103 protein-coding genes and 4 riboswitches (2 of these 107 cut by a window edge) are annotated in these 115,343 nt (G+C 39.5%); of the genes, 55 read left to right on the forward strand and 48 right to left on the reverse strand.

What is annotated here, in order from left to right; genetic code table 11:
• Both QNH29_RS26185 and QNH29_RS26190 read right to left on the reverse strand, forming a co-directional pair.
• A protein-coding gene (locus QNH29_RS26185; protein ID WP_283862188.1) for a GtrA family protein crosses the window boundary here: on the reverse strand, positions 1 to 300 show its 5' portion. Its footprint begins 84 nt before the window's first position; the window shows 300 of its 384 coding nt (coding positions 1-300); it begins with the start codon at positions 298 to 300; its stop codon lies off the left edge, out of view.
• A 144-nt stretch (positions 301 to 444) separates the two neighbouring features.
• Positions 445 to 1,335, reverse strand: a complete 891-nt coding sequence (locus QNH29_RS26190) for a CPBP family intramembrane glutamic endopeptidase (RefSeq protein WP_283862189.1) — start codon at positions 1,333 to 1,335, stop codon at positions 445 to 447.
• A 288-nt stretch (positions 1,336 to 1,623) separates the two neighbouring features.
• Here QNH29_RS26190 and QNH29_RS26195 point away from each other — a divergent pair, with 288 nt between their 5' ends.
• From QNH29_RS26195 to QNH29_RS26205, 3 genes are all read left to right on the forward strand, one after another.
• Positions 1,624 to 1,926 carry a DUF4359 domain-containing protein gene (locus QNH29_RS26195; RefSeq protein WP_283862190.1) on the forward strand — a complete coding sequence of 101 codons (303 nt, stop codon included), beginning with the start codon at positions 1,624 to 1,626 and terminating at the stop codon, positions 1,924 to 1,926.
• Between the two features lie 292 nt (positions 1,927 to 2,218).
• Complete coding sequence (locus tag QNH29_RS26200; protein WP_283862191.1) at positions 2,219 to 2,815, forward strand: DUF5317 domain-containing protein; 597 nt, start codon at positions 2,219 to 2,221, stop codon at positions 2,813 to 2,815.
• A gap of 174 nt (positions 2,816 to 2,989) precedes the next feature.
• Complete coding sequence (locus QNH29_RS26205; protein ID WP_283862192.1) at positions 2,990 to 4,831, forward strand: diguanylate cyclase; 1,842 nt, start codon at positions 2,990 to 2,992, stop codon at positions 4,829 to 4,831.
• Between the two features lie 114 nt (positions 4,832 to 4,945).
• On the opposite strand, the gene QNH29_RS26210 is transcribed toward QNH29_RS26205, so the two are convergent.
• Both QNH29_RS26210 and QNH29_RS26215 read right to left on the reverse strand, forming a co-directional pair.
• Positions 4,946 to 5,077 carry a hypothetical protein gene (locus tag QNH29_RS26210; protein ID WP_283862193.1) on the reverse strand — a complete coding sequence of 44 codons (132 nt, stop codon included), beginning with the start codon at positions 5,075 to 5,077 and terminating at the stop codon, positions 4,946 to 4,948.
• Positions 5,078 to 5,116: 39 nt separating this feature from the next.
• Entirely contained in the window at positions 5,117 to 5,794 is a 678-nt protein-coding gene (locus tag QNH29_RS26215) for a copper homeostasis protein CutC (RefSeq protein WP_283862194.1), read from the reverse strand.
• Positions 5,795 to 6,000: 206 nt separating this feature from the next.
• On the opposite strand from QNH29_RS26215, the gene QNH29_RS26220 reads away from it, so the two are divergent.
• Positions 6,001 to 7,044: a multicopper oxidase domain-containing protein gene (locus tag QNH29_RS26220; RefSeq protein ID WP_283862195.1), complete on the forward strand. Its 1,044-nt coding sequence runs from the start codon at positions 6,001 to 6,003 to the stop codon at positions 7,042 to 7,044.
• Positions 7,045 to 7,297: 253 nt separating this feature from the next.
• Here the strand turns inward: QNH29_RS26220 and QNH29_RS26225 are convergent, their stop codons facing one another.
• On the reverse strand, positions 7,298 to 7,471 hold the full coding sequence (locus tag QNH29_RS26225; RefSeq protein ID WP_283862196.1) for a hypothetical protein: 174 nt from the start codon (positions 7,469 to 7,471) through the stop codon (positions 7,298 to 7,300).
• Between the two features lie 45 nt (positions 7,472 to 7,516).
• Positions 7,517 to 7,603, reverse strand: a riboswitch (cyclic di-GMP riboswitch).
• A gap of 214 nt (positions 7,604 to 7,817) precedes the next feature.
• On the opposite strand from QNH29_RS26225, the gene QNH29_RS26230 reads away from it, so the two are divergent.
• On the forward strand, positions 7,818 to 8,663 hold the full coding sequence (locus QNH29_RS26230; RefSeq protein ID WP_283862197.1) for a M15 family metallopeptidase: 846 nt from the start codon (positions 7,818 to 7,820) through the stop codon (positions 8,661 to 8,663).
• Between the two features lie 41 nt (positions 8,664 to 8,704).
• On the opposite strand, the gene QNH29_RS26235 is transcribed toward QNH29_RS26230, so the two are convergent.
• Positions 8,705 to 9,892 carry a toxic anion resistance protein gene (locus tag QNH29_RS26235; protein ID WP_283862198.1) on the reverse strand — a complete coding sequence of 396 codons (1,188 nt, stop codon included), beginning with the start codon at positions 9,890 to 9,892 and terminating at the stop codon, positions 8,705 to 8,707.
• Positions 9,889 to 10,548 (reverse strand): 5-bromo-4-chloroindolyl phosphate hydrolysis family protein, encoded by a 660-nt coding sequence (locus QNH29_RS26240; protein WP_349654873.1) that lies wholly within the window; start codon positions 10,546 to 10,548, stop codon positions 9,889 to 9,891. Before QNH29_RS26240 ends, QNH29_RS26235 begins: the two co-directional genes overlap by 4 nt.
• A 391-nt stretch (positions 10,549 to 10,939) precedes the next feature.
• On the opposite strand from QNH29_RS26240, the gene QNH29_RS26245 reads away from it, so the two are divergent.
• The 6 genes from QNH29_RS26245 to QNH29_RS26270 all read left to right on the forward strand — a co-directional run bounded on the left by QNH29_RS26245 (position 10,940) and on the right by QNH29_RS26270 (position 16,669).
• Complete coding sequence (locus tag QNH29_RS26245) at positions 10,940 to 11,344, forward strand: hypothetical protein (RefSeq protein WP_283862199.1); 405 nt, start codon at positions 10,940 to 10,942, stop codon at positions 11,342 to 11,344.
• Between the two features lie 217 nt (positions 11,345 to 11,561).
• Positions 11,562 to 12,371: a zinc transporter ZupT gene (zupT, locus tag QNH29_RS26250; protein ID WP_283862200.1), complete on the forward strand. Its 810-nt coding sequence runs from the start codon at positions 11,562 to 11,564 to the stop codon at positions 12,369 to 12,371.
• Positions 12,372 to 12,592: 221 nt separating this feature from the next.
• Positions 12,593 to 13,969: a S1C family serine protease gene (locus tag QNH29_RS26255; protein ID WP_283862201.1), complete on the forward strand. Its 1,377-nt coding sequence runs from the start codon at positions 12,593 to 12,595 to the stop codon at positions 13,967 to 13,969.
• A gap of 162 nt (positions 13,970 to 14,131) precedes the next feature.
• Positions 14,132 to 14,350, forward strand: coding sequence for a hypothetical protein (locus tag QNH29_RS26260; RefSeq protein ID WP_283862202.1), 219 nt, complete (start codon positions 14,132 to 14,134; stop codon positions 14,348 to 14,350).
• Between the two features lie 152 nt (positions 14,351 to 14,502).
• Complete coding sequence (locus QNH29_RS26265; protein WP_283862203.1) at positions 14,503 to 15,069, forward strand: glycerol-3-phosphate acyltransferase; 567 nt, start codon at positions 14,503 to 14,505, stop codon at positions 15,067 to 15,069.
• Positions 15,062 to 16,669 (forward strand): aminotransferase class V-fold PLP-dependent enzyme, encoded by a 1,608-nt coding sequence (locus QNH29_RS26270; RefSeq protein ID WP_283862204.1) that lies wholly within the window; start codon positions 15,062 to 15,064, stop codon positions 16,667 to 16,669. Before QNH29_RS26265 ends, QNH29_RS26270 begins: the two co-directional genes overlap by 8 nt.
• A gap of 222 nt (positions 16,670 to 16,891) precedes the next feature.
• Here QNH29_RS26270 and QNH29_RS26275 read toward each other — a convergent pair whose 3' ends face one another.
• Both QNH29_RS26275 and QNH29_RS26280 read right to left on the reverse strand, forming a co-directional pair.
• Positions 16,892 to 18,376 carry a YifB family Mg chelatase-like AAA ATPase gene (locus QNH29_RS26275; RefSeq protein WP_283862205.1) on the reverse strand — a complete coding sequence of 495 codons (1,485 nt, stop codon included), beginning with the start codon at positions 18,374 to 18,376 and terminating at the stop codon, positions 16,892 to 16,894.
• On the reverse strand, positions 18,361 to 18,972 hold the full coding sequence (locus QNH29_RS26280) for a transposase (protein WP_283862206.1): 612 nt from the start codon (positions 18,970 to 18,972) through the stop codon (positions 18,361 to 18,363). The genes QNH29_RS26275 and QNH29_RS26280 overlap by 16 nt, the downstream gene beginning before the upstream one ends.
• 359 nt (positions 18,973 to 19,331) lie before the next feature.
• On the opposite strand from QNH29_RS26280, the gene QNH29_RS26285 reads away from it, so the two are divergent.
• Together QNH29_RS26285 and QNH29_RS26290 are read left to right on the forward strand one after the other, a co-directional pair.
• Positions 19,332 to 19,778 (forward strand): DUF6376 family protein, encoded by a 447-nt coding sequence (locus QNH29_RS26285; RefSeq protein WP_283862207.1) that lies wholly within the window; start codon positions 19,332 to 19,334, stop codon positions 19,776 to 19,778.
• A 30-nt stretch (positions 19,779 to 19,808) separates the two neighbouring features.
• Positions 19,809 to 20,084 carry a DUF3221 domain-containing protein gene (locus QNH29_RS26290; RefSeq protein WP_283862208.1) on the forward strand — a complete coding sequence of 92 codons (276 nt, stop codon included), beginning with the start codon at positions 19,809 to 19,811 and terminating at the stop codon, positions 20,082 to 20,084.
• Between the two features lie 39 nt (positions 20,085 to 20,123).
• On the opposite strand, the gene QNH29_RS26295 is transcribed toward QNH29_RS26290, so the two are convergent.
• From QNH29_RS26295 to QNH29_RS26310, 4 genes are read right to left on the reverse strand one after another with little or no spacing between them, the layout of a single operon-like run.
• Positions 20,124 to 20,903, reverse strand: coding sequence for an energy-coupling factor transporter transmembrane component T family protein (locus tag QNH29_RS26295; RefSeq protein ID WP_283862209.1), 780 nt, complete (start codon positions 20,901 to 20,903; stop codon positions 20,124 to 20,126).
• Positions 20,890 to 22,509 carry an ABC transporter ATP-binding protein gene (locus QNH29_RS26300; RefSeq protein WP_283862210.1) on the reverse strand — a complete coding sequence of 540 codons (1,620 nt, stop codon included), beginning with the start codon at positions 22,507 to 22,509 and terminating at the stop codon, positions 20,890 to 20,892. The genes QNH29_RS26295 and QNH29_RS26300 overlap by 14 nt, the downstream gene beginning before the upstream one ends.
• The gene (locus QNH29_RS26305; protein ID WP_283862211.1) at positions 22,496 to 23,077 is read right to left on the reverse strand and encodes an ECF transporter S component; all 582 of its coding nucleotides are present in this window, start codon (positions 23,075 to 23,077) and stop codon (positions 22,496 to 22,498) included. The genes QNH29_RS26300 and QNH29_RS26305 overlap by 14 nt, the downstream gene beginning before the upstream one ends.
• Positions 23,078 to 23,677 carry a YkoF family thiamine/hydroxymethylpyrimidine-binding protein gene (locus tag QNH29_RS26310; RefSeq protein WP_283862212.1) on the reverse strand — a complete coding sequence of 200 codons (600 nt, stop codon included), beginning with the start codon at positions 23,675 to 23,677 and terminating at the stop codon, positions 23,078 to 23,080.
• A gap of 86 nt (positions 23,678 to 23,763) precedes the next feature.
• A riboswitch (TPP riboswitch) is annotated at positions 23,764 to 23,862 on the reverse strand.
• A gap of 338 nt (positions 23,863 to 24,200) precedes the next feature.
• Here QNH29_RS26310 and QNH29_RS26315 point away from each other — a divergent pair.
• Positions 24,201 to 26,240 (forward strand): molybdopterin-containing oxidoreductase family protein, encoded by a 2,040-nt coding sequence (locus tag QNH29_RS26315; RefSeq protein WP_283862213.1) that lies wholly within the window; start codon positions 24,201 to 24,203, stop codon positions 26,238 to 26,240.
• Positions 26,241 to 26,289: 49 nt separating this feature from the next.
• Here QNH29_RS26315 and QNH29_RS26320 read toward each other — a convergent pair whose 3' ends face one another.
• The 4 genes from QNH29_RS26320 to QNH29_RS26335 all read right to left on the reverse strand — a co-directional run bounded on the left by QNH29_RS26320 (position 26,290) and on the right by QNH29_RS26335 (position 34,769).
• Positions 26,290 to 27,264 carry a ring-cleaving dioxygenase gene (locus QNH29_RS26320; protein WP_283862214.1) on the reverse strand — a complete coding sequence of 325 codons (975 nt, stop codon included), beginning with the start codon at positions 27,262 to 27,264 and terminating at the stop codon, positions 26,290 to 26,292.
• Positions 27,265 to 27,546: 282 nt separating this feature from the next.
• A complete protein-coding gene (locus tag QNH29_RS26325; RefSeq protein ID WP_283862215.1) occupies positions 27,547 to 32,787 on the reverse strand; it encodes a 5'-nucleotidase C-terminal domain-containing protein in 5,241 nt (1,746 codons plus the stop codon).
• An 845-nt stretch (positions 32,788 to 33,632) separates the two neighbouring features.
• Positions 33,633 to 34,103, reverse strand: a complete 471-nt coding sequence (locus QNH29_RS26330) for a hypothetical protein (RefSeq protein ID WP_283862216.1) — start codon at positions 34,101 to 34,103, stop codon at positions 33,633 to 33,635.
• Between the two features lie 144 nt (positions 34,104 to 34,247).
• Positions 34,248 to 34,769 (reverse strand): DUF6241 domain-containing protein, encoded by a 522-nt coding sequence (locus QNH29_RS26335; protein ID WP_283862217.1) that lies wholly within the window; start codon positions 34,767 to 34,769, stop codon positions 34,248 to 34,250.
• Between the two features lie 332 nt (positions 34,770 to 35,101).
• Between QNH29_RS26335 and QNH29_RS26340 the strand changes: the two genes are divergently transcribed.
• Positions 35,102 to 35,593, forward strand: coding sequence for a sigma-70 family RNA polymerase sigma factor (locus QNH29_RS26340; RefSeq protein WP_283862218.1), 492 nt, complete (start codon positions 35,102 to 35,104; stop codon positions 35,591 to 35,593).
• Positions 35,594 to 35,630: 37 nt separating this feature from the next.
• Here QNH29_RS26340 and QNH29_RS30510 read toward each other — a convergent pair whose 3' ends face one another.
• A complete protein-coding gene (locus QNH29_RS30510; protein WP_481858759.1) occupies positions 35,631 to 35,993 on the reverse strand; it encodes a DUF5658 family protein in 363 nt (120 codons plus the stop codon).
• A gap of 188 nt (positions 35,994 to 36,181) precedes the next feature.
• Between QNH29_RS30510 and QNH29_RS26345 the strand changes: the two genes are divergently transcribed.
• A complete protein-coding gene (locus QNH29_RS26345; protein WP_283862219.1) occupies positions 36,182 to 36,610 on the forward strand; it encodes an ester cyclase in 429 nt (142 codons plus the stop codon).
• Positions 36,611 to 36,730: 120 nt separating this feature from the next.
• Here QNH29_RS26345 and QNH29_RS26350 read toward each other — a convergent pair whose 3' ends face one another.
• The 3 genes from QNH29_RS26350 to QNH29_RS26360 all read right to left on the reverse strand — a co-directional run bounded on the left by QNH29_RS26350 (position 36,731) and on the right by QNH29_RS26360 (position 38,494).
• Positions 36,731 to 37,024 carry a hypothetical protein gene (locus QNH29_RS26350; protein WP_283862220.1) on the reverse strand — a complete coding sequence of 98 codons (294 nt, stop codon included), beginning with the start codon at positions 37,022 to 37,024 and terminating at the stop codon, positions 36,731 to 36,733.
• A 143-nt stretch (positions 37,025 to 37,167) separates the two neighbouring features.
• A complete protein-coding gene (locus QNH29_RS26355; RefSeq protein WP_283862221.1) occupies positions 37,168 to 38,070 on the reverse strand; it encodes a GNAT family N-acetyltransferase in 903 nt (300 codons plus the stop codon).
• 31 nt (positions 38,071 to 38,101) lie between these two features.
• Entirely contained in the window at positions 38,102 to 38,494 is a 393-nt protein-coding gene (locus QNH29_RS26360; RefSeq protein ID WP_283862222.1) for a VOC family protein, read from the reverse strand.
• 71 nt (positions 38,495 to 38,565) lie between these two features.
• Between QNH29_RS26360 and QNH29_RS26365 the strand changes: the two genes are divergently transcribed.
• The 8 genes from QNH29_RS26365 (at position 38,566) to QNH29_RS26400 (ending at position 45,654) form a co-directional block, all read left to right on the forward strand.
• Positions 38,566 to 39,039, forward strand: coding sequence for a VanZ family protein (locus QNH29_RS26365; protein WP_283862223.1), 474 nt, complete (start codon positions 38,566 to 38,568; stop codon positions 39,037 to 39,039).
• Positions 39,040 to 39,114: 75 nt separating this feature from the next.
• Entirely contained in the window at positions 39,115 to 39,645 is a 531-nt protein-coding gene (locus QNH29_RS26370; RefSeq protein WP_283862224.1) for an NUDIX hydrolase, read from the forward strand.
• Between the two features lie 286 nt (positions 39,646 to 39,931).
• Positions 39,932 to 40,435 (forward strand): Lrp/AsnC family transcriptional regulator, encoded by a 504-nt coding sequence (locus QNH29_RS26375; RefSeq protein ID WP_283862225.1) that lies wholly within the window; start codon positions 39,932 to 39,934, stop codon positions 40,433 to 40,435.
• On the forward strand, positions 40,435 to 41,637 hold the full coding sequence (locus QNH29_RS26380; RefSeq protein WP_283865750.1) for an aminotransferase: 1,203 nt from the start codon (positions 40,435 to 40,437) through the stop codon (positions 41,635 to 41,637). Before QNH29_RS26375 ends, QNH29_RS26380 begins: the two co-directional genes overlap by 1 nt.
• 133 nt (positions 41,638 to 41,770) lie before the next feature.
• Complete coding sequence (locus tag QNH29_RS26385; protein ID WP_283862226.1) at positions 41,771 to 42,679, forward strand: DMT family transporter; 909 nt, start codon at positions 41,771 to 41,773, stop codon at positions 42,677 to 42,679.
• 106 nt (positions 42,680 to 42,785) lie between these two features.
• Positions 42,786 to 43,550: an SPOR domain-containing protein gene (locus QNH29_RS26390; protein WP_283862227.1), complete on the forward strand. Its 765-nt coding sequence runs from the start codon at positions 42,786 to 42,788 to the stop codon at positions 43,548 to 43,550.
• A gap of 144 nt (positions 43,551 to 43,694) precedes the next feature.
• Positions 43,695 to 44,924: an ATP-binding protein gene (locus QNH29_RS26395; RefSeq protein WP_283862228.1), complete on the forward strand. Its 1,230-nt coding sequence runs from the start codon at positions 43,695 to 43,697 to the stop codon at positions 44,922 to 44,924.
• Between the two features lie 67 nt (positions 44,925 to 44,991).
• Positions 44,992 to 45,654 carry an MOSC domain-containing protein gene (locus tag QNH29_RS26400; protein WP_349654874.1) on the forward strand — a complete coding sequence of 221 codons (663 nt, stop codon included), beginning with the start codon at positions 44,992 to 44,994 and terminating at the stop codon, positions 45,652 to 45,654.
• Positions 45,655 to 45,668: 14 nt separating this feature from the next.
• On the opposite strand, the gene msrA is transcribed toward QNH29_RS26400, so the two are convergent.
• On the reverse strand, positions 45,669 to 46,616 hold the full coding sequence (gene msrA / locus QNH29_RS26405) for a peptide-methionine (S)-S-oxide reductase MsrA (protein WP_283862229.1): 948 nt from the start codon (positions 46,614 to 46,616) through the stop codon (positions 45,669 to 45,671).
• A 224-nt stretch (positions 46,617 to 46,840) separates the two neighbouring features.
• Here msrA and QNH29_RS26410 point away from each other — a divergent pair, with 224 nt between their 5' ends.
• Positions 46,841 to 47,137, forward strand: a complete 297-nt coding sequence (locus QNH29_RS26410) for a c-type cytochrome (RefSeq protein WP_283862230.1) — start codon at positions 46,841 to 46,843, stop codon at positions 47,135 to 47,137.
• Positions 47,138 to 47,172: 35 nt separating this feature from the next.
• Here the strand turns inward: QNH29_RS26410 and QNH29_RS26415 are convergent, their stop codons facing one another.
• Positions 47,173 to 48,138 (reverse strand): 2-hydroxyacid dehydrogenase, encoded by a 966-nt coding sequence (locus QNH29_RS26415; protein WP_283862231.1) that lies wholly within the window; start codon positions 48,136 to 48,138, stop codon positions 47,173 to 47,175.
• Positions 48,139 to 48,710: 572 nt separating this feature from the next.
• Between QNH29_RS26415 and QNH29_RS26420 the strand changes: the two genes are divergently transcribed.
• From QNH29_RS26420 to QNH29_RS26430, 3 genes are all read left to right on the forward strand, one after another.
• Complete coding sequence (locus tag QNH29_RS26420) at positions 48,711 to 50,651, forward strand: EAL domain-containing protein (RefSeq protein ID WP_283862232.1); 1,941 nt, start codon at positions 48,711 to 48,713, stop codon at positions 50,649 to 50,651.
• 197 nt (positions 50,652 to 50,848) lie between these two features.
• A complete protein-coding gene (locus QNH29_RS26425) occupies positions 50,849 to 51,076 on the forward strand; it encodes a hypothetical protein (RefSeq protein WP_283862233.1) in 228 nt (75 codons plus the stop codon).
• A 290-nt stretch (positions 51,077 to 51,366) separates the two neighbouring features.
• On the forward strand, positions 51,367 to 52,290 hold the full coding sequence (locus tag QNH29_RS26430; RefSeq protein ID WP_283862234.1) for a glycerophosphodiester phosphodiesterase family protein: 924 nt from the start codon (positions 51,367 to 51,369) through the stop codon (positions 52,288 to 52,290).
• A gap of 33 nt (positions 52,291 to 52,323) precedes the next feature.
• Here the strand turns inward: QNH29_RS26430 and QNH29_RS26435 are convergent, their stop codons facing one another.
• Positions 52,324 to 53,376 (reverse strand): NAD(P)/FAD-dependent oxidoreductase, encoded by a 1,053-nt coding sequence (locus tag QNH29_RS26435; protein ID WP_283862235.1) that lies wholly within the window; start codon positions 53,374 to 53,376, stop codon positions 52,324 to 52,326.
• Positions 53,377 to 53,682: 306 nt separating this feature from the next.
• Here QNH29_RS26435 and QNH29_RS26440 point away from each other — a divergent pair, with 306 nt between their 5' ends.
• The 4 genes from QNH29_RS26440 to QNH29_RS26455 all read left to right on the forward strand — a co-directional run bounded on the left by QNH29_RS26440 (position 53,683) and on the right by QNH29_RS26455 (position 57,486).
• Positions 53,683 to 54,528: an ABC transporter ATP-binding protein gene (locus tag QNH29_RS26440; RefSeq protein ID WP_283862236.1), complete on the forward strand. Its 846-nt coding sequence runs from the start codon at positions 53,683 to 53,685 to the stop codon at positions 54,526 to 54,528.
• Positions 54,479 to 55,402, forward strand: coding sequence for an iron-hydroxamate ABC transporter substrate-binding protein (locus tag QNH29_RS26445; protein WP_283862237.1), 924 nt, complete (start codon positions 54,479 to 54,481; stop codon positions 55,400 to 55,402). The genes QNH29_RS26440 and QNH29_RS26445 overlap by 50 nt, the downstream gene beginning before the upstream one ends.
• Before the next feature lie 69 nt (positions 55,403 to 55,471).
• The gene (locus tag QNH29_RS26450) at positions 55,472 to 56,482 is read left to right on the forward strand and encodes a FecCD family ABC transporter permease (RefSeq protein WP_283862238.1); all 1,011 of its coding nucleotides are present in this window, start codon (positions 55,472 to 55,474) and stop codon (positions 56,480 to 56,482) included.
• Positions 56,479 to 57,486, forward strand: a complete 1,008-nt coding sequence (locus QNH29_RS26455; RefSeq protein ID WP_283862239.1) for a FecCD family ABC transporter permease — start codon at positions 56,479 to 56,481, stop codon at positions 57,484 to 57,486. Before QNH29_RS26450 ends, QNH29_RS26455 begins: the two co-directional genes overlap by 4 nt.
• Before the next feature lie 390 nt (positions 57,487 to 57,876).
• Here the strand turns inward: QNH29_RS26455 and QNH29_RS26460 are convergent, their stop codons facing one another.
• Complete coding sequence (locus QNH29_RS26460; RefSeq protein ID WP_283862240.1) at positions 57,877 to 58,248, reverse strand: winged helix-turn-helix transcriptional regulator; 372 nt, start codon at positions 58,246 to 58,248, stop codon at positions 57,877 to 57,879.
• A gap of 174 nt (positions 58,249 to 58,422) precedes the next feature.
• On the opposite strand from QNH29_RS26460, the gene QNH29_RS26465 reads away from it, so the two are divergent.
• Both QNH29_RS26465 and QNH29_RS26470 read left to right on the forward strand, forming a co-directional pair.
• Positions 58,423 to 59,655: an MFS transporter gene (locus tag QNH29_RS26465; RefSeq protein ID WP_283862241.1), complete on the forward strand. Its 1,233-nt coding sequence runs from the start codon at positions 58,423 to 58,425 to the stop codon at positions 59,653 to 59,655.
• Between the two features lies 1 nt (position 59,656).
• On the forward strand, positions 59,657 to 60,499 hold the full coding sequence (locus tag QNH29_RS26470; RefSeq protein ID WP_283862242.1) for an aldo/keto reductase: 843 nt from the start codon (positions 59,657 to 59,659) through the stop codon (positions 60,497 to 60,499).
• Positions 60,500 to 60,538: 39 nt separating this feature from the next.
• Here QNH29_RS26470 and QNH29_RS26475 read toward each other — a convergent pair whose 3' ends face one another.
• Positions 60,539 to 60,874: a zinc ribbon domain-containing protein YjdM gene (locus tag QNH29_RS26475; RefSeq protein ID WP_283862243.1), complete on the reverse strand. Its 336-nt coding sequence runs from the start codon at positions 60,872 to 60,874 to the stop codon at positions 60,539 to 60,541.
• 279 nt (positions 60,875 to 61,153) lie between these two features.
• On the opposite strand from QNH29_RS26475, the gene QNH29_RS26480 reads away from it, so the two are divergent.
• The 4 genes from QNH29_RS26480 to QNH29_RS26495 all read left to right on the forward strand — a co-directional run bounded on the left by QNH29_RS26480 (position 61,154) and on the right by QNH29_RS26495 (position 65,721).
• The gene (locus tag QNH29_RS26480) at positions 61,154 to 61,753 is read left to right on the forward strand and encodes an NADPH-dependent FMN reductase (RefSeq protein WP_283862244.1); all 600 of its coding nucleotides are present in this window, start codon (positions 61,154 to 61,156) and stop codon (positions 61,751 to 61,753) included.
• A 460-nt stretch (positions 61,754 to 62,213) separates the two neighbouring features.
• Entirely contained in the window at positions 62,214 to 63,275 is a 1,062-nt protein-coding gene (locus QNH29_RS26485; protein WP_283862245.1) for a glycosyltransferase, read from the forward strand.
• Entirely contained in the window at positions 63,275 to 64,732 is a 1,458-nt protein-coding gene (locus QNH29_RS26490; RefSeq protein WP_283862246.1) for an RIO2 family protein, read from the forward strand. Before QNH29_RS26485 ends, QNH29_RS26490 begins: the two co-directional genes overlap by 1 nt.
• Positions 64,729 to 65,721 (forward strand): NAD-dependent epimerase, encoded by a 993-nt coding sequence (locus tag QNH29_RS26495; RefSeq protein ID WP_283862247.1) that lies wholly within the window; start codon positions 64,729 to 64,731, stop codon positions 65,719 to 65,721. The genes QNH29_RS26490 and QNH29_RS26495 overlap by 4 nt, the downstream gene beginning before the upstream one ends.
• An 87-nt stretch (positions 65,722 to 65,808) precedes the next feature.
• Here QNH29_RS26495 and QNH29_RS26500 read toward each other — a convergent pair whose 3' ends face one another.
• The gene (locus QNH29_RS26500) at positions 65,809 to 69,282 is read right to left on the reverse strand and encodes an immune inhibitor A domain-containing protein (protein ID WP_283862248.1); all 3,474 of its coding nucleotides are present in this window, start codon (positions 69,280 to 69,282) and stop codon (positions 65,809 to 65,811) included.
• A 367-nt stretch (positions 69,283 to 69,649) separates the two neighbouring features.
• On the opposite strand from QNH29_RS26500, the gene QNH29_RS26505 reads away from it, so the two are divergent.
• Together QNH29_RS26505 and sleB are read left to right on the forward strand one after the other, a co-directional pair.
• The gene (locus QNH29_RS26505; protein ID WP_283862249.1) at positions 69,650 to 70,279 is read left to right on the forward strand and encodes a BsuPI-related putative proteinase inhibitor; all 630 of its coding nucleotides are present in this window, start codon (positions 69,650 to 69,652) and stop codon (positions 70,277 to 70,279) included.
• A gap of 692 nt (positions 70,280 to 70,971) precedes the next feature.
• Complete coding sequence (gene sleB / locus QNH29_RS26510; RefSeq protein WP_481858846.1) at positions 70,972 to 71,676, forward strand: spore cortex-lytic enzyme; 705 nt, start codon at positions 70,972 to 70,974, stop codon at positions 71,674 to 71,676.
• A gap of 144 nt (positions 71,677 to 71,820) precedes the next feature.
• On the opposite strand, the gene purU is transcribed toward sleB, so the two are convergent.
• Entirely contained in the window at positions 71,821 to 72,720 is a 900-nt protein-coding gene (gene purU / locus QNH29_RS26515; RefSeq protein WP_283862251.1) for a formyltetrahydrofolate deformylase, read from the reverse strand.
• Between the two features lie 136 nt (positions 72,721 to 72,856).
• On the opposite strand from purU, the gene QNH29_RS26520 reads away from it, so the two are divergent.
• Together QNH29_RS26520 and QNH29_RS26525 are read left to right on the forward strand one after the other, a co-directional pair.
• Entirely contained in the window at positions 72,857 to 73,576 is a 720-nt protein-coding gene (locus tag QNH29_RS26520) for a metallophosphoesterase family protein (protein ID WP_283862252.1), read from the forward strand.
• Positions 73,577 to 73,638: 62 nt separating this feature from the next.
• The gene (locus QNH29_RS26525; RefSeq protein ID WP_283862253.1) at positions 73,639 to 74,121 is read left to right on the forward strand and encodes a GNAT family N-acetyltransferase; all 483 of its coding nucleotides are present in this window, start codon (positions 73,639 to 73,641) and stop codon (positions 74,119 to 74,121) included.
• A 34-nt stretch (positions 74,122 to 74,155) separates the two neighbouring features.
• Here QNH29_RS26525 and QNH29_RS26530 read toward each other — a convergent pair whose 3' ends face one another.
• The gene (locus tag QNH29_RS26530; RefSeq protein ID WP_283862254.1) at positions 74,156 to 75,955 is read right to left on the reverse strand and encodes a sensor domain-containing protein; all 1,800 of its coding nucleotides are present in this window, start codon (positions 75,953 to 75,955) and stop codon (positions 74,156 to 74,158) included.
• Between the two features lie 200 nt (positions 75,956 to 76,155).
• Positions 76,156 to 77,127 carry a UDP-glucose 4-epimerase GalE gene (gene galE / locus QNH29_RS26535; protein WP_283862255.1) on the reverse strand — a complete coding sequence of 324 codons (972 nt, stop codon included), beginning with the start codon at positions 77,125 to 77,127 and terminating at the stop codon, positions 76,156 to 76,158.
• Positions 77,128 to 77,321: 194 nt separating this feature from the next.
• Between galE and QNH29_RS26540 the strand changes: the two genes are divergently transcribed.
• The gene (locus tag QNH29_RS26540; protein ID WP_283862256.1) at positions 77,322 to 79,472 is read left to right on the forward strand and encodes an ABC transporter permease subunit; all 2,151 of its coding nucleotides are present in this window, start codon (positions 77,322 to 77,324) and stop codon (positions 79,470 to 79,472) included.
• A 333-nt stretch (positions 79,473 to 79,805) separates the two neighbouring features.
• Here the strand turns inward: QNH29_RS26540 and QNH29_RS26545 are convergent, their stop codons facing one another.
• Positions 79,806 to 81,020 (reverse strand): helix-turn-helix transcriptional regulator, encoded by a 1,215-nt coding sequence (locus tag QNH29_RS26545; protein ID WP_283862257.1) that lies wholly within the window; start codon positions 81,018 to 81,020, stop codon positions 79,806 to 79,808.
• A 173-nt stretch (positions 81,021 to 81,193) separates the two neighbouring features.
• Here QNH29_RS26545 and QNH29_RS26550 point away from each other — a divergent pair, with 173 nt between their 5' ends.
• Positions 81,194 to 82,495, forward strand: a complete 1,302-nt coding sequence (locus QNH29_RS26550) for an MFS transporter (protein WP_283862258.1) — start codon at positions 81,194 to 81,196, stop codon at positions 82,493 to 82,495.
• 146 nt (positions 82,496 to 82,641) lie between these two features.
• On the opposite strand, the gene QNH29_RS26555 is transcribed toward QNH29_RS26550, so the two are convergent.
• The 7 genes from QNH29_RS26555 to QNH29_RS26585 form a co-directional block, all read right to left on the reverse strand.
• The gene (locus QNH29_RS26555; RefSeq protein ID WP_283862259.1) at positions 82,642 to 83,640 is read right to left on the reverse strand and encodes a LacI family DNA-binding transcriptional regulator; all 999 of its coding nucleotides are present in this window, start codon (positions 83,638 to 83,640) and stop codon (positions 82,642 to 82,644) included.
• A 24-nt stretch (positions 83,641 to 83,664) separates the two neighbouring features.
• Positions 83,665 to 84,546, reverse strand: a complete 882-nt coding sequence (locus tag QNH29_RS26560) for a DMT family transporter (protein ID WP_283862260.1) — start codon at positions 84,544 to 84,546, stop codon at positions 83,665 to 83,667.
• Positions 84,547 to 86,229: an amylo-alpha-1,6-glucosidase gene (locus tag QNH29_RS26565; protein WP_283862261.1), complete on the reverse strand. Its 1,683-nt coding sequence runs from the start codon at positions 86,227 to 86,229 to the stop codon at positions 84,547 to 84,549.
• Between the two features lie 117 nt (positions 86,230 to 86,346).
• Positions 86,347 to 89,406 (reverse strand): glycoside hydrolase family 2 TIM barrel-domain containing protein, encoded by a 3,060-nt coding sequence (locus tag QNH29_RS26570; protein ID WP_283862262.1) that lies wholly within the window; start codon positions 89,404 to 89,406, stop codon positions 86,347 to 86,349.
• A 21-nt stretch (positions 89,407 to 89,427) separates the two neighbouring features.
• Entirely contained in the window at positions 89,428 to 90,249 is an 822-nt protein-coding gene (locus QNH29_RS26575) for a carbohydrate ABC transporter permease (RefSeq protein WP_283862263.1), read from the reverse strand.
• Positions 90,246 to 91,184, reverse strand: a complete 939-nt coding sequence (locus tag QNH29_RS26580; RefSeq protein ID WP_283862264.1) for a carbohydrate ABC transporter permease — start codon at positions 91,182 to 91,184, stop codon at positions 90,246 to 90,248. The genes QNH29_RS26575 and QNH29_RS26580 overlap by 4 nt, the downstream gene beginning before the upstream one ends.
• Positions 91,185 to 91,310: 126 nt before the next feature.
• The gene (locus QNH29_RS26585) at positions 91,311 to 92,552 is read right to left on the reverse strand and encodes an ABC transporter substrate-binding protein (protein WP_283862265.1); all 1,242 of its coding nucleotides are present in this window, start codon (positions 92,550 to 92,552) and stop codon (positions 91,311 to 91,313) included.
• Positions 92,553 to 92,974: 422 nt separating this feature from the next.
• Positions 92,975 to 93,076: riboswitch (SAM riboswitch) on the forward strand.
• 74 nt (positions 93,077 to 93,150) lie between these two features.
• Positions 93,151 to 93,253: riboswitch (SAM riboswitch) on the forward strand.
• Between the two features lie 88 nt (positions 93,254 to 93,341).
• Here QNH29_RS26585 and QNH29_RS26590 point away from each other — a divergent pair.
• Genes QNH29_RS26590 through QNH29_RS26605 form a run of 4 tightly spaced genes read left to right on the forward strand, consistent with a single transcriptional unit; the run spans position 93,342 to position 97,100 of the window.
• Positions 93,342 to 94,373, forward strand: coding sequence for a methionine ABC transporter ATP-binding protein (locus QNH29_RS26590; protein WP_283862266.1), 1,032 nt, complete (start codon positions 93,342 to 93,344; stop codon positions 94,371 to 94,373).
• The gene (locus QNH29_RS26595; protein WP_283862267.1) at positions 94,363 to 95,013 is read left to right on the forward strand and encodes a methionine ABC transporter permease; all 651 of its coding nucleotides are present in this window, start codon (positions 94,363 to 94,365) and stop codon (positions 95,011 to 95,013) included. Before QNH29_RS26590 ends, QNH29_RS26595 begins: the two co-directional genes overlap by 11 nt.
• Positions 95,014 to 95,031: 18 nt before the next feature.
• On the forward strand, positions 95,032 to 95,862 hold the full coding sequence (locus QNH29_RS26600) for a MetQ/NlpA family ABC transporter substrate-binding protein (protein ID WP_283862268.1): 831 nt from the start codon (positions 95,032 to 95,034) through the stop codon (positions 95,860 to 95,862).
• A 23-nt stretch (positions 95,863 to 95,885) separates the two neighbouring features.
• A complete protein-coding gene (locus QNH29_RS26605; protein ID WP_283862269.1) occupies positions 95,886 to 97,100 on the forward strand; it encodes a M20 family metallopeptidase in 1,215 nt (404 codons plus the stop codon).
• A 175-nt stretch (positions 97,101 to 97,275) separates the two neighbouring features.
• Here the strand turns inward: QNH29_RS26605 and QNH29_RS26610 are convergent, their stop codons facing one another.
• Entirely contained in the window at positions 97,276 to 98,142 is an 867-nt protein-coding gene (locus QNH29_RS26610) for a LysR family transcriptional regulator (RefSeq protein ID WP_283862270.1), read from the reverse strand.
• Positions 98,143 to 98,265: 123 nt separating this feature from the next.
• Here QNH29_RS26610 and QNH29_RS26615 point away from each other — a divergent pair, with 123 nt between their 5' ends.
• Together QNH29_RS26615 and QNH29_RS26620 are read left to right on the forward strand one after the other, a co-directional pair.
• Positions 98,266 to 98,967: a CoA transferase subunit A gene (locus QNH29_RS26615; protein ID WP_283862271.1), complete on the forward strand. Its 702-nt coding sequence runs from the start codon at positions 98,266 to 98,268 to the stop codon at positions 98,965 to 98,967.
• A 24-nt stretch (positions 98,968 to 98,991) separates the two neighbouring features.
• Complete coding sequence (locus tag QNH29_RS26620; RefSeq protein WP_283862272.1) at positions 98,992 to 99,645, forward strand: CoA transferase subunit B; 654 nt, start codon at positions 98,992 to 98,994, stop codon at positions 99,643 to 99,645.
• Positions 99,646 to 99,955: 310 nt separating this feature from the next.
• Here QNH29_RS26620 and QNH29_RS26625 read toward each other — a convergent pair whose 3' ends face one another.
• Positions 99,956 to 100,459, reverse strand: a complete 504-nt coding sequence (locus QNH29_RS26625; RefSeq protein WP_283862273.1) for a DoxX family protein — start codon at positions 100,457 to 100,459, stop codon at positions 99,956 to 99,958.
• Positions 100,460 to 100,696: 237 nt separating this feature from the next.
• On the opposite strand from QNH29_RS26625, the gene QNH29_RS26630 reads away from it, so the two are divergent.
• Both QNH29_RS26630 and QNH29_RS26635 read left to right on the forward strand, forming a co-directional pair.
• Positions 100,697 to 101,626, forward strand: coding sequence for an ABC transporter ATP-binding protein (locus QNH29_RS26630; protein ID WP_283862274.1), 930 nt, complete (start codon positions 100,697 to 100,699; stop codon positions 101,624 to 101,626).
• 2 nt (positions 101,627 to 101,628) lie between these two features.
• The gene (locus QNH29_RS26635; protein ID WP_283862275.1) at positions 101,629 to 102,750 is read left to right on the forward strand and encodes an ABC transporter permease; all 1,122 of its coding nucleotides are present in this window, start codon (positions 101,629 to 101,631) and stop codon (positions 102,748 to 102,750) included.
• Positions 102,751 to 102,779: 29 nt separating this feature from the next.
• Here QNH29_RS26635 and QNH29_RS26640 read toward each other — a convergent pair whose 3' ends face one another.
• Entirely contained in the window at positions 102,780 to 103,040 is a 261-nt protein-coding gene (locus QNH29_RS26640) for a hypothetical protein (RefSeq protein ID WP_283862276.1), read from the reverse strand.
• 103 nt (positions 103,041 to 103,143) lie between these two features.
• Positions 103,144 to 104,538 carry an amino acid permease gene (locus tag QNH29_RS26645; protein WP_283862277.1) on the reverse strand — a complete coding sequence of 465 codons (1,395 nt, stop codon included), beginning with the start codon at positions 104,536 to 104,538 and terminating at the stop codon, positions 103,144 to 103,146.
• Positions 104,539 to 104,834: 296 nt separating this feature from the next.
• On the opposite strand from QNH29_RS26645, the gene QNH29_RS26650 reads away from it, so the two are divergent.
• The 3 genes from QNH29_RS26650 (at position 104,835) to alr (ending at position 108,688) form a co-directional block, all read left to right on the forward strand.
• Complete coding sequence (locus tag QNH29_RS26650) at positions 104,835 to 106,058, forward strand: PucR family transcriptional regulator (protein ID WP_283862278.1); 1,224 nt, start codon at positions 104,835 to 104,837, stop codon at positions 106,056 to 106,058.
• Positions 106,059 to 106,309: 251 nt separating this feature from the next.
• Positions 106,310 to 107,443: an alanine dehydrogenase gene (ald, locus tag QNH29_RS26655; protein WP_283862279.1), complete on the forward strand. Its 1,134-nt coding sequence runs from the start codon at positions 106,310 to 106,312 to the stop codon at positions 107,441 to 107,443.
• A gap of 63 nt (positions 107,444 to 107,506) precedes the next feature.
• Positions 107,507 to 108,688, forward strand: coding sequence for an alanine racemase (gene alr, locus QNH29_RS26660; RefSeq protein WP_283862280.1), 1,182 nt, complete (start codon positions 107,507 to 107,509; stop codon positions 108,686 to 108,688).
• 33 nt (positions 108,689 to 108,721) lie between these two features.
• Here alr and QNH29_RS26665 read toward each other — a convergent pair whose 3' ends face one another.
• The 6 genes from QNH29_RS26665 to QNH29_RS26690 all read right to left on the reverse strand — a co-directional run.
• Positions 108,722 to 109,348: a metal-dependent hydrolase gene (locus QNH29_RS26665; protein ID WP_283865752.1), complete on the reverse strand. Its 627-nt coding sequence runs from the start codon at positions 109,346 to 109,348 to the stop codon at positions 108,722 to 108,724.
• 104 nt (positions 109,349 to 109,452) lie between these two features.
• A complete protein-coding gene (locus QNH29_RS26670; protein WP_283862281.1) occupies positions 109,453 to 111,258 on the reverse strand; it encodes a S9 family peptidase in 1,806 nt (601 codons plus the stop codon).
• 424 nt (positions 111,259 to 111,682) lie between these two features.
• Positions 111,683 to 112,573 (reverse strand): aminoglycoside phosphotransferase family protein, encoded by an 891-nt coding sequence (locus QNH29_RS26675; protein ID WP_283862282.1) that lies wholly within the window; start codon positions 112,571 to 112,573, stop codon positions 111,683 to 111,685.
• A gap of 123 nt (positions 112,574 to 112,696) precedes the next feature.
• Positions 112,697 to 113,206, reverse strand: a complete 510-nt coding sequence (locus QNH29_RS26680; RefSeq protein ID WP_283862283.1) for a DoxX family protein — start codon at positions 113,204 to 113,206, stop codon at positions 112,697 to 112,699.
• Between the two features lie 140 nt (positions 113,207 to 113,346).
• Positions 113,347 to 114,297 (reverse strand): carbohydrate kinase family protein, encoded by a 951-nt coding sequence (locus QNH29_RS26685; RefSeq protein WP_283862284.1) that lies wholly within the window; start codon positions 114,295 to 114,297, stop codon positions 113,347 to 113,349.
• Between the two features lie 58 nt (positions 114,298 to 114,355).
• Positions 114,356 to 115,343, reverse strand: partial view of a glycoside hydrolase family 32 protein gene (locus tag QNH29_RS26690; RefSeq protein WP_283862285.1) — the 3' portion only. 461 nt of this gene lie beyond the right edge of the window; 988 of the gene's 1,449 nt are visible here — the last part of the coding sequence; its start codon lies off the right edge, out of view; it ends in the stop codon at positions 114,356 to 114,358.

Raw genomic sequence — 115,343 nt, forward strand, 5'->3', positions numbered from 1 at the left:
GCTTTCACTTATTTTTAAAAAAACAACGAGAATATAGATGGCCGCCGAAGAAACTGAAATATTCACTAAATAGGTAAGAGGAAATTGCAAAAATTTCTTAAGTGTCGGTTTAGTCTTATACGTAAAATAGGAGTTCAAATAAAATGACCCTACCATGCTAATGATAAAGGAAACAATATGCGCTGCCATATAGTGAAAGTGGACAATATTATGTAAGAATAAGAAAAGTACATAATAATTACTCGTATTGATAACCCCTACAATTACAAACCTCCAAAATTGAGCATTTAAGAAAAACATTTTATGTATCCTCTCCTTAAACCATGATGGATCTTGACATATACTTATTATTTACTTTAGTTCATAGGTTTAGCTCCTATTGCTGAAAAAAAAATTATAAAGATGGAAAAAGGGAGTCACCAGATTTGGTAACTCCTAACATTTTTATTTTGCTATATCTTCTGATACGACAATTTCAACCGACTTTTTCTTCTCTATCGTAGTTAAAATCATATATATCGGTAAAAGAAGCAACGCAAAGATTTCGACAATAAATTCAAAGTAATACCAGGAAAGTGTAGCGAGGATGTCATAAACCGAATGAACCAAAACCGTCACCCAGAGATTCCGCGTCCATAATAAGATCAATCCAAATAGTAAACCCATGTTGGTAAAGGTGACAATAGCCCCAATTTCATATTGCCATGATTCTACCGAGCTTAGCGTATGGTCAATACCAAATAGCACAGAGGTGACAAAGAGCGCAATTAAGACGAAACTATCACGCCGCCCATTTTCCCAGCGTTTTGGGAAGAACTTCTTGAAAACTAACAGAATGAGGATGATATACGCCAATCGCCAAACTTCTTCGAGACCGGCAAGAATATCGGTAAAAATATCGTACCCCACACGATCAATTTCATCTATTACTTCCCACATCTTTTCTACAGGTTCAACAGGCTCGTTTGCTTCTAAACTGTCGTTATTATCGTCTATTACATCTGTATAAGTCTCCACATATTGCTCATAATCATCGCTAAAATCCTGAAAGGCGTAAGAGGAATAGATATTAATTACGGTACTGCCTAGAATAAACACCAAAAAGGCGCCGATAGATTGTCTAATATATTGCAGTTTTGTTTTTGGTACACCATTACTAAGTCTTTGATGAAGTTTCAATCCTATAAAAAAGGAAGAAACCATAATCGCGTCATATAGGGTACCAGCTAATTGACTGTAACCGCTTAAATAAAGAATTAGTTCAACCCCGATAGTAATCGTGAGTAGTGCAAACAAAAGCGGTTTTGATATTGGTGTAGTTAAGTTAGTTGTCATCGTTATCATTCCCTGCCATTAAAGTCACTGTACCCTCTACCTTTCAAAAAGCTGCACAGCCAAAATACCAAATCCATTTACTAACAACAGGAAAAGTAAGCAAGCAATCAACCATTTCCATTTTCTTGACAAGGGTTTTCTCCTTTATAGTTAATTAGTAATAATTTATCATATTAATAGAGAATTAGCACCAGGTATAATATCGCCAATTTTATTTACAAGTATATCCATCCGGCCTTATACTTGAATTAGGTGAAAATTAACAATAATTAGAATAGGGGTTGAAAAGTGAAAAAGATCATTTCTATTATCCTATTGATAGTCATTGTATTTGTCTTATCAGAAACAAACCCTGGGCGGTCGCAATACGTGGAGTGGATTACCCATGAAGCGATGGATCAATCTTCTAATATACTTGAAAAAGGGATCTTATCGTTAGCAGGGGAAAAGGTTTTCGATATGGGAACAACGGAAAAAGATTACTTCATATTTTCAGTCTACAAAACCGATTTTTCCGAGATAGGCTTAGGGCAAGTCACCAGCATCGGTATCTTTAATAAATTTATTCCAATTTCTAAAAATGAAAAATAAGAAGGCCGAATAATAACCAGCAATTAATAAACAAAAAAAGAAGAAGACCTCAAACCCTCAAAGTTTGAGGTCTTTTTGGGCTGCAACTGTCCGCCTGAGGTGGACAGTGTCCACGAGCGGTGACAGGCACCATTTATCTAATTATATAAAAATAAAATCTACACATATTTTTCACAATTTATACTTGAATTCGACAATTCTCAACAATAATATTGATATTATGGGAATATTTACCCTTTACAAAATCTTCATTTTTATTTGATTTTATTCTATGCATAGGCAGGTAGTACTAATGGTATTTGATGGCATTCTTATTTCGTTTATTGTAGGAATTCTCAGGAAAGGTAACTTAAGGGCTTTCTCTCAGTTAAATCTTAAGTGGGGCTGGGTTTTTCCACTATTGTTAGTCGTCCAGCTGGCAGTATTTACGTTTCAAAACGATAGTAAATTTTTAGGCCAACTGAGTGGATTTATTTATATCATTGTCTACGTCATTGGACTGATTTTTTTATTTTTAAATCGGAAGAATCCTGGCTTTATCCTTATTTTTATTGGTGTCTTTCTAAATTTTATCGTGATGGTTCTTAATGGCGGCAGAATGCCTGTTTCGGTTGAGGCTTCAGCGGTTCTAGTTCCCGGGTATATTCAAGCTTTAAAAGAAGGATTGTACGCAAAACATGCAATGTTAACACCTGAAACAAATCTCGGATTTTTGGGTGATGTGATCCCAATAAGTGACCCTTACCCACGAACCCAAATCATAAGTATTGGCGATATCATTATGAATATCGGAATCTTCTTTTTTATTCAATATTTAATGGTTAAACATCCCCTGGCTAATAGAGGAAATGCAGCTGCCCTTTCACTGAAGGGAGGTGAAGAAAGATGAAAAAAGACCAAAAACAAGGCCTTAAATTAACTGGTATTTTATATAATGCAATTATTATTGGGTCGGTTATTGTTGCATTAACTTCTGGATTTAGATTAGTATAATCATTAGATTTGAAATAATGGGGAAAGTGATTTTCACTTTCTCCAATCTAATTATGAGAGTGATGGAATAATGCAGTTTCTAAAGACAACTACTAATAAATACCTTATTCTTGTATCAGTATTAGGTTTCTTCATCTTTATCGCATTTAATGATTTTCAAATTCATACAAAATATGAATGGATCATAACTTTTGCACTCGCAGGCGCCATTTTACTATTAAATCATTATCCTATACTCCTTCCCCCAAAGGGCAACTCTCTTTCTATGGATTCTTCTATATATCTAGCAAGTCTTTTTTTATTTGGACTGGATTTAACTTTGGCCGTATTGTTAATTAATTCAATTCTATTTGCGTTTACTCAAAGAAAAATTGTCTGGTGGAAGCATATTTTTAATTTTTCCAGCTATGTCTTAATGATTGCAATTTCTTATTATATATATACTTCTATTGGTGGGTCCATCGGCAGTATCCACATCAATAACTCGGTTCCTTATTTGGTTTCCTTACTCACTTACTTTGCTCTAAATGTTATTTTTGTAGGATTATTCTTCATCCTGGCAGCTGCTGAAAGCTTTGAGAGTGTGTTTAAAGAACTTATTAAAGAAGCTATTTCCCCTTACTTCAGTACACTCATGCTTTCGTTAGTGTTGGCGATTTTAATGAATTCAGAGAAGCTATTTGGACTTTTCTTGTTTACCTGTATTGCCTTTTTGCTGTCTTTGGCATTTAAGCAGCACTTTCATTTATTTAAGAAGATTTCGGAGAAAGCAAACAAAGACTTTTTAACCGGTCTTAACAATCATGGATATTTTAAAGAAATTCTCGAAAAAGAAGTAGCCGCTGCAAAGGAAACCGACCAATCGCTATGTGTAGTCCTTCTTGATATCGATGATTTTAAAAAATATAACGATCTATATGGACATGTACAAGGTGATCATCTACTACAGGAATTTGGAGCGCTGCTGAAAACAGCATCAGAGGCTGAAAATTATATTGTTTCACGCTATGGAGGCGAAGAGTTCTCCATCTTAATGCCTAATACAAATCTTCATAAAGCCAATTTATTTATGAATGAATTGCGAAAGAAAACAAATGACACCTATTATAAAGGGGTTGAAAATCTCCCCTATGGCTGCCTATCTTTTTCAGCTGGAATTGCAGAATGTGAAAAAGAAACCTATAACATATCTGAACTTCTAAACAAGGCTGATCAAGCTATGTATGCTGCTAAGGACCAAGGAAAAAATCTTGTTCAATTATATGATCAGAATTTCGAATACTCCGCTTATCGGTCTCTCTCCATCGAAAAAGAATTGGAGGAAGCGGAACAACAGTTAAGAATATTTCTCTCAAAGGATGTATATACATACCGGCATAGTAAGCGAGTCTACCAATATGCGGTTGATTTTTCACGGTTATTATCCTTGAGTGATCATGAACGGAAAACCTTGATTCTAGGTGCAATTATCCATGACATCGGAAAAATTGAAATCCCTCGGGATATCTTAAATAAAAAGGGAAAACTTGAGCCGCATGAATGGGAAATGATGAAAAAGCACGTGACCTGGGGCAAAGAAATCATTTCGACTAATAAAAAATTAGAAGACTTGGTTCCATTAGTCGAACTTCATCATGAACGATATGATGGAAACGGTTATCCATATGGGTTAAAAGGAAAATCAATTCCAAAACTGGCACGAATCCTTTGTATTATTGATTCCTTTGATGCAATGACTACCGAACGGCCATATCAAAAAACAAAAACATTCGAAGAAGCAATTATTGAACTGAGAACCTGCTCCGGCAAACAATTCGATCCCCAATTTGTAGAACCATTTATTGACATGGTTAAACAGCTGAATAATAGCGGTGTAAGCCAAGAAACTAAGCAATTAGTTGCTAATCACTAGAACAAAAAATATAGAGACCTCAACTTAAAGTTGAAGTCTCTTTTTTTACCCCGCAACTGTCCGCCTGAGGTGGACAGTGTCCACGAGCGGTGACAGGCACCGCCCACTGTCTCTCTATTTTTTGTTATTGTTTTCTGTTTCGTTGTTTTGAACGATTTGTTTTATTTCGCCTGTGTCACCTTTGGCGTTGATGATTTCGAAGATTTGGTTGAGTCCTTCGCTTGTTTGGTCTTTTTCTTTTTCCATTGCTGCCTCCATGGGTAAGGTTATTTTTAATATGCCCAATTATTTCAAGGTATGAACGATTTCAATAGCTTTTTCTAAGGAGACACTTTTTAGGATGCTATTTTCATTTCTTATGGCTGTTCCGAAGTGATAGTGATTTGTTGCTGCTTGTGTATGTACCTGCCTGATATTATCTTTTGATAAACCGCTGCCGATAAGGATATGTGTATTTGTACAGGTTTCCTTCATTTTTCTTAAGGTTTCCAAACGTGTTTCCCAGTCACCATAACCACCAGAGGTTAAAATGGTCGTAATCTCTTTATATTGGTCTATTTTCTGCGCTGCTTTCATTATATTATTTGAGCTGTCGATGGCACGGTGAAACGTAACCTCCATAGTACCTACTTCCGTTAATAACTCTTCAACACGGCGGAAATCAACGTCCCCTTTGTTATCCAGTACTCCGAATACTACACCATTTGCCCCTATCGACCGAATAATTCGTATATCATTTTTCATAATCGTAATGTCATCTTCTGAATAACAAAATGATTGAGCATGTGGTCTCACCATAACATTGACAGGAATGTTTACACTATTAACAACCTTTTCGATTAATCCATAGCTTGGAGTGATTCCGCCTTCTGTTAATCCAGACACCAATTCAATCCGGTCTGCACCTGATCTTTCGATTAATTTTGCATCCTCTACCGTAACCGCAATAAATTCGATTAACATTATTTACTCTCCTTCTCGATGTCACACAGGATTTTTTACTATTAATTATTTATTTTACTTAATAAACTTATAAATATTATTAAATGCTCAACATTTCACAAATTGTTCAAACAATTCTGAATAATAAGTGATACTAATCACTAGGATAATTTTTACAAAATTTACAATGAAAGTGTAGTCATCTTATATCAAAGGGGTAGGATCGAATGAGAAAGTTTGTTAAGGTTGCAAGTGTTATTGTCACTTCTGTTATGGTTTTAACTGCCTGTAATTCAGCCAATTTCTCCAATGAAAAACAGACTGCAAAAGCGAACACATCCTCACAAGTAATTGAACCTCATAAAAATCTCAATCAACAGCCAATTCCACTCAAGATAGTACGTGTCGGTCAACACGAAGTTAATATTGAAATGACCGCCCAAATAACCGATATCGAAATTACCAAAGGCAATATGTACAAAGCATGGACATTTAACGGTGAAGCCCCAGGACCAGTAATTGTTGTCAATGAAGGTGACACCATTAACTTTACCTTAAAAAACATGGATCCTTCAATCCCGCACAGCATGGACTTTCATGCCGTTCATGCCTCCCCATCACAAGATTTTGTAGATATCATGCCAAATGAAACCGGAAACTTTACTTATCCGGCTAACAATCCAGGAGTTTTCATGTATCACTGTGGAACAAAGCCGGTTTTGGCTCATATTGCAAACGGTATGCACGGTACGATCATTGTTAAGCCTAAAAACGGATACCCGACAGAAGCTGAAATCGACCGTGAATTTGTCATCGTTCAAAATGAATGGTATAAATACAACGACCTAGAGGATTTTATGAATGGAGTACCTAGTAATGTGGTATTTTCCGCCAAAGCTTTAAAAGAAGGCGATATTAATACAAACGGAACGGTTGGTGCCCTAGTCGACACTCCATTACTGGCGAAGGTCGGCGAGAAAGTCAGAATATACATTAACAATGTTGGACCGAATGAAGTCAGCAGTTTTCACGTGGTGGGTACAGTCTTTGATCATGTTTATATTGATGGTAATCCGTTTAACCTCATGAAAGGTTTGCAAACTGTAATGCTGCCTGCAAGCGGCGGAGCCGTTGTGGAATTTACGGTCACTAAAGAAGGCAGTTATCCCATTGTAACACATCAGTTTAACCATGCAACAAAGGGCGCTGTTGGAATTTTGAAAGTAACAAAAGACGGATCAGACGATGGCAGCGCAGCCATGTCACATTAAAACTTCGAAGAGCATCGGAATTCTCCGATGTTTTTTATTTTCAAGTTACCAACAATGATTATAGCACCGCGCAAGATTATCCACAGTTATGAGTTTTTTTATTTTCTAGTTTTCACTTATCCACAGAACCTATAAACTTATCCACGGAATCAACATATTTATTCACAACTGTTAATTAGTTACTCACATTTCCCATTAACATATCCACAAATAAACCCCAAAAATAAAAAAGTCTGGGAATCCCAGACCTTTTCTATATTCTAGCTCCTAATTCTATTGCTTTACTATTGTGATACAAAGACTTCACCTTTAATTCATACTTAAGTTCGTCACATAAACAATCATACTGCATCATTTCAATATGACGGTACTGAAATAAATGATAATAGTATTTCCCTCTTAGTAAAATACTTTTTAACGACAACACAAAAAAACCTCCTTAATTTATCTACATAAATCGCAGAGGATCGTGTTCGGTAACTGGCTGGCATCGTTGTAAAAAACATTAGCCCCTGTAGTTTTGCGTCACCATTTTTCAATAGTTTTGCCGTTTCGTACGATTTATGTGTTTAATAGAACTATATGCTACCGCTAAATAATAAAAAAGAGTCTTAGGTCCTGCTTTGCTTTTATATCCTTTTTATTACTATAGGCTGCTCAGCCTATTTTTTCAAAAATACGTTGTTGCGTAGCGAAAGATGTAACATAATGTATTATATTGACGTCTAATCCTGTTAGGTTTGACTTATTTTTAAAAGTAAGGGTGTTTTATTGTGAAAAAGAATTCTTCTATATTTGTGAGTTTAGTCATGATGACTTTACTAATATCAGGTTGTTCAGAGAAAATCCTCAATGCCAAAGGCTATCCCGGTCAATCTGAGGTAACTTCTGAGGTTAAGGCAGACACTCATAACAAAGACGCAAAGCATTCAAATGACCAAATGCAGAATAATGTCGAACAGGCAAAGCAATCAGTGGCAAATACATCTGATGAAAACATGAAACGACATACAACAGATAAGAATCAAGATGGCATCCAGGTTGTTTTCAATCCAGAAAGTATTCCGGTGCTCGTTAATAAACAAAATAAACTTCCAGAAAATTATAAACCTGCCGATCTTGTTTATACTGATATTCCTTTTGTTTCTGATGTGACGAATGAAAAACGCAAAATGCGGCGTGTTGCGGCGGCGGCGGTCAATCAATTGTTTGCTGGTGCTAAAGCTGATGGGATTTCTCTATTAGCAGTTTCGGCATATCGATCTCATGAAACGCAAACGACATTGTTTAACTCTTATGTGAACCGTGATGGTTATGAAAAAGCAAGAACCTATAGTGCATTACCTGGCACAAGTGAACATGAAACCGGCCTGGCTATTGATGTTACCAGCGGCAACGGAAAGTGTGCGGCGGAAAATTGTTTTGGAGGTACACCGGAAGCGATTTGGCTCGAACAGCATGCAGCCGAATACGGATTTATCATTAGATATCCACAGGGAAAAGAAAGCATTACTGGATACCAATACGAGCCTTGGCACCTTCGCTATGTCGGTAAGGAATTGGCACTTGAGATTACGAGCAAAGGTATTACGCTTGAGGAATATTATAATGAAGTTTAAAAAAATGCGTCAAGCTCCAATAGTGGAACTTGACGCTTTTCTTATTTACCTTTAATTTCTAAGAGTTTGAGCCTTAAATCGTTTTCCATATTCGCTAGTTCCTGCTCAGCTAAACGCCGTTTGTGACGTCCCTCTTCCTGGATGCGCATCGTCTCTTCTAGGGTGGTGATCAAGTTTTCCTGTGTTTTCTTAAGTGTTTCAATATCGACGAGTCCACGCTCATTTTCTTTCGCTGTTTCAATGGTATTGGTTTTTAGCATTTCAGCATTTTTTAATAACAGCTCATTTGTCGTCTGTGATACTTTTTTCTGTGCTTCTACTGCATGACGCTGGCGAATGAGCGTCAGCGCAATCGCGACTTGATTTTTCCAAAGCGGAATTGCGGTCATGATAGACGATTGTATTTTTTCGACGAGGGCTTGGTTTGTATTTTGAATCAGACGGATTTGCGGAGCGCTCTGAATCGTGATTTCCCGGCTCAATTTCAAATCGTATAAACGTTTGTCCAATCGGTCAGCAAACTGTATCATATCGTTTACTTCTTGGACCTTCATTTGATCATTTGTGGCCTCTGCTGCCCTTTTCATTTCTGGGATTGTCTTTTGGTGCATCTCCTCCAGCTTAATTTCTCCTGCCGCAATATAAACATTTAAAGCATGGAAATATTCTTTATTTGTTTCATAAAGCTGTTCCAAAAGTTTTATATCCGATAACAGCACATTCTTGCTGCGGTCAAGTTTCACACTAATCCGGTCTATTTGTGCACCTGTCTTTTGATATTTGGATAAGACTTCTTGAAGCGAGTTTGAAATTTTTCCAAACATACGCCCAAAAAAGGATGGCTTCCCTTCCTTCAGTTCATCTGGATTAACTTCGTCCAGCCTCTTCATTAAATCACTAATGATTTCGCCAACCTCACCAATATCCTTTTTCTGTACATGTTCGAGCATGGTGTGGGAAAAACTTAAGAGCTTCCCTTGTGCCTGGGTACCGTACGTAATCATCGCCTGATGATTTCTTGGGTCGATCTGTTCAGCGAGTTGATAAGCCTTTGCCCGGTTCTCTTCAGGAATGACATCAATCAGCTTTGTAGGCTTGGCTTCCTGAAGCTGTGGTGCCGGTTCCGCCTGTATTTGTGGTGTAAGCTCGTTATCACCGAACGGGTTTGCCAGGATATCATCCAATAAGTTTCCAGTTTTTTTAGCCTGTGGAGAGTTATTTTCGCTCATTTTAGCCTCCTGCTTTCGTCTATGGTTTTAGTATCATTAAGTTTTTTTATAGACTGTTTTGCAACATCAATTTCAAAATTCAAGGAATCTAAATCGTCGGAAACAACATGATAGAGGTCCTCTTCCAGGGCCTTCGTTAAATCTGTTAAGGTTTGCCGCGTCTCATATAAAGATACATCCATCTCATGACTTTTCTTCGGCTGCTGTGCTAAAAAACGATATTTCTCGGTTAATTCAACGACAGAATCTAAGTGAGAAAAATAAAATTTCTCCGCTTTATAAAAGCGCCTCGGTTCACTTTGAGCCATGCTTTGAATTTTCCTTGTAATCCGTAGAACGTCAAGTCTTTGCTTTATTGTAGATAGATCGCGGATGGAAAATAATGATTTATTTAGTTTGTTAATTTTTCGTTTAGCTTCATCTAAATTCTTCTTTATATAACGATATTCTTTTCTCGTAAGCTGATGTTTTTTTAAAAAGCGGGATGTCATGACCGCGGATGTAATCTTGTAAACGATGACACCGCCTGCTAAAGAAATGGCGGACGAAGCCAAAAATGTTAAATCAAAGGCAAAATAGCTTAGAAACCATACCGTGACCACAGATGGAACAGTCACAACACTCTGGATTAAAAAAGATAAAAATCGGTTCATCATAATCGACTCCTGACTAAAAATCCTTTATATTCATACGAACTACCGACAAAAATGTTTCAGCAAATATAAAATACAAAAAAAGGAAGATACCCCTCATACTTCAACAATACACCATAAAACTCCTGCTTTCCATAGACCACAAACGTAAACAAGACTAAGACCTAAGACGTATTTTTGGGCTGCATTGCGACACGTGATATGGTGACACGTGATATGGTGACATGGTGACAGGCACCACCCGTGGACAATTTCCACCCTAGGTGGACAGTTTGCCTTCTCTTTCCTGTTGTTTAATGTTTTCTAGGCTTTAGCCCAAGAGGATTATCCAGTTATACATAGGATATGAGGGTATCACATTATATTATTTCAACTATATAGATAGAGGAGTGCGATGAAACGAATGTATCAACCATTTGGAATGCCCGTTGATTATCGATTTGGACATCAAGGAGGTCACCATGGCGGTGGTCATCATGGCGGCGGTCACCACGGCGGTGGATTTAATTTAGGTAATGTTGGGGCTGGATTGCTCGGTCTTGGTTTAGGATATTTAGGTTCTAGTCTCGGTGGCGGCTATGGACCAGGTTACGGTTACGGCGGTTTTGGTCCAGGATATGGAGCTGGTTATGGATATCCAGGTGGATATTCAGGATATGGTTCTGGTTATGGAGCTGGTTATGGTCCTGGTTATGTTCCTGGTTATGGACCAGGAATGGGTGGTTATGGCGGCGGATACGGTCCTGGTTATGGACCAGGAATGGGTGGTTATGGCGGCGGATACGGTCCTGGTTATTAACTCTATAAAAACTCTAAAATAAATAGCGTGAGGAACTTGAGAACAATCAAGGACCTAACGCTATTTTTTATTTTTTGAATTATTTTTACTGTTTTTTTGTTTCAGACGGTGTAAAATGTTTCTCATAGGAAACATTTCTGTATCCGCACATATATAATACTATTCAAAACTTTCAAACACTAAAATAAACATTTTTAAATAAAAAGGAGAAGAGACTATGACGGAGAATCTGCTATTAGCATTTGGGCTGACATTATTTGCTGGCCTTGCAACAGGCATAGGAAGTCTGCTCGCATTTTTTACATCACACACAAACACAAAATTTCTATCTGTTACCCTCGGATTCTCGGCGGGTGTCATGATTTATGTATCTATGGTAGAGATTTTCGTGAAAGCAAAGGTAGCACTTGTAGATGCCATGGGAGTTGTTCCCGGGAATTGGTTAACGGTTGGGGGATTTTTCGGAGGTATGATCCTCATAGCCGCAATCGACAAGTTCATTCCAAAGCAATCGAACCCGCATGAATTAAAAACTGTTGAAGATATGAATCAACCTAGTATGGTCAATGGAAAGCCCGACCTTTTAAAAATGGGTACATTTACAGCACTTGCCATCGGGATTCATAACTTTCCAGAAGGAATTGCTACCTTTACTTCCGCTTTACAGGATCCGGCACTCGGTATTGCCATCGCTGTCGCAATAGCCATCCATAACATTCCTGAGGGTATCGCAGTTTCCGTGCCTGTTTACTTTGCGACAGGTGATAAGAAAAAGGCTTTTAAACTATCATTCTTATCTGGCTTATCCGAACCAATTGGTGCTCTAGCCGCTTATTTATTCTTAATGCCTTTTCTAAATGATATTATGTTTGGAATTATCTTTGCTGCAGTCGCAGGGATCATGGTGTTTATCTCTCTGGACGAATTATTACCGGCCGCAAAAAGGTATGACGAAACCCATCTATCAATCTACGGCCTAATTGCCGGTATGGCCGTCATGGCAGTTAGCCTTTTACTTTTCATCTAATCACAAATTATAACGAAATACTCGAGAGCCAGCAGAAATGCTGGCTTTTCTGTTTTTTGGGAATCCGGGAACTGTCCGCCTCAGGTGGAAAGTGTCCACGAGTGGTGACAGGCACCAAACATACCAAACTTATTTATTTTCAGGTACAAAGTTTCAATATTTATATAAGGGCATATATTAGATGGAATTTCCAAAATTCATGGAAGCGGGTGGATTTATTGATGAAAAGGGCCCTATTTACGATACCGCTTTGTTTAATACTTATTGGAGTGATTGTCACTTCTTTTGTTCTAATGGGTATTAAACCGAGCTCTTCGAATATTTCTCAAGCCCAAAAGCTTGCAGAGTACACGAAGCCAGCGGTGGTTCGTATTCTTGGCTACTCTGTTGTTGGATGGCAGTTTAACAATCCAAATGACCCTGAAGTGATGGCTATACTCAATCAGTTAAACTACCAATCTGTTGTGGGTGGTTCTGGATCAGGGGCGATTATTAGCTCAGACGGGTATATCGTTACCAATGCCCATGTTGTAGAAGCTGCCCAAATGGAAGATGAGGATATTGCTAACGCTGCATTTGATCAGCTAGTCACCCTTATCGCTGATTATTTTCAGGTAGATTATGATACAGCATATGAATATATGTTGACCTATACGCAATACACTGGGATCCAAAAAGTAATTAAGGTAATTTTACCCGGCGGAGATATACTTGACGGGGAAGTTAAGAGCTATGGAGCTCCTGTCAATGAAGGTAAGGATGTAGCAGTTCTCAAGATTGAAGGGAAAAACCTTCCTACGTTAAAACTTGGAAACTCCGATAATATCCAAAACCAGGATAATATTTGGGTGAGCGGCTACCCGGCAGCAGCCGATTCTGATTTGTTGTCTCCTGATTCCTCTCTTGTATCTTCTATGAATGCAGGTCAAATTTCTGCTACAGATAAGAAAACAGAGCAGGGAAGCCCAGTCATTCAAATTAATGCAGCGGCAACACACGGTAACAGCGGCGGTCCTGTAATCAATGAAAATGGCGAAATCATTGGATTGCTCACCTTTAGAGGCGATACCGTTAATGGTCAAGAGGTTCAAGGTTTTAACTTCTCGGTTCCGGTTAATACCGTAAAGGAATTCACGAACCAAGCAGGCGCAAAGAATACATCGAGTAATACTGATAAGCTTTATAAGGAAGGACTAGAGCTTTATTGGGGTGGTTATTACAATAATGCTCTTGAAAAATTTGAAGCAGTCCAAAGACTATATCCAAACCATTCTGAAATAAAGAAGTTTATCACCAATTCCGAACAAAGAGCTGGAGACAGTAAAACATTGTGGTCAGATTATAAAACGATTTTCTACATCGTTGATGGCATTGCAGCATTACTGGTCTTACTTCTTTTGGTATTCACCTTTGCAAGAAAGCGGAACCGGCCGGCAGCAGTACCTGCAGCAGCTGCACCTCAGGTACCACCAGCGCAGCCAACCATACCAGAAAACACCATTCCCGACTTAAACGGCGATGGAAAAGTCGACGTTCAAGACATCATACTCGCACTCCAAGAACAACAAAAGAAACAACAGAAAAAAGACGACGAATAAGCGTCCACTACCGAATATGCATAAATTGCTGTATAAATAAGGAAAAATGAATAATTGGTGACAGGCACCCCTAAATTAAAAAGTATAAAAAGTAATAGGAGATAATATCTATTTATAAATGTGGTTTATGAGGGGGAATGTCTTCTGAGAGGGATTTTACGGTTGGTTGGTTTCCTCATTTTTGCTTTTGGGCTTTATCTGATTTTCGCTGAACAAGTGTTTTTTGGAGTACTCTCCATTATATTAGCCTTTTTGATTTTCCCGAATCGAAGTAATAGCCGAGGTCACCACTCTAGCAACGACAACGATTATAACAACGACCGTTCTTACAGTTCAGACAGCGACTCTGGCGGCGGTGACTCCGGCGGCGGCGGAGATTGATAAAGAAACATCCTCTTTCACACGGGGATGTTTCTTTATTAAGAAATTGATTTTCACAAAGTATATGTGAATAATCAAGGAATCATATTATAATGGAAATAAATTCATTTTTTCTGAGTGAGTGATAAGAACCCACAAAGGTTGTGTTACAAATGCTATGGTTTTATTTTATTCTTTCTTATTTAATTGGAAGTATTATGTTTGGCTTTCTTATCACGAAGATCTTCTATCGAAAAGATATTCGTATTCAAGGCAGCGGTAATGTCGGTGCTAGAAATGCCGGCCGCCTTCATGGTAAAACTGCCTTTGTACTCATTTTTCTCGGCGACGCACTAAAAGGTTCCCTAGTCATTTTAGCAGCACGCCACCTGCAATTCTCGGAGTCTATTCAACTGCTAGGATTAGCATTCGCTATTATCGGTCACATTAAGCCCGTCACCTTAAAATTTAAGGGTGGAAAAGGGATTTCCACCTTCATTGGCGGAATCATCATCTTTGAACCCATTCTTATTCCTGTAATCATCCTAGGATTTGGAATGCTCTACCCTTTCTTGAAAAGCTTTACATTAGCAGGGTTAGGGGCATTTCTTTTTATCCCTGTGGCCCTCTTTTTAAAAAATAATGATTGGCTAAGTTGCATTTTAGCATTAGGTATCCTCGCAATGCTTTACGCAGCACATGCAGAAAATCTTAAAGAAAGGCTGAAACCTAATGAGTAAGCATGAGTTTTTTTTCAAAATTGCCACCACAGCTGATGAATTTGAACAAATCCATCGCTTAAACTATCAAACATTTTCAGAGGAAATTCCACAGCACGCGAAGAATGAGGAGCAAAAATTAGTGGACCCCTTCCATGCTGAAAATACATATATCATTTGTGTAAAAGAAAATGAAGTGATTGGGATGACAGCGATTCGTGATAAACGGCCATTTTCGCTTGATCGAAAAATTGGCCCCGTTGAACAATCACTCTCCTTTCCCGTCTTCTTTCCATGTGAAGTTAGGCTATTATCGGTAAAAAAAGAATATCGAAATGGCCGGGTATTTTTAGGGCTAGCGCAGTTCCTCATAAAATACTGCTTAAAAAAAGGCTACGATATAGCTTTTATTTCGGGTACAGTCCGTCAATTAAAGCTTTATGGTCAGTTAGGATTCCAGCCTTTCGCCCAATTAACCGGGACGGATGAAGCACTCTTTCAACCCATGTACTTGACGAAGAAAACTTTTGATGAGTCGATTGCGGGCAGGATACTCCCTCCAACGATTCCATTCTTACCGGGTCCGGTTCAGATCACGAAAAAGGTCATGAATGCCTTAAGCACAACACCAATTTCCCACCGTTCAGAACATTACAAAGAAAAAATTGCTAGAGCAAAGGATATGCTTGCAAAATTAGTAAACAGTAAATATGTTCATATTTTCCTAGGGTCTGGAACACTTGCCAATGATGTCGTGGCGGGACAGCTTTCTTTAGAATCTGGCAGAGGGCTTATCTTGGCAAATGGCGAATTTGGCAGTCGTTTAGTTGAGCAGGCTAAGCGATTCGGGCTCCAATTTGATGTACTTGAAAAAGATTGGGGACAGGCATTCACCCGTGATGAACTTATTTCTGCTATCTCGGAGACAACGAGTTGGATTTGGGCTGTTCATAGTGAAACTTCCTCTGGTATGCTCAATGATCTTGGTTTATTAAAGGAAATATCAGAAAAGTACGAACTTAAGCTATGCCTGGATTGCATTAGCTCTTTGGGGGCAATTGAAATAGATTTGGATGGGGTATTTTTAGCAACGGGTGTAAGTGGAAAAGCCATTCGCGGACTAACAGGGCTTTCGTTCGTTTTCCACCACCATGAGGTACAGCCTTCATTAGCACTGCCTAAATTTCTGGATTTAGGAACATACATGGCTAAGGGCAGCGTTCCCTTTTCGCAGTCATCCAATCTCTTAGAGGCACTTTTGGCCGCATTAGAGGATGTTAATAGAGAAACTTTTGAAAAAGTAATCGAGACACATACTTTCTTAAAAAATCAGCTAATAGAATTTGGATTTACCATCATCAGTGAACACAACAGCTCGCCGATGATTCTTACGATTGAAATCCCTAGTGGTGTTTCTTCCGTTGTGATTGGGGATATTCTCTATCATCATGGCTACCAGCTGCACTATGAAAGTGACTATCTGCAGCAAAGAAATTGGATTCAAATTGCCTGCATCGACCACTACGATAAAGCGGACCTAGAAAAAATGACGAATCTCTTAAATAGAGTAATAGCCTATGAGCAAAAATCCACACAACATACACTAGTCAACGGTCAATAAGATAGAAAAAAGTCACTGCCACAAGGAGATTGGCAGTGACTTTTTGTGTGCACCAACTATCCACATGAGGGGTAGAAGTGTCCACCCTGGATGGAAAGTGTCCACGAGCGGTGCCTGTCACCATTTTTTTATCCCATTTTTTGTCACCATCTTTTCACCACAATCTTTTTACCGCGACCAATTGCCGACCATCATTTGCAGCGATCCTTTGTATCATTTTTATCATCGAAGCTTTACGGCTTCCCAAATGCTTTGGTCGGTTATGGTGGTATTTCCTTCTAGGTCTGAAATGGTTCGAGCTAAGCGGATGATTTTTATTTGGGTGCGGTTGCTCCAGTTTTTCTTCGCTGCGAGTTGGTGGATTAATTTCTGCTGGTCTGATGTTAATGGGCTTGTTTTTTGCAGCATTTCATAGCTCACTCTACTATTACATAATTCTTTTCCATACCGCTCATACTGCCGGCTTCTTGCAGCTTCTATCCTCCTTTGAACTACTTTTGAGGTGTCCCTTACTATTGTGGTGTCTCTATCAAAGTCAACTGGCTTCATGGTAAGACGAATATCAAACCGGTCACGAAGCGGACCAGAAATTTTATTTTGATAGTTTTGAGCCTGCCGTGGTGTGCATGTGCAATAGTGCGAATTCGAACTAGCATATCCACACGGACACGGATTCATGGCAGCCAGTAAGATAAAGGAAGCAGGATAGGTTAGTGTGGCATGCGTTCTGCTGATGGTGATTTTTCCACTCTCAAACGGCTGGCGAAGCATATCAAGTGTTTTTTTTGGAAATTCAGCAATTTCATCAAGGAATAAGACACCGCGATGAGCTAATGATATCTCCCCAGGCTTTGGATATGTCCCTCCGCCAATAATTGAAATCCCTGAGGCAGAATGATGAGGATTTCGGAATGGAGGGATATTGGCGTAAGGGTAAGGTGTTCCACTTAATTGGTGTAAAGCAATGATTTCAAGGCGTGCTTCTTTTGACAATGGAGGCAGAATAGATGGAAAGCTCTCAGCAAGCATACTTTTTCCACAACCAGGCGGTCCTGTCATCAAGACATGATGTTCCCCGGCTGCCGCCACTTCCAACGCCCTTTTCGTGCCACTATGACCAATAATCTGTTGAAAATCTATATAACTATTATGATCCGAACCAACTTCTTCCTTTTTGGGAGTAAAAAGAGACCCTCCCCTTCCCTCTAAATTCTCAATCACTTCTCTTAAACTAGAAGTATAAATAATTTCCAGTCCGTCAATATCGAGAATTGGCTGCTTGTCGTCATACGGCATATATAACTTTTTAATCCCCAGCCTTTTAGCTGCTAATACGGCTGGCAGCATGCCTTCTACTGGCACTACCGCTCCATCCAGCGACAACGCTCCAATAAACCCATAGTTCTCAGGAATAGAAGTGACCAGTTCATCCAAACTTAACAGCACTCCGATTGCCATAGGTAAATCAAACATGGGACCACTTTTCTTTTGCTCTGAGGGTGATAGGTTTATAATGATTTTTTGACCATTTATGGTATACCCTAATGAACGAAGTGCAGCACTAATTCGTTCCTTCGACTCCTTAACAGCAGCGTCAGGAAGACCCACAATTCGTATCGAATCATTTCCCACAAACGTTTTTACCTCTACATTGAGACGATAACCCTCCATACCTTTCAAACCAATACTCGTTACTTTCGCACACATGGATTTTCCTCTTTTCTGGGAATCATCACAACTTTTCTATTGTCGAGTAAAAATAAATCCATTAGTGGTGTTTTTATGTATTCTTCATAATGCTGAGATGCAGGATCGGGGAAATAGGATAGTAGATGTTTCGTGTCGACCAGCTTGTTTACCTCGCCATACACATAAGCGTTGTAACTGCTCCATGGATAGTCCTCTAGTTGATCGACAAGCCCCGCTTTCAATGGATTGAGGTGGATATACTTGCTGACATCGAATTCGTAATCAAGCGAATCTAGTAATTCGGCACCATAGCGTTTTTCAAAAACGTGGCCGGTAAAATCATATTTCTTATTAAAATACTTGGCAAATTTGGTATTGAAATGACTCATGATAATGGTGGGAGAAGTGTCTGAGGTTTCAATTTGGAGATGAGTATGATTGGACATTAAGCAGAAAGCGTGGAGCGTAAAAGGGAATCGAGTCTTAGTTTCTTGCAATAAACTTAGATATTTAATGCGATCCCCATCATCATAAAATAAGGTAGATTTTCGATTACCTCTACTAGTAATATGATACTTTGCACCTGGAAACCAAGCACGGCGTTTTCGACCCATAGCAGTCACTCCTATTCAATTGGAATTTTGGGAACTAACCTTTTTAAAGAAAGGTTAAAACCGAGGAAAAAAACAAAGCAAAGATTCAAATAGTATCATTCGACACCCTTCCCCAAATTCCTTCCTCAAACTCTAATAAGGAAAAAATTAACATACTGTCCGCCTGAGGTGGACAGTGTCCACGAGCGGTGACAGGCACCCTGGCAGGCACCCTGGCATGATTGCTGTTTTTATGCTATTCTTAAGGGAAATTATATGCTCCATTTATAGACAGATACTATTCTTCTTGGCCCCTTCAACTTTTCCTTCATTTAAGGTTCCTTTTTCAATTTTTCCAAAACTAAAACGGAGGTTTTAATTTGAAAAAATTATTGATTGTTTTATCTAGCTGTATGTTATTGTTCCTTGGAGGTTGTTCGTTTCTCAATGACGCGCAGGACACGATTACTTATATTAATGAAGCAACAGACTATTTAGCCACTGCCACTGAGTTTGCCAGCGATGCCCCAGCACTTGCTCAGCAGGCGATCAGCGATCTCCAGGCTGCAGAAGATTTCCAAACTATGCTTGAACAAATGCAGCAAACAGCTGAGGCTTTTAATGAACTTCAAGCACCGGAGATTGCAGCTGAGCTTCACCAGCAAATCATCGAACAAAACAGTGTGATTATAACTGAAATTGAAACATTCATAAGCAATTTCCAAAACGGCCTGCTTGATCCTGCTATTCTCGAAAACACGGAGTTGTTTCAGACCGTTCAAGATATTACTAGCATAATTGACCAGGTTCAACAGTTAGGCGAATAGTTCATCTCCAAGTCAAGGAGGTAGAGCGGCATGAAAAAATCTCTTATCTTTTTGTTCCTTTTTATCCTGCTAACAGCCTGTAATGCAAAAGGTGAACATGATATTAAAGGAAAGGTAATGGATGTCGAGAACAACAGTATTTTAGTGGAAGATGAAACCCTGGGATTAATCTGGCTCTCTTTACCAGAGGAAAGTACTAGCAAAACTTTCGAAAAAGGTCAAACTGTTGCCGCTTGGACAGATGGAAAAATTAGAGAATCCTACCCATTACAAGGCACCGCTTTATCGATTGAAGTAATCAAATAGAAAAAATGGGGCGTCTGTTGAGACACCCTTTTTTTGTGTTTACAGTTCACCATTATAAAATTGTAAGTATCCGAGTTTCCATGAGATAAAGGCGCTGAGCACTACAGCACCAATCATAAGTATGAAAAAAAGCCAATCAATATACGAAACCGGAATCACACGATAAAATATCCGCTTTTTTTCTCCAGTAAAACCTTTTGATTCCATCGCAAGTGCGGTCCGCTCTGCTTTACGAATGGCACCTGCCAGGAGTGGAATCACGTATCGTTTCAACTGCTGTATTTTTTCCGGTATGGTTCGTGCTCGTGTTACGCCCCGTACTCGATGAGCATTTTGCAAGGTTTGAAACTCCTCCTTAATTAACGGCAGAAATCGGTAGCCTGCTATAATTCCATAGGCAAGCTTTGGCGGCAGCTTGCATTGCTGCATTAAACTGAGAAGAAAATCCGTTGGCTTAGTTGTTAAGGTAAACATAATAGATAACGCAGCAAAGCTTAACACCCTAAGACCAAGTGACACACCTCTTCGAAAACCTTCTCCTGTCAGTGTTAAAAAACCCCATTGCCAAATCACATGATCCCCCTCTTGAAGGCGCGGAAACAGCATAGTTGACCAAACATAAATGAAAGCAATGAATAAAAACGGAGCAAATAACAGCAGCCATTTTTTAAAAGAAACGTGCCCGAATAGGAAGGTCAACGTAACAGACCAGAGTATCGTCAGAAGCGGTGTAATCGGATCAAAAAACACAGATAAGATCAGAATCGATGTGACAATAGCAAATGCTTTGATACTCGGATTCACCTCATGAAGTGACATGAATCTCTCTCCTTACCATTTCATTTTCCATCTGTTTTCTAAACGGCAGCTTCAGCCTAGCACGACTGATGACTTCACAGTTTTCCCACAATCTCTCAGGTGTTCCAGAGAAAATCAATTCTCCCTTATCTAACACATGAACGGTGTCCGCATATTGGTCCACCAGCTCCATATCATGGGTAATCATAAAAACTGCCCCGTCCTTTTCGTCCAGCACACTCATGATTTCATGTGCAGTATTGGCATCCTGACCAAATGTCGGCTCATCGAGGATGAGCAGGTCCTGTTCGTGGACAAGCATGGTCGCTACACTTAAACGCCGCTTCTGCCCTTGGCTCAGTGCAAAAGGATGTGCTCCCGCATGTGTTTCCAGGCCCATTTTTTCAAGAATCGTTGAGACGATTGCTTTTTGCATTAACCCAAAGGAAATTTCCTCATAAACACTGTCCGTGATAAATTGGTGTTCTGGATTTTGAAACACGTAGCCGAGAGACTGATATAGGTCATTCTCCTTCCACTTCGAAAGCGGAACACCGAGAAACTGAATCTCCCCTTGATCAACAGGAAGTAAGCCGGCTAAGCATTTTGATAGGGTCGTCTTTCCAGAACCATTTGCACCAACTAGAGCAGTCCGCTCTCCTTTATGAATACGCAATGTTATATTGTTCAAGTGCCCGCGAGCATAAAGACCATTCACTTCGAGAATAGGTTCTTTTGGGTCCGTCGTTTTGCTTTCTTTTTTAAAAAAAGCACTAGGGTCCTCCAGCCCTGTCAGTAATTCACTAGTGCGAAGCGGGATTCGTTCTCCTTTATAAACACCTGCATCCTTTGCCGTTATTCCAGCTTCCACTACTTTTGGCAGCCAAATGCCTTCCTTTCGCAAATAAGGAGTGAATTCTCCATAACATTGTTCAGGAGTACCATCAAAAAGAAGTGTTCCGTTAGAATCTAGAACCAGACAGCGGTCAATCAGCTCAAACCAATCATCAAGTTTATGCTCGTTGACAATTAGCGTAAACGGACGATACTGTTTTAAGTTCGTGATGGTTTCTACTAATTCTGAGCTGGATTGCGGGTCAAGGTTAGCTGTGGGCTCATCCAGGATGATTACATCTGGTTCGAGTGCCAATACACAAGCTAGCGCGAGCTTCTGCTTTTGCCCTCCAGATAAGGTATGGATGACAGTCTTTTTTTCAGCCTGCAACCCTGCCCATTCTAATGCTCTATCGATCTTTGATTCCATCTCTGCCCGTGGGACATGGAAATTCTCGAGACCAAACGCTACTTCCTCCTCCACGGTCAGCATGCAGAATTGACTCTCTGGATCTTGAAAAACAATTCCTATTTTTTGGTTGAGTTCACCTGGTTTAAACTCATCTAGATTTTTGCCATCAAACATGATTGACCCAGTTATATTTCCATCGACTGCTTCTGGATATAATCTGTTCAAGCAGTATGCAAAGGTACTTTTTCCCGAACCGCTAGGACCTAAAAGGAAAAGCGATTGATTTTTTATGATCGAAAAAGAAAGGTCTTTGAAAATATCCGTATCTTCATAGCTGAATCCGAGACCCGCTGCCTTAATCTGAGGTTCAAACCGGGACATTTCGCTTGTGTTCCTTTCCCAATGGGAAACTGTTCAATGCTCCTGTTTTCGCAAGACCTTCACTTAAATATTTGCCTAGTAATCCTGCCAATAAGGCTCCGCTCACAAGGCGGACAAAGAACATTGCCGTTACATAACCAGACGAAAGGGCAGCAAATCCCGAGACATAAAATCCCCAGGCAAAGCTAAACACCGATGAACCCATCCCTGCTGCCATCAATACCCACGTCGAATAGTTCTTCCATTTCGTAGCAGCAAAAACAGCCTCCGCACCTAAACCTTGAATCATTCCGGAGAGGATTAATTGCGGTCCAACCGCGTTCCCGAGCAAAACTTCAACCGTGGCAGCTACCGTTTCCGAGAGAAAAGCAGCCCCTGGTTTGCGGATAATATACGCTGCAATAATTGAGACGATAAACCAAATTCCAAAAATAATATCATAGCCAATTAAGCCAAATAGACCAAAAAGAACATTCCCGAGCTGGAGAAACAATAAATAGACTACAGCAAAAACAACAGCAAGCACCGATAACACAATAACTTCACGCAGTTTCCATTTTGCCAGCATTTATTTCACCCTCTTTTTCGATGGACTGTTCGCAGACATCGCAACTGTCATGACAATATGCGTTGAATCGCTTTCATGTGCTCCGTGGAAGGCGTCCTCGAGCGTTTTAAAAACCTTGTTTACATCACCATCAAGTCTAGAAGCGTAGTGGACACCTTTCGTGAAGGTTCCCTGATCTTGAGCAAGTTTGCACTGATCCATAATCACATCCATATACGTTGGAATGCCCATTGGATATAGGGCAAATTGGACTGCTACATCCTGTTTGATTTGCAGTGATTTTTCCTCGTTTAGTCGATCTTGGTTTTCGGAAAGGTACACATCCCCGGCTGAATCTCCTGGACATCCATTGGAAAACGTAGCCTGCAGCACAACATGATCACCGTTTTTTGCTGACTCTAAGAATATAGCTTTCACGACATCAAATACATGTTCAGACCGCCCTCTGACAGATGTGCTGACATCATCTGTTTCCATCCAAACCTTTGAAGTATCCACTTCTTCTAAAGCTGATAGAATAATATCTACAAACCTATCAGACATCGGATAAATTGAAAACCGCGCTCCAGTAATCTCACTCGTCCCACAAATATTAGACATTTCACATACCCCCATTGATATTTTGACAACAAAAAAACTGCACCCCACAGGAATGCAGTCGAATCATATCAACATTGATCTCACGATAATCTTTTCCTGCACTTCCCCACGCTAGTATTATCTAGATCGGGTCATAAGGGTCAGACAAACGTCCTCTCAGCCAAAAAGCTCCCCTAGTGCAAAAACCGTATGCAATTTTTCGTTGCCCTAATAATATGATAATATTTCCAATATGTAAAGGGTGTTTTCTTCAGAAATACAGTGCCTTCGTTATGGTGCCTTCGTTACGGTGCCTGTCACCGCTCGTGGACACTGTCCACCTCAGGCGGACACTTACATTTAATAAAGTGTAGATTTCTTAGAATTCCTCTTATCATTACATATCAAGATTAGTCCTTTTTACTTTATAAATATTTTTATGTATTACTCATCCTTAAAAGCTGTCATATCATGAAAAACAATATACAATGATGTATAAACGGTGACAGGCACCAAAAGAGGCACCAAGAGAAGGAGGGTTAATATGGAGGTACAAGGTGTTTTCAAATCGGTCTGCCCGCTGGATTGTCCAGACCAATGTGGTTTGCTTTTGCATAAGGTTGATGGAAAAGTGGTGAAGGTGGAAGGGGATTCGGAGCATCCGGTTACGAAGGGGAATATTTGTAATAAGGTTCGGAATATGGCAGAACGGCTTTATGATGAAAATCGATTAACGTATCCTATGAAAAGGGTGGGAGCTAAAGGTGAAGGCAAATTTGAACGGATTAGCTGGGATGAAGCCATTGAGACGATAACCTCCCGGTGGAAAACGCTTGTCCAGACTGAAGGACCTGAAAGTATCCTGCCATATAGTTTTTACGGAAACATGGGGCGGTTGAATGCCGAGGGAATGGATCGCCGTTTCTTTAACCGCCTTGGAGCGTCGCAGTTAGATCGGAGTATTTGTAATTCTGCCGGTTCGGTTGGTTACAGATATACAATGGGCGGCAGCTTCGGGATTGACCCAGAAGACACCATTCATTCCAAGCTGATTATTCTTTGGGGGATCAACGCAGCTAGTACCAATATGCACCAAGTAGCACTTGCTCAGAAAGCACGCAAACATATCGGAGCTAAAATTGTCTTGATTGATGTGCATAAAAACCAAACTGGCAGATTAGCAGATTGGTTTATCCCAATTTTACCAGGGACTGATACTGCTCTTGCACTTGGAATCATGCATATTTTATTTGCTGAAAACATGGTCGACTCCTCCTTCCTGGATCAATATACAGTTGGCCATGAGGAACTACGCGAACACGTTGTGCAATACGATCCAATTAAAGTATCGGAAATTACAGGAGTTTCTGTCGAGGATATTTATAAGCTTGCTAGAATGTATGGCACTACCTCACCTTCCTTTATTCGGATTGGCAATGGACCGCAGCACCACGACAATGGAGGAATGTTTGTCCGCACGATTTCTTGTCTGCCTGCCTTAACAGGTCAATGGCTAATCAAGGGAGGCGGGGCGATCAAAGGAAATTCAGGCTATCTTTCGGTGAACACAACAAAATTACAGCTTCCAAGATTACTGAAAAATAAACAAACAAGGGTAATAAACATGAATATGCTTGGAGAAGCTTTGTTAACGGCAGATCCACCTATAAAATCAATGTACGTTTACGGCAGTAACCCTGCCGTAGTTGCTCCAGAGGGCAATAAAGTAAGAAAGGGCCTTGAGCGCGAGGATTTATTCGTCGTCGTTCACGATTTATTTTTAACCGAGACCGCAAGATATGCTGATATCGTATTGCCTGCAACATCGTCCTTTGAGAATACAGATATATACACGTCCTACTGGCATCTTTACATTCAGATTCAGGAGCCAGTCGTAGAAGCATATGGTGAGTCTCGTTCAAATGCAGACGTATTCCGTCTGTTGGCCAAAGGAATGGGATTTGAAGAATCTGCATTTCAGGACTCAGATGCAGAAATGATTGTCCAAGCGTTAGACCAACCTGCCAATCCGTATTTGGAAGGTATTAATTATGAAACTTTAGTAGATAAGCAGATTATGAAAGCGAAGGTAACACCGCTGTTTCCTGGTAAGCTGCGAACTCCTAGCAGGAAAATTGAGTTGTACTCAAAGCGGATGAAAGCCAATGGATATCCGCCGCTGCCAACCTATATTCCTTTAATTATTGACGGAGATCATCCTTATCACTTTATTCCGGCACCCAATCACAATTTCTTAAACTCTACCTTTTCAAATAATCAAAAGCATATCAGCCTTGAAAAAGAACCTCGCTTGCATATGAATCGTAGTGATGCGGAGGCTTCGGGTATTGAGGATGGTGACCAAGTCCGTGTCTGGAACCAGCGCGGGGAATGTGTATTAAAAGCGAACGTAGGAGAAAATGTCCTACCAGGAGTGGTTGTCACCCAAGGACTTTGGGCAGATCTAGATGGCACTAAACAAATGGTCAACACCCTAACACCAGACCGAATCGCCGACATGGGCGGCGGCGCAACCTTCTTCTCTGGGCGGGTCAGTGTTGAAAAAATATACAGGGATGTATAAACGGTGACAGGCACCGCCATTCCGGCGGTGCCTCAGCCTCTTGAATGGATCACTTATCGTCTATATCTAATGGTCTCAACTTCGCTTCAATATCTGCACGGTGCGGCTCTAAAAATGGCGGCAGTGCCAGACTTTCTCCTAATGTCTCGATTGGTTCGTCCACGTCGAAACCAGGCGTATCCGTTGATAATTCAAAAAGAATATGATTCGGTTCCCGGAAATAGAGCGCTTTGAAGTAGTACCGTTCGACTTTACCAGAATTCATTAATCCTGACGCCGCAATTCTCTGTGCCCAATACTCATATTCTTCCTCATTCGGAATACGAAAGGCAACATGATGAACACTTCCCCGTCCAGGCCTCACCCGAGGTAGATCAGGTCTCGTTTCAACGTGCACCTCAGCCCCTGAGCCGCCTTCCCCTGTTGAGTAAACCTGAATATCAGGGAAATCTCCTTCGAGCGAAGGATAAGTGCCAGTCTGTGTAAAGCCCATAACCTCCGTTAAGACGTTTACCGTTTTATCGGGAGCACCAACGGTTAAGGTTACAGGACCTAAACCAACGATGGCATGCTCTACGGGTACTTCACTTTTGTCCCAAGGAACACCCGCACGAACTCCTTCTTCGTCGTTATCTGCGACCAAAACTAAACGAGTTCCCTCGAAATCCTGAAAAGCAAGAGAGTCACGATTGTTTCGCTTCTCAATTTGCCCATGGTGAATACCATACTGCTCAAAACGAGATTTCCAGTAGTGGAGTGCCTCCGTGTCCTTCACTCGAAGTGACGTAGATGAAATACTGCCAATGCCAGGATACGTATGACCCAATCCTGGGATATCGAAAAAGGTTATCTCCGTCCCCGGACTTCCCTTTGCATCACCATAAAATAGATGATAAGACTCGGTGTTATCTTGGTTCACAGTTTTCTTGACCAGCCTCAAACCTAAAATCTTTGTATAAAATTGAAAGTTCCGCTCCGCCTTACCCGTTAAGATTGAAACATGATGTAAACCTAACAGTTTCATTTATTGGCCTCCTAATACGAACTTCATGAATAATATCTCGAAATCAAGGTAATTGTACTCAAAAATCTGTTGCCAGTCAAATTACCGACCACAAAACACATTGTTCGCTGCAAGGGAAATTGTTTCAGTTCATGTAATTAGTAAATTAACCCCTTATTAATTAACTACTTAAATAATTAACGAGAGAAAAGGCGTGCCTGAAAATTGGCACGCCTACTTTTTTAGTAACAACTAATAATTGGATGTTAATTGTTAAAGTTGTTTGTTGCTGTGTTCAATAGTTTAATTACCTTTTGTTGGAATCTTTTTAGAATCTGGAGTGACTTCGAATACACCGAATGTACTGAAGTGATCTGTATAAACTGAAATTTCGCCATTATTGTATTCTCCGCCGATTAGTTCCCAGTTCTTTTTCGCTTCATTCCATTTATAAACTTTTACATTATTAAGATTTTTAACCTGATTAGGATCAACCTTAAATGTAAGTTTAACTTGTTCATTAAACTTATGATACTCTTTGCCATCGACTTCGATTTTAAAGTCATAAGCAGCTAATGCAGCTTTTTCTTGCTTTTTCTTCACAAGAATATCAAGATTTTCTGCAAATGGCAGCATAGAAGCAGGAATTTGTACATCTACATTTCCATTGCTAACCACAACCTGTGCACTTGCATTTTTTAATGCTTGAATTTGCGCTTTAGTAAGTGTTAAAGTAGCATTTGTTTTATTTTCAACTTCAACAACAACTACTGTTTTATTCTCAAGGTTTTCAAGTGCATTTTCATTAATTGTATACTTGTTACCTTGTTTAATTACTGGAACCTTAATTTCTACTGGTTCTACATCTTTCACATCAATTATTCGACCTTCAATTTCAGTTGGAATTCCTTCGCTTCCAATACTTACTAAGTGATCACGGAAGTTTTCCCAATCTGAAAGACCTAGGTCAGTTACACGTCCCTCAGCATATGCTTTTGCAAAGACATCATAGCCGTCTCCACCTTTTGCTGTAAAGGCGTTTGTAGCAATAGTGTATTTCACATCATCTTGAACCTCTACATATTTACCAGCTTCATTTAAATAAGATACAGAAACAATACGCTGTTTTGCTGGTTTCGTCATATCATATACCACTTTACCGCCAGCAACATGTAGGAATCCGCCATTTTCTGCTGGGTATTGAGATAGAGAAATTTCAAATGCTGCTTTTAACTCAGCACCTGTTACTTCCATTGTTGCTAGAGTGTTATTAAACGGAAGTACAGTAATTACCTCACCTACAGTGATTGGACCTTGTCCGATCGAGGCACGGATACCTCCACCATTTTGTAATGCCATGATAACATTTTTACCAGTGAATGATTTTGCCTTCTTTAGCATTCCATCTGTAATTAAGTTACCTAAAATAGTTTCATTTTTACGTACACTTGGTTTCGTATTATCACCATTGGTACGAGGAGATTCCAATGCTATTGGAGTAGTTACACCAATTTCTGTAGTAGATACCTTAGTTACGTGTGTTTGATATGGCTCCAAAACTTTTACTGCTTCAGGGTCAGCAGCAATTTTAGAATCAATTGCAATTAATTTGCCATTATGAGCAATTACAACACCATTATCATCAAACTCAACATTTAAGACACCTAGGTTGCTGTTTGAGTTTCCAGTTTGGACAATTACAGTAGGAGTTGCATCTTTCGCAATAACCGTTGGTTTTGCTAATGTTGTATGGCTATGTCCGCCCACAATCACGTCAATGCCTTCTACTTGTTCTGCAAGGATTAAGTCATTATCGATAGTTGCATTGTCGTCATAACCAATATGAGTTAACGCAACGATACGATCAACACCTTGTAGTTCTAGTGCTTCCACTGCTTTTTTCGCTTCTGCAATATAGTTTTCAAATGCAATAGTACCTGGACTTGAGATATCTGCTGTCTCTTCAGTTGTTAAACCAAAAATACCAACTTTTTCACCATTTACTTCTTTGATGATTCCATTGTAAATTTGACCATTTTCAAAATCTGTCACAATTGAATCATTGAATAACCCATCAAATTTAGCATCTTTTGAAAAATCAACGTTTGCACTTACAAATGGAAAATTAGCTCCCTTAATAAAGTCAACTAATTTTTGATGTCCTTGAGCTGAAGAACCTAAGTCAAATTCATGGTTACCAAAAGTCATTGCATCAAATTTCATCAAGTTCATCATATCTAGGTCTGCTTTTCCTTGGAATTCATTAAAGAACAATGTTCCGGTAAATGCATCCCCAGCATGAAGAAGAAGTGCTCCTGGATTTGTTCCTCTTACATCCTTCACAGCTGTTACTGTTCTAGGCATGTTTTCTAAAGCTGCGTGTGTATCATTTGCATGAATAATGGATAAGTCAGGGAAATCTAGTTGAACCAATACAGGATCATGGTCAGATGCTTGTCCCTGTGCTTCCGTGAAATTAGCATTGATATGAATCATATCAACTGCAGTGTTTGGTACGAGATTATTTGTAACTAGAATATGGTCTAATACTTGGTTGTTGCCTTGGAAGAAGTAAGAGAAACGATCTTCAGCAGGAACTTTATCAACCATATTTGTTAAAACATTGCCTTTTAGTGTGTCAAGAACTGGTGTGAATTCAAAATCATTCATATCCCCAGTAACAACTACATTAAGAGCTGGATTTTGTGCAAGGCCTGCTTTAATAAAGCTGTTAATTTCCTGGGCCAATTTTAGACGTTGAACTTCTGAGTTTAATTTTGGAGGCTGGCTGGATCCCCATAGAGATTCATCTCCACCCTTAGAATTCAAGTGATTACCGATTACTACGACACGTTGACCTTGGAACTCAAATTCTGCAGCGATTGGTTTACGTGTTCCAGAGAATACTTCTGGATTAATGACACCTGGGTTAAGTTTTAGGTTACCATTTTCAGTCCATCCGTTTGCTTGAGTTGCTTCACCCTTTGTTCCTTGAACCAATGTAACACGTTCTGGATTATAAAGGTATCCGACGCGAATATTACCGCCAGGGGCACCACCGCTTGTATTGTTTACAGGTGCAACATCTGTCCATTGATATGTTGGGCCGCCTGCCACTTTGATCGCTTCAATTAAACGTTTGTAACTTTCTGTTGCATCTGAATTTCCTGAATCAGTTTCACCGTCATTATCTTGAACTTCTATAAGAGTAATGATGTCAGGAGACTTCATATTTTCCACAAATGTCTTTGCGATTTTTGCTACTTTATGATCTGGTGTGTTTGCTGTATTATTTGAGAAGTTTTCAACATTGTAAGATGCAACCGTTAATTTTTCTTCTGCAGGTACAATATGCGTAACTTCTTGTTTTAAATCTGCTTTGATTAGAGCAGGCAATTTGGTCTTATCAGTCGCTACTTGATAACCGTTAGATGAATAAGTTACGATACCCTCTACAGTACCATCAAACTTATCACCAGAACGGAAATCAGAACCAACATTATCAAGGAATATCTTCTCTGGATTGTAATCGTCTTTTGCGATATTCAATCCGCCCAAAACATTCAATTGATTGTTTGTCGTACTTTCCACAACGATTGGTACATCGTTAGAATATGGAGGTCCGACTACAAGGGCATTCGGGAATGATACGCGCATGTACTCAACAGATTCCCAGAAGTCAATACCATCTTCTGCTGGGTCAAATGACTGCATTTGATCATTATCAATGACCTTGTTTGGAGGCACGATATCTTTGCCAACTTCAAGTGGTGCTGGCAATGCAGCTGTACCTGTTATTGTAACTGTAGTTGCAGTAATTCTTGTTGTAGACAGGTTCGCACCGCCGCCAGTTTCTGTAACTTTTCCGTCAACCGTTACTGTATCACCGACATTCACTCCGTGAGCTGTTTTAGATACTTCAATTGCTTCAGATGTTGCATTGTCATTGTCTGCGGTAGTAACATCCTGCATTACAAAGCTGTTGTTATTAAATTTGTGAGTTACAACTCCTGTAATTCCCTGAACGGAAGCTCCGTTATATTCGGAAACATGTCCTTTTCCTTGAATATCATGGATGGCAATCCCTTGAGTATTTAAAATTTTATACGTAAAACTAAATACCTCACTTACAGTACCGTTCACAACTGCAATCGCTTTAATAGTTGTTTCACCAGTTTCCAATGTAATTGGTTCAACATATTTTGCGCTTGCTGCAGTTGGAGTTGTTCCATCTGTTGTGTAAAAAATCTCAGCACCTTCAAGGCCAGAGTTCAATACAATTTTTGTTCCAGCCGGGACAACACCTTGACCAATAGTAGTATAAACTGCTGGTTTATTAACTAAGTCATAACTATCAAGACCAGTAGTCTTTAAGTTAAATCCTTTATCATCTATAGAACCAAGTCCAACAATATGAACTAAATCGCCTTCCTTATAATGTTTAATTAATTCATCATAAGTAGAACCTGTCCGATTATCATGAATTACTCTTACTTTGTCGCCATTATCAAACACAGCTTGGAAAGTAGCAGTACCGTAGCTATCCTTTGTCATTTCAGAGATTGTTACTCTTTCTAGCTTCAGTAATTCACCTTGAGTCGTTTCATCTACTTGCCTAACAGACTGTGCTGCAGGAAGTGGATTTCCATTGGATACGATTACAAGATTCGTAGGTTTGATCTCTAATTCACCTTTGTATAATACTAAATCGCCAGTAATTTTTACTTGATCGCCTGGTTTTACATTTTGTGGGCTATTATAGACATACATGCCGCCAGTTGCATCTTGTATATAGAATGTTTCGCTGCCCCAAAGACCTGTATTTGTTGTCGCGATACCTTCAATTGTTACAGAATGATTTGCACCAAGTTGACGTGCATCTGAAACGGAAATCACTGTTGGTTCTGGAGCTGGTTCACTAGGAGCCGTACCGCCCATTTCATGCTTTCCAAGCTCAGTTAAGACATCTTTTCCTTTGCTAGTCCATTCGTTATTTCTATCAAACGCATCTGTTATGTTTGTATCTCCTGATGTAATATTGCTGTTTCTTACAAGAGTAAGGTCCGCTAAAACATTTTCAACTGAACCTACTTGTCCGATTGAATCAACAACCTGTCCATTTTTCTTAAGTACGATTTGGTCGTTACCATTGAAATTAATAACAGTTTTTTTATCGTCATACTTGTTAGTTACCTTTAGAATGTCAGCATGTGCATCTGAACGACTAATAACATAAGTATCACCAGCTGCAACCTTTCCATCTAATGGTAAAACTAGATTCGTAGTTGTGACACCTGTAGTTGCAGTACTACTATTATTATATAATTCTAGTGTATATCCAGTTAGGTCAACTTCTGCACCTGTTCCATTAAATAGTTCAATAGCTTTATTAAAACTAGATCCCTCTATATATTCTGAAATAATCAAATCCGTAGCTTTAACAGTTTCAGCCCTTGCATTAGTGCCGGCTACTGGTGAAAGCAAACTCATTAGTAAGACAGGCACTGTGACAATACTCAAACTCTTCTTATGGCTTCTTTTCATTTTTCTCCCCCTATGCCTTATAAAAGACATTTACATTGTATTAATTGTTTGAATAACCCTCTAAATCTCCAAGTCTAGATATCAACCAAGTTTATCTATTACTTCGGATAAAGATATAATCATAAAGCGCTTTCAAAAGTAGCGAATTTCTTACTACTTCTATTATTCAAAAACCTCCCGTAAAAATTATATAATTATATAATTTTTCTAACAAGCTAAATTATAATTTTGTGAAATTTTGACGATTTTTCTTTATTATGATTAGTATTAATTTTAGAAATTATAGGATTCTATCCTGTGGGAAATAATTATTACGCGGTGAAAAGTTATTATTGTTTAGTTCGTTTTTAATAAACATTTTTCGACAGCTTCCAGAAATGGTGCCGTGAGACAGACAAAACTAACGGAACCAGTTTTGCCTGATTCCGTTAGAAATATCTTTCTGCTTCATTAATACCTAAAAATTTTAGAACTTAAAAACCTGCATCATTTACGTACTTTTATTTTCATAACCTAATATAGATTACTATACTTATAAAACATATAAATAAAAAGCTGGCATGAGTACGATTCAATATCGACTTCACACCAGCAAGTTACTGTTAATATTTTGGGACACCAGTCTACCGTCCTACTTCGTCGCACTTTACCTTGAATTGGTTCACTTGCTAGAGTTCCCCATTCTTAAAGATTCTTTGACCCAAGTTATCAAGAAATGCACACACCTTGTCTATTGACTTTGGCTCATGAATTGATTTCTGAAAAGACGATGTCCAGTCTCGTCCTGATATGAATGAAGTTCGTCCCTCTAAAGAATCCACCTCAGGGGGAATTGTACGGCCCGGCTACTGGTTGTAATCCCAAAGAATTGTCCACTTATCTTTTTCTTGAACGGCAAATACCTCTTGTTCAAGGTCGAAATTGCCATATTTTCCTTTGTAGGTTTGGGTAACCAAGATTTTGTAGACGTTTTTTAAGGCTGGCCCTGACTTGGACATTTTCCATTGGTCAATCTTTTCAGGTTCACTCATTGTAAAATTAAAGGTTTCAACGCCAAAGTGGTTCATAAATACATGAGCACGGTCTTGGATATAATGCCCTTTACCGAATCTTTCCTTCATCGTTGAATGAAAAAGGCCCCAGGACGAAGCAAATTCCCCCTCCTGTTCATACAAATAAAACTCCTCGACCACAGCAGCAGCCTCTTCATCAGGCGAAAACCAAGCACCTTTTATTAACAAAACAACAGTAACTATACACCCCAGTAAGACTATTCCCACTATAAACCCTTTAATCGAAGTTGACTTTCTAGACATGGACCTCTCCTTTAGCACAGACTTCCCATACTAAAGACTATGTCCAGCCCCTTCTAAATATTAATGAAGTTCTCCTCACCATCTGTCCACCTGAGGTGGACAGTGTCCACGAGCGGTGACAGGCACCACTGGAGCACCACTCGATCAGCGGAATTCTTTTTCTATATAATCTAGTTCTTCCTGCGGGGTAAGTAGACGGGTGGCTTTGCCGATGTTTCCTTTTTGGTAGGACCAAATGCGGTTGTGGGCGCTTACGGCGTTGGTGAAGTCTTTCCCAATCCAGGGTTCTAGGATGTCTATAAGCATTTGTTTCGTGCTGCTATTTTTGAAGTTCTTATTTTTTATTACATCATATAGTATCTGTACTTTATCAGCGGTGATTTCGGAGGATCCCCATTTTTTGTCTGCCTCCACCTTCTGATGAGTCATGTTGTGAACTTCTTGTATAAGTTCCCCTTCATTCATAGCTTCATATTGTTCCATTACTTTCGTTGATACCGGGGTCTCAAAGCTTTTATCGATTTTTGTTTGTGCCTCTTTTGCGGCAACGGGGTCATTTTTCTTACCAGTGATTTTCAAGTTGCTATCTTCACTTAGAAAAAAATAAACTCCCACGATACAAGCTAGAATCCCAACGATAGGACCCCACACTTTCACCTTCTTCATTGCGCTCTCCCCCTAAACTCTAAATCTATCTTTTTTGGCAAAAGCCCAATTTCTATTAATTATACAAAATTATCCCAGATACTTGTACTGATTATTTAAGACAGGGTTAACACCTATGAGTATTTACCACTATTTTTTAAAAAATTATCTGATAATTACGCAAAAATGCAAATTTCCCTAACTAAATTCCATTTATCACACAAAACATGATTGTTCTGACAATTTCGTTGAAGTTATGTATTTCAATGCCGTTCGATACTCTCTACGTTTCTCGATATGGTAAAGGTACCCGGGAATAACATGAAAAGCGCGCTTTCTGAAAGGGACTATCCTTGGAGAGCTTTGAACAGTTAGCTATTCAATATGAACCAATGATTCAACGAATTATTTCCTCACTTCACATATATAAAAACAAAGACGAATTCCGCCAGCAAGGTCTTATCGCACTGTGGGAGGCAAGCAAGCGGTTTGACCCCGGAAAAGGGAATTTTTCCACCTACGCTTATCATTATATAAAAGGATATATACTCATGGAATTAACGAAGGAAACGGTGGAGTCGGAAAGAAATTTTTACCCGAAGGAAGAATTCTGGGAATATGCAGAAGCTCCGTGTACTGGAGAGGCACCTCTAGAAAAAGATATTTTCATGCGATATGGTCGTAATCTAACACCCAATCAAAGAAAATGGCTTTTTCATACGGCTGTTGAAGGCTTAAGTGTTAGCGAAATTGCCGAAAAGGAAAAGGTTTCACTTTCTGCAGTAAAAAGTTGGCGAAAAGGAGCGCGCGAAAAATTAAAAATAGCCATGGGATCTAAAGCATAATGAAAAAGGTGCCTTCCATAAAAATGGTTTGGCACCTTTACATCAGAACAACGACCCAGTAGCAATGGAGGAAAAATATCAGTGTATAGAAACATGAGGCAAAGACCGTGAGTCCCTTTGTAAGGGAAGATTTTGGTACTCTCTTAAAAAGAATAAACATATAAAGGCACAGCGAAAATACGATCTTAATAATCAAAAACATGGACGGCTCTGCTTCATATATTTTAAGCATGAGCGGGTTCATTTCCTGTATTAGTGATTTTTCCAAACCAAAATAAGTTATGAAACCGTCAAATATATTTAAGAGAGATAAATAATGAAAGAGCAAGACCATTGGGTCCCTCACCTCCTGGTTGTTCCTAATAACGAATTTCCTTATTAATAGCAGGATATCCTTCATAGGAGAAAATTAATCGTTAGACAATTTTCTCTATAATCTTTTCGATATTACCGTAACAAGGGTAAATAACAATTTATAAACATTTAAAATTGACGTTACAGGTCGAGTTTTAAAAAGAAAACTCGAAGGAAAGTGCTTAACTTGAAATCGTGCTAAGATAAACATACACAAGGGTGGAGGGGAAAAAGATGGTTAGTATAGAAAAAAGGATAACCGCTGAAAAGTGGTTTAACGAATATTTTACTAAAGGGAATCTAAATGTTTTAGATGAAGTCACAACAGCTGATTTTTTATATCATTCAAGAAATGGTGACAATACTAGAGAAAAAATGAAAGAATTCATGTCGTGGTATCGTTCTGTTTTTCAAGACGATGAATGGGTAATTGATGACTTTATTGAGCAGGGAGAAAAGTTAGTAGTTCGTTATACAGGCTGGATGACGTATAAGGGCGGATGGTTCAATATCCCTTCAGAAAACCAGCGGGTAAAGGAAACGGGTATTATGATTTTTCTTTTTCATGAAGGTAAAGTCAAAGAGCTTTGGTGCGAAAATAGTGACGCAGCTATTCTTTTTGAGTTAGGAGCTTTAACCAAAAACACTCATAAGGCTTTTTGACCCAAATTCAAAGGCTCAGAGTCTAAACTAACTCTGAGCCTTTGTTATTAGGTAACGATGTATGGCCATTGGAATCTGAAGTCGAACGTTGCATGTTTCTTTCCACTTAGGACTGCCATTTTACAGTTTCCATTCTGGAAAATCTTTCGTTTTTTGTTTTTCATATTCTGTCATTCGTGAGTACGAGTGTGACAGTTTTGAAAGGATGTACCCTTGAGGGCTAGCGGTTTTTTCGTCGCCGTTAACCTCTTGTAGTTTAATAGTGGTAAACATAATGGCTATTTGAGCTAAACTCTCGATTGTGTCCATCAATTCAGGGTTGTCATTGTAATTTTTCTTGGCAATGGCATAAACCGTATCCAGTCTGCTCCTTATATGCTTTAATGTTTCTGCGTCAAATTGGTCTTTTTTCATTACATTTCACCCCTTATTACTAAAGCATATGGAATTTCAAAGGATATGGAACGTACGAAAATAAATAAATATTTTTAAGAATAAAGCCGTTTTAATAGAAAAAAGGCATTTTCTCTGTTGAAATGAGAAAATGCCTTTTACACCTATCGATTATTTATCAAATACTGATAACATGCAACGGCGTCAACCTGTTTAAAGCCTTCCTGAACGTATAACGCCTGTGCCCGCTCATTTTCTCCGTTAACACTAAGTATCGTTCGTTTATAGCCTTTTTCCTTAGCAAACCTTAATGAAGCCCTTAGCAGGCTTCTTCCTAATCCGCGGCCTTGGTACTCAGGTAAAATAGCGACAGGGCCAATGTTCATAATCGGTGCTTCTTCATATTCATCATCGGCTCCTCTAATCACCCCTACTGGCTTACCCTGGTGAAATAGGATCATCATCCCGCCTTCCAGGTAATCATCATCGATTAGCAATGTTTTTACACCCTCCGTGGTAAGAGGTGTTTCACTGCCTTTCAGTTTTGAAAAAGCAGCATTTCGTACGGTTAACCAATTTTCTTCATCCTGGTCAGGACGAAATGCTTTAAGTTCGTACCCGTTTGGCAGTTCGACTTCCGGTACGTCTAGATCTTCTCTTACAAGCAGGAAAGCATATCTTTCTACAGAAAACTTCAAGCCTTCAATCATCTCTATCAAATTTTTATTTCCTACTGGGATAAACAGAAAAACCTTTTCTAGGCTAGTAGTATGTTTTAAGAGTTTCTCTAGCAGCTGCTGATAGCATTGTATATCTTGGGTTTCGCTATGAAAAATCCGAAACCGAGCCCTTCTTCCACGCTTATGATAATCATCCATAACCAGCGAGGCGGCTCCGACAATTTGATCCTGTTGATTTAGTGCAAGATATGTTGGATTTTCATCCCCTGCCTGAAACTTCAATAAATCAAAATCATACAAATAGGAATCATCTAGCTCACTTCTATGCTTCTTACAATAAGCAACAAAATCGAGAACTCTCTCTTTTTCTAAGCCTTCCACTCTCACCCTGGGTCCCCTCCGATTTACTCATTCAATTCTATTTTTTTAGCTCAGGCTGAAACAACTCCAGCGTCTCCCCATCTGGCCCCTTAAAGAAAATATACTTGCTTCCATTTGCCAAAATAGAAGTTTCATCCTGTGTAAAATGCACCTTCAACTTTTTAAGACGGTCAATCTCTACCTCAATATCGTCGACCGTAAAGGCAATATGATGAACCTTCCCTTCATCAGGAAACTTATTGTCCTTCCCACAAATAAGTTCAACAATAACCTGTCCACTAGCACGATCTCCCAAAAACGCCAACTCAGTCGTTTCATTCGCAGCAAACCGATCCAGCAAATCTAACCCCAACACATTCCCATAAAAATCAACAGAAACCTCCATATCACTCACCATCACACCAACATGCTCCAACTTCTTCACAGCCATAAAAAAACCTCCTTTATTATGGTGCCTGTCACCATTTATGCAAATTGTACCATTTATACACTGATTTATGTATGAAACCTCTTGTAAGCGTTCAAACTGTGGTTGAAAAAGGGGTTGGAATTATGCGAAGCTTGTTTATTTTTGTTTGGTGTACGGTCATTTTGATTTTTACTTGTACCTCCAGTTTTCATGATTTAATCCAACAGGGTGTACTGCGTTTTCGATGGGATGGAGATCCAACCTTTTCTGATTTCCTGTCACCACTGCCGTATGTTCTTAGTAAGGGATTCCTTTTGCAAAAACTTGGCCATATAGTAGTTTTTCAGGTTCTTACGATCCTGCTTTTAATGAAATTTCGATCTCATATGATAATCCTAGCGATGACTGCTTCCTTTGCTTCTCTAACCGAAATTCTACAACTATATTTCAGCCGTGGTGGAAGGGCTTTTGATATTGGATTTGATTTGATAGGTATTTTACTTACTTTAGCGATTGCAAACATTTTGAGGATAAAACATTCTAGTCGTATTGATTTAAATAATTAAAGGAATTTTACAGATTGAGACAGAATCTCATCTATAGGAATAGTCAGATGAATTATACAATTGAGGTGTACTTTAGTGGAGTGGAAAATTAACAACGTTCAAAAAGACCAAGTAGATCGATTCGAGATTGTTCAAGAGGATGTAACTCTGCCAAATCAAACAGATATGCATTTCTCTTATGTAAATTTCTCAAAGGGAGTTTGTATTTTGCCAATAACCGAGGACGGCAAGGTTATTTGTATTCGGCAATATAGGCATGCAGTAAAGGAATGGCAGTGGGAGCTGCCTGCAGGAGCGATTGACCGTGAAGACAAAGAACCTCTTTCCGCAGCCAAAAGAGAACTCCAAGAAGAAACAGGCTTTCAGGCAAAAAATTGGGTGGATTTAGGGAGTGTTTACCCCTCCCCAGGGTCAACGAGTGAGCAAATTTTTCTTTTCGCTGCAACCGACCTGATAAAAAAAGAGCAGCAGCTCGAAGCCACTGAACAAATAGAATTACATACAATCACAATGAACGAGTTAAATCAGCTTATACTAAGCGGTGAATTCAAACACGGAGCCGGACTCGCAGCGATCCTTCGATATCTCATAAAAAATGAACAGTAGAAAAAGGGATTTAGCACAGCACACATGCTAAATCCCTTTCTTGTTTAAACAAAACACCGTGGGTGACAGGCACCGACACTTAACTATTCTACCTTGCATAACAAATAAACGCCCTGCACTGTCCGCCTCAGGTGGACAGTGTCCACGAGTGGTGACAGGCACCAACCACCCACCACCAACCCACAACCGCCAACCTCCTCCCAACCACCAGAAATTATTTTATTTATTCTAACAATGATGTATTATAGTAATATTAAATTTTGAACGTATTGAGGGGGATGTAACGATGAGGTTGTCAGATGAGGAGTTGGAGGTTCTTTCGATTTTGGAGGAGAATCATAGGATTCCTGTGAAGGATATTGCGTTGATGGTGAATTCAAGTGTGGAGGATGTTACGGCGATTATTAAGAAGCTTGAGGATGAGAAGGTTATTGTGAGCTATCCTGCTTTGATTGATTGGAGCAAGGTGGTCGGCAAGGAAAATATCGTCGCGATGATTGATGTCAAGGTGACCCCGAAACGCGGAGTTGGCTTTGATGATGTCGCAGAAAGAATTTATCGTTTTCCTGAGGTTACTTCTTTATATCTCATGTCTGGTGCTTATGATTTATCGATTACGATTGAAGGAAAAACAATGAGTGAGATCGCTAGGTTTGTTTCGGAAAAGCTGTCAACGATCGATAATGTTATTTCCACCACCACTCATTTCATGTTAAAAAAATACAAGCATGATGGCGTCATCTTTGGCGAAAACAATGATCGCGATCGTCGAATGGTGGTTTCACCATGATGAAAGACCACCAACATTATTTAGCTGAAATGGTAAAGGAACTAAAGCCATCAGGAATCCGGAAGTTTTTTGACCTTGCTGCCTCTATCAAGGGAGTCATTTCTCTAGGTGTTGGGGAGCCAGACTTTATCACGCCATGGAGCATTCGGGAAGCAGCTATACTTTCTTTAGAAGAAGGCTACACTTCCTACACTGCGAACCCAGGCTTACTTGAATTAAGACAGGAAATTTCTTCTTATCTAGAGAAGCGATTTGACGTCCAGTATAATCCTGTCGACCAAGTAATTGTAACTGCAGGCGCCAGTCAAGCCATTGACTTGACCTTCCGCGCTATCCTAAATCCCGGGGATGAAGTACTTATCATTGAACCGGCTTTCGTTTCATATGCACCGTTAGTTACCTTGGCAGGTGGTAAGCCAATACCCGTTTCAACCCACCCTGATAATGGGTTCAAGCTGACACCGGAACAAATCGAAAGTGCTATCACTAGCAAAACGAAAGCAATCTTACTTTGTTCACCTAATAACCCAACGGGCACCTATTTAAACAAAGAAGAACTTACAAAAATTGCCCAGGTGGTAGAAAAACACGACATACTTGTCGTCTCCGATGAGATCTATGCAGAATTAACCTATGATGATGAATATACAAGCTTCGCTTCCATAGAGGGCATGTACGACCGAACCATTTTAATTAACGGCTTCTCCAAAGGATTTGCGATGACAGGCTGGCGTCTAGGTTTCTTAGCAGCTCCTCAGCTATTCGCGGAGCAAATGGTTAAAATTTTACAATATACAACGATGTGTGCACCACATATGCTACAGCACGGTGCCATCGAGGCTTTACGAAATACGTATCACGAAGTGGAAAGCATGAGAAGAAGTTATCGCAGGAGAAGAAATTACATCGTTCAATCGTTAAACAATATCGGGTTGGACTGTCACACTCCAGGCGGCGCATTCTATGTCTTCCCTTCGATTAAAAGTACAGGCATGACTTCTGAACAATTCGCAGAAGAGCTTTTACTAGCAGAAAAAGTAGCGGTTGTTCCCGGCAGTGCCTTTGGCGAGAGCGGCGAAGGCTACATCAGATGTTCTTATGCCACTTCGATGGAACAGCTCCAAGAAGCGATGCAGCGTATCAGCCGATTCATGGACTCGTTGAAAGTAAAACAAACACAAGAACAATATACAAATAACTAAACATCTGCAAAAACGCCAACCCTTATATGATTCAGGGCTTGGCGTTTTTGTCTTTATCTGGTGAGTTTTGTTAGTATCTGGGAAGCGCTATTTATGGTAAGATTCATTTATATGTCATGAAAAGGGGATAGAAATGAATCATCAAGAAAACTCCAGATCAATCGTTTTGCCGTTGATTATTTCAATTATTGCGATTTCATTTTCAGCAATCTTCGTAAAATGGTCTGATGCACCCGCATCGGTTTTAAGTATGTATCGCATGTTGCTCGCAAGTCTGCTAATGCTTCCTATTGTCTGGAAAAACCGCGAGGAATTCAAAAAAATAACTAGAAATGATTGGGTCTTTTTATTTTTTTCCGGCCTATTTTTAGCCTTACATTTTGTCCTTTGGTTCGGTTCGTTAAAATTAACCACTGTAGCTAGCTCGACCATAATACTTGCCCTGCAGCCGATTGTCTCTTTGATTGGCGGATACTTCTTTTTTAAGGAACGAACAACAAGTTCGGCATTGATGACAATGGGAATTGCCATCATCGGTGCGATGATGATTGGCTGGGGTGACTTTGCTTTAAGTCAGGAAGCCATCCTCGGAGACATTCTCTCCTTTTTAAGCGTAATTGCCGTCGTTGTTTATTTAATGATTGGTCAAAGCATTGTGAAAAAAGTGTCGCATTGGATTTATAGTTTTACTGTGTTTTTTATTGCCGCCATTGTTCTATCAATCTATAACCTTAGCACCTCAGTGGCTTTCAGCGGCTATCCGGCCAAGGAATGGGGGATTTTCCTCTTGCTTGCAACGGTTCCGACGATCAGTCACATCATCAATAACTGGCTCTTAAACTATGTCAATGCTACAACCATATCAATGAGTATACTAGGTGAACCTGTTGGTGCCACGATTTTGGCAGTTATTTTATTAAATGAACATCTTGCCAGCTGGCAAATTGCAGGTGGAATGCTCGTGCTTCTTGGTGTGTTTTTCTTTTTAACACAACAGCAAAAAAAGATTTATCTAAAAGCAGCCGTTAAGAGCGGGACTTGATATAAACCTCCATCCGGGGGTTTTTCTACTTTTACAGGCTGTTGTCCGTCGACAGCCCTTTCTTCTTCTCATAAAATAAAAAAAACATCATGATGGAGGAGATGAAATGTACAAAGTATTCGCCGGGTCTTTCAGGTCTAGGGAAAATGCACAGGAACGAGTAGCTTTCCTGCGTTCTAAAGGAATCCAATCCTTTATCGTATCTACCGTCATTTCTGGTGAAACTTGGTTCCGGGTACAAACAGGTGCCTTTTCAACGAGAGAGAATGCAGAAAATCGAGTAAATGAAATCAGGGTAAAGACAGGAATAAATGCTTTCATCGTAACAGAAAACGACACTGCCAGCCCGACTTCTAGCACAATTGCAAGTCCCCGCAGTATCGATCTCAATCCTTCCTCAATTTTAGGCCCTACCCAGCTCTCGGCTGAGCAAATGAACGCGTTTGCCAGATTGCTAAACCCTAGTGCACCCTTGTTAGGGGAATATTATAAATCCTTCGGGGAGTATTATGGCATTAGAGGTGATGTTGCCTTTGCACAAGCTATGCAGGAAACAGGCTATTTTCGGTTTACAGGAGATGTAAGGAGCAGTCAAAACAACTTTGCAGGCATTGGGGCGACAGGCGGTGCGGTCAGAGGAGCCAGTTTCAGTACACCCGAAGAAGGTGTACTTGCACATCTCCAGCACTTGTATGCTTATGCAACAACAGCAGCATTACCAAACCGATACCCACTGGTTGACCCCCGCTTTCACCTTGTAAATAGAGGATCTGCCCCAACATGGACCGCCTTGAACGGAAAATGGGCTGTACCAGGCACCACCTACGGTCAGTCAATCTTAAACATTTACCGAAGAATGGCCCAAGCATAAATAGATTTCAAAAGCCAGCCAACAGCCGGCTTTTTTTTGTCAAAAAATCACCATGATAAATGAGCCTTTTATCCTAAATTTTCTATTAATCTTGCAGCCATTCGTGATATGATAATAGCAAATTCTATAATTTGAGGAAAACGTATGAATAGATTAGGGCAAATCACTCTAGTGTTAATATCGGTTCTTTTTTCCAGTTTCCAAACGATTATGAACCATGACCGTTTTTTTGCGGTAGACTTTGTTATTTTTACAGCCATTGCATGGCTGGCAGGCTGGCAATATGACCGTGCGCGTTTCTTAGAAAAAAAAGCACGGGATAGTGAAGATAGCTATAGAAAATTAATTGATTCATTGCCAAGAGCTGTTATTATTCACCAAGATAATAAGGTGGTTTATGTCAATAAGGAAGCCATTACGATGGTTGGTGCAAATCGGAAAGAAGACGTTATTGGAACCTCTATTTACAATTATCTTTTTCCAGACTATAAGGAAAGACTTGATGAACGTCTGAAACAAGTTAAAAAGGAAGTACACCCCTTAAACAATATTGAATACAAATTTAAAAAATTAGATGGCTCTTCGTTTATATTTGAAGGCTCCTCCTTGTCCATTACATTTGGTGAAAAAGACGCGATCTTGTCTATTGGTAGAGATATAACAGAAAGAAAAGAACAGACGGAACAACTTCTGCAAAAATCTGAGAAGTTAGCCCTTCTCGGTCAAATGGCTGCAGGCATAGCCCATGAAATTCGCAATCCTCTTACCTCGATAAAAGGCTTCATACAATTATTCAAAACCGCTACACATAAGGAAGAATACTATGATATTGTTTTATCCGAGCTTGATCGAATCAATGACATCGTTGGAGAATTTCTCTTACTCGCTAAACCAACTGCCGCTGTTTTTACAGAAAAAGATGTGAAGTTATTAATTAAAGATGTCGTCACCTTAATTAATACGCAATCTATCTTAAACAATGTTCAAATTTTCGTAGAATTTGAATGCGACCTGCCTATGATAAGCTGTGAAGAAAACCAATTAAAACAGGTTTTCTTGAACCTGCTAAAAAACGCCATAGAAGCCATGCCTAGCGGCGGCAACATTGATGTTAGAGTAAAGGTAAAAGAAGAAGGGAAAATTTCCATCAAAATTATCGATCAGGGTATTGGGATTCCAAAGGACCGAATTCCAACTCTCGGTGAACCCTTTTATACGACAAAAGAAAAGGGAACCGGTCTCGGTCTTATGACGTGTTATAAAATTATAGAAAGTCATAATGGTCAACTTATCATTGATAGCACAGTAAATGAAGGAACAACAATCGAAGTTATCTTACCGACCATTACCCAGCGTGTTTTCAGTCTTACTTAAGAAACTCTCAAGATTATGAGGGTTTCTTTTATATATAGTAAAATAAATAAAAAGGAGGCGAAGATCTTTGCTGGACAGAGAAATTATATATTTAAGCAAGGGAGTGCCTAAAACTAAGATTTATAAAAATGAGGCTTACGAGTCCGGTATCTGGAAGGAACAATGTGAAGAACTCTTTGTGGGCTTTGATCAAATAAATGGCGATCAGGTCGCGAATCCAGAGTACCATGGCGGCTCAGAGCGAGTAGTCTGCGTATATCCCTTTGAACATTATGCACATTGGGAAAGTGTCTTCGGTAGTAAATTGGAACCCTCTGCATTCGGTGAAAATGTAACACCTATTGGCATGAAGGAAGCTGAGGTTTATATTGGAGATGTTTTTCAAATTGGAGAGGCTGTCCTGCAGGTATCTCAAGGCCGGTATCCCTGCTCCACTATCAATAAACGGAATTACAATAACCTTTTATTGAAAAGAATTGTTGAAACGGGATATACCGGTTATTTTTTCAGAGTGCTGGAAGAAGGAAAAATAACGGCAGATTCTCAGATAAAAAAGCTGATTTCACATCCTGCACAAATCACCGTTTCCTCCATCCATCAACTTTACTTTCATGATCCCTCTCCATCTATTGAATTGATAGATAAAATATTGGGTGTCGAGGAGCTTGCGGGGCAGTGGCGGGAATACCTCATGGAAAAAAAGGAGAAAATGGAGAAACTCCCAGGCTGAGCCTTGGGAGTTCTTTAGGTAAACAGCTTTAAAAATTGGCCATAACCTTCTTCTTCCAGTTTATCCTTCGGGACAAATCGGAGTGCTGCTGAGTTAATGCAGTACCTGGCACGGTCAGGACCAGGTCCATCGTCAAACACGTGTCCGAGATGGGAATCGGACGTTTTGCTTCGAACCTCAATCCGCCTCATTCCATGCGAAGTATCAAATCTTTCCTCGAGTTCATATCGCCTTAGCGGCTTTGTAAAGCTTGGCCATCCGCAGCCAGCATCATATTGGTCTAGTGAACTAAAAAGCGGCTCACCTGAAATAATATCTACATAAATTCCTTCAGCTTTGTTATTCCAATATTCATTTTTAAAAGGTGGCTCTGTGGCATTTTTCCTTGTGACTTCATATTGAAGTGGGGTTAATTCTTTTTTCAGCTCTTCATCACTTTTACGCTTTTTCCAGTTTTCACGTATGAATTTTGCCCGGCCTGAACCCTCACGATAGTGGTTATAGTGAAAAGGCATTTTTTTATAATAGTCCTGATGTTTTTCTTCTGCCCGATAAAAGGGACCAGCGGGCAGGATTGGCGTGACAATCGGCTTTTGGAAACGTCCGCTCGCAGTGAGCTCTGCCTTTGATTCTTCTGCCAACATCTTTTGTTCGTCTGTGTGATAAAAAATGGCGGTACGATACGATAAACCGCGATCATTAAATTGCCCGCCTGCATCCGTCGGGTCAATTTGCTGCCAGAAAATCTCCAGCAATTTTTTATAGGGGAATATCTCAGGATCAAAGGCAATTTGAACCGCTTCATAATGCCCCGTCGTATCTGAGCAAACCTCCTCATAAGTCGGGTTTTCTTTATGGCCGCCTGTATACCCCGAGATCACTTCCTTAATTCCAGGCTGCTCATCAAATGGTGATACCATGCACCAAAAACAACCACCTGCAAACGTTGCTAATTCAGTCATTTTGCCAGCTCCTTTATTCTATTTTCAATTGACAGAGTAGATTTTGCGGTTAGGGGGTGCTGCTGTCTTGTTATCCGCAACTAACTCCTGCTATCCGCCAGTCTTTCACCCACTACCCAGGATTGATATCCATTTAAGAAAATTTTAATCTTTCGTTTAGAAAATATTTAGTTTTGTAATGTAATCTTTTCTTAATGATTACGCTGCCATTAGGAGGTAACTTGATGAAACGAATTTGGATTGTTCTTGCCCTCTCATTACTATTATTAGCAGGATGTGCATCTAATACAGCTGACGCAAAAAGACCTGCGGACGGTGAAGGTTTGTATAAATTCGGGTGTTTATCCTGCCATGGTGAAAACTTAGAAGGATTAGCAGGCCCGCCAGTAACAAATATGAAAGCAAAGTATTCAGAAGAGGAACTGCTTAAATTACTAAACGACGGGGTCGGCATGATGCCCGGCGGACTCCTAACAGAAGAAGAAGCTAAAACCGTTACAAAATGGCTTTTAGAAAAATAACGGAAAAGGTTAGGAGACTCCTAACCTTTTTTCGATTACCGATTCACTAAATGTCTAGGTGTTTCTCCCAGAAGACCTTGTACTAAATTTTCTGCAGCCAGTGCTGCCATTTTTAGTCTAGTTTTCTGACTAGCACTGCCAATGTGCGGCAGGGCAACAACATTTTGAAGGCTTAGCAGAGGGTGGTCTGTCCTCACGGGCTCTTCTTCAAAAACATCGATGCCGGCGGCCCAAATGTCTCCATTTTTTAAAGCATGATAAAGAGCTTCTTCGTCGACGATTCCGCCGCGGGCGGTATTAATCAAGATAGCCGACTTTTTCATAAGTGATAACTCTTCTGCACCAATATAATTCTTTGTCTCCGGCGTGAAAGGCATTAACACGCAGACAAAGTCGGATTCACGAAGCAATTGATCTTTTTCTGCGAACTCAATCCCAAGCTGTGCCTCTGCTTCAGGCTTTCGTGTGCGGTTATGATAATAAACTTTCATATCAAATCCTCTTGCTCTTTTTGCGAGCGCTTCACCAATCCTCCCTAACCCGAAGATTCCTAGGGAAGCCCCATGAATATCTTTTCCGGTCAATTGCATCGGCGACCATGTTTTCCAATCACCAGCACGTAAGTAATCGGAGGCTTCTACCACTCTCCTGGCTGTTGCCATTAACAATGCAAAGGTTAAATCTGCAGTAGTCTCTGTTAATACTCCTGGTGTATTGGTTACCATAATCCCTTTTTCTGTCGCCGCAGCCACGTCGATATTGTTATAGCCAACCGCCATATTACTGACAACTTTCAATTTCGTTCCCAAATCTAACAGAGGTTTGTCGATATTCTCCGTTAATAAACAGTAAAGACCGTCGATATCCACAATCTCTTTTTCAAGGATTTCTCTAGGAACGGGTTCCTCTTCCTTTTCCCACATTTTCACTTCACAAACCTCTGCTAATCTTGTAACAATCTGATCCGGCAGCTTTCGCGTTATGTAGATTTTTGGTCTCAATTCTGTATTCCCCCTCTATCATTTCGAATAATTGGAAAAATAAATCACAATTAGCAGTATTTCCCACAATACAGACATTTTTCGACAACCTCCCACATTTCTAGATGGTAAAATAGTCTTACGTTTTCAAGTAAATGGGAATAATCTGATTTCTCGCGGGAGTGTCATAGATGGATTGGCTGGTTAGAAAAAAACTTTACATTTACTATACACTTTTTCATACACTAGGTTATTATCTCTGGCTTTATTTCTGGAGAAATACCGGCGCCGTTACAACAACTGGGGAGAATCTATTTTCTCTTACTGCTCCCCTCTCTTCATCTATTATTTTATTTTTCATTTATCGGAAAGTAAAAACGAAAGAAAATTACATATGGTTATTTTTTTCGCTAGGGTATTTTTTAAATTTTCTGGCTTTACTAGAAAATAGTAAAAAAGAAATTCTGTCCCTTGAATGGAATCATTTCCTTTTTATACTTCAGATAGTATGTTTTCTTACCGTCTTTATTTATAAAATTTTGCTAAAAAATGAGAACGTTCACCTTATAAAATTCATCTTTGATACCAGTATTATGATGATTACAGCTGTTACGTTAAGCTGGTATTTTATCATACGGAATCACCAAACGTATAATATTTTTATAGGATTGCCACTAGGGGATTTAATCCTATTTTTTGGTGCCATGATATTCTACTTAGGGTCTGAAAAATTATCCCCATTTCGAGTTGTAATACTATCAAGCTTGCTGCTTCAAGTGATTGCTGATTCTTCTTATTTAATTTTCACAATAAACAATATTCCTTTTATAGAAAGTCTATTTCATCCATTATGGACTCTTTCCCCTTTATTAATGGGGATTGCAGGGACACTCGCGGCGCAAAACGACGGTGTAACCTTCGAAAAGAAAAATAAGAGCCATTCTCTAAAAAATTCTATCACTCTAAGATTACTATTGCCTTATCTAAGTATAATCCTCTTGTTTATGACCATGATCTTTCAACATGATGATTCAAATAGTTTAATCATTGGCTCTGCGGCAGCCATTTTATTGCTACTATCACGGCACATTTTTGCCTCTCTAGAAAACCAAACATTGTTAATTAAGTACCATGAACTTACAGAGGAATTAGAGCAAAAAATTGGGGAAAGGACAGAGGAACTAAGCGCAAAAAACCAGCAGCTTCTTTCTGCAGCAAGGAAAATGAAATATATGGCCTACCATGATGTACTTAGCGGGCTTCCAAATAGAAGGATGTTTCTGGAACGGCTGAAAACAGCCATGGATGAGGCGAAACGAAATCATTTTAAGCTAGCCGTTATCTTTATTGATTTAGATCGTTTTAAAAATATTAATGATACACTGGGTCATGAATTTGGTGATTTATTGTTAAAGCATGTTACCAAAGAAATGGCTAAAAGCGTCCGCAAAATTGATACAATTTCCCGTCAAGGCGGTGATGAATTTACCGTTTTACTAAACCGGATTCGGGCGGTGGAAGATGTGATTCCTTTAGTGGAACGAATCCGAGCGGTAGTCGCAAAACCGATCATCATTCAAGGTCAGGAATTACACGTTTCAATGAGTATCGGGATTGCTTTTTACCCAAGTGATGGAAAAACCACTGAAGAGCTAATGAAGAATGCAGACATGGCCATGTATCGCGCCAAAGAAGAAGGCCGAGATAATTACAAATTTTATTCTATCGATATGAACAAAACGGTTTCTAGAATAATGGCACTTGAAAATGGGCTGCGTAAAGCGCTAAAAAATAATGAATTTGTATTAAATTATCAACCACAGGTGAGTTTACAGACAGGGGAAATTGTTGGAGTTGAAGCATTACTGCGGTGGAATACTGTCGAAGCTGGTATGGTATCTCCCATTCAATTTATACCGGTCGCTGAAGAGTCCGGGCTGATTATTCCTATAGGTGAATGGGTCTTGAATCATGCCTGTATGCAGGGAAAAGCATGGCATGATAGTGGACAAAGCCATTTAAAAGTCGCTGTAAACCTGTCTCCTGTCCAATTCCTTCACGAAAATTTGGTAGAGATGGTCATCAATGCTTTAAGAACAACTGGCTTTAATCCAAATTATTTAGAGTTAGAAATTACAGAAGGCGTGGCTTTTACCGATGCAGAAGCAGCGATTAAAAAAATGCAGGCACTGCGGGATTTGGGTGTAAGAATATCCATTGACGACTTTGGTACAGGATATTCTTCTTTAATGTATCTTAAAAGATTTCCTATTAACACCTTAAAAATTCCAAAGCCATTTAACCAAGATATTATGGCCGGTCAAAAAGACAAAGCACTAGTAGAGACAATGATCTACTTAGGTCATAGCCTCGGGCTTTCCGTTATTGCTGAAGGAATTGAGAGTAAAGAACAGCTGCTCTTCCTAAAAGAACACCATTGTGATATCGTCCAGGGTGACATATATAGTAAACCATTAACAGTCTTACAAATAAATGCCCTAATCGAAAACACAACACCCTCAAAAATCTCATAAATCACTAGAAAGGAACCTTCATAACTAGAGGGTTCCTTTTTGATGACTTATAATTGGTGACAGTTATGGATGACAATAAATTGGTGACAGGCACCGCTCGTGGACAGTGTCCACCCCATGTGGACACTGTCACTGGAGTATAAACTTTTGTTTTTAGCAAACACTATTTTTATCGTATGTTAAAAGGAGACTGGATTGTGGAGCATTATGAAATAACTAATTTGATTATTGATGATGATTTTGACAGTGAGGAATATGTGACGGCAGAGTTTATCCATCATGAAATGAACTATAGCATTACTTTTAAAAAGGCAGATTTGGAAATTATCAATGCCTGGGTTTTCAAGGATGGCACATCGCTGCCAGCTAATTTATCCGATGGTCTTATCGAATCCATTAGAGATGACATAAAAGAGAGAATGTAAATTATGGCTGATTGGGAGATCCAATCAGTTTTTTTATTGTTGATGTGACTTTTGCTGATATATTTCCTTTAACGCCGATTGACTTTAATTAACGCTGATAACGTCATCTATAACATAATATTAGCCTTTTAAATCTTGTAATGCTGATTAAAATCCGCTAACTTTGACTTAAATCATAAAAAAAATTGAAGCATTTCTGCTCCTCATTGCGTTATTTATCATGAATATCTATATAGGAGGATACGAAGCTGAAGAAGATACTAAAAAGATTTCTTATATTTCTACTCTTATTGTCTTTATTTATTTTCCTAAACAATAGCAATCTATTTGCAAAGGATCGTGAGGGTAACCCGCTGCTTCTTGCACACCGAGGGCTAGGACAAACCTTTAGTATGGAAGGTATCCAAGGCGATACCTGTACTGCTGAGCGAATTTTCAAACCTGAACATTCATTCTTAGAAAATACAATCCCTTCGATGGAGGCGGCATTTAAGAACGGTGCAGATGTTGTTGAATTAGACATTAAGCCTACAAAAGACGGGCAATTTGCTGTTTTTCATGACTGGACACTGGAGTGCCGGACCAATGCTGAAGGAACCACGAAGGAATATACGATGGAAGAATTAAAACAGTTAGATATCGGTTATGGCTATACGGGTAATAATGGAAAAACATATCCTTTTCGTGGTAAGGGTGTTGGTCTCATGCCCTCTCTGAACGAAGTATTAGAACATTTTCCTGATAATTCTTTTTTGATCCATATCAAAAGCGATGCCCCCGAAGAAGGCAAACAACTGGCTGAATTGCTATCTAAGCTGCCGGCAAAACGCTTAGCCCAGATGACCGTCTACGGCGGTGATCAGCCCATTGCAACGATTAAAGAAGAAATCCCTGAACTTCGCGTCATGTCAAAAGCGACGTTAAAAAGCTGTCTTCTTCCTTATATTGCAGTCGGCTGGACCGGTTATATCCCTTCCGCTTGCGAGAAAACACAATTGCATATACCAGAAAAAATTGCTCCATGGTTATGGGGCTGGTCGGAAAAGTTCTTAAACCGAATGGACAGTGTCGATACGCGGGTCATTGTAGTTGCCGGTGATGGCAGCTGGTCGGAGGGCTATGATACTCCGGAGGATTTAAAAAGACTTCCTGCTAATTATAGCGGCGGGATCTGGACGAATCGGGTTGATCGAATCTCATCCCATACAAAATAAAGGTGGACTCCATCAGTCCACCTTCTTTTCTAGTTATATCATTTGCTTGATTAGTTCCTTATTACGCTTTTTAAAAGCCTCATGATGGGAAGAAACCATCGCGACTTTTGCCGCGTCAGGCTGTATGAACTGCTTCGCTTTATTTACGGCATTGGCTGCATCCTGAAACGCACCGGCAATTAAATTGATTTTCCCCTCGTACATTAAAATATCTCCAGCAGCATAAAGACCCTCAATGGAGGATTCGCTTGTTGCGTTTCCGGCAATATAGTAATTATCTACTCGATCAATACTCAATTCACTATTTTCTAAAAGTGTTGCGTCCTGTTCATACCCATGACTAATGACCACTTCATCTACTGCTAAATATGATACCTCACCTGTCTCGTGGTTTGTTAATTCCACGGTGGCGATTTCATCACGGTCGCCGTTGGCAATTAACTTGGTGATCGAAGATTGAAAGAAACATTCCACAGAGCTTTCAAGAAGCTTTGTGGAATGTGCTTCTTGGCCATGTCCTCCCAATTCTTCTTTTCGATAGGTTAAATAGACTTTTTTCGCAATTGATTCCAATTCATTTGCCCAGTCAACAGCAGAATTCCCGCCGCCCGATATAATGACGGTTTTATCCTTAAATTGCGCAAAGGATTTAACAGTGTAATGTAAATTAGACACTTCAAATCTTTCTGCACCCTCTATGTTCAGTTTTTGTGGATTCAATATACCACTGCCAATGGCCACAATCACTGCTTTTGAAAAATGCTTTTGTCCGGAAGATCCTTGTAGAACAAAGATACCTTCTTCATTACGCGCAATCGACTCTACTTTTTCATTCAATACCACGGTTGGACTAAAGGTTAACGCCTGTTCAACAAGCTGTTCCATTAATTTAGCTCCTGTAATAGGTGTTAAACCGCCGACATCCCAGATCATTTTTTCTGGATAGACATGAATCTTTCCGCCTAAAGCCGGCTGGTATTCAATGACCTTTGTCTTCATTTCTCGGAGTCCGCTATAAAAAGTAGAATAAAGTCCTGCAGGTCCCCCGCCAATTACCGTCACATCAAACAAATCTTGTTGTTCCATTTCCGTCCACTCCCTAACCAACTGTAATTGATTATCATTATCAATAAGATTACTGGATTTCCCCTCGATTTACAATAGATATTTTTTGAAAATTCTGCGGCAACAAAATTTGTCGATTTTTTGACGTAGAAGGAACGCTATTCTATAAGCAATGGCGACCGTTTTCATTAAACACTATGCAACACTTAAAAACTGTTCACAAATTTGTAATTGACAATCATTATCACTCACATTTATAGTTAGGTCATAACAAAACTGATAATCATTATCAACTATTAACTTGTAATTGAAAAAAGGAGGATTACAATGGTTCGCCTTTCTACTGATGATTTAAGCATTGGCTATGGTGAACGTTTAATTGTCAAAAGTCTAAGCATCGAAATTCCAGATAGGAAGATCACTACTATCATCGGACCGAACGGCTGTGGAAAATCGACATTATTGAAAGCAATTACACGTATCATTTCCCACCAATCAGGATCCATCCTTTTAGATGGTAAAGATATTTCAAAAGTAAATACAAAGATTCTTGCAAAACAAATGGCAATTCTTCCGCAGACACCAGAAAGTGCTAGCGGATTAACGGTTGGCGAGCTTGTGTCCTATGGCCGCTTCCCTTATCAAAAAGGCTTTGGCCGCCTAACAATAAAAGATTATGAAGTGATTGACTGGGCCTTTGAAGTAACAGGAACCATCGATTTTAAGTTCCGGCCTGTTGATGCCCTATCCGGCGGACAGCGCCAGCGCGTGTGGATTGCGATGGCACTGGCACAAGAAACGGAAATTATTTTCCTGGATGAACCTACTACCTATCTGGATATGGCCCATCAATTAGAAGTGTTAGAGCTTCTGCAAAAATTAAATCATGAGCAACAGCGGACAATTGTCATGGTCCTTCATGATTTAAACCAAGCTGCCCGCTTTGCTGATCATATTATCGCCTTAAAAGACGGTGAAATCGTAAAAGCTGGAAGTTGTGAAGAAGTCATCAGTCACAAAGTACTGCGGAAGGTATTCAATATTGATGCTGTTATCGGCCATGACCCTCGAACAAAAAAACCAATGTGCGTAACGTACAACTTACTAAAAGGAGAAACCAAACATGAAAAAACTACTACTGCCCTTTATCCTGCTCGCAGCGTTAATTATTAGTGCATGCGGCACTGATACTACAAAAGAAGAGAACACAGCAGCACCAAAAGAAAAAGAATCTGAAACCATCACCTACCAATCAGAAAATGGACCGATTGAAGTACCTGCAGACCCACAGCGCGTTATATTACTTTCCGGCTTCACTGGTAATGTCATCAGTTTAGGCGTAAATGTCGTCGGTGTTGATGTTTGGTCAAAGAACAACCCAACATTTGAAAAAGAAATGAAAGACGTCGCAGAAGTTTCCGATGAAGACTTAGAAAAAATCATTGAATTAGAACCAGACTTAATCATTGGTTTGTCCAACATTAAAAACGTAGATAAGTTAAGTGAAATTGCCCCTACTGTAACTTATACATGGGGAAAAGTTGATTATTTAACACAGCACATTGAAATCGGAAAACTATTAAATAAAGAAAAAGAAGCTCAAGCTTGGGTAGACAACTTCAAGAAAGAAGCTGAAAGTGCCGGCGAAGAAATACGTGCCAAAATTGGTGAGGACGCAACTGTATCCGTTATGGAAAGCTACGGCAAGGACCTTTATGTTTTCGGAAGCAACTGGGCACGCGGAACAGAAATCCTTTATCAAGCGATGAAACTAAAAATGCCTGAAAAAGTGAAAGAAGTGGCAGAATCATCAGGCTACTTTACGTTATCTGCAGAAGTAATTCCTGAGTATGCAGGAGATTATGTAATCTTAAGTAAATACTCTGACGCTGATACGTCTTTCCAAGAAACAGAAACGTACAAAAATATTCCTGCTGTTAAAAACAACCGCGTTTTTGAAATGAATGGTGAAGGTGCTTCTTTCAGTGATCCAATCACACTTGAAAAGCAATTAGAATTCATTAAGAAATCATTTTTAGGCAATTAATATTAGAAGAGGAATTCTTATACAGGATTCCTCTTCACCCTATTCTATGAAAGAAAAGATGAGAGAGTTATGATGAAAGAAAACCGACGTTCCATTCCTTTTAGCTATAAACTAATAATCGGACTGCTTGTGTTTGCGGCGATGTTTGTCCTTTCCATGATTATGGGAGCAGCAGATATTTCTCTTCAAGATGTATGGAAGACCCTATTTTCTAATGCGAACGGCGAAAAAATTTCAATCATTCGTGAAATACGTCTGCCTCGTGAAATCGCTGCCATCGTTGTGGGTGCTGCCCTTTCGGTTGCCGGAGCAATTATGCAGGGAATTACCAGGAATCCACTCGCAGACCCAGGGTTACTTGGTTTAACAGCGGGAGCAAATGCTGCATTAGCATTCATAATCGCCTTTATCCCTTCAGCCAATTATTTCAGTATTACGATTGCCTGCTTTATTGGGGCAGCGGCAGGAACAACCATGGTATTCGGCATTGGTGCGATGAGAAAAGGCGGCTTTTCTCCATTAAGAATTGTCTTAGCTGGAGCCGCTGTTTCTGCATTCCTTTATGCAATTGCAGAAGGAATAGGTATCTATTTTAAAGTATCAAAAAATGTCTCAATGTGGACGGCTGGAGGTATGGTTGGCACTACATGGGGGCAGCTCCAAATTATTATCCCCTTCATCCTAGTTGGGTTACTAGTATCTTTCTTTTTATCAAGGCAGCTTACAATTCTTAGTTTAAGTGAAGAAGTGGCAGTTGGATTAGGTCAAAAAACAACACAAATAAAGGTAATTCTTTTTATCGCCATTATTTTATTAGCAGGGGCTTCTGTTGCACTTGTAGGAAACATGGCATTCATCGGTTTAATGGTCCCACATGTTGTCCGCGCGATAGTTGGGACAGATTATCGTTTTATTCTTCCTATGACGGCTATTTCTGGAGCTACGTTTATGCTTTTTGCCGATACCCTTGGCCGGACAATTAACGCTCCCTTTGAAACACCTGTAGCTGCGATTGTGGCTACATTGGGTTTACCTTTCTTCCTTGTGATTGTCCGTAAAGGAGGTAAGGCATTCTCATGATCCAACCTTCACTAATTAGAAAACAACGTATCATTTTCATTAGTTTAATTGCATTAATTATCCTTACGCTCGTAGTTGGAATGGGGTTAGGTCCTGCCTCACTTTCTTACGACAGGCTGATCCCTGCCCTTATTGGCCAAGGTACGTTTAAAGAGGAATTTGTGTTATTTTCTGTTCGATTGCCGCGGATCATCATCACCCTCTTAGCTGGTATGGCACTAGCTTTATCAGGGGCTATTTTACAAGGCATCACGCGTAATGATTTAGCTGACCCTGGGATTATTGGGATTAACTCTGGAGCGGGTGTTGCTGTCACGGTTTTCTTTTTGTTTTTCCCGATAGAGGCAGGTTCGTTTGTCTACATGCTCCCACTTGTTGCTTTTCTCGGAGCATTGCTGACTGCTGTACTAATCTATCTATTCGCATACAGCAAAACAGAAGGAATGCAGCCTGTTCGGCTGGTGTTAATCGGAGTTGGTTTTTCGATGGCACTTTCCGGAGCCATGATTGTCCTGATCTCCTCTGCTGAACGGGTAAAGGTCGACTTTATCGCTAAATGGTTAGCCGGGAATATTTGGGGAACCGATTGGCCATTTATTTGGGCACTCCTCCCTTGGCTGGTCGTACTGCTTCCTTTTACTTTATACAAAGCAAACCGCTTAAACCTTCTCAGCCTGAGTGAACCAGTGGCCATTGGGGTCGGTGTTTCAATCGAAAAAGAACGGATTGTCTTACTCATTACCGCTGTCGCCCTTGCAGCATCTGCTGTTTCCGTTACTGGTGGAATTACCTTTATCGGCTTAATGGCGCCGCATATGGCAAAAGCATTAGTAGGACCGCGAAATCAGTTATTTATTCCAATCGCCATTCTAATTGGCGGCTGGCTGCTCGTATTTGCAGACACTTTGGGACGGAATATCATGGAATCTGCAGGCGTCCCTGCCGGTATTATGGTTGCACTAATTGGAGCACCCTACTTTATTTATCTTTTATTGAAAAAATAAGGCGTTATCCTTGGAAAAGGATACGCCTGTTTTTTGTTTTGGCTTTGTTAAAGACTGATGTTGATTTCTCTCACCAAAAAACTTTTGAAGGACTAATCTTACTGTGGGCTCTCCTGATTTGTCTTTTATCAACCTTATGAAGGACTAATCTTACTATGGAATCTCCTGATTTGTCTTTCATCAACCTTATGAAGGACTTATCTTCATGTGGAATCTCCTGATTTGTCTTTCATCAACCTTATGAAGGACTAATCTTACTGTGGAATTTCCTGATTTGTCTTTCATCAACCTTATGAAGGACTTATCTCACCGGAAATTCACCTGATTTGTCCTTCATCGTCCTTTTTATATCGCTGAACTAAAAATCAACAATGAAATTTAACAAAGCTTTTATTTTAAATGTTCATTTAGCACGTTTTCTTCTAGGACATCTAAACTTCCATACACTTTGGTAATATGTTTTTCTCCCCATGTGCAAAGTGAATTTAAAATCCCTTCTAAACTCCTGCCATACTCACTTAACTCATACTCCACTTTCGGCGGAACTTGATTATAAACAATACGGTTAATCACTCCATCCTCCTCTAATTCACGCAATTGCTGCGTCAACATTTTCTGAGTTATATCAGGCATCAAGCGTTTCAATTCACTTGTACGTTTCTTACCGTGGGTTAAATGGCAGAGAATCACACACTTCCACTTGCCTCCGATTACTTCCAACGTTGCTTCTACAGATATATTGTATTTCTTTTGTTGCTTCATACGTAATTCCCCTCTTATTCATAGGCACTTTTAAGTATCTATATTACTTGAAAGTATCTATATCACTTTAAAGTGCGTACTTCACTAATATCTCACTATATCCCATAATAACATTTATCGATTGGGCCGTAAAAAGCCAATCGTTAAAAAATTTACTGAAGGAGGAGACACCATATGTCTTTCAATCATAAACAAAGTTTATTTGCGCTGCTGGCATTAGCCATTAGTGCCTTTGCAATTGGAACCACTGAATTTATCAGTGTCGGACTTTTACCGTTAATTGCAAATGATTTAGAAATACCCGTTACAACGGCGGGTTTAACAGTTTCCTTATATGCCCTCGGAGTTACCTTCGGAGCACCGATTCTGACATCTCTTACTTCTAGTATGTCACGGAAATCTTTATTGCTTTGGATCATGGTCATTTTTATTATCGGAAATGGTCTTGCGGCAAGCGCAACGAGCATCAGCGTCCTCTTGGCAGCGCGCGTTATATCAGCACTTTCACATGGTATTTTCATGTCAATCGGCTCTACCATCGCAGCTGATTTAGTACCAGAAAATCGTAGAGCCAGTGCAATCTCCATTATGTTTTCAGGACTAACCGTGGCCACGGTAACAGGTGTTCCGCTTGGTACTTTTATTGGTCAACAATTTGGCTGGAGAATGGCGTTTGTTCTGATTATTGTTGTCGGAGTCATCGCATTACTTGCGAATAGTATTCTGGTTCCATCGTCTTTACGAAAAGGTAGTGTTTCATCTTTTCGTGACCAAATCAAAATCGTCACAAATGGCCGGCTTTTACTAGTATTTATCATTACTGCTTTAGGGTATGGAGGAACATTTGTCGTCTTTACTTATCTAGCTCCAATCCTGCAGGAGATCACTGGCTTTAAAGAAGCAACTGTAGTTGCGATTCTACTTGGCTATGGAATTGCGATAGCAATCGGAAATATGATTGGAGGAAAGGTATCCAATCAAAATCCGATTAAGGCACTATTTTATATGTTTATCATCCAAGCTGTTGTCTTAGTTATTTTAATGTTTACAGCACCATTTAAAATAGCTGGATTAATCACGATTTTCTTTATGGGTCTGCTGGCTTTTATGAACGTTCCTGGATTGCAAGTGTATGTGGTCATGTTGGCAGAGCGGTATGTCCCAAGCGCTGTAGACGTAGCTTCAGCCCTTAATATTGCTGCATTCAATGCAGGGATCGCGATTGGTTCCTATTTAGGCGGAATCATAACCGATTCAATTGGACTCATCCATACCACTTGGATTGGTGCCTTGATGGTTCTTGGCGCTGTCTTCCTTACTGGCTGGAGCCGAAAGCTTGAAGAAAAAAATAAAAACGTTACTGATAACCAGTGTTTATTTTCAAATCAAAAATTGGAGGTTCAATAAAATGACAAACAACTTACAAGCAACAACTACTTTATCTAATGGGGTAAACATGCCTTGGTTCGGTCTAGGGGTATTCAAAGTCGAAGAAGGTCCCGAATTAGTGAATGCTGTTAAATTTGCAATTAAACAAGGTTATCGCAGTATTGATACAGCCGCTATTTATGGGAATGAAGAAGGCGTTGGACAGGCCATTCAGGAAGCAATCAACGAATACGGAATAACAAGAGATGAATTATTCATTACCTCAAAAGTTTGGAATTCTGATTTAGGTTATGAATCAACAATAGCTGCATATGAAACAAGCTTAGAAAAACTAGGTCTCGACTATCTTGATCTATACCTTGTTCACTGGCCGGTAGAGGATAAATATCTAGAAGCATGGAGGGCATTAGAGACTCTTTATAGTGAAGGAAGAGTTAGAGCAATAGGAGTAAGCAACTTTCAAGTCCACCATCTTGAAAAAGTAATGAAGAATGCAAAAACAAAACCAATGGTCAATCAAGTGGAATACCACCCACGTCTAACTCAGGCAGAAGTCAAAACCTTTTGTGATAACAACGGCATTCAATTTGAAGCCTGGTCCCCTTTAATGCAGGGTCAATTATTTGATAATCCTCTATTAAAGGAACTAGCCAATAAATATAACAAAACCATCGCTCAAATCATTTTACGCTGGGATTTACAAAATGGGGTTGTTACCATACCTAAATCAACAAAGGAACGCAGAATAATAGAGAACTCAACCATATTTGATTTTGAACTGACAGCAGAAGATATGGACCGAATAACTAGTCTAAACGAAAATCATAGAGTCGGTCCAGACCCTGATAATATTGACTTTTAGCAAAAATAACAGGCGCCCCTATAAAAGGAGCGCCAATTTTTATATCTTTTTAACATACTCAGATTTCAAGCTCATCGCACCAAATCCATCAATTTTACAATCGATATTATGGTCCCCATCAACTAAACGAATATTTTTCACCTTCGTACCTTGTTTTAGCGTCGATGAACTACCTTTTACTTTAAGGTCCTTTATTACCGTAACGGTATCACCATCACTTAAAACATTACCATTTGCATCTTTTATAACCCTTACCTCTTCTTCAGTGGCAGATTCTAAACTCCACTCATTACCGCACTCCGGACAGATTAGTAAACTTCCATCTTCATATGTATATTCTGAATGACATTTGGGGCAATTTGGCAAAGCAGCCATACTTCATATCCTCCATTCGTTCTGTTCTTTGTATATTGTGGCATAGGTTTTTCAGACAGACAAGCACCTTCTCAATTGCTGCTTCACTTTTTCAAGCACAATCATGCAAGATAGGTTTGGGCTTTATGATTTTTTATGAAATCAATCTCTTGACATCGAGATAAATATGTATTATATTTATCTCGAATTAAAAATATATTATTTAATTATATTTTAATTAAAAGCAAATGAAATCAAAAAACCTAAATAGATAAAAAATAACAACAAGGGGTGAACAGCATGGGTTTTTTCAACAAATTATTTGGTACAACAACTAAGGAGGAAGAAACAATGACAAAAGCTAAATTAAAAATCGGTATTATCTTAGGAAGCACACGTCAAGGACGTGTCAGCCCGCAAGTAGGAGAATGGGTAAAAGGAATTGCTGACCAACGTGGAGATGCAGATTACGAAATCGTTGATATCGCAGACTACAAACTGCCATTCTTAGGTACTACTGATGGTTCAGAACCAGGAATTGCTGCTTGGAATCAAAAACTTGCTGAATTAGACGGCTTCGTATTTATTGTTCAAGAATACAACCACAGCATTACAGGTGCATTAAAAAATGCTCTTGATTTTGCACGTGAAGCATGGAATGACAAAGCTGCTGGTATCGTAAGCTATGGTTCAACAGGTGGAGCTCGTGCTGCTGAACATTTACGAGGTATTCTTGGTGAATTAAAAGTAGCTGACGTTCGTACACATCCAACATTATCTTTATTCACAGACTTTGAAAACGGCTCTGTATTCAAACCTCAAGATCTACACCAAACAAACATGACAGCAATGCTTGACGAAGTAATCGCTTGGAGCGGAGCTTTAAAAACAATCCGCTAATATCAAAAAAATGCGCCAGAGTCTATTCCAAGACTGTGGCGCATTTTCGGCTTATTTTAGCCTGTGTTACAGTGAAACTTTGTTATTGGCACCTGTTGATTTGCGCGGAAGGCACGAAGACTCCTGCAGGAGTACGGAGCAAGTGAGACCCCACAGGCGCTTGCGCCGAGGAGGCTCACCGCAACGCCTGCGGAAAGCGAAGTGCCTCGGACAGGCAGAGATCGCGCCTGTCCCTGCGGTGATTATTCAGAGAAGCTTTCCTTAGTGGAGCGCAAATCAACAGATCATTTTGACACAGGCTATCAAATCACATAATGCGCTACAGTCAATTAACGACTGTGGCGCATTTTTTTTGACCTTTGTGTTTTTACCAATTTGTCCAAGCCTTCCCTTTCAAAAAGCATATCTTATTTTTAGAGAATAACAAATTTAATTATCATTTTTGAAAGGAGAATAAAAATTGCCTAAAGCTATTCATTTAAACCTGCGAGTGGACCCGACTCAGTATATTCCCCAGATTCGCGAAGTCCCTGGCTATGATTATATCCATTTGGTCAGGCAGCCTAAGTATATGGTTCATCTGCCGCTTCTCAATGAAAAGGTCCACTACCTCAGTGAAATTTTTTCACCAAAAGAATATGTAGAAAAAAACAAAATATCATTAATCCATGCCCACCATGGTCAATTAGGTTTATTATTGCTTCCATTTAAAGAAGAAACCAACCTGCCGCTCGTAACCAGTTTCCGCGGTAGAGATGCAACCCTTGCCAATCAGCCTACTGACTATTTGAATGGCATAAAAATGCTTTTCGAACAAGGAGATCGCTTTTTCCCTGTTTGTCAGTATCTTGCACACCGAATTAATTTATGGGGATGTCCTGCCGATAAAATTAGAGTTCTCTACGGAGGAGTTGACCTTAATCTTTTCCCTTATAAGGGCCCAAATCTACATGGATCACAAAACATTGTTTCGATTGGGAGATTAGTAGAGAAGAAAGGACACCATGTCTTAATGCAGGCGTTTAGTAAGATTAAAGAAAAATTTCCTAATGCAACCCTTACCATTATTGGAGGCGGCGAGCTGGAAGGGTATATTAAATCGCTGGCTGCTCAGTTGAATTTAGGAACTTCATTTCGTTTATTAAATCGTGTACCGAAAAATCAAATACCAGAATTAATGGGACAAGCTGATATATTTTGTGCACCAAGCATAACAGCGTCCAATGGCGATGTGGAAGGTATTCCGAATACGATTAAAGAGGCTATGGCAACGGGCATACCAGTGCTCACCACCAACCATGCTGGTATTCCAGAAATCATCACCAATAACCAAAATGGTATTTTAGTACGTGAAAATGATGTTGACCATCTCGCAGAAGCATTAGAATTTATGTTATTAAATAGACACCTTTGGGAAGGTTATACCATTGCAGCTCGTCAAAGAGTAGAACAAAACTTTGACCAGAAAAAGCAGCTGCTCTTACAGGCCAAATATTATGATGAATTGTTAGGGGGATCATAATGGAAGATTTCAAATTAATTAACGTAACGAAAGGACCAAAAACTCTATTAATTGATAACCCCACTAACTACCCTTTAATTGGAATGGGTGCTCAAGGTGCTGTCTTTAAATTATCGGAGGAGCGCTGTGTAAAAATTTATTCTAATACACTTCAAGCTCAAATGGAATTAGAGGCGCTTCAAGCAGGGCAAAACTTAGAATTCTTTCCTCGATTATATGATTATGGCAAGAACTATATCGTCATGGAATACTTTAATGCTCCCACATTAAAGGAATACCTCCGAAATTGCACATATATTCCGGAATCCATTACAAAGAAGTTGCTGAATACTTTAAGTGAAATGAGAAAGGCCCAATTCACAATGGTTGACGCTCCGTTACGGCATATTTTCGTCCTTGAAAATGAAGAACTAAAGCTCATTGACCATGTAAATGCCTTCAAGCGCGTACATCCTGTGCCGCTAAAATTATTAAGAGATTTAAACATGATGTTATTAAAAGAATCCTTTTTATCTCAAGTTAAAAAGTTTGAACCAGACACATATGAAACCTGGCAAAGATATTTCGATGAAAACAAAATAGACTATCGAAACATTCCTGTCTTTTCTGGAGGAAATGGTGAAGGAGTAAAAGTCGATAGCGCCATCTCGCAAACATTAATTGGAGCAGGTCACCAAGGTGCGGTCTTTCGTATTGCTGAGGATCAGTGCGTAAAAATCTATGGAAAACCAGAACATTGTGAAATGGAAAGAACGATTTTATTGGCGAATCAAGACCTTTCCTTTATCCCAAAAGTATATGAAATAGGCGTCAACTACGTTGTCATGGAATATTTATCGGGACCAGATTTAAACACCTATCTAAAAAAACAAATCACCCTTCCTCCTACTGTCACAAAACTCTTGCTAGACATTTTAACATCTCAAAAACAAGCAGGTTTTAAACAAATTGATGCTCCATTACGGCATGTTTTTGTCACCAATTCAGGCTTTAAAATGGTCGACCATGTGTATTCGTTCTCTCGTCTGCAAGAACGTCCATTAGAACTTTTCCAAAACCTTCATGAAAGAGGTTTCCTTGACGCATTTCTTGAGCAAGTAATGCTTCTTGATCCAGCCACACATGCGGAATGGACGAAAACTCCAATCCCGCTTACGGAAGAAGAAGTTCAAATGGAAATTAAGGACATCCCTACTGTACTGCCAGTAATAAAAAATCAGAAAAACATAAAAGTGAATAAGCAGAAAAATGCCAAGGGTCATGAAAAGGGTCGTGACCATAAAAATGGCAAGGATCATGGTAAGTACAACGGCCATAAAAAGGACAAGGGTTATGGTAAGGAACGTGACCATAAAAAAGGGCATGGCAGTGATAAGGACCACCGTCAAAGCAGTAAGAAAGATAATAAGGATAAAAAGAAGGGAAATGATCGTAAAAAAGGATCTGATAAAAAATGAACATTTTAGTGACAGGTACTGCAGGTTTTATTGGGTTCCATCTTTCTAAACGGTTGCTAGCTGAAAATTATCATGTAATTGGTGTGGACAACCTTAATGACTATTACGATGTTCGTTTAAAAGATGAGCGGCTAAAACAGCTAGAAAATGACGATAAGTTTACTTTTTATAAAGTAGATTTAGCCGATGCAGAAGGTTTAAACAAAATTTTTGAGAGCCATTCCATCCCCATTGTGATTAATTTAGCTGCACAGGCTGGGGTCCGTTATAGTCTTACCCATCCACACTCCTATGTTCATTCCAACTTAGTTGGATTTGTAAATATTTTAGAGGCATGCAGGCATTATCAAGTGGAGCACTTACTTTATGCCTCGTCTAGTTCTGTCTATGGAGCCAATACAAAAACCCCCTTCTCTACTCAAGATTCTGTGGATCACCCGGTAAGTATCTATGCAGCCACGAAAAAGGCTAATGAATTAATGGCACACACGTACAGTCATTTATTTAATATCCCCACTACTGGCCTGCGTTTCTTTACCGTATATGGGCCTTGGGGCAGACCGGATATGGCCTATTATTCTTTTACAAAGGATATAATCGAAGGGAATCCAATAAAAGTGTACAATAATGGCGACATGCGCAGGGACTTTACCTATATTGATGACATTGTCGAAGGAATCGTCAAATTACTAGATCAACCGCCTGAGCCAGATACAAACAGGAATCTCGACCCAAGCACTAGTTTTGCTCCCTATAAAGTCTATAATATTGGCAACAATAGCCCCGTTAGATTAATGGATTTCATCCACACGCTCGAAAATCTAATCGGTAAAAAAGCAAAAATTGAATATCTTCCAATGCAGCCTGGAGACGTAAAAGAGACCTATGCAGATATCAGCGACCTCCAGAAGGCTGCCGGTTTCTCCCCTGCTACTCCATTACAAATAGGGTTAGGCCATTTCGTAGAATGGTATAAAAAGTTTCATTAAGAAGTTTTTTGGATTTATTTTCAGGACAGCAACTAAAAAAAAGCCACACAGCAGCTATTTACTGTGTGGCTTTAACTGTTTACTCTATTATTTTACTAATCTTCTTTTTCTTCTTTGAATAACAAAGTATGTTACACCAAGTACCAGAGTAAGCATACCCGCTAGCATAATATTGTATGCATTAGTTGCAGTATTAGGAAGTATGCTTCCACCACCAGTTGAACCATTTCCTGATCCATTTCCTGATCCATTTCCTGATCCATTATCTGTTCCAGATCCACCAGCAGCAGGTGCTTTCACCGTAACAGTTCTTTCAACAGTTGTTTTATTACCAGCCTTATCTGTAACACTGTACGTTAACGTATAGTCACCAACAGTCTTTACATCAACTGCTCCTTCAACTACTACTTGATCTGTTACATCTGCATCAACATCATCTACAGCTTTATAACCTGGATCCTTAAAAGTAGAGTTTTGTATAATAACCAGTGGGTTGTCACCAGCTAATGTAATCACTGGAGCTACTCCATCAACATTGAATGCGTTGGAAGTCCAAGCAATCTGGTTTCCTAATGTATCAGTTCCTTTTACATGCAGGTAGTACAAACCAGAAACACCACTAAGCGTTAATGTTTCGCCGCTATTGAATGATTTCCAGTCACTATCTGATTTTGGTTCTGCATCTTTTGACCACAAATATTCAAGTGTGCCATCCACCACATTAGAAACAGTAACTGTTACAGAAGGACTGCTAACAACTTCTTCTGAACCGTTGTTGTCAACTGTAGGTACTTCAGCATCATTATCCACATTGATGCCCTTAGAATAAGAAGCTACAATGGCTTCACCGGCGTTCACATTCACTTCAAGACTATATTCTCCTGTTGGAAGACCCTCTGGAAGTGTCAGCTTAACAGCCAGCTCTTTTTCAGTACGATCTGAAGTATACGTTTGTACATCAGAAACCACTACTTCGTTTGATGCATTCACTACGTCAGTAGTTACCGTTACTTCTTCACCATATGTTTCATCATCACTTACAACAGTAAGATCTAATGAATTATAACCTTCATTACTAGAATAAGTGTCTAATAGACCATTAACTTGAACATTCGCTTGGTGATCATCATATGCAAGTTGAACCTGTCCAACAGTCATATCTTCAGCTTGATCCAATACACTGATTTCTAATCCATATTTAGGTACATTGCGACCTGCATAAATTAAGTCTGGAGTTGAATAATCATTATAATCACTAAATTGTGGAATAGCAGGTTGGGCATCTAGAGCCATACCCACACCTGGCCCAAAAAATTCTGAGTAATCAAGGAACATCTCATCCGTTGTATTCAATGAGAACGCTGCATCTTGGATTTGATATCTCGTAGTTGCAGGTGAGTTATCATCTGTCCATCGTGCAATTGGTTGGTGTGCGTCAACGACACCTAGGAATCCATCTCCAGGGTGGTCTCCAACCCAGTTGTCATCATATTTATTATCTACATACCAGATAACCATACCTGGATCATAGGTTAAAACAGACTTTCCACGTGAAATGCGACCTAATGCTGTATCCGTAGCAGCCCAGTTCCTCCACTCTACTAAATAGTAGTGAGTTGATGTTGTAGTACCAGTTGATTTAGTAAACCCATCAGCAGTAAACACTGACTCATCAGATTCTGCTCCATCAGATACAACAATAGTTCCATCAACAACTACCTCAATGTCATCCACATAAAGACCTGGCAAAGCGGCAGCACCATCTGTCCAGTAATTGATTTTAATTTGTACTTCTTTACCAGTATAAGCTGATAAGTCAAAGCTTGCAGGTACCCATTTACCGTTTGTTGATCCTGTGATACCGTGCCCTGGGTTTTGTTCATATGGATTCGTATCAGTTGTGATGTTACCCTGAAGAGCAACCCATCCAGAGCCATCATTTACTTGAACGGAAGCATAATCCCAATCTTGTTCGATATCATACCAAGCATTAAACTTGAATTCTGCATTTGCAACAGTTGTTAAGTCAACTGTAGTGGTTAGGCTATTGTCTAAATCATTACCCTTTCCGCTAAAGTACTCATACTCACCGTTGGCTGGACTATTAACCTTAGTTACTTTATCAGGCAATGTTATTTTCACAGCATCAGCATTCGTACCTTTAACACTTGCCTGGTCTATATTTACAATCTTTTCACCATTCTTAATATCATCTAAACTGTATTCTACATTTTTGAACCAGTTAGAACTTGGCCATTTATTTTGAAGATATTCTTTATTATAAGGGCTAAATCCAGTTGGTTCTGTTCCATTAATAATCCCTGCCCAACTTCCTGAAGACATTAAAGTCCAATACTCAGTTGGTGCTCCAACACTATTTGCTGTATAAGCAGTATCATATTCATCTGGTAAACCTAAATCATGACCATATTCATGTGCAAATACGCCTGTTGCACCATCTTCAGGCTGGATTGTGTAATCGTAAGAAGTTAAATTTCCATTCCAATAATCAACGCCAGCTTCACCTTCTGTACCAGGAATGACTACAGGATTTGCTTGATTCCAACTATGAGACCAAATCGCATCAGCACCAATTGCGCCACCGCCAGCTTCTTCACCTGTACCAGCGTGAACGATCATCAAATGGTCGATGATTCCATCTGGCTCACGATAGTTTCCATCTCCATCTAAATCATATAAATCTTCAATGTCAAACTTACTCAAATCAATATTTGGATCCTTTGACGCGTGTGCTAATGCTTCTTGAGCCAATTCACGCGGTCTAGCGTCATTGTCATTTGCATCGTTTCCACCATAGTAGGCAGCAGGTTGTGAAGCTGTATACCATTCAGAAACGGCACCGTCAATCGTATAACTTCCACCAGATTGCTGCTCATAAAAGGCTTTCATCGAAATGAAATCTTCACCATTTCCACCTTTGAAAGTTGTATCACCAAAGACCATTTGTTCATAATGCTCTTTCGTGTAATCTTCATACATTAAGACAGGTCCGTCTTCCTCTGTAATATTACTGTTCTTATAGTCAGGGAAATCGATTAAAAGTACTAGAACTTGATCCGTTTGTACTTCTCCATCCCAGCCTTCTTCAACAATTGAACCCACTTTATGCTTACTTGCTTTTACAGAATCTTCTTTAGGTGCCGCTGGAACACCTGCATCTACTAACTCAAGACCTGCTGCCTTTTGCATATCTGTACGAACCGCTTTTTGGTCAAGTTGGTCAGCAGTTAAAGCAATTGCCTTATTAGCACGCTTTGTAAGGTAGGCATTTAATTGCTTTTCTTGCTGCGCATGCGATGCATTTTTACTAATTACTCCTTGCTTAATTAATGCCGTAAGCACCTTATCTCTATTAACCATTCCAGCGTCAAAAGGACCACTTATGTGTTTATTAATGAATGGAAGTTCTCCTTCCGAATTATGTACAACTTTACTCTTCGCACTTGCCGACGGGACATTCCCAAGCACTGGAGCAAAAGAACTAAATACTAAACTTGCAGACAAAACTGAAGTCCCGAGTATTTTTTTCCACTCTGCCATTTATTCTTCCTCCCCCTTCTATGTCTTTTAAACTATTAGTCTACCCTCCTACTATTTTTGGGTTCTATCTTTTTACATACTATTCTGAAATTATGATAGATTCTATAAAAATATACCACAAAAATTTACAAATTAAAGTACTTTTTCCCCATAATTATCAAAAAAATTCCAGTATTTTTACTATTCATTTCATTATTATTAGCATACCATTAAAATTAATATGGTCTCTCTATGTCAATAAACAGGAGTACTATGATAAAGGTAATAGTTCATTCAGACTAGGAAAATTAAAAATCAAAATTATAAAATGCATAATGTAACAAATGTACACTTGGGTACGACTAATAAATAAATGGGGTGGAAAACTATGGTGAAAAAACTAAACTTACTTTTTCTTGCTTTATTACTAGTTACCGGTTGTTCAAATGATAAAGAAAATGCCAACCGAGAAATGGAGGCTAATACTCAAACTCAATCATCTGACCAATTAAAGTCAGATGATAAAACTGAAATCCCAGAAACAATGTCTCAATCCAGTGATGAAGAAATGTCTAGTCCGAAAGAACAGACGGCAACAAACAGCCCGTCTAAATCTCCTCCTCCTAACGATAAGGGAAATAGTAAATGGCAACCACCCGTAATTACGGACGCAGATACGAAAAAAATAACTCCAAGTATTACGTACAAACAAGAGGGCAAAAAAGTCCATTTTACTTTCAACGTGAGAAATAATCTAGATCATTTGTTTACCTTTCATTTTGATACGGCACAACAGTATGATTACATTATTAAAGATCAGAACGGAAATGTAATACAGACCTATTTAAAAGAGACAAAAGCCCCCAATTTGCCCGGTGAACAACCGGTAAAACCAGGTGGATCTATTTCGTATGAAGTACAAGTTGAAAACTTGCCGCCCGGTTCCTATCTAATTAGCTTCGTACTGACAGCTAAAGAATTCCAGCCAAAAATGGCACTTGAATTTGTAGTGGATTAACTATTAAAAGAAAAGCACTTTAAAATATGTGCTTTCTTTTTTTGACTATTTTTTAATCATATCTTTAATGTCCATCCACCAGGAAACGGTGTCGTCGAAGGTGCTGCTCTTGAAGTTTCCTTTGATGAAGGCCAAACTTGGGAGAAAGTAGACTTGGCTCCAGAAGGCTCGGTTGGATGGCTATGATAAAACATCAAAACAAGCCTGGAGGTTCAGTCTCACTTCGTACTAGTGCATGGGACGATAAGGGCAGCCGTATTGCACAAGAAGTGATTAAGGCTTATGGGTTGAGGTAGGATTGCGAATTAGTATATAAGTCTAACATACGTTTTTGTCCCCACTTATTGGGGACTTTTTTTGCGTATTGTCCTTTATTACTCTTATGAAAGACAAATCTCTTGGTTCCTTATTATGATTAGTCCTTCATTACCCTTATGAAAGACAAATCTCTTGGTTCCTTATTATGATTAGTCCTTCATCCCCCTTATGAAAGACAAATCTTTTGGTTCCTTACTAGGATTTGTCCTTCATCCCCTTTATGAAAGACAAATCTCTTGATTCCTTACTATGATTTGTCCTTCATCACCCAAAATAGTATAGATTTTATTAGGTACATAAAACTGTAAAAAATATGAAAGTATAGTAAGTATATTGTTTTTTCGTTAGGAGGTTAAATTGTGCAGGGGAAACATATAGTTAAGCTTCCACTGATCATACTTTTTCTAACTGTTACATTTTTAGCCAACAGCGATCAAGGGAAGGAAGTACATGCATTCTCAAACCAGGTTCTTCAACAAGGAGCCCGTGGAGAGGATGTCATTGAGTTACAATCGCGTCTTGCCTATAATGGCTTTTTTAAAAGTAAGATTGATGGAATTTTTGGGTGGAATACTTACTGGGCTGTACGGAATTTCCAGTATGAATTTGGACTTCCTGTCGACGGAATTGTCGGGGCAAATACAAAGGCAATGCTGGTTAGGGCAACAAAGTATGAAAAGAATGGCAATAACAGTTCTAACGCCGCCAATGTTCCAAGCGGTTATAGTGCAAATGATATCCGTTTGATGGCAAATGCCGTGTACGGGGAAGCCCGCGGGGAACCCTATGAAGGTCAAGTCGCGGTTGCAGCTGTCATTATAAACCGGGTTCAAAGTGCTTCTTTTCCAAATACTGCAGCCGGGGTGATTTATGAACCAGGAGCCTTCACGGCAGTTGCTGATGGACAAATTAATTTAACACCAAATGAAACAGCAAAAAAGGCAGTCCAGGATGCTTTAAATGGTTGGGACCCAAGCGGAAATGCCCTATATTACTTTAATCCTGATACCGCAACGAGCAGTTGGATCTGGAGCCGTCCACAGATAAAGAAAATTGGTAAACATATATTTTGTAAATGAAAAGTCTTATAGAGGTGGGTCTATGTGACTGAATTTGTTACATCCATTGGAATTCGGGCAAGTGGCAGTATTCTTTTCTTCAAATAGAAAGAGGATGACTCAAAAATCGAGTCATCCTCTTTCTGTTTAACAAACCCTGAAACCTTAGAAAACAATCGTTTTATTCTGATGAACAATAATCCGGTCTTCAATATGCCATTTCACTGCTCGAGCCAATACACTTCTTTCTACTCTACGGCCAATTTTTTTCAAGTTGTCCACATCGTCACGGTGATCAACACGTGCAATATCCTGCTCTATAATCGGTCCTTCATCCAAATCATTGGTCACATAATGAGAGGTTGCTCCAATTAGCTTTACCCCGCGGGCATGGGCACGTTCATATGGTCTTGCCCCAATAAACGCTGGTAAAAAGGAATGATGTATATTAATAATTCTTTTTGGATTGGCAGCGACAAATTTAGGCGTCAAGATTTGCATATAACGTGCTAATATCACTAAATCAATTTCATATTCTGTTAATAACTCAAGCTGTTTCTCTTCGACCTGTTCTCGAATATCCTTATTCGCAGGAATATAATAAAACGGTATATTTAAAGCTTCTACTGCATCTCTAGCTTCCTCATGATTACTGATGACCAGCGCGATATCCGCCATTAAATCACCACTTTGCCATTCCCATAGCAGTTCAAGCAAACAGTGAAGCTCCTTAGATACAAAGATAGCTGCTTTTTTTACCTGATAGACGTGCGTTAATTTCCAATCCATCGAAAACTTCTCAGCAACTGCAGCAAACTGCCCTTCCATATCCTTTGCCTTTTCCTTTAGGTTCGGGCATTCAAATTCAATACGGATAAAAAATACTCCGCCTTCCGGATTGGTAGAATATTGACTAGATTCGATGATGTTTGCTTGAAACGAAAATAAAAACTGCGAGATCGCTGAAACAATCCCTGGCTGATCTGGACAACTTACGAGTAATCGTCCACGATTACGGTTCTCTTGTTGGAATTTTTCTAGTTGGTCTTTGATATAAGCATTCATTTTCATAACTCCTCTATTATTATTAGAAAAGATTATACAGCACACAGCCTTTAGAAGCGAAGATTTTCTTGAAAATTCTAATTTTATTTCACACATAAATAATGGTAATATTTTTAAAAAGGAGGTTGTCTGTGATATGAAAATGGCTTTCATTTCTGATATCCACGGGAATGCCATCGCACTGGACGCGGTTCTTGCGGATATTGAGAAACAGAGAATGGATAAAATTTATGTGTTAGGTGACATATGTTATCGCGGGCCAGAGCCTAAACGGTCTCTTGACCTCGTTCGCTCTCTACATACAGATGTAATCAAAGGAAATGCCGATGAATGGGTGGTACGCGGTGTTCGGAAAGGTGAAGTGGCAGATAAGGTTCTGGAGTTAATGAACATTGAACGCCAATGGATTGTGGAGCGATTGGAACCATCGGATATTGAATATTTAGACAGCCTGCCAACTACTTTAAATCTTACCGTCGAAGGTGTTCAACTATCAGCATTCCATGCTACCCCAACAAGTTTATTTGATACCATACTTCCGAACGCGGATGACAGCCAAATCGAAACGAGTTTGATGCAAGCGCAGGGTGCAGAGGTTTTCATTTACGCGCATATTCACAGGCCATATATTAGATACATAAATGGCAAAATCATTATGAACATCGGCAGCGTGGGTTTACCGTTCGATGGTCTGACAAAGGCCTCCTATGGCCTAGTTGAAATAGAGGACGGACATATAAAAACATCCATAAGAAGAGTAAACTATGATCTTGAAAGTGTCGTAGCACGCTACCATGAGGTCAACTACCCTAATGCAGAAATGATGAGTAACATTATTCGGACGGCTAAAATCTAAGGAAATTCGCTGCTAACTTAATAGCAGCGTTTTCCTTTAAAGATAAAAAGGAGTTTTAAAAAATGCAATTACATGTAAGGAATATGACGGAGGACTATGCGAAACAAATACTCAATTGGAAATACGAAGCACCCTATGATTTTTATAACAATGAAGAAACCTCTGAATCTCTTAACGAATTACTAGAAAACCCCTATTATGCCGTTTTGAATCAAGACGATAAACTCATCGGCTTCTTTTGTATCGGGATCGCCGCACAAGTTCCATTTGGGGCCACAGTAGGTGCCTATAATGAGGATATGAAGGATATGAAGGATATCGGTATTGGCATGAAACCTGCTATAACTGGTCAGGGGTTTGGAACCCAGTTCTTCAAATTTATCCTTTCATATATACAAGAAACCTATCACCTGGATTCAATCCGATTAACAGTGGCAAAATTTAATCAAAGAGCCATTCATCTTTATACGAAACTTGGGTTTAATAAAAAAGTGGAGTTTAGTAGAGGGACAACTGAATTTATTACGATGGTTAAAATTGATTAATATTCACATGCCGAAGACAATATAGTCTCCGGCTTTATATAAACTTAGCCTGTAAACACTTCTGTTCGGGCGTGAAGAACGTCGCGATTAACTCGACACAAGCCGGTCTGCTAAAATAGTAGCCCTGCATATTATGGCAGCCAATACTGCATAAGAATTGATATTGTTCTAACTCCTCCACTCCCTCTGCCACCACATTCATTCCAAGGTTCCTGCCCATGGCCACTAAGGTTCGACAAACAGACCGCTGATTTTTATTCTCCAAACCTTGAATGAAGGATTTATCTATTTTTATCGTATTAAATGGATATTGTACTAGGTAACTGATGGACGAATAGCCAACGCCAAAATCATCGAGAATAATATCTACCCCATTATCCTGTAATTCTTTTAACGTGTTCAAGGTTTGCTCGACATTGGTCATGGCAGTTCTTTCTGTTATTTCTATTTTTAATAGATTAGCTGATAAATAATAGCGTTCTAACGTGTCCTTGACGGTATCAAGGAAAGATTCGACATTAATCTGCCTCGCTGGCACATTAATAGAAATATAGAATGGCGGCAGGTTCATATCAGCCCATATTTTCCGCTGCCTGCAGGCCGTTTCCAATACCCAATTGCTTAATTTTATAATTAAATCTGACTCTTCGGCAATTTGAATAAATTCTCCAGGTGGTATTGCCCCTAAAACTGGGTGCTGCCAACGAAGAAGAGCCTCTAACCCAATCACTTTTTTTCCGTATACATCAACGATTGGCTGATACACCAGATATAACTCATTCTTTTCAATCGCTTTATGGAGGTATTGTTCGAGCAGCAGTTTCCGGGATAGGCTTTTCGACATCCCCGCTTCATAAGGCTGAATACCTGCCCCGCTCTCCTTCGCAAGATACATCGCTTGGTCTGCCATTTGAATTAATCCTTCTGCGTCGTACCCATGATCCGGGAAAATACTAATTCCGATACTGGCGCTAAGTACAAATTCATTGCCCAGCAATCGTATTGGTTCTGCGATAATCGCATTTATCCTGGCTGCTGCTCCATAAAAGTCCTCTTTTGTGGACATGTTTTTAAGCAAGATGACAAACTCATCCCCGCCTTGGCGCGAGATTGTATCATTACTTCTCAAACTGCCCTTTAACCGTTCCGCAATGACTTGTAAAACCTTGTCCCCCATTTTATGACCGAGAGAATCATTGATATTTTTAAATCGGTCGAGATCCAAGAATATTACCCCGACCCTCATATTCTTTTCCTTAGCTTCTGTAATGGATTTTTGCAGTTCACGATCCAATTTTCGTCTGTTTGGCAAGCCTGTTAACGGATCGTGGAAAGCTAAATACGTTAACTGTTCCTCTGCCTTTTTACGGTTCGCTACATCTACAGCGATTCTATCTATCCTCTTAATACCATTAAAAATTGTATCCCAGTTCACAGGAGTGGAAGGTGGAAAATCAGATGACGTTCGGGTAATATAGCCGCAAATACCAAGAATGTCACCATCAACCTTTACTGGTATAGAAAGAATATATACTTCTATCACATGGCCATTCTGATTTCTAAGCCTCGTTTGTAAACTCAACCTTTCCCCCTGAAGGACCGCATTAAAATGGTTGATTGTCTTATCTATCTCATCATCTTCTAAAATGGAAACAAAATTAAGCTGAGAATCATTATGTTTTTTATAACCTAGTAATTCTTGAACAGCCTCATTTAAAAAAACGATACTGCCTTCCAAATCCATCACATAACAAGGATATGGAGCCTCAGAAAGTAAAGTTTTACAAACTTCAACAAAATAACCCAAACCTGAAACTTTGATCTCATTTCTCAAGAGAAAGCTCCTTTCCACGGATCACTGAGAATCAAACACCTGCTTATAGTGACCATATAACAATCTGGTGGAGATCGCTGTGATTGATATCAACAAACTTAGACATTATTTTTCATGGTGTCACTTTTTGTCTAAACTTTATATTTCTATCGTGGATCAAAAAAACCCTAGTCTCCACCAAAGGACTAGGGTTTCCTTATTTAATACTGCTGATTGTTATGCCATTTCCAGGCATCGGCAATAATCTGTTCCAAATTTCGCTCGGCTTTCCAGCCTAATTCATTGTAAATTTTTTTTGATGAAGCGACCAGCCTAGCCGGATCCCCTGCACGACGATCAGCCATTTCCACATTTGCTTTAACCCCTGTTACTTTCTCACATGTTTCAATGACTTCTTTTACAGAATAGCCAAGACCATTCCCTAAATTATAAATCTCCGCACTTTTCTTTCCACTTAATAATGCATCTAGTGCGAGGATATGTGCGCTGGCTAAATCGGTCACATGAATGTAATCACGAATACATGTACCATCAGCAGTATCATAATCAGATCCAAAAACAGCAACTTTCTCGCGCTGACCTAATAACTGCTGAAGAATAATTGGAATTAAATGTGTTTCTGGATCATGGCTTTCCCCAATTTTAGACGATTCATGTGCCCCAGCGGCATTAAAATAACGAAGAACAACATAATTTAAGCCATAGGCTTTAGAAAAATCAGCTAACATTTGTTCAATCATTAATTTTGAATGGCCATAGGGATTGATCGGTGAAGTAACTGTTTGTTCATCAATGATTTCAACATTTGGGATCCCATATGTAGCTGCAGTTGATGAAAAAATAAAGTTCTTTATATTGTTCTTCATCATTACTTTTAAAAGTGTTAACGTTGCTGCTACATTATTTTCATAGTATTTGAGAGGATCCACTACTGACTCTCCCACCAAGCTGTACGCCGCAAAATGCATCACTGCCTTTATCGGATAACTCGAGAAAATCATTTGTAAATCTTCTTCATTTCCAAGGCTGCCTTGGACAAAAATGGCTCTTGTATCCACTGCCTCACGATGACCCGTAGACAGGTTATCTAACACGATTACCTCTTCTTTTTCCACTAATTCCTTAACAAGATGACTGCCGATATAACCAGCACCGCCAACGACGAGAATCATAGTCATGTCCCCTAACAAAAAATATATTTTCACTATTTATTGTAACAAATTTAAACCCTTTTACGTCCAAAATTTAACTATGGAAAATATTAGGAGTCTTGAAAGGAGTGAAAATTTAGAATATAATTTCTTTTACGTTACTGCTTCTATTATACGAATGTAGTTTTTAGCGGAGGAAAATGGGGTGAGATATTTTGAAGATTGTTAGATTACTTACATACTATCTCCTTGGAATGGTATCTATATTTTGCGTGAGTGTTTTTCCGCAATATTTTTCCACCAGGGGGACTCCAGATTCAACAGGGTATTTTGAACAATTACTTGCCTTTGGCAGGGACTTGTTCAAAGCAGAATCATGGATTTATAAGTTCGAACGTTCGCAAGCTGGCGGTGCTCCCATGATGGAGATTATGGGGCCGGCATTTATCTATTCCATGCAAATATTGTTAGGTGCACTTTTGGCAGGCTTCAGTTTCGCGCTTCTTCTTGCATTAGCATCCGCCTTTTTGCCTAAGCTTTTGCTTAGTCCGATAAAGAAATTACTTGATGTGCTGGAGTCGGTTCCAGATTTGATACTGGCAAGCGTTTTACAAGTATTATCCATTGTTATTTTTAAATCGTTTGGAGTTGATTTGTTTAAGGTTGCCAGTTTTACTGAAAAGGCCTATTTTGCACCTATTGTCACATTGGCAATATTACCGCTTGTTTCCATGTTCAAGATTCTTCTCCTTATGATTGAGGAAGAGTTTTTAAAAGTTTATGTCACCTTTGTAAAAAGCAAAGGGATAGACAAATTGAATATCCTGATCAGACATGTTTTAAAAAATATCATGCCTCTTTCGTTTCATCATATAAAGATTATTATTTGGGGAACACTCTCCAGCCAATTTATTATTGAACGGGTGTTTAATGTCCATGGACTAACATTCTACCTACTGGATAACTTCCAACCGATCACGATTTTTGTAACGCTCGGTCTTATCTTTACACCTTTTTACTTTTTATTCCAATTGGTAGATTTATGGCTTAAAGTGGATCATCCGCTATTTTACGAAAAAAGACGAAGTTCCTGGCGGCACATGTTGCGCGTGGGAAATATTGCGGAGGAGACAAAGAGGTTCTTTGAAAACTTACTTTTTACATTTCAATCTATTAACCCTAAAAAAGTATCACCAATCCGGCCATTTATCAATGTACTTCTCACTTTAGGCAGGCATATGAAAAATTGGAAATTCGCTCTTGGCGCTTTATTTTTCATTGTAACCATCAGTTACAGCATCATTTATTCGGTTACAACCGATAACCACGTTGATCAAGTAAGGCTTTACTACGCAGATGATGGTGCGACACTCATTAGCGCAATGCCGCATGCACCAACAAAGCCTTTTTTCTTTGGCTCAGATAAATTAGGGTTCAGCCTTTTTGACCAATTAGTGATCGGTGCAAAATATACATTGATTTTTGCTATGTTAATCGCCTTATTGCGTGTTCTTGGCGGGCTTTTATTTGGGGTCATTTATGCCTTTCATTTAAGTCCACGCACACAGCAATGGCTTGCTAAGTTAATAGACTCCATTCATTTCCTGCCGTTAAGCTTGGTAGCCTATATCTTATTGGCACCTATTTTAATGCCGGCGTTTACCGGTTTTGGCTATGAATTTACATATACCTTTACCGAACGTATATTACTAGAAATGTTTATCTTAACCATCTTGGTCGTTCCGTTAACAACGGTTTTATTAGGTAGTGAGATAAAGCGAGTTCTTGATTATGAATTTATTGCAAGTGCACGAGTTCTAGGCGGCAGCAGGTTTCATCTTTTCTGGAGGCACATTTTCCCGCATATTGGTGCTCGTTTAACCATTTTATTGGGGACTCAATTTATCCAAGTCTTATTAATCTTTATTCATTTAGGGATATTTAAATTTTTCTTTGGCGGAACCAAACTTAGCTTTGATCCTATGGGGGGCGATCCGCCAATGTCGATAACTCATGAATGGTCAGGATTAATTGGGGAGCTAGGCAGAACGACCATTGCTTCAGGACGTTACTGGTATTTGTGGATTTTAGCTGCCTTCATGCTGGCGATTTTTGCCATGCAGCTGATTATTCAGGGTGTGAAAGAAGTTCAGCAAGTAAAAGTCGGTGTTTTATACAAAGCTCCAAAACCACGTAAACAAAAAGCTAACGTGAAGGCAAACGAGGTTCCTTCCTATCAACTAACGAAGGATAGTTTTAAACCAGTTGATCCTGAATTTTATCAGTCTCCTGAGCCAGATAGTAATCGTAAAACAGAAATAGACGTTAAACCAACATTTAAAGGGAGAATTGAGCGGTTAATGTAAAAAAGACCTCCCGTTACGGAAAGGTTTAGCTTCTGTAACGGAAGGTCTTTTTTAGGGACATAATAATCTGACCGGATGATTGTTACCATAATTTTGTGGTTCCCAGTTTACCGGCAGAATCAACCTCGGATTGTTACCGTAATCCTGCCGTTTCCAATTTACGGGCACAATTCATCCTGAATTGTTACCGTAATTTTGCTGTTCCCATATTACAGGCACAATTCACCTTGGATTGTTACCATAATTCTGCTATTCCCAGAATACTGGCACAATCACCAGTGGACTGGCACCCCTTTTTTCCGGAGAATCCCTGTTTTTATGCAGCATTACTGATCAACCTAAATTCCTAATCATCTGATACGTCTCAATCGCAAATTGTTTGAAAGGAGTATCTGGTAGGGGTTCAAAATTCTCTACGGCAATTTGTGCTGCTTGAAGAGCTTCTAACCTTTCTCCAAGTTCCCGGTGGCACAAAGCTTTATAAGAATAGCGGACATAATAAAGCGCCAAATCAAACGGATGATGAGTTGTAGTAGATGTCTCTACTTTATCAAAATAGGCAATAGCTTCCGAAAAGCGTCCTAGTCCGTATAGAGCTTTTCCTTTTTCTATTTGATACAAGTCCTCTACTACTTCCTCCATTTTAGGGTCGGATAAAAATGGATCGATGATTTCAAGTGCCTCAGTATACTCCTGTTTCACTGTATTTAGAGACATAACGATGAGTAAATCATGAATGAGGATAGAGAGTAAATCATCCGCAAACTCCCCGTATTGTTTTAGCTTTCGCAAATACAACTCTAGCTTTTCTTCATCCTTAAACATGAGTGCTTGGCCTGCACCAAGTCTATATAAATCATTAATCCGATAAAATATTCTCTGTTCTTTTGAAAACTGAATAGCCTTTTCCATCACAGCACTCGCTGCCTCATTATCACCAATCGCAAAATGTAAAATGGCTTCATTATAATCAAAATCCATACGTGTCATCGGATCCATGGATACATGCGTCAATTGAATTACTTCCCGTTCACTTAGCAAAATATCCAAAGACCTTGAATACTCGTGTTGGATAAATTTCACCATAGCACGAAAAATTGCAATTTGTGCACGGTTTGCTGTTAAATTGATTTCGTCGTAGATAATCGCAGCCCGATTAGCATACTCCTCCCAGCCAGGTAACTTTTCTTTGGAAAGACTGCGGGAATAGATATCCAGTAATCGTGCAGATTCATAGCCTTGTGTGAGTTTTTCTAAGTAAGGTTCAATCAGTGTTAATATTTCCTTGTATTGTTCGTCGGATTTTTGATTATATAATTTTTCAGCTTTTTCAAGAATGGCCCTTAACTCTTGTGTGCTAATTTCACCTAGTAATTCCGTTACATCTACCCCTAGACCTTCAGCAATGTATGCCAAGCTTTCCATAGAAGGCTTCGCTTTATTGTTCTCGATTAAGCTGAGCATACCTTTGGTAAGCCCTTGACCAGCAAGTGCTTCAAGCGTTAACTTTTTCTGTTTTCTTATCTTTCGTATTCGATCTCCTAACATATTAGGACACCCCCTTAGAAAGTTTCTTTGTTTAATTATATTAAACTTACCCTTAATTTGAAAGCTGTAAACGTTTTGTTTAATTTAATTAAACTTTCACTTGATTTGGTAAAAACTTCATGCTATGATTTGTTTAATTAAATTAAACTTTATAAGTGAAAGAGGAGATATTAATGAATAACAGTCTAATGTTGAAAAAAGCCACGTATCATCTTTGGACCTTCACCATAAGCAAACTAATTTCGTCCTTCGGTTCACAGGTATATTCATTTGCGATTAGTTTTTATATTTTGCAAGCCACGGGATCCGCGAAAAGTTTTGCATTGAACTTAATTTGCAATGTTTTGCCTCGTACCCTCGCAGCACCATTTGCAGGTTACATCATCGATAAATATCCACGAAAAAGGATCGCCATTATCTCACAAATAGCGACCACCTTGGCCATCGGGGGATTATTGTTCGTCAGTGTTACTTCAGGATTATCGCTTACCGCCATTTATATTACTACCTGCCTGCTATCTCTTACATCCATGTTCTCCAGTGTAGCTTTTACTTCCTCAATAACAGGACTTGTGGACGAAGCCAGAATTCAAAAAGCAATGTCATTAAACCAAATGTCTATATCCTTTGCGGCGATTGCTTCTCCAGCAGTTGGAGGACTATTATATGGAGTGATTTCCATGCCGCTATTTCTTATTCTCTATCTGGCTGCCTCAACTGTTGCCATTGTTCTCGAAGCCACGATGAATTTCACTTTGTTTTCCGGCCCAAAGGAAAACAACATGAAAAAAACACAGGAAACCATGTGGCAAGGAATGAAGGCGGGGGTCTCCTATTTAAAATTGCAGCCATTATTGATGACCATTATCTGGATTGCCCTTTTAGTAAACTTCCTTTTCAGTGCCTATCAGGTTGGCTACTCCTTCATTCTAATTGAAAAATTAAAAATGCTTTCTCACCATTTTGGTCTTACTGAAGGTGCCTTTGCGGTGGGAATGCTGCTGTTATCGATTTATCTCTCCATCCGGAGAGAGATAAGATTTCCGTTGCTGGTATCAAAAGGGGGAATTATTATCATGGGGATAATTATGGGGGGCGCGACCTTACCTTTACTTTTCTCCCTGCCTTATAACGTCATGTTTGGCTACTACATCATTCTTCAACTTGGTTTAGGAGCATGCATTGTATTCGTCAATACACCAACCCAAGTAATGATGCAAAAACAAATTGCCGACGAATTTAAGGGTCGTGTTTTTTCCCTCGTTGAAACAGTTGCGATGGCTTTAATGCCATTAGGAATGGTACTGTATGGATTTCTTTACGATGTATTCCCTGCACAATGGGTACTGCTTCTTTCATCTGGAATATTCTTAGGTGTAGTCCTTACCCTTTTAAGACCAGCCGTCATTCGGAAGGTACACCCGGAACTTGCGGCGGAGGAAAATCGTGTGAAGAATAAAGCGGAAGCATTTTAAAGAAGTTAAAAATATTTGAGGCTGGATTCAGTTGAATCCCACCTCACTTGTGTTAATCATCCAAGGGGTACTTTGTTTGGTAAAAAGAAGATAGTCTTTTAAGATGAAGAAAGAGAGCGGATTTCCCGCTCTCTTTTGTTTCTACGTTATAATTTTTGAGGTACGGAAGCACTTTCTCTTATAATTAATTTCGTATTAATTGTGATTTTTTTGCTAACTTCCCTTTTGGAGGAAAGCCGTTCTATGAGTAAATCTACAGCCGTTTCCCCCATGATTTCCGTGTACAGTTTTACCGTTGTAAGAGGAGGGACCATATATTTTGCTGTAGCTACATCATTAAAACCAACAATACTTAGTTCCTCGGGTATTTTAACCCCAAGTTCATAGGCAGCTTTATAGCACCCGACTGCAATCGTATCATTCGCAACAAAAACAGCGGTTGGTTTAGGTTCGGATTGTAACATTTCTCTTAAATTTGTATAACCATCCTTTGGATCATATCCGCCGATTCTCACCAATTCCTCTTTGAAGATATTTCTATCCTTCAAATAATTTTCAAAAACATCCTGCCTTAAATCTTTAAATCGATTTCCATACATATCCGTTTCTACTCCGCCGATAAAGCCAATATTCTCATGACCAAGTTCAGTTAAATAGTTAAGAGCATTTCTAGTAGCAGAGTTAAAGTCGATTACAACCGAATCAAAATAATATTCGTCCGGGTTAGAATCAACAAAGACACAAGGTTTATTAAAACCTTTAATTTTTTCAATATCCTTGCTTTTAAAGGTTCCCAGGCATAAGATTCCATCAATTTTATTGAGATTGGCTTGATTTCCTTCCTTATCAATTCGAAAAAAGTCGATGCTCTTACTTTTTAACTTTTTTTCCAAAGCAACCCTTATCGACAAGTAATAAGTATCTAATAATTCTTCCTCTAGTGAAAAAGAATCGTATAACCCTATTTTCCATTTGCTTTTTTGCTTCTTCTTTGGAGCTACCACATAGGCTAACTCCTCAGCCGCTTCAAAGATTCGCTTTCTAGTTTCCGGTGAAACATTTAATGTTTCATCATAATTTAATACTCTTGAAACGGTAGTGATTGAAACATTAGCTAAATTGGCAATATCTTTTATTGTGGCCATTATTTCTCCCTACCTACTTGTTATTTAAGTGATTTCTTTTAGTTTGTTCTTTTTTAAAAAAGGCAACTTTGTTTCTGATATGATGATGGCAACAAGAATGAGGATAGCACCAAGCACCATTTTTATCGTCATCGCTTCATCTAAGATTGCAACAGAAAATACCATACCCCAGAATGATTCTGTACAAAGAATAATTGCAGCTTTTGTTTCTGTTATCATCTTTTGAGCAACGGTTTGTAATAAATACGCAATCGTTGTTGAAAAGACACCGAGATATAGAAGTGAAAAAACGCCTTCCTTTTGGACAGAAAAAGAGGTTTCTCCCTTGAAAAGAACAACCATGATACCAATAACTGCAGCAGTCATCATTTGGATAAGCGTTAATAAGACAGGATCCGAATCTTTTACATATTTTGCTGTATAGAAAATATGAAATGCAAATCCAAAAGCACAGCCGAGTGTCAGCAAATCTCCAATATTAACCCCGCCGGAAAACTTAAGCGACAATACACCTACACCAATCATCGCTAAAATAGCGCCCGTTAGTTCATATATATCAATTTTTCTCTTATAGATAACAAATGCGATAAACGGAACAATTACGACATTCACAGCCGTTAAGAAGGCATTCTTAGATGGTGTCGTATATTGAAGTCCTACGGTTTGCAGTGCAAAGGCCAAATATAAAAAGATACCAATGATAGCACCTTGAATCATAGTAGCTTTATTAATATTTTTCAGTCGTTTATAAAAAATAACACTTAAAATGACAGCCCCAATCAAGAATCGTATTGCCAAAATTTGATAGGGTGTAAAATGTTCCAAGGCGATTGCACTGGCAACAAATCCACTCCCCCATATAATCGCAGTAATCGTAAGGGCTAGTTCCCCCATATATTTTTGCATTTAATCCCCCCTAAGATGATCTTGTAATAACAATAGAAATACGCTTGAAGTCCAAGTGAAGGATGTATCGACCAGCCCTTTTCCGGTGAGTGGATCAAAGTTTTCAGCCATCCCGCCAATAAGAGTAAGATCAAGAAATTTATCCCTTAGACGATTGGCCGCCTGATCATATCCATTATTTTTCAAAGAATGTATAAAGAGATACGTAACGGGAGCCCAAATCGGTCCGAGCCAATAGCCATTTTCTTTATATAACCTGCTCGTGATACTCTCTGTAGCTAATCCATATTGGGTCTCAAAGTTCGCTTCAAGGTCAAGTACTAAACGATCCATGATCTCTTTATCCAAACGATAGCCGATAATAACTGGCAGCCTGAGGATTAAACTAGAACGGATCGTGACTTTGTCAGCTTTTTTGCCAACACGCCCAAAAAAGCCGTCTTCATCATACAGTCTTTCCAATAAAAGGGTGAACAGTGAATCTGCTTTATCTTTAAATCTTTCTGCCTCTTCCTTTTCACCCAAAGTTTCCGCGAAAGAGGAAAGAATATCATAGGTTCGAATCAAAAAGCTGGCAAGGTCCGGTGCTTCCACAGGCATTCCCTTATGAAATAATGATGCATTATCCCAGCCGGAATCATTTCCATGCTTATAGTGTGGGAGTCTTTCCGGATAAGTCCGATACGTATCAAAATAGCTCATTACTTTTTTAGTCGACTCATAAACCGCTCTTAACCGCTGTTCATCTTTAAAGTAATGATTTCTCTCCATTAATTGTTCATAGACATAAGCAAAAATCGGCGGCTTAATACAATTATAGGAGATGAATTTATCATTGACAAAATCAGGATAAGCGCCTGATTGGTCTTGTGTCTCCATAAATATCTGTAATTGAGCATAGGCAAGTTCAGGATAATGTTCGCCTAAATTTAATGCGTTAAAGCAATTATCCCATGACCAAATATTATACATCCACAACTTCGACATGTACATCGCATAATCCTTCAGTACGGCGTCTGGATGAACGACGCTTGACCATGTAATATAGGAGGCCCTTTCCACCGAAGGGAGATAGTGTGTTTGGTCATATCCCTTTTTCATCTTGTTAAACCATTCCTGATAAAGCCCATCAACCTGAGCTCTTCCTTCGATAAAAGGAAGGTAATCCTTTTTTTGATAAACGGTTCGATAACTTTCGATGACGAAATGACCATTTGTTAATCGCATATCGATAAAATCGTTTCCAATGATATTCCAAGGGGCGTCAACAGACATCACACCATTCAGGTTCAGAATCATTAATTTTAGTTCCTTCGGATAGATGTGGTACTCGTACATCCCATCTTCCAATTCCATTAACGAATCATATTTTCCCTTTGTTGCTCGCAGTCTGAGTTCTACATCCTGTACTTCAATATGTAGTTCATCTTCTTCAGGCAGAATGATTTCTGCAACACATTTAGAAGTCTCTTTTAGATAGAAGGATAAGGAGATTTCCGTAGCTCGAACTTCGTATTCTTTTTCAACTCCATCTAAAACGATATCAACTTGAAAAAGTTTGGAGGGTGCATCATCACCGCCATGAACATCTCTTATATAAACATTTCCGGAATCCTTTTCCTGAGAGACGCAAAAATAGGACCCAAACCTGGAAAATGGTATTTCGGTAATATCTAAATTCATCCCATTTCACCTCAATTTGATTATAATCAGCTATAATTCCAATAAGCAGGGTTTCCCCTGCTTTTTGGAATGGCTCGTTTTAACAACAACATTCTTTACGAAAACAATCTAAAAATTCTATTGAGCTCTAAAGTATTTACTCTCTTCCACCAGTTGATCACTTTCAACACTTCTAATTTCCAGCTGGATTTCAAAGTCTTCGACACCTACGCGATAAGCTGGAAGCTGCTCCTCACCACAGCTATTACTGCCAAGTCCACTTTGTCGATAATCAATCGTTAACACATTGAAAGGTGACTTTTTAATTTTCCCTCGGTGCGTTGCTTCTTCTAATGCGCTTGTTTCGTAATCATGGATGGTAAAATCTCTAATCTCTTTAAAATTAAAAAGAATAGACTGATTCCCTTTGGTTAGCGCTAAGAAAGAGGTATCACATCTTGAACCGTTTTCCTGTGGATAAACATAATCGGTATGCATTTCCTCAACACGCTTTTGATAAAGGCCAATGCTTTGACTTCGTTTACTATCCTGGTAACTTTCTGAATCTCCTCTGCCATACCATGTTACATCATTGTATTCTTTGTTTAGGTGCATCGTAATTCCGATTCTAGGAAGTAATTCAGGAATCTCTTTCCCCCGAATGATTTTAGAGCCTTTCAATTCAAGATTTAACACACCCTCTTGAGTAATTCGATAATGATAAGTTAAATCAAAGCCCCATGCTTGATTGACACTCGATAAATATTTATTGATTTCAATATCAACATATTCTTCATTTATTTCATAGTTTAAGGAAACTAAATGTTCCTTCGTATTTTTCAGAAAGTATTTATTGATCCAAGCATCCTTCTTATACATATCATTGTCAATAACCGCTCGCCAAAGTGTAAGCTCAGGTCCTTTTTCAATAATTTCTTCCCCGTTTAATGTATGAGATTGGAGAACACCATGAATCTTTGAAAAAACAGTTTTAAAATACTCATTTTCTAACAGCAGCTGTCCAAAATTTTCCGTAACGGTAATCGGAGTTCCACCATTGCGCTTCGTTATAACCATTTTCTTCACCTTTGTCGGCTCTAGTAAAAAACTTTCACTAGTAATGAGATGACCTTCATTTGCATATAAAGTATTCTTTGGTTCTGAATAACTTAATTCTATACGAACATCGTCATATTTAAAGGCTTCCTCAAGATTCACAGGCAATGCCAGTTCCCGCTCTTCCTGTGGAGGAATATTTGGGAGTATCATATTCTTTTCATCTATTACTTGATTAAATGATACTACCTTAATATGGAGCTGAATACCTTCTAGGTTTCTAAAATCATATCTATTTTTAATCTTAATCTTGAGTTCTGTTAAGTCGGAAGCTTCCGTTACAATCGGTTCAATTACCTTTTTGTATTCAATCAGTCCAGGTGATGGCGTCCTGTCAGGAAATACTAGTCCATCGATGCAAAAATTCCCATTTGTAGGAAAGTCCCCGTAATTTCCACCATAAAGATAATAGATATTTCCATTTTCATCTACACTTTCGATTCCATGGTCATACCATTCCCATACAAATCCACCCTGCAATCGCGGGTATTTCCTCATTATCTCTTGGTATTCTGTCAGTCCCCCAGGACCATTTCCCATTGCATGGCCATATTCACATAAGATATGGGGCTTTTTCCCTTCAGAATCCTGGCCGATTTCTTCAAGCTCCTTTAATCGGGTGTACATTGTAGTATACATATCACTATAGGCAGCATGACGATCTCCTTCATAATGTACCAATCTAGTAGAATCAATTTCTTTTATAGCTTGATACATAGCAGTGAAGTTTCTGCCCTGACCTGATTCATTGCCCAATGACCAAATGATGACGCTTGGGTGATTTCGGTCCCTTTTTACCATTCGGACTGCCCTGTCAACGTACTGATGCACCCATAATTCATTATCACTAATCCAGTTATAATTCCCTGTATTTTCAAACCCGTGGCACTCGAGATCGGTTTCATCAATCACATAGAGCCCATATTCATCACAAAGGTCATAGAAAACATCATTATTTGGATAATGAGCCGTCCTGACAGCATTGATATTATGTTTCTTCATTAAGAGTACATCCTGAAGCATGTCCTCGTAGGTAACCGTCCTGCCCATTTTCGGATTAAAATCATGACGATTCACGCCATTAAAGAAAATCCTTTTTCCGTTCAGCCTGATTTCATTATTCGTAATATCAATCGATCTGACCCCAAACCTTAGAGGCACATATTCTACTTCTCCACTTGGTAATTGATAATCAAGGACAGCCATGTATAGATTCGGTTCCTCTGCATTCCATAATAATGGATCAATCATTTCTCTTACCACCTGGAAATTTCCATTCGAAATTTCGACTGGGAAACAATCAATCTCTTTTTCTTGCTGGTAAAGCTTCACGTTTATGCTAGTCACATCTGTCGATAAAAACGTACCTGTTAATTTGAGTGTAAAATCTTTAAACTCCTCATCTGGAACTGTTTCAATGTAAACATCTTGTAACGTGTTTTGATTAAGTCTATATAATTCTACACTTCGAAAAATACCTGAAAGCCACCACATATCCTGATCTTCTAAATAGGTTCCATCAGAAAACTGGTAAACTCTAACGGTCAATCGATTCGATCCCTCTCGAAGATACGGGGTGAGGTCAAATTCTGACGGCATCCGTGAACCCTTACTGAAGCCGGCATGATCACCGTTCGCGTAAAGATCAAAGGCAGAATCGACACCGTTAAATTTCACGATGATTTTTTCGTCTTCTTTTATATCTTCCAAAGTTATATCTTTGAAATAGATTCCTGTAGGATTTTCCTGTGGAACAAATGGAGGATTTATCGGAAATGGATATAAGACATCGGTATAATGCATTTTTCCATAACCTTTTATCTGCCAGCAAGACGGTACTTCAATATCATCGAGGTGATTGATTTCAAAATTCTCCGCTTCGAAGTCTTCTGGTGAAAATTCGGGCGCCTCTAAGAATAGGAATTTCCAATTCCCATCCAGTGATCTATATCCTTTACTACGTTCTTTATTAAATTGGATTGCTTCAGTAAACTCACGATATCTGTAAAAATCAGTATGTGCCGGAAGCCTATTTAGGGCCGTTAGATGGATATTTTCCCATCTTTTCATTTCACGTTGCATGTCATCTTCCTCCGAACTTTATTACTTAATCGAACCGCTTATACCCTCAACAATATATTTCTGTGCAAAGGCAAAAACGATTACTGGCGGGATTATCATCACAAGCGTCATCGCCATAATAGGAATAATTTGAAGCTCATGTACGCCTTGGAATGATGCCAAACCAAGTGCCATGGTATATTTAGATTGGTCATTTAAATAAATGAGCGGCCCTAAGTAGTCATTCCAAACTAAAATGATATTTAGGACGGCAATTAACGTTAAAGGTGCCTTCATAATAGGAAGGAAAATTTTATAAAAAATTTGAAATTCGTTTGCTCCGTCAATTCTCGCTGCATTTTCTAAATCCTTTGGAATGTTCATTAAGAACTGCCTGAGCAAAAAGATATTGTAGGCAGACCCAAAGAATGCCGGGATAATTAATGGCTTCAATGTGTTGATCCAGCCAAATAAGTTAAATTCCATATAAAGCGGAATCATCGTTACATCCCACGGAATCATCATCGTGGACAAAAGCAAAATAAACAGGAAGTTCTTATATTTAAAATCGTACCTTGCAAAACCATATGCCACTAAGGAACAGGATATAAGCTGACCAATGGTTGTTAAAACCGTAACAATCATCGAGTTCTTAAAATAGGTTCCAAACGGCTGGCTATTCCAAGCGTCCATAAAGTTACTAAATAGTGGTACATCAGGGATAAACTTTGGCGGAAAGCTAAATACTTCCCCTTCCGTTTTAAGCGCGGTAATCAATGCCCAAATAAAAGGAAACAGGAAATAAAGGGAAAAGAGGACAAGAATGCTATACATGATGAATTTATATTTTCGCGTCATCTTCATTTTCCTTTACCTCCCCTTTTTTCCTTTTTCACTTCAGCTTCATAGAATACCCATGCCGACGATGACTTAAAGATTAACATGGTCAACAGAAGGATGATGATAAACATAAACCAAGCATTCGCACTTGCATAACCGAGTTCATGATGTTTAAATGCATTGTTATAGACAAATAGTCCATAAAAATAAGTAGACTTCAATGGTCCTCCGCCAGTTAAAAGCAGCACCAATGTTAACTGCTGCAATGCCGCAATAACAGAAGTGATGACATTAAAGAGGATCGTTGGTGTTATGGTAGGAATCGTGATACTGATGAATTGTCGAATTGGACCCGCACCATCAATAGAGGCTGCTTCATACATTTCGTGCGGAATTCCTTTAATATCGGTATAAAAGATTAACATCATCGTACCAACACCCCAGGCGCTCGCAATCACAATCGTTACAATTGCCCACTTAGGGTCAATCAGCCAGTTTGGTCCTTCAATACCCAGTAAAGATAATATATAATTCAAAACTCCATATTCAGAGTTAAACATCCAACCCCATATAATCGACACCGCTACACCGGAAACAACAGCCGGTAAATAAAAGATGGTCCTGAATATCTTGATTCCTTTAATCGGCTGAGTAATTAAGAGAGCCAGCACTAACGCAACAAAAAGGTTCAAGGGAACAAAGATGAGCGCAAATTTCAAGGTGATCCATAGAGAATCATAGAACTGAGGATCCGCCGTAAACATTTGGGTAAAATTATCAAACCCAACAAATTTCGCTTCACCCGCAATTGGCCAATCAAACAAACTCATGATTAATGAAAAAACTAAAGGTCCTAATGTAAAAACAATAAAGCCAATAATCCATGGTAAAATAAATAAAAAGGGCACTCTCTTCCGAACTAATGTAAATTTCTTTTGTTTGTTTTTTTTAGTAAACATATCATTCCCTCTTAAATGGTTTGACCTTTTGAAAATGTGATTTGCAATCCCAATGAAAGCTACTCTGACATCTATTAAATGAGAATATATCAGGGTATTCCCTGATATATTCCTATTAACATACCTCTACTTAACGATACTGTTTAATGCTTTTTCAGGATCGACACGTGTACTTGGATTAAAGATTTGTTCGAAAATTAAGCTTAATTCCTCAGACAACTTACTCCAATCTTCGGTTACAAATGATGACGGGTTATAGCCTTCACTTTGTTCAAGCATAGAATAAAAGACACTCTTAATTGGATCTTCTTGAAGCTTTTCCGATTCAACTACACTTTTTAACACTGGTAATTCAAAAGAAAGTCTTTCTTTATTTGCCTGTTCCCCTGTCCAAAACTCCATAAATTTAAATGCAGCTTCTTTGTGCTTTGAATCCTTAGACATTGCAATACCGGAAGAGCTGACAATACTTGCACTTGGTTTATCACCAAACGACGGGATTTCAACAACACCATAGTTGATTCCAGCCTCTTTAAATGCTTCAAGATACCATGCACCATTAATAAACATACCTACTCGGTTAGTCTTGAATTCAGTATCACCCCAGCCTTCAGTGGTGATAGCAATTTCATCTTTCAACATGTTTTGGAACATAGTAAAGGCTTCAATTGATTTTTTTGAATTTATGTTGCCATCTAATTTACCTTTATCATCAACATAGGAAGCACCATTGCCCCATAAATACATTTCAAAATCATATGGATCCGGTTTCCCAGGGAAAGCAAAACCAGTAATCTTCTTATCCTTATCTGTTAACTTCTTAGCAGCTTCTTGCAAATCTTTCCATGTCCAGCCAGCTTTTGGATACTCAATACCTTTTTCATCAAATAAATCCTTATTGTAGTAGACAACATGTGTTGTATACCCTACAGGGAGTCCGTAGACATCACCATCAACAGCATTATAGTTCCATAATGCTTCATAGAAATTACCTTTGTACTCTTCCCCTTTATCTTCTATATAAGAATCAAGCGGCTCTAAGGCATCCTTATATTGAGGGTAATTCCACATATACATGATATCTGGAGCGTCTTTCGCACCAATACCAGCCGTAATTTTTGTATCATATTCACCGCCGTATGCTTCCAAAACTACTTCAATATCACTATTTTCAGCATTAAATTGATCAATTAATTTTTGCTGCAGGTCTACATCATCCCCAACATCCCATGTTGCAAACCTTAACTTTACTTTACCATCTTCCGCTTTCTCTCCGTTCGTATCAGATGATGAACTGCAAGCTGATAAGAGCAGTGTGGCTATAATAGTAAAAAGGAAAAACAATTTCATTTTTTTCGAAACCTTCATATTATCCCTCCTAGTAGTTTATAGGATTATTATAATCTTAGTTTTACTAAAAGTAAATGCTTACATTAATAGTTTTACTAAAACTTCTTTTTCTAATACTGAGCTGGAATTGCCGTTAGGTAAGGTTGAATTTTGATTTCCATTTATAGGTTCTATAAATCCTGATATGCCGCAAACCCCTTCACTATGAAAGCTTCATCTAATCTAAATGCTACTATTTAAACTAAAAAATTCTATTAATATAGAGGCAAGATGAAAAGTTCATCCTGCTAATTTTAGTAAAACTACATTCATAACTCTTGAATTTTTAGTCTTGAGGCAATTTACCGAATACTAACATTATTTTGCAAAAAAGTAGTTGACATATAAATTATATAGGCGTAAATTTATACACATATTAAAAAACGAATATATGAAACACCTTCTTATCAAGAGAGGTTGAGGGACTGGCCCTATGACACCTCGGCAGCAGATCCATTTGGAGACTGTGCCAAATCCAGCAAGTTTGACTTGATAGATAAGAAGAGGCTTGTTGAATTTTTCAATTCACCCTCTTCTTTGTTAAGAAGAGGGTTTTTATTTTTTAACTGAATACTATTTCTTATCAAGAGAGGTTGAGGGACTGGCCCTATGACACCTCGGCAGCGGAACCTATATGGTGACTGTGCCAAATCCAGCAAGTTTGACTTGATAGATAAGAAGAGCTTCTTGCTTTGCTTTGCATTGGCATGCCCTCTTCTTATTTCTAAGAAGAGGGTTTTTTATTTTTATACAAAGGAGAGGTACACCATGATCGAATTTCAAGATCTTCAAAAAGTATATGAAAGTGCCGGCCAGCAGGTTGCTGCGTTGAATGGAATTGATTTGAAAATAAATAAGGGCGAGATTTTCGGAGTTATCGGGTTCAGCGGTGCGGGAAAAAGCTCACTGATCCGTTGTGTGAATCTATTAGAGCGTCCCACATCTGGTAAGGTCATTGTTGATGGTCATGATCTCACCTCTATGTCCGTGAAAGAGGTCCGTGAGATAAAGAAAAATATCGGGATGATTTTTCAACATTTTAATCTATTAAACTCAAAAACAGTCTTTGCAAACGTGGCAATGCCTCTGACGCTAGCCAAACTTCCGAAGGACAGTATCAAAAAACGGGTTCATGAATTACTAGAATTTGTTGGATTGGCCGACAAAGCTGACTATTATCCAGACCAGCTTTCCGGTGGACAAAAGCAGCGTATTGGAATCGCAAGAGCATTGGCAACACAGCCATCCATCCTGCTCTGTGATGAGGCAACCTCTGCACTTGATCCGCAAACTACTAGCTCGATTTTGCAGTTGTTGAAAAAAGTCAATAAAGAGTACAACATTACGATTTTAATTATTACACACGAGATGGCGGTGATTAGAGAAATCTGCGACAGGGTCGCCGTGATTGAAGCGGGGAAAATCATTGAAGAAGGCTCAGTGTTTGATGTCTTTTCAGCACCGAAAACACAGACAGCCAAGAATTTTGTCAGCACGGTCATGAATGACCAGCTGCCTGATTCCATAAAAGAAATCATTCAAAAGCATGATGGGATGCAAAGAGTTTTCCGAATTAATTTTGTCGGCAGCACAGCGGGTCAGCCGTTATTATCGGAACTAGCTAAACAGTTTGATATTCATATCAATGTCTTGTTTGGCAATATAACGGAGCTTCAAGGAACTCCCTTCGGAAACCTAATTGTTGAGTTTATAGGGTCTGACAAAGAAGTAATCCGAGCGTTAACGTATATCAACCAGAAGAATATCAGTATAAAGGAAGTGGCGTCACATGCTAGTTAATTCAGAGCAAATCATTTCAGCCTTAATTGAAACCATTCAAATGGTAGCCTTCTCTCTCTTGTTCTCTACTATTCTTGGTTTGCCGCTGGGGATTTTACTAGTGGTAACACGAAAAGGCCATCTGCTTCAAAATTTGCCGTTCTTTACCATCTTGAATGGAATCATTAACATTTTCCGTTCTGTACCGTTCATTATTTTATTAGTGGCGATGATTCCCGTCACAAGGTTGATTGTCGGTACATCCATTGGAACGGCCGCAGCAGTAGTCCCACTGGTATTCTATTGCGGCCCCTATATTGCAAGATTGGTAGAAAACTCCTTACTTGAAGTGGATCCAGGTGTCATTGAAGCAGCAGAGGCTATGGGGGCAACCCCAGGGCAAATCATTTTCAAATTTCTTATACCTGAAGCACTAAGTTCACTTGTTTTAGCCCTTACAATTGCCACCATCGGTTTAGTTGGAGCATCGGCGATGGCTGGGGCAGTCGGCGGCGGCGGGATTGGGGATTTAGCCATTACATATGGTTACCAGCGTTTTGATACTGTCACGATGATGATTACAGTAGCAATTCTGATTGTAATAGTTCAAGGCCTGCAGTCATTAGGAAATATAGCAGCAAAAAAAATAAGAAGAAGATAACCTAGGAGGAAAACAACTATGAAAAAACTTTTACTATCCATCATTATTATTACATTGGCGATTATCAGTGCTGCCTGTGCTGAGAATACATCAGAGGGTAAAGAATCCACTACCGTTAAGCTCGGAATTAGCGGAACCGATACACGTATTTGGGACTTTGTAGCGAAAAAGGCTGAAAAAGAGGGAATCGATATCGAAATCGTTTCTTTCTCCGATTACGTTGCTCCCAACACAGCTCTTGCAGAAGGCGAAATTGATGTTAATGCATTCCAAACGGTTGCCTATTTCGATGTATTTATTAAAGAACACAATTTAGACCTAGTGCCTATCGCTACAACCGTCCTTGCCCCAATGGGAATTTACTCTGAAAAATACAAAGATGTCAAAGATATTCCGGATGGTGCAAAAATTGCACTTCCAAACGATGCATCCAATCAAGGCCGTGCATTATTACTTCTTCAAGAAGCTGGACTTATTGAACTACCAAAAGATTTCGATCCAAATGGTGACTTAACACAAATAAAAGAAAACCCTAAGAACATTGAATTTGTTCCTATTGTACCAGCACAAACACCAAGAGCATTGCCAGACGTTGCCGCTTCTGTAATCAATAACGGGATTGCCGGTGATGCCGGTCTTAGCCCATTAGAAGATGCAATTTTCCATGAAAGTGAAACAGCTACCCCTTACCTTAATATTATTGCGGTCCAAGCAAAAGACAAAGACAACAAAACGTATAAGAGAATAGCAGAACTTTACCAATCTGAAGATACAGCCAAATTTATTGAAGACGAGTTCAAAGGCAACATGATTCCAACATTTGTTCCATTAAGCAATATAGGCTGGTAGATTTTCACAATGGGGGGATAATAATGATTGTATCAGATAAATCTTTAACAACATTAAAAGAGACAATTATTGAAAATGTAGAAAGTAATAAAGAGCTTTATCTTTCAACAAGCCATAAAATTCATGAAAACCCTGAAATCGGCAACGAAGAATTTTTTGCTTTTACCCTCTTGACAGACATTCTTTTAAAAGAAGGCTTTGAGGTTGAAAAGGAAGTTGCCGGACATGGAACTTCATTTATTGCTCGTAAAAAGTCAGACAAACCAGGTCCAGCCATTGCATTCTTAGCAGAATATGATGCCCTGCCAGGTCTAGGGCATGCGTGCGGACATAATATTATCGGAACAACTAGTGCCGCTGCAGCGATTGCCTTGAGTAAGGTTTTATCAGAAACAGGCGGAGAAGCAGTTGTTTTCGGTACTCCGGCAGAAGAAGGCGGTCCAAACGGCAGTGCAAAAGGTAGCTTTGTTAAATATGGACTAGTGAATGGGATTGACGCCGCACTTATGATCCATCCGAATGCTGAGACACGTTTAACCAGTTCATCTCTGGCTGTAGATCCTCTGGACTTTGAATTTATCGGAAAACCGGCACATGCCTCGGCTAACCCGCATGAAGGAATTAATGCACTCGACGCAGTCATTCAGTTGTTTAATGGAATCAATGCCTTAAGGCAGCAACTACCGGGCGATGTTCGGATTCATGGAATTATCACCCATGGCGGGGATGCACCAAATATTATCCCTGAATATGCAAAGGCAAGATTTTACATCCGAGCTGCTACAAGAACTAGTTTGAACGAAGTTACCCAACGAGTAAAAGCAGTTGCAGAAGGCGCGGCATTGGCGACAGGGGCAAAGGTAAACGTTATTGCCTTCCAAAATGAAGTCGATAACCTTCTATTAAATAATTGTTATAATGCTGTATTCAAGGAAATCGTGGAAGAACTAGGTGAAAACGTGGTTGAAAGTGGAGACAAAGGCCTCGGCTCAACAGATGCAGGAAACATCAGTCAGGTTGTCCCAACCATTCATCCCTATATTAAAATTGGTGCCAGCGACCTTATTCCACATACGGTATCATTCAGAGAAGCAGCAGCCTCCCCTAAAGGAGACCAAGCTTTGATTACGGGTGCAAAAGCTCTTGCACTAACTGCGTTAAAACTGATTACAGACGCTGGTACATTAGATCAGATTAAAGCAGAATTTAAAGAAAAAAAAGCAGAAGAATTCAAATAATACTAACGCCCAGTGACATAACCTTGTCGCTGGGCGCTTTTATTAAAAATTTATTTCATTTTAAGCCATGATTTTTTCCAACAACCTTGTATGCACACGACCACTTACGAAATCTTCATCCTGTAAAACTTGTTTTAAAAATGGAATGGTCGTGCTGATTCCTTCTAATTATACATCAAAACATCTTTAAAACCTCTCTCAAAGCAAATGAGTGATAGGCTTCCTTTTTCGTGATAATGCCGAGTCTCCAGTGCAAGGTTGGCGCTGTTATTGGAACGATTTGAACATTCGGGTTATTTTGTTTGTTGTAAATAGACTTTGGCAGCAACGTAACACCAAATTCAGAAGAAACCAGCTCAATGATTAAATCCCACTGTGAACTCTGATACGCGACCTCTGGTATAAACCCTGCCTCGTTACAAACATTTTTTATATAGTCATGCAGTGTAAACTCATCTGAAAAAAGAATAAACTTCTCTTCTTTTAGCTCGCTGATTTCAACGCTGCTTCGCATCGCCAGCGGGTGCTTTTTATGTACATAAAGGACAAACTCATCGGTGATAAAGGGCTGTACAGTAAACTTTGACGTGTCAGCTGGAAGCACAACAATTCCGAGATCAACCTGTCCGTTTTCAACAAGCTGACCGATTAGTTTTGCACCGCGTTCTACTAGCTTTAGAGACACATGAGGATACGTTTCCTGGATCCTTCTCGCAATATTGGGAAAAAACAATGTACCAATCAGCGGCGGTATACCTATTTTGATTTCACCTGATACAACGTTCCTTAAATCATCAAGCAGGATGGTGATTTCATTCAAGGACTCCAATGCTTTTTGTGCTTGTTCATACACAATTTGTCCGGCATCGGTTAGCCGCAGGTGGCGGGTTGAGCGGTCAAATAATTCCACCTCTAATTCCTCTTCAAGCTTTTTTACCGCTTTACTGAATGAAGGCTGTGAAAGATACGAATGAGCCGCCGCTTTTGTAAAACTTTGATGAATAACCACTTCTATAAAAGATTTCAAATCACGAAGTTCCAAGTTAGCTCCTCCATTTATTCCAGATATTCATACTATTTATTCTTTTTATGTATTTTACTTATAAATATTCCGCATGTAAACTATTAGGTAATAGAATATTCAGAATAAACGGAGGGGATTTTTGTGAAAAATGGTAAATTGTTTACCTCTTTTTCGGAAGCGGTTTCAGATATTCAGGACGGTGCCACATTAATTGTCGGCGGCTTTGGTTTATGCGGCATCCCAGAGCATGCCATTCAAGCCTTGAAGGAACAAGGAACAAAAGATTTAACGGTTGTAAGTAACAACTGTGGTGTGGATGATTGGGGCTTAGGTCTGCTCCTGGCAAACAAGCAAATTAAGAAAATGGTGTCATCGTATGTAGGAGAAAACAAAATTTTCGAAAAGCAATTTTTAAGTGGTGAATTAGAGGTGGAGTTGACTCCACAAGGTACCTTAGCTGAGCGTATCCGAGCTGGCGGTGCCGGGATTCCAGGGTTTTATACGGCAACAGGTGTAGGAACACCAATTGCAGAAGGAAAAGAAGTGAAGGAATTTGACGGAAAAACGTATCTGCTAGAACGCGGAATTGTTGGCGACTTTGCTCTTGTAAAAGCTTGGAAAGCGGATACGCTAGGCAATCTCGTATATCGTAAAACATCACGCAATTTCAATCCACTCGCTGCGATGGCCGGTAAAATTACGATTGCGGAAGTGGAAGAAATCGTGGAGGCAGGCGAGTTAGACCCCAATGAAATCCACACACCAGGTGTTTATGTGCAGCGGATTTTAGTTGGCACCAACTACCAAAAACGCATTGAGCGCCGGACAGTTGTTCAAGCATAATACACTAATAAGGAGCGGATGAAAATGAGAGACACTCGTTTAACGATTGTGAAAAGAGCGGTGCAGGAAATTAAAGATGGAATGAATGTAAATCTTGGAATCGGCATGCCGACACTTGTAGCCAATGAGATTCCTCAGGATTTCAACGTATTATTACAGTCGGAAAACGGACTGCTGGGCATTGGCCCTTACCCGATAGAGGGCCAGGAAGATCCTGATTTGATTAATGCGGGAAAAGAAACCATTACAACCGTTCCGGGAGCTTCTTTTTTTGATAGTGCTGAATCCTTTGCGATGATTCGCGGCGGTCATATTGATCTTGCCATCCTTGGCGGCATGGAAGTGTCCGAAAACGGCGACTTAGCAAATTGGATGATTCCAGGAAAGATGGTCAAAGGAATGGGCGGGGCGATGGATCTTGTAAATGGAGCGAAACGGGTTGTGGTTATTATGGAACACGTCAACAAACACGGTGAATCGAAAATTAAGCGAGAATGTACTCTTCCACTTACCGGCAAACAAGTGGTACATCGTCTCATAACTGATTTGGCCGTCTTTGATTTTACACCGAATGGTATGGTCCTGATTGAAACAGCGAGCGGCGTTACGGTTGAAGAAGTGAAACAAAAAACGGAAGCCGCATTTACAGTGTCTCCGCAACTACTTGAGGTACGATAAATAAGAAAAGACGATTCGAGGGGGTTTCGAATTGTCTTTTTGCTGAGATTTATCCTTAGGTCCCTTCGTTAAGGACTAATCCTTCTTGGCGGCTCGGGGGATTTGTCCTCAAGACCCTTGATTGAGGACTAATCCTCCTTGGCGGCTTGTCTGATTTGTCCTTAAGATCCCCGATTGAGGACTAATCCTTCTTAATGGCCCATGCGATTTGTCCTCAAGTCCCCACGGCGATACAGATCTAATAAATTAATAGCACTAAACAGAAAAGACGATTCGAGGGGGATTCGAATCGTCTTTTTGCTTCCTATTGTTAGGCTGTTGCTTTTGCTTTATTTTTTCTAACGCTTTTGTTGATAAATGGTACTACCCAGCGGTCTAAACCATATTTACCTGCGTTGAAACCTGCTGCTAAGATGATGAAGCCTAAGAAAATGTCTGTTGGGTTATGAGACACTGTTCCTGCTAAGAAGAAAGAGAAGTTCATTACTAGACCAAAGAACGCTGCTGCAGTTGTTAAACAGCCAAGCATAAGTCCTAAGCCGATTAGTGTTTCGCCCCAAGGAACAATGAAGTTAAATAAATCAATGTTTGGCAGTGCAAAGCTATCTAAGAAGCTTACATACCAGCTGTACACCATGTTGCCATCTGGACCTTTTACTGGATTTGCCACTGCATTTTTTAAATAACCTGAAGCGTCAAATCCTCCTGTAATTTTTCCAAGACCAGCTGTGAACCAAGCATAACCAAGATATAAACGAATGATCGTTAAAATAGCTGCTGAGATTTTATGTTCTCTTAAAAAGCTGTTAAACATAAATCATTCCGCCTTTCATTATTTGGTTGTTCTTTATACTTACACTATATTGGATTTTGCCAGTTTATAACATGGGTATAGTGTTAAGTTCACAGTTTGTTTGAAATGTTATGACGGAAGTTTGAACAGCAAAAATCTACAGTGATTTCGCATAAAGTTCGAATGATTTCCCTAAAAAGGACATATAGAAAAACAGGGCAAATAGTCCGAAGCCTCACGGGAAAGGCAGGAGAGAAAATGAACGTTTTAGAAGTGAAGAATCTTCAAAAATCATTTGGAACGATTATGGCTGTAAAGGACATTAGTTTTTCCGTTCAAGCAGGAGAAGTATTCACCATCATTGGGCCGAATGGTGCAGGGAAAACGACCACACTGGAAATGATTGAAGGGTTGGTCACACCTGACCACGGCGAAATACAGTTTGGAGATATGAACTGGGGCCAACATGCCGTTGCCATTAAGATGAAAATTGGTGTACAACCTCAATCTAGTGCGATGTTTGATTTATTAACCCCAGAAGAAAATTTAGATCTTTTTGCTACCTTTTACGAAAAAGCAAGGCCAACAGAAGAGATTCTTAAACTCATCAACCTAACAGAACACCGTAAAAACCAAGTAAAAAAACTATCAGGCGGCCAGCGCCAACGGCTTGCGATTGGGCTCGCAATAATTAGTGATCCCGATATTATTTTCCTCGATGAGCCGACTACCGGTCTCGATCCCCAGGCACGCCGTCATATATGGGATATTATCCTTGAACTAAAGAAGTTAGGTAAAACGACTATTCTTACCACACATTATATGGAAGAAGCTGAAAAACTGAGCGATCGTGTATGTATTGTGGACCAAGGTAATATCGTGACCATCGATACACCTTCCGCCCTTATTGAAAAACTTACAAAAGAGCGAGAAATCCGATTAGCCTTTCTTGATGGTGAGAAAGCAGCTAAAGAAGCAGACACTTTTGCGAACCAACTTCCCTCCGTCTCTCGTACAGAGCAAGATGGGGCGACATTAAAGCTATGGGCGACCAAACCCGAGGATACACTCTTGGATTTGTTCAAATTTACAAAGGAAAAAGAATACCAAGTCGAACAAGTTTCCATCCGTGAAATGAGTCTCGAAGATGTCTTTATTGCTTTTACAGGGAAGGAATGGAGGGATTAGGCTTGAACAATTTCAATCAATTTAAAAAAATGTTCGCTGCACAATTAAAATTAACCCTTCGTGAAAAACAAGCATGGTTTTGGGGAATCTTTTTCCCCGTCATCCTAATGGTCATCTTCATGGTCATTTTTAGTGGCAACTCTGATGATGAATTTCAGTCTGAAATTGCCATTGTCGCAGATAATCCAAATCCTGCTTCAGAAATGCTGTTAACCCAAATGAATCAACTCCCTATTCTAGATGTAAAATCGGGCAAACCGGTTAGTCGCAACACTGCGGAGCAATGGGTGAAAGACCAAGAAGTGGATGCGGCCATCATCCTGCCTGAATCCGCAGAAGACACTTCTTTCGTACTGGTCGTAAACAAAGAAGATGAACAAGGGGTAACAACACAAGCCCTATCAGCAATTCTTGATAAAGTTGTTCAACAGGCAAACCTGTCTGCGGTTGGTGCAACCCCGACCTATGACATTCAATTTGAATCGGTTACAGCTAGTACAAATGAATTGGACTATACAGATTTTCTGTTAACGGGGATGATTGCCCTTTCGATTGCGCAAGGCGGTATGTTCGGAATGGTTGATTTAGTCGAAATGCGCCGCAAAGGATTGATCAAAAGACTGCGGATGACACCTGCAAAAATGGGGATTTTCGGCCTAAGTGACATGGTGATGCGGCTGTTATTCAGCATCGTGCAGATTCTGCTATTGTCTCTCATTGGGGTTTTTATTTTTGGGGCAAACCTATACATCAATTTTTTCAGCCTGACAATCATCTTTTTAATAGGAGCACTTTCCTTTAATGCATTAGGTTACTTTATTTCTTCTTTTAGCAGTACACAAAATGCTTATATGGGAGTAGCGAATATTGTCAGCTTCCTCATGATGTTTTTAAGCGGGGTGTTCTTTCCGATTGAAACAATGCCTGAATGGCTGCAGCCAGTATCTAATATCCTGCCGCTCACCTATTTTGCAGAAGGCTTACGTGATAGCATGGTCTATGAAACAGGTGTGCTTTCAGGTACACTTTGGTTCGGAATTGGAGTTTTAGTCATTTGGGGAGCCATTACCTTTTTACTTGGATCTTGGTTATATAAAAGGAAATCGATAGTTGCTGCTAGATAGAAAAAGGAAGGGAATCCCCTTCCTTCTTCTTATGAAAACCCTCCAACTGTAAATACTATTGCCAAACCAACTAATAGAATGAAAGCTAAATAACCTAAAATACTTAGAATGGTAACGATCCAGCCGACTACCTTTCTGTCGGTTTTAATTAAATAAATCCCTAATGCAATCGCACCAAAAACAAAACCAAGAATTCCCCATAGAACGGGGCTCTTACCATGTTTTTTAGAATCAATGACTAAATAAATGGTCAGGATAATATTTAAAGCTAATCCAAAAAAACCTTCCAAAATTCCCTCTCCCTGCAATGTATTTTCCTAAGTAAAATTATACCAAGAAAACCATAAAAAAGCATGTTCCTGGCGATATTCCTGCCAAAAACATGCTTTATTTTTATCCAGCTTGTTCTACGTGTTCCTGCTCTAGCTTTCCTCGTTTATGATATCCCTTTCCATAATAGAAGGCGGTTAAAATGCCGAGCCAAAGCGGTCCAACCACTAATGCGATTCTTGTATCAGGGAAGAACGCCATTAACCCTACTACTAAAAATAAGAATGCTAATGAAATATAAGATGTTAAAGGGAATAACGGCATCTTATATTTTAAACCCTTTGATTGTGCCGGAGTTAGACCCTTACGATACTTAATTTGTGATAATAAAATCATCGACCAAGTCCAAATGGCTCCAAACGTTGAAATCGCTGTTACCCAAGTAAATACCTTTGCCGGGACTAAATAGTTAAGAACAACCCCTACCAATAGGGCACCCGCTGTTACTAACACGGCAGCACTCGGAACACCATTCTTGTTTAATTTGCCTAGTCCCTTTGGTGCCTCATTATTTTCGGCTAAGTTGAATAGCATACGTGCAGTACTGAAAATACCGCCGTTACAAGAAGATAACGCAGCCGTTAAGACAACAAAGTTAATAATTCCTGCTGCAGCCGGGATTCCAAGCTTGTCAAAAGTTAATACGAAGGGACTGCCTTGCGCGCCGATTTCGGTCCAAGGATAAATCGACATAATAACAAACAAGGCTCCTACATAGAAAATAAGAATTCGCCAAAACACGGTATCAATCGCTCTTGAGAGTGTTTTTTCAGGATTTTTTACTTCTCCGGCAGTAATACCGATCATCTCAATGCCCAAGAAAGCAAACATAACCATTTGTAACGACATTAACACCCCAGTAATTCCATTTGGAAGGATGCCTCCATTCTCCCAAAGATTGCTAATACCAGTAGCAATACCGCCATTACCAATCCCTAAAACAATCATTCCAATACCTGAGACAATCATGAAAATAATGGTGACAATCTTAATTAATGCAAACCAAAATTCCAGTTCACCATATGCTTTTACATTGAGGAAATTAACTCCTGCCATGATTACTAAAGCTGCCAATGCCCAAATCCAACGAGGGACTTCAGGGAACCAATATTCCATGTAGATCCCAGCAGCTGTAATCTCTGCCATACAAGTAACAACCCATAAGAACCAATAATTCCAACCCGTTAAGAATCCAGGTAAATTACCTAAATAATCACGAGCATATTGACTAAAGGAACCTGCAACAGGCTTTTGAATTGCCATCTCACCAAGCGCTCTCATAATAAAGAACATAATCATACCGGCAAATGCATAACCGAGAATAATTCCAGGACCCGCAAGCTTAATCGCTGTCGCTGACCCTAGAAACAAACCTACCCCAATGGCCGCTCCCAAAGACATCAGCGTAATATGTCTTTCTTCTAAACCTCTTTGTAATTGATTTTGATTTTTTTGCATAGTCTACCCCCTATTTAGTTTAAATCTCCTATTTCCCTTTTACTCTAAAAAAGTTACAATATTATTCGAATAAAACCTACTGTTTCTATTTAAATAATATCCTCCTTATCTTTTTCTGAATGATAGCGTTTACAATAGCTTTTTAAAATAGTAAAAGTTAAAACTTTGTGAAATTAGTATAACATATCTGTGAACAATTCATATTGTAGAATAAATACAAATCTATTAAAAAATTATTGTTTTAAATAACAAATACGTTACATGTTGCACAATCTCATTGATAAAGGTGGTAATTTATGAAAAATGATCCGTTTCGCGCCAGTTTTGATAGTTTAGAAGAATTCGCAGATATGGTAAGTGAAGTTTTACACTGTCCAATAACCATAGAAGATGCGAACCATCGTCTTCTTGCTTATAGTACCCATGATGACCGAACCGACCCGGCACGGATTGCGACCATCATCGGCCGCCGTGTACCGGAAAAAGTGATCAATTCCTTATGGAAAGAAGGGGTCATTCCTTCCTTGTTAAACAGCCGTGAGCCTATACGGGTTAAGACGGTAGATGAGATTGGGCTGGGAAACAGGGTTGCAGTATCAATCTGGAAAAATGATGATCTGCTCGGCTTCATTTGGGCGTTAGAGATTGATAAAACACTAGGCGATGAAGAAATGGCCTGTTTAAAACGGGCAGCGGACGCAACCAAAAACAAACTGATTCAACTTCAGAATCGAAAAAATAAAAAAGAAGAGCAATATCAAGAGTTTTTCTGGCAGCTGCTGACGAGCCATCTTTCTACCAATGAAGAAATTATAGATAAATTTCATATGCTGCAAATTTCGCCTCCTGCCCTATTTGCAGTTGCGGTTTTTCAATTTTCAAAGGAATTAGGAAGAGATGATGAAAAGCATATCGCATATCTATTAAAAACGATTCAACTGCCCAAGATGTTGCTGCACACCATTGATCATCAACAATTAATCTTGTTTATTTCTCTTGATGGAATTGCACAGCCCGTGAATAAACTAAATGCATTTTGTGAACTGTTTGTTGCTAAAATGAAAGAGCGATTTGGTATTGAATCCATCGTACACGGCTACGGCAGTGTTTATCATAATTTAGGAAAAGTGGAAAAATCGTACAAAGAAGCTCGAACAGTATTATCAGTAAAAAGAAAATTTCCTGATGAAGCAAAAGACATCCATGGCTATCAAAGCTTAGGAATCTATAAGTATATCGATGTATTGATAGAAAAAGCGGGTACAGACCAAAACGAAAACTATTCTTTAAGAAAACTTCAAGAATATGATAGAAAAAATAATACCGATCTCGTTGAAACTCTAGAAGTGTTTTTAAACAAAGACAGCAATGTCCACGAAGCCGCATGCGCATTAAATGTGCACACCAACACACTCAACTACCGGCTCAAGCGGATATCCGAAATCGGAGAAATCAATCTAAAAGACCCAAACCAAAAAATCACCCTCTACCTCGACCTTAAACTAGAAAAGTTCAAATAAAAAGTGGTGCCTGTCACCTCCTGTGGTGACAGGCACCGTCTGTTTGAATATTTAAACAAAATAAAATTTGTATTTTTTATTATATACCTCCTGTGATTTTTCCTTTTATATCAAGGGATTTGTGAACGTTTTGTGTAAATCCACAAATAGAGTTCTTTTATTTCTGCTTTCTCAACAAAGAAAAATGGTTTTGAAAGGATTATTCTAAAGTCAGAAAAAATCACTAAAGACTTCCAAGGGGGATAACGATAATGATTATTGGTGTAGTGAAGGAAATTAAAAACAATGAAAACCGTGTGGCATTAACTCCAGCAGGGGTAGTTTCATTTGTACAGGCTGGACATAAAGTTGTAGTTGAAAAAGGGGCTGGAATTGGAAGCGGTTTCGCAGATGCAGACTATATTCAAGCAGGCGCAGAAATCATTGAGCTGGCTGCTGATGTTTGGAATCAGTCCGAAATGATTATGAAGGTAAAAGAACCGCTTGAAAGTGAATACAAATACTTCCGTCCAGGTTTAGTGTTATTTACTTACCTGCATTTAGCAGCAGAGCCTGCGTTAGCACGAGCACTTAAAGACAGCGGCGTCATCGCGATTGCCTATGAAACAGTTTCTGTTAACCGTACGCTTCCGCTTCTAACACCAATGAGTGAAGTAGCTGGCCGTATGTCTGCACAAATTGGGGCTCAATTTTTACAAAAATTCAATGGCGGTAAAGGAATTCTGCTTGCAGGTGTTCCAGGGGTCAGCCGTGGTAAGGTTACGATTATTGGCGGCGGTATTGTCGGAACAAACGCAGCAAAAATGGCGATTGGTTTAGGCGCAGATGTAACCATTATTGACTTAAGTGCAGATCGTCTTCGTTATTTAGATGATGTCTTCGGAAACCAAATTAAAACATTAATTTCAAATCCATTTAATATTGCTGAAGCAGTTAAGGAAGCGGACTTAGTGATAGGTGCGGTTTTAATTCCAGGTGCAAAGGCTCCTAAGCTAGTAACGGAAGAAATGGTTAAAACGATGAAACCTGGTTCTGTAATCGTTGACGTTGCAATTGACCAAGGCGGAAGCGTTGAAACGATTGACCATGTAACCACTCATGATAACCCAACATTTGAAAAACATGGTGTGGTTCACTACTCCGTTGCGAACATGCCTGGGGCAGTTCCTAGAACATCTACAATGGCTCTTACAAATGCAACTGTTCCATATGCATTGCAAATTGCGAACAAGGGTGTTTTGAAGGCAATCTTGGAAAACCCTGCATTAAAGCTTGGAGTAAACGTTGCAAACGGCGAAATCACCTATGAAGCGGTAGCGAGAGACCTTAACTATGAATATGTACCAGTGGAAACAGCATTGGAAAAAGAAATTGTATTGAATTAACCATCTTGGTACCCTCAAGTTTATCTTGAGGGTATTTTCATAGGGGGAAATGGGGGAAAACTTGTGATTCAACAGAGTTATCGAGATACGTGGGCTGAAGTTTCATTAGCAGCCATTAAACATAATACAAACCAATTTAAGAAATATATTGGTTCGTACGTGAACTTGATGGCCGTGGTAAAAGCGGATGGTTACGGTCACGGAGCAGTTCCGGTTGCAAAAGCCGCTTTAGAAGCGGGCGCAGATTACTTAGCAGTAGCCATTTTGGATGAAGCGATTGAATTGCGTGAGGCAGGGTTTACTCAGCCAATTTTGGTATTGGGTTATACTCCTACTCGCTCCATTCGGCATGCAATAATTTTCGGCGTTGATATTACGGTTTTTAGTGAGGATGTACTTGACGAAGTGATTACTCAGTCCGAGGAGCTCCAAAAAAACGTATCCATCCATTTAAAAATCGATACCGGTATGACCAGAATTGGTGTGCAGACCCGAGAAGAAGCACTGGAATTAGCGATGAAAGCGTTAGAGTCACCGTTTATAACAGTTAAAGGTATTTTTACTCATTTCGCTAACGCGGATAGTGAGGATCCATCTTATACACTTCAGCAGTTTGAACGATTTCGTTCGGTTACTTCTTTTTTAGAAGATAACGATATTTCTATCCCTTTAAAGCATTGTTGTAATACGGCCGCAACAATGAATTTCCCTGAAATGCACTTGGATATGGTCCGTATCGGAATAGGATTGTATGGACTATATCCGGACGCAGCCTTAAAGGAGCATCGTATTTCACTTCAGCAAGCCATGACGCTTAAAACGAAAATTGCCGGGATTAAAAAGGTAGGCAAGGCGCAGCCGATTAGTTATGGCTGCACTTATACGCCATCAACTGAAAGAATAATAGCGACATTACCAATTGGGTATGCCGATGGACTCTCCAGACAACTATCGAACTGCGGACAATTTCTTGTACATGGACAAAAGGTATTAGTAGCCGGCCGCGTCTGCATGGACCAAACGATGATTGATGTAACTAGTGTCCCTTCCTGCCAGCAAGGAGACGAAGTGATTATTTTTGGAGGAAATCATGAAGTGTTTCAATCCGTTGATGAGATTGCACTCCTCATGGGGACGATTAATTATGAGGTTGTCTGCTTAATTGGAAAACGCGTTCCGCGTATTTATACGGCGGTTAAAAACGAGATTCACCTAGAGGTCCTGCAAGCTGTTGAATATACATGAAAAACAGGTCACATCTAGGTGACCTGTTTTAAACTATATTTCAATCTTTGAAACTGGTAAAAACAGCTTAATCCCTCGTTTATTAAACGGTAATAGTTTTAAATCGGCAAGCAAATGACTGATGTATCCCAAAAGACAGGCATAGAAAACACCTTGAATTCCCAGTGATCCTTCTAGTTTTGAAGCAATTACCCCAAAGAAAATGACGCCCAAGATAGAATGAGTATAGCTGCGGTGTGAGGAGATAGACGCAACGACCACATAGACCCCCAGCAGAATCAACCATACTTCTGATAACGAAATCCCTCCGGCAAGTACACCAATTCCTGTAATGGTTAACATATGCTTTTGTTTGATAAGTGACGAGACAATCATAATCACCAGGCCGCTCCCGATACCTAACCATCTATCAGCCGCACTGCCCTCATAAAAGCTATAAAAGACCATAAGAATCCCTATAAACATGGCGGCCAACCGAATGACTTTATGGGATAAGGTAATTTTACCGCGAAGCTTACCATCAATATCCAAGTCCGGCATCAAGCCCGATACCGCTCCTAGTCCTACGAGAATCATGGTCTCAGTGGGAGAGGAATGAAAAGTATTGGCAGCGATAAATCCTGTTGCGGCTCCAATTGCTGTATGTGCGGTGCCATTCAATGTTATTTCCACCTCTAATTTTATAATAACTCTTATCATACAACAAAACATTTGTTCTGTTTAGAACTTTCCGAGAAAATCATACTATTATCCTATTAAAAATATCACGACTCTCCTAAATATTTTTCAAGGAACTGAGCCATCTCCGTATAGGAGTTTATTTTATTTTTTAATTTCGTCATCGTATGTCCTTCCTCTTCAATGCGAATATAGCGGACTGGATGATTTCGTTTCTTTAGTTTGCTGACAATCTGATCCGATTCTTTGATTGAAACGCGAGGATCATTTACCCCATGAATCACCATTAGTGGAGCGGTAATCTTATCCGCATGGTTTAACGGATCGATTTGATCAAAAAATTCGCCATCTTTTTCAATCGTTCCATATTCCGCCTCTCGCAGTTTTTTTCGCCAAGGACTGGTTGTTTGCAGGAAAGTTCGGATGCTCGACATTCCGACGATATCTATGCCCGCTGCCCATAATTCAGGATAGTGACTAATAGCAGCCAGTACGATAAATCCGCCGTAGCTACCCCCGACAATCGCTGCCTTATCTGGATGAATATCCCCTGTTTTTTTCAGCCATTCCATTAAAAAAATAACATCCTTTACCGCATCCATTCGTTTTCGCCCATCATCGAGATGTGTGTAGGTTTTTCCATAACCAGTACTTCCTCGGATATTAGGAGCAACCACAGCATAACCCTGGTTTAGGAAATATTGCAAAAAAGGGCTGTAGACGGCACGGCTTTGACTTTCTGGTCCTCCATGAATATAGACCACCACGGGGGATTTTTTACCGGTGCTATTCGGCTTGTAGTAAAAAGCCGGTATTGAAAGCTGGTCAAAGGACGGAAACGAAATTGGCTCCGGCTCAATGAGTTTTTCCTCTAGAATTGGTGTACGCGAGATATAGGTTATCCGCTTTGCTTGGAGGGTGTTAATCTCCACCTCCCATATATCTGGAGGATGGGCGGGCCCATTTAACACAAAACCTACCTTTTGTTGATTCGGTGAGAATCTGAGATTATAAATCACTCCCATGGGGGTATCCCACGTATATAATTTACTTCGGCCAAGGTCAACTAGATAGCCCTTTGATATTCCCCCTTCATTGACGGAAAAGGCTAGTTTGTTTTTATCCTTATTCATGGCTAGGTTTTCAAGATCCCATTCTCGCCTCTCCAGCCAAGTAAATTGTTTGGTGGGAAGCTCAATCAATGCGAGTCCAAAGAACTCGCTGCCCTGATTGGTTAAAAGATAGAGATGATCCCCTTCCCGATTAAAATGAAATTCCTTATAACTGGCTTCCCCTTTATGTTCCGTGATCCAGTCCATTTTTCCCGTAGAAAGTGAAAATACCCCTAAATCATGATCAAGGGGAGAATTTGCTTTTTTAACTAAAAGCGATTTCCCATCAGGAAACCATTTTTCAACCATATAGGTTCCATCCCCGGTAAATACCCGGCGAATTTCCAACGTCTCCAGATTTTGAATATAAATATCTAAATACGCTTGATTCCGGCGGTTACTAGACCAAGCAATCCATTTGCCGTCTGGTGAGCTGTCGCCAAATAAATGAAGATGATTAGGTGAGTTCGTCAGACCGATTTTATCACCATTCTCCTTTAATAAGTACAGTTGCTCCTTTTCATCGCCATCGGCATCCATCCCAAAAATCAGGTCTGAAGTTCCAGCAATATATTTAATAAAGGTGATGCCTTTCATGGTAAAAGAAGTTTGCGCCGGCCACCTGTCCTCTCGGTCAAGCTCCCATACCTGTGGAACCCCGGTAAAATCAGAAATAAAGCTTATTTTCTTTCCACTCGGGTCGTATTCAAAACTCTTTACCATACGAACGTGGATATAAGGGTCAATGGTTATTTCCTTCATGCCATTCCCACCATTCACTTTGACTTTGTAAAAAAGTTCCTCCTTTCATTCTATTTAGATTGGTTTCTGTTCATTCAGTATATTAGGGAGAAAAAAAGGAAGCAGGAGTTTTGGCTTTTATCATGGGGATGAAGGACAGATCCTGGTAAGGAAGCAGGAGTTTTGGCTTTCATCATGGGGGTGAAGGACAAATCTTGGTAAGGAGGTAGGAGATTTGTCTTTCATCACGGGCATGAAGGACAAATCTCGGCTAGTAAACAAAAGATTTGTCTTTCATCATGGGCATGAGGGACAAATCTCGGTTAGGAAACAAAAGATTTGTCTTTCATCATGGAGATGAAGGACAAATCTCAATGGAATAGTAAACGATTTGTCTATCATAAGAGGGTGAAGGACAACACCTCATAAAGGAAGCAAGAGATTGGCTTTGAACCGCCCCACTTTACTCAAGAAACTCAATAAACCATTTCACACATTGATAGGTAGTTTCCCAATCAGCTAGATCCTCTACACCCCAGCACGCGTATAGTGTTCCTAGGGCAATCGCAGCTTTTAGCAATCGCGTGCGATCAAATCCCATCTGTTCGCTGATTATATCGACACGAAGCTTTAGGATGCTTTTTGAATCAGCCTTTGTCTCTAATTGATTAATCAAAAACGAAATGACATCAAAATAGGGATCCCCTGCGACACCTTTAGGGTCAATGGCCATCCAGCCCTTTTGTTCGGAAAACAGAATATTTTCATGGTGTAAATCACCGTGCAGCAGTTCTGGTCCTTCCGATGTTTCCATTACCTGTTGAAAATAATCCTCTGCTAACTGAACATGTTCCAAGGAAATAGGTCCTTCTCCAGCATTACGGTAGCGCGTAAGCCCTTCAAACCAGTGTATGAGGGACGGCGTCGAGGTTCCTGCTGGCACGGGACTGCGAATCGCCTTCCAAACTCTTATAAAATTCTCTAAAACAACCATCTCATCACTTTCAGCGGAAAGCATTGTGCCAGGGACGAGACGTTCCAGCAGCATCACACCATTTTCTGGGTCTGACTTCAATAGCTTGGCACACCCTTCCCCATTATAGGCTTGAAGCGTTACCATCTCATTTCGTGTGTCAAAGTTCGGAACTCCCAGTTTTAAAATCCTAGGTGTTCCATTTGAATCACTAACTTTTAAAACAAAATTATAAGAAAGATTATCAACAGGACCCTCACTCGTGAGCTCCCATTTAAGTAAATAGGTTTCAACTCTTTGCTCTAAAGATTCTATCCAAGCCTCCCCAGCCGGGCCAAAGGCATTGATGATTTTCTCCTGAAATTCGCTAGAAATTTTCATTTTATGATGAACTCCTTATTTTTACAGATTATCAGACTTATTAATTCACCATTTCATCTCGCAACTCCTTTTTATAATAAAAAAAGACGATTCGGGGGAGTGAATCGTCTCTTTGCCTACTAGTTAGGCTGCTGCTTTATTTTTAACAGAATGAGTTTTAGTTGTCTTACGGATGAACGGTACTACCCAATGGTCTAAACCGTATCTGCCTGCGTTGTAGCCTGCAGTTAAGATGATGAAGCCTAAGAAAATGTCAGTTGGGTTGTGTGATACTGTTCCAGCTAAGAAGAAGCTGAAATTCATCACTAGACCGAAGAACATCGCTGCTGTTGTTAAACATCCAAGCATAAGTCCTAAGCCGATTAATGTTTCGCCCCAAGGAACGATGAAGTTGAATAAATCGATATTTGGCAGTGCAAAGCTTTCTAAGAAGTTCACATACCAGCTGTAAACCATATGGCCATCTGGACCTTTTACTGGATTTGCCACTGCATTTTTTAAATAACCAGAAGCGTCGAATCCGCCTGTGAGTTTTCCGTAACCTGCGGTAAACCAAGCATAGCCAAGGTATAAACGAATGATAGTTAATATAGCTGCAGAGATTTTATTTTCTCTTAAAAAGTGATTAAACATAAGTCATTCCGCCTTTCAAAATTTGTTTGCTCTTTATACTTACACTATATGGGAATTCAACAGTTATTAATATGGGGATAGTGTTAAGTTCACAGTTTGTTTGAAATGTTATGGCGGATGTATGAACAGCTATGTTTAACTTATACTAGAGTTAAAATTTCTTCTGATGTTGGAATCGCAGATATAGCACCAACCTTGGTGCAAACGAACGCGCCCACTTTATTACTGAACGTAATGATTTCTTTGAGTGCTTGAAAATCATCTAATGATGGGTTTGTTTGGGCTAACTGGTATAGCGTTGCACCTACAAAAGCGTCCCCAGCACCCGTCGAGTCAACCGATTTTACTTTTACGCTTGGGATGATTTCGTTGTGGATGCCATTCGATAGGTAAGTCCCTTTGCTCCCTAATGTGACCGCAGCCACTTTGGCACCCAGCTGATGAAGCATTTCAGTTCCCTCTGTTAAATCGGCACTGCCGGTAATAATATGCAACTCTTCATCACTTACTTTTACAAAATCCGCTAATGCAATGCCTTTTTTGGCTAATTGAATAAAATCAGACTCTCTCTCTTTCCAAAGGTCACTGCGAAAATTTGGATCAAACGAAATAAATTTCCCATTATTTCTTGCTGTTTCCATAACCGCGAAATAAGTGGATTGAAAAGGATCATTTAACAAAGCTGTTGCAGAGCCAAAATGAAGAATAGCTGCATTGTTAAACTTGTCATAATCAAGCTCTTCCTCCATTAAATAGGCATCCGCTCCACGGTTAAATACAAAATCACGCTGGCCATTTGCTTGTAAGGATACGAAAGCCAAAGTTGTCGGATGTACATCATCGAGAACGACCATTGAGGTATCCACCTGGACGTCATCCAGTGTCTTTTTTAAAAAATGCCCAAAGGGATCGTTGCCAACTTTACCGCAGAATTGTGCCGTACCGCCGAGTTTCGCAATGGTTGCACACACATTTGCAGGTGCCCCCCCAGCTTGTTTTAGAAAGTTTTTACCTTCCATTAAATTGATGTCGACATCTGTACAGAAAAAATCAATCAATAATTCACCCATACATATAATAGTTGATTTCATTCATACCACCATCCTTTTATAAAAATAAAGCTCTAACCAATGTTAGAGCTTCAACTGGCTATTCCCAAATTGAATCAAGTTGAGTTAACGTTACATCCAACACCTTTGTGGTTCCTTCATTAGAAAATATAGAAAGTTCTTTTGCATCTTCACTTGGGAATATCAAGCTAGTAATCGCAATCTCCCCGTCATTGGCAAAAACTTCTATGGAGGAAGTGTCCAAGAATACCTGGAGCTTTAACCGTTGACGATTCAACTTCAATGGTGCCTCTTGTATGGCTGGAAAGGAAGTCGAAAAGCGATTGTCACCCGATTTCGTCCGGTCCACAAATATTTTCTCTTCTACTGCATCATAGCCAATCACTGTTCTTTCTTCCTCAGAATGCTTGAGGACAATTCCAAATTGTTTTGAAGTTTCTTTTTCAAGCTCAATAGTAATCTCCATTAAGGAAGATGCTAGAGGTATAGTACCTGATTCTACTCCATACTTTTTCATTTCTTTCCGAATCGTACGAACTTCCTCGACTGGTTTTTGGAATAAACGGATTCCATTCTCTGTAGAAGATAATGATAATTCTCTTGGCAACGTCATTGCACTACGCCATGTTTCAGTTGGAACTTGATTCGCATAGCGCCAGTTGCTCATCCAGCCAAGATAAATACGTCTTCCATCTTGGATATCGGACCAGCTTACACCCGCATAGTTATCACGGCCGTAATCCAGCCAAAGTATCGTTGAGTCATCATGGTCATTCACAAAAGTTGAACCATCAAACTCGCCGATAAAATATTGTGTTCTCGAACCTTCTGCTGATTGACCGTTATCACCAATACTGACAATCATTACCCACTTTTCTTGCCCGTCATCTACTGGCAGTTTAAATAAGTCAGGGCATTCCCAAACACCATCATGTGATCCCGCAGTATGCCCAAATTCACTGGCAAACTCCCATTCTTTTAAGTTAAGAGAGGTATAAATGGTAATCGTTTGACCCGTAGCCAGAACCATTACCCATTTATTGGTTTCTTCATGCCAAAACACTTTA

The sequence above is a fragment of the Neobacillus sp. DY30 genome, from assembly GCF_030123065.1.
Taxonomy (GTDB): domain Bacteria; phylum Bacillota; class Bacilli; order Bacillales; family Cytobacillaceae; genus Neobacillus.

Coding starts and splice junctions, on each gene's coding strand:
- QNH29_RS26190 (WP_283862189.1), bottom strand. CDS start 1,335: ATGACAACTAACTTAACTACACCAATATCAAAACCGCTTTTGTTTGCA.
- QNH29_RS26200 (WP_283862191.1), top strand. CDS start 2,219: ATGGTATTTGATGGCATTCTTATTTCGTTTATTGTAGGAATTCTCAGG.
- QNH29_RS26205 (WP_283862192.1), top strand. CDS start 2,990: ATGCAGTTTCTAAAGACAACTACTAATAAATACCTTATTCTTGTATCA.
- QNH29_RS26210 (WP_283862193.1), bottom strand. CDS start 5,077: ATGGAAAAAGAAAAAGACCAAACAAGCGAAGGACTCAACCAAATCTTC.
- QNH29_RS26215 (WP_283862194.1), bottom strand. CDS start 5,794: ATGTTAATCGAATTTATTGCGGTTACGGTAGAGGATGCAAAATTAATC.
- QNH29_RS26220 (WP_283862195.1), top strand. CDS start 6,001: ATGAGAAAGTTTGTTAAGGTTGCAAGTGTTATTGTCACTTCTGTTATG.
- QNH29_RS26235 (WP_283862198.1), bottom strand. CDS start 9,892: ATGAGCGAAAATAACTCTCCACAGGCTAAAAAAACTGGAAACTTATTG.
- QNH29_RS26240 (WP_349654873.1), bottom strand. CDS start 10,548: ATGATGAACCGATTTTTATCTTTTTTAATCCAGAGTGTTGTGACTGTT.
- QNH29_RS26245 (WP_283862199.1), top strand. CDS start 10,940: ATGAAACGAATGTATCAACCATTTGGAATGCCCGTTGATTATCGATTT.
- zupT (WP_283862200.1), top strand. CDS start 11,562: ATGACGGAGAATCTGCTATTAGCATTTGGGCTGACATTATTTGCTGGC.
- QNH29_RS26255 (WP_283862201.1), top strand. CDS start 12,593: ATGAAAAGGGCCCTATTTACGATACCGCTTTGTTTAATACTTATTGGA.
- QNH29_RS26265 (WP_283862203.1), top strand. CDS start 14,503: ATGCTATGGTTTTATTTTATTCTTTCTTATTTAATTGGAAGTATTATG.
- QNH29_RS26270 (WP_283862204.1), top strand. CDS start 15,062: ATGAGTAAGCATGAGTTTTTTTTCAAAATTGCCACCACAGCTGATGAA.
- QNH29_RS26275 (WP_283862205.1), bottom strand. CDS start 18,376: ATGTGTGCGAAAGTAACGAGTATTGGTTTGAAAGGTATGGAGGGTTAT.
- QNH29_RS26280 (WP_283862206.1), bottom strand. CDS start 18,972: ATGGGTCGAAAACGCCGTGCTTGGTTTCCAGGTGCAAAGTATCATATT.
- QNH29_RS26290 (WP_283862208.1), top strand. CDS start 19,809: ATGAAAAAATCTCTTATCTTTTTGTTCCTTTTTATCCTGCTAACAGCC.
- QNH29_RS26295 (WP_283862209.1), bottom strand. CDS start 20,903: ATGTCACTTCATGAGGTGAATCCGAGTATCAAAGCATTTGCTATTGTC.
- QNH29_RS26300 (WP_283862210.1), bottom strand. CDS start 22,509: ATGTCCCGGTTTGAACCTCAGATTAAGGCAGCGGGTCTCGGATTCAGC.
- QNH29_RS26305 (WP_283862211.1), bottom strand. CDS start 23,077: ATGCTGGCAAAATGGAAACTGCGTGAAGTTATTGTGTTATCGGTGCTT.
- QNH29_RS26310 (WP_283862212.1), bottom strand. CDS start 23,677: ATGTCTAATATTTGTGGGACGAGTGAGATTACTGGAGCGCGGTTTTCA.
- QNH29_RS26315 (WP_283862213.1), top strand. CDS start 24,201: ATGGAGGTACAAGGTGTTTTCAAATCGGTCTGCCCGCTGGATTGTCCA.
- QNH29_RS26320 (WP_283862214.1), bottom strand. CDS start 27,264: ATGAAACTGTTAGGTTTACATCATGTTTCAATCTTAACGGGTAAGGCG.
- QNH29_RS26325 (WP_283862215.1), bottom strand. CDS start 32,787: ATGAAAAGAAGCCATAAGAAGAGTTTGAGTATTGTCACAGTGCCTGTC.
- QNH29_RS26330 (WP_283862216.1), bottom strand. CDS start 34,103: ATGTCTAGAAAGTCAACTTCGATTAAAGGGTTTATAGTGGGAATAGTC.
- QNH29_RS26335 (WP_283862217.1), bottom strand. CDS start 34,769: ATGAAGAAGGTGAAAGTGTGGGGTCCTATCGTTGGGATTCTAGCTTGT.
- QNH29_RS30510 (WP_481858759.1), bottom strand. CDS start 35,993: ATGAAGGATATCCTGCTATTAATAAGGAAATTCGTTATTAGGAACAAC.
- QNH29_RS26345 (WP_283862219.1), top strand. CDS start 36,182: ATGGTTAGTATAGAAAAAAGGATAACCGCTGAAAAGTGGTTTAACGAA.
- QNH29_RS26350 (WP_283862220.1), bottom strand. CDS start 37,024: ATGAAAAAAGACCAATTTGACGCAGAAACATTAAAGCATATAAGGAGC.
- QNH29_RS26360 (WP_283862222.1), bottom strand. CDS start 38,494: ATGGCTGTGAAGAAGTTGGAGCATGTTGGTGTGATGGTGAGTGATATG.
- QNH29_RS26365 (WP_283862223.1), top strand. CDS start 38,566: ATGAAACCTCTTGTAAGCGTTCAAACTGTGGTTGAAAAAGGGGTTGGA.
- QNH29_RS26375 (WP_283862225.1), top strand. CDS start 39,932: ATGAGGTTGTCAGATGAGGAGTTGGAGGTTCTTTCGATTTTGGAGGAG.
- QNH29_RS26380 (WP_283865750.1), top strand. CDS start 40,435: ATGAAAGACCACCAACATTATTTAGCTGAAATGGTAAAGGAACTAAAG.
- QNH29_RS26385 (WP_283862226.1), top strand. CDS start 41,771: ATGAATCATCAAGAAAACTCCAGATCAATCGTTTTGCCGTTGATTATT.
- QNH29_RS26390 (WP_283862227.1), top strand. CDS start 42,786: ATGTACAAAGTATTCGCCGGGTCTTTCAGGTCTAGGGAAAATGCACAG.
- QNH29_RS26395 (WP_283862228.1), top strand. CDS start 43,695: ATGAATAGATTAGGGCAAATCACTCTAGTGTTAATATCGGTTCTTTTT.
- msrA (WP_283862229.1), bottom strand. CDS start 46,616: ATGACTGAATTAGCAACGTTTGCAGGTGGTTGTTTTTGGTGCATGGTA.
- QNH29_RS26410 (WP_283862230.1), top strand. CDS start 46,841: ATGAAACGAATTTGGATTGTTCTTGCCCTCTCATTACTATTATTAGCA.
- QNH29_RS26420 (WP_283862232.1), top strand. CDS start 48,711: ATGATGATTACAGCTGTTACGTTAAGCTGGTATTTTATCATACGGAAT.
- QNH29_RS26435 (WP_283862235.1), bottom strand. CDS start 53,376: ATGGAACAACAAGATTTGTTTGATGTGACGGTAATTGGCGGGGGACCT.
- QNH29_RS26440 (WP_283862236.1), top strand. CDS start 53,683: ATGGTTCGCCTTTCTACTGATGATTTAAGCATTGGCTATGGTGAACGT.
- QNH29_RS26445 (WP_283862237.1), top strand. CDS start 54,479: ATGAAAAAACTACTACTGCCCTTTATCCTGCTCGCAGCGTTAATTATT.
- QNH29_RS26450 (WP_283862238.1), top strand. CDS start 55,472: ATGATGAAAGAAAACCGACGTTCCATTCCTTTTAGCTATAAACTAATA.
- QNH29_RS26455 (WP_283862239.1), top strand. CDS start 56,479: ATGATCCAACCTTCACTAATTAGAAAACAACGTATCATTTTCATTAGT.
- QNH29_RS26460 (WP_283862240.1), bottom strand. CDS start 58,248: ATGAAGCAACAAAAGAAATACAATATATCTGTAGAAGCAACGTTGGAA.
- QNH29_RS26465 (WP_283862241.1), top strand. CDS start 58,423: ATGTCTTTCAATCATAAACAAAGTTTATTTGCGCTGCTGGCATTAGCC.
- QNH29_RS26470 (WP_283862242.1), top strand. CDS start 59,657: ATGACAAACAACTTACAAGCAACAACTACTTTATCTAATGGGGTAAAC.
- QNH29_RS26475 (WP_283862243.1), bottom strand. CDS start 60,874: ATGGCTGCTTTGCCAAATTGCCCCAAATGTCATTCAGAATATACATAT.
- QNH29_RS26480 (WP_283862244.1), top strand. CDS start 61,154: ATGGGTTTTTTCAACAAATTATTTGGTACAACAACTAAGGAGGAAGAA.
- QNH29_RS26490 (WP_283862246.1), top strand. CDS start 63,275: ATGGAAGATTTCAAATTAATTAACGTAACGAAAGGACCAAAAACTCTA.
- QNH29_RS26495 (WP_283862247.1), top strand. CDS start 64,729: ATGAACATTTTAGTGACAGGTACTGCAGGTTTTATTGGGTTCCATCTT.
- QNH29_RS26500 (WP_283862248.1), bottom strand. CDS start 69,282: ATGGCAGAGTGGAAAAAAATACTCGGGACTTCAGTTTTGTCTGCAAGT.
- QNH29_RS26505 (WP_283862249.1), top strand. CDS start 69,650: ATGGTGAAAAAACTAAACTTACTTTTTCTTGCTTTATTACTAGTTACC.
- purU (WP_283862251.1), bottom strand. CDS start 72,720: ATGAATGCTTATATCAAAGACCAACTAGAAAAATTCCAACAAGAGAAC.
- QNH29_RS26520 (WP_283862252.1), top strand. CDS start 72,857: ATGAAAATGGCTTTCATTTCTGATATCCACGGGAATGCCATCGCACTG.
- QNH29_RS26525 (WP_283862253.1), top strand. CDS start 73,639: ATGCAATTACATGTAAGGAATATGACGGAGGACTATGCGAAACAAATA.
- galE (WP_283862255.1), bottom strand. CDS start 77,127: ATGATTCTCGTCGTTGGCGGTGCTGGTTATATCGGCAGTCATCTTGTT.
- QNH29_RS26545 (WP_283862257.1), bottom strand. CDS start 81,020: ATGTTAGGAGATCGAATACGAAAGATAAGAAAACAGAAAAAGTTAACG.
- QNH29_RS26550 (WP_283862258.1), top strand. CDS start 81,194: ATGAATAACAGTCTAATGTTGAAAAAAGCCACGTATCATCTTTGGACC.
- QNH29_RS26555 (WP_283862259.1), bottom strand. CDS start 83,640: ATGGCCACAATAAAAGATATTGCCAATTTAGCTAATGTTTCAATCACT.
- QNH29_RS26560 (WP_283862260.1), bottom strand. CDS start 84,546: ATGCAAAAATATATGGGGGAACTAGCCCTTACGATTACTGCGATTATA.
- QNH29_RS26565 (WP_283862261.1), bottom strand. CDS start 86,229: ATGAATTTAGATATTACCGAAATACCATTTTCCAGGTTTGGGTCCTAT.
- QNH29_RS26570 (WP_283862262.1), bottom strand. CDS start 89,406: ATGCAACGTGAAATGAAAAGATGGGAAAATATCCATCTAACGGCCCTA.
- QNH29_RS26575 (WP_283862263.1), bottom strand. CDS start 90,249: ATGAAGATGACGCGAAAATATAAATTCATCATGTATAGCATTCTTGTC.
- QNH29_RS26580 (WP_283862264.1), bottom strand. CDS start 91,184: ATGTTTACTAAAAAAAACAAACAAAAGAAATTTACATTAGTTCGGAAG.
- QNH29_RS26585 (WP_283862265.1), bottom strand. CDS start 92,552: ATGAAGGTTTCGAAAAAAATGAAATTGTTTTTCCTTTTTACTATTATA.
- QNH29_RS26590 (WP_283862266.1), top strand. CDS start 93,342: ATGATCGAATTTCAAGATCTTCAAAAAGTATATGAAAGTGCCGGCCAG.
- QNH29_RS26595 (WP_283862267.1), top strand. CDS start 94,363: ATGCTAGTTAATTCAGAGCAAATCATTTCAGCCTTAATTGAAACCATT.
- QNH29_RS26600 (WP_283862268.1), top strand. CDS start 95,032: ATGAAAAAACTTTTACTATCCATCATTATTATTACATTGGCGATTATC.
- QNH29_RS26605 (WP_283862269.1), top strand. CDS start 95,886: ATGATTGTATCAGATAAATCTTTAACAACATTAAAAGAGACAATTATT.
- QNH29_RS26620 (WP_283862272.1), top strand. CDS start 98,992: ATGAGAGACACTCGTTTAACGATTGTGAAAAGAGCGGTGCAGGAAATT.
- QNH29_RS26625 (WP_283862273.1), bottom strand. CDS start 100,459: ATGTTTAACAGCTTTTTAAGAGAACATAAAATCTCAGCAGCTATTTTA.
- QNH29_RS26630 (WP_283862274.1), top strand. CDS start 100,697: ATGAACGTTTTAGAAGTGAAGAATCTTCAAAAATCATTTGGAACGATT.
- QNH29_RS26645 (WP_283862277.1), bottom strand. CDS start 104,538: ATGCAAAAAAATCAAAATCAATTACAAAGAGGTTTAGAAGAAAGACAT.
- QNH29_RS26650 (WP_283862278.1), top strand. CDS start 104,835: ATGAAAAATGATCCGTTTCGCGCCAGTTTTGATAGTTTAGAAGAATTC.
- ald (WP_283862279.1), top strand. CDS start 106,310: ATGATTATTGGTGTAGTGAAGGAAATTAAAAACAATGAAAACCGTGTG.
- QNH29_RS26675 (WP_283862282.1), bottom strand. CDS start 112,573: ATGAAAATTTCTAGCGAATTTCAGGAGAAAATCATCAATGCCTTTGGC.
- QNH29_RS26680 (WP_283862283.1), bottom strand. CDS start 113,206: ATGTTTAATCACTTTTTAAGAGAAAATAAAATCTCTGCAGCTATATTA.
- QNH29_RS26685 (WP_283862284.1), bottom strand. CDS start 114,297: ATGAAATCAACTATTATATGTATGGGTGAATTATTGATTGATTTTTTC.